Raw genomic sequence first — 106151 nt, 5'->3', positions numbered from 1 at the left:
CGGTGATCTTTAGGCCGATCTTCAGGTACTCGCCGTCGCGCAGCACGTCGTCGCCGGTCGTGCCCACCGCCACGTCTTTCCAGTTGTCGGCAGTGACCGGCTGGCCTGGGTGATCGTTGGTGACCGGGATCTTCGAGAAGGTCTGAAGCGAACGCTTGGAGAACACCTCGGCCTGATCGCGATAGACCGTAACTACAGCAAGGTCAGGGCGGCCAACTTCGGAGCCGAGATATTGCTGAGTTCCGGTACGCGCGGTTCGGGCAAAAGCTTCCAGGTAGCCGGAATCGCTCAGTGATGCATCGCTGAGGACAACTGAATCGGTAATTTTCATGGGTGCCTCAGGTGATAGCGGGGTCTTTCGGGTCGTCTTCCGGCTCTTCGTCCTGCGCCTCAGTGCCGAACTTTTCCAGCGCAGCCTCAAGGCCAGGCAGGATGCTCATTTCTACCAGCAGGTTCGCCCCGGACTCGCTGAGCGCGTCGGAGTGGAAAAGCTTGGTATCGCCCAGCGTCTTGATCGTATCGGCGGTCGTCTTGCCGATGTCGGCCCGCTCTTTCGCCGTCGGCTGCCACAGTGGCGCCCATGCGTAATGGATCTCGGCGGGCCGACTACCCAGCGCAGAGCGGATCAGGCATTCATCCAGCACGCTCATGGCTGGCTTGATCTCCAGCTTCTGACGTGACGCGACGTTGTCGTAGTAGTTGCGCGTGTTCTCCTCGCCGTTCGAGTTCAGGCCACCAGAGGACGTACCGAACATGCGCGAGCCTGGAACATCGAATGCACCCGCCACTGCCTGTTCAGCCTTGCCAATGATGTCTGGCAGTGTGCTGAAGTTGGCCGACTTGGAGCTGTGCGTCTCGTTTCCATCAAGGATCAGCGTGCCGTTGATGCCCTTGGCAGTAGCAGCCAAGCGCAAACGCTCCAGCAGGTTCCGCTCGTAATTCTTGTCCTGAAGACTGGCCATCAGGTGTGGGATGTTGATTACGTCAATCTTGGCCTCGTAGACCAGGCTCACGACGTTGGCCATCGTCTCGTCGTAGTGCTTCACGGCGGGCATGGCCGCCAGCAGTACTGAGTCACCCCACCCGAACTGGGTGCCGTCAGCCAGCTCAGGGTCTGGATGCTGCGCACCGACGAAGATCACCAGCCGCGACGGGTGAATCTCCACAGTCGAGCCAGGCAGACGGTAGGCTTTCGGCTTGCCAAAGCGCGGGCTCTGCGGGTCTTGTTCGATCTCGGTCGCTGGGAGCTGCCGGCGAGTCATCACCGTCAGGTATTTGATGCCACCCTGCCCGATCCGCTCCGGATTGAGCTCAGAAGCCGTGTCGCGCTCACCGGTGCCAATGAAGATCGCGGCCCCGCCGAACAGTCGCGCCTTGATCAGCGCCTCAAGAATCTTGCCGTTCACATCAAGGCGGATCTCTTCGGCCTCAATCAGCTCAATCTGATCCTTCTTGGCCTGCCAGTTTCGCCAGTTGCGACAGGCGTCCAGCGCGGGGATGGTCACGCCCTTGCGCGCAGCCCACGAACCCCGGAAGGCGTTGATGAGCTGCTGGTCGTCCATGATCGGGACGCCGTAACTCGAATGTGAAGCCTTGTCGCGAGCAGTACCCAGTCCTGCGACAAGGTTCTGCAGGCTGTCTTTTAGGTAGCTGATTGCGCTCATGAGTTGCTCACGTTTGCGAGTGTGTAGCCGCCCGCAATCGGGAAGCGCTGAACAATGAAGTAGCCCAATGCGTCGATTGGGTCTTCAGTGCCGTCTTTGTTGGGTTCGCCGTTCTCGGCGTATGCCTGCTGCTCAAGCACCTGAGTGGTGATCGGGCAGTTGTCGGTGTTGACCAGGTATCTACGCTGGCCCTCGCCATTCAGGAACATGGCGTTCACGGCCAGCACCCGGTCGCGAACCATGGGGTTAGACGGATTGACCATCACCATGAACCCAGCGGCGCGAAGCAGGCTGTGATCGGACTCGCTGCCACTGACGCTCTTGCGGTTCTTGCCGGTGGCGTCGGGGTAGACCGTGATGCTGTGCCCAGGGAAGCGGCGCTTCAACTCAACGATCATCGCCGGGGTGTCGAATAGGCTTGTGGCCTCCTCCAGTAGCAGCGGTAGACCGTTGCGAATGACGTGGATCGTCGCCGCCATCCGGTTGATGTTGAAGTCCATGCCGACGTGCAGCTGCTCACCTGGACGAATTGTCTCGTTTGTGTGGCAGGTGAACCGGTTGAAGTTCGGGTACACGCTGCCCGATGTCAGATTGACGAACAGGCCGTCGATGTACGCATCCACCAGGTTGGCCGGATACGTCTTTCGCAGGGACGGTATGTAGTCCTTTGGCAGGTTCTTGGCGTTCTGACGCGTTGAAGCATGCACGATGCCGTAGAACTCACGCTGCGACGGATCGGCGGCCAGCTCCTTGACGAACTTTCGGTAGACCCAGTTGAACCCCTCGGGCGTTGTCGTCACGTCGATGGTGTTCTGATCGCGCCCGGGCCACACCGTGGACATCCGCGCAATGATCTTCTTCCAGGCGCTGTCGGCCTTCTTGATCGGCATACAGTCGATCTCATCGACCAGTGCGTGCGCGATGTTGAAGCCGACGATGCGGTGCGGGTGCTCCATGCTCTTGCACACAATGGTGCTCAGGCAGCGCCCTTTGTTGTCACGCAGGTACACACGCTTGTTGCTGGCCACAATGTCAGCGAATAGGCCGAACGCTTCAGCAACGCCAGGCATGGTGTCGTAGAAGATGTCAGTGATCTGCGGGTAGGTCGGTGCAAAGTAGCCTTGCGGGATGCCCGGGAACTCCAGCGCGTTGATACACATCCGCACGCAGCCGACGAATGTCTTGCCGCTACGATAGCCCCCGACGAACGCCATGAACTTGTTGTGCGACTTGATGAACTCAAACTGCGGTTTGTTCAGCATCAGGACAGGACGCATCTTCCACCCCGATGATTACTTGTTTCGGTTCAGGCAGCCCCTGGTTAGGGTCTTCAAGTTCGCGGCGCAGCTTCTCGTTCAGAAGGCGCTTACTGATCAATTCCTCTTTGGTCTTGGTCAGGGACTCGATGCGGCCAAGGTATCTGTCGGCCAGCAGGTCATGCCCCTCACCAGCAGCGAGCAGCACGCGACCCAGCAGAACCTTTGTCAGCCTCAGCTCATCGTCAATCTGATCGAGCTGGGCGGCATTGAAGTCGGCCCGCTCTTCTTCTGTCAGGAATTGGCTGTAAATCGATCCGGGCCTGGCAGCGTTCTTGTTTCCCCGCTGATCCTTTGGCCCGGTACTCTTGCCGCCGTGGAGCTTGCAGCGAGAGGAACCCGGTATCGCGTGACGCTTGCATGGTTCCCCGTTGCCGCGCTTGGATGCGCCGCATAGGGCCATTGGAAGCCTCATTCATGGGGTTGGTTTTCGCAGAACGATTCATTCAATGCATTCGAACGTCATTCAATGGCTCGTTCGTTGGCTGGTGAATACTGGAAGGCTGCCATTCGGCAAGGGGATCCGCGAAGGAGTCCGCGCAGGCATGGGAACCACTACGACCTCACCCCAAACGGGATGGAAGTCGACAGTCTCGCCGTCGATGGACTTGAGCAGGCAGTCGGCAACTACTGCAATGCCGGCCTTCGTATCGCACCAGACGACACAGCGTTCTTTGACGCCATCAATGAATACTTCTCGCCGTCCTCGGCCATCATCCCAGCAATGGATGTGTTCGCCTGATTGATCGCTCATGCCCTTCTCCCATGTCGCGACACAATTTACTGATTCGCGAAACGTGTCGCGAGCTATAGCGAGTCGACTTTCCGACCCAGGAACCGAGTAACCATTTCCCGGATCGCCGTAACCCCAAGGAAGCCAATGGCGCCCCCGGCAGCTACGGACAGATTCGAAGGCCAGGCCATCCACTCGATGACGCTACTGGCAGACAGGCTCAATCCACCGCAGATCAGCGCTTCGAAGAAGATCCGGCGCTTGCTGGTCTCTTTAGCGTCATACAGGACACGCAGAAAGGAGATGAGGATCGCCATGATTGCGCCCTGCCAAAGTGGATTGCTCAGGGCCACCCAGATGGCGGCCCACGTGTCCGGGTTCTTTTCGGGCATGAGCTTCATCCGATGACCTCCCTTGCGGGGAGCGAGAATAAAAAGGGCTGACAGGTGGCAGCCAAGGGAAATAAAGAAGCCCGTTACGAGCGGGCAATGGGTGTCGATCCGAAAAATAAAAGCCTTGGCTGGCTAAATGCCATATCACTGCTACCGTTCAAGCCCCTACAGCTGTAAACGGATGATGCAAATGGCTATTAAAACCAGAACTATCGAAACACTTAGATTTCACGCCGCTACTAACGATGGCGAGACATTCACCATCATCGAGCTAACAGAGCAAAGCGGCATAGATCCTCTTGGGTCTAGGGAGACTCAATGGCGAGACGAGAGAAAGAACTATGAAACCATGAGCGGTGGAGCGGTGCAGAAGGTCAGCGACACCGAGTACCGCTTACTGAGCGGAGGCAAAATAGCCAAAAAGCTCTGACGGTTCTGGCGGCAGGCTTACTGCTTGCCGCCCTCTACAGGCTCAGGCCAATAGCGGATGCCATATTCCTCAACACTGCCATCACCCGCATTCCGATATTCAGTTGTTGGTACTTCCTGGATGCCAAGGACCAGCAGGTGCCCGCCGCTCTTCTCGCGGATGAATTGAAGCTGCTCGATTGTCTCGTCGATAGTTCTTGTCATGGTATTCGCCAGGTCAGTCGCTAATGAGGCCCTCGCTGAACTTGGCGATCAGAGGTTCCGAGGGATTTTGGAAATCGCAGACACAAAAAACCCCGCTCGATGGCGGGGTTTGTGGATCAAGTTGCCGCAGGCAAAATACTCAATGTGGCAAAATGATGCCGCCAGCCGTGCGGGAAGTCAAGCGGCTTCTTTCATCTGATAAATCACCGCGCCAATCGGGCTCAGCGCCATACGATCCAAGTCCTGGCAGCAGTCGAATGCGAGCTGAATCGCAGGCTCCCAATCACGCGCCCAGGCACACGATTCGATCCTCACGCCGTACTCCACCATGAGCCACGAACGGAACCCTTCCGGCTTGATCAGCGGATCTTCGTTGGACGACTGTCCGCCCTGGTGCATGTAGCGATACCGGCGCATTACGCCCTTAACCACATACTCCAGCTTCTCCCGCTTGGCCGCGGTCATGCGCTTGGACTTCGAGGCGACCATGCCGAAGACGACCTCCTCCGCAGCCTCACGGATATCGTCGTCCCGGTTCGCGGCGTACATGTACTCTCCGAATACGCGCACTTGCGGGTGAAGCCGGGCGATTGCCGACTGGATGTGTCCGGCCAGCGCGCTGTGCATTGCGTGATTCGCCGATGGCCCGCGCTCTGTGCTCTGGACTACCACACCCAACTGGACGACGTCAGAGGTTTGGCCCGGCGCTGGGTTGTAGGTGCAGTCATGCCAAGCCTGGCGCGCTGAGTTGATCTTCATGCTACCTGCCCCTTCTTCAGTTCTCTGGTCTTTGCCCGGTACTCGGCCTTGATGGTTTTGATTTCTTCGACGGCGTGCTTGCAGGCCGGGTGCGGCCCTTCCAGCCAATCGACCTTTTCCGGGCCGATCAGCTGCAGGAGCGAAAGCCGGTAATTCACCAGGTTGCCGGACAGGTGCGTGTTGCATGGCGCGCACTGCTTCCACACGTTGAGCGGTTCGAATCGCAGCTCGGGGTTCGCTCCCACAGAGCGATAGTGCCCAGCGTGGTATTGACCCTCGTGGTGCCGACCGCAACTGATACAAGGGCGATCGGCGTCACGCAGGCGGACCCACTCGTTGAATGCCGCCTGGGCTTCGCGCAGATGATCCGCCCTGCTCTTCAGCTTTTCCTTGCGCACCTGGATCTCGCGGCGGTCGCGCTGAGCGATTGCCTTACGGGCTTTCTCGGTGTTCGCCGGCGCCATGGCAAGCGCGCACTTCGGACTGCATACCGCCTGCCCCAAGCGCTGCGGCGGGAAGCTGATGCCGCACGCTGGGTTCTTGCACTTCTTCGGTTTTGGTTGTTTGGCGGCGAGCATCAAAAGCCCTCCATCTGCTTGAGGTGTTCCTCGCGCTTTTTTTCTTCTTTTTTGGCTTGCTCGTATCGGACGAGGCTATCCAGGCGACGCATAGTCCGCACCGAGGGACGGAACTCAGCTACCCCCATGAATTGAGTTCCGTATGAGTAAAATGCGTTGCTGATCCAGACGTGAGCCTCGCCTAGTTTCGCCGTATGCTCACCGACCTCCACTGATTCCCAATGCTTGTCGATCAGTCGATTGAGCGCTGCGTCCCACTTCGGGCAATACTTTCTGAGGTAATGCGTTCCGAGCAGTGTTGATGTCGCCCATCTCCAGTAGAAGCTGCTCATCAATACCGCCCTCCCCACTTGTCCTGCTCCGTCCAGCGCACGTCATGCTCGGCGCCGAACGCATGCATCAGCTCGAACAGATCGCTGAACCACTTCTGCGACTGCTTGCTGGTCGACACAGCCATGACGACAAATCCACCGTCGAGGCCAGGCTCAGCACGCTGCTTCTCCAGCGAGGCACTGAAAAGGCACTTCCAGTCTTCGCTGCTCAGTTTCTTGCCGTGCCAGATGACCTGCTCGGAAACGTCCTTGAGCATTGCCCACATCTTGCGGTTGCAGACGTCCGGGCGTTTCTCATCCTTGATGACCACGATCTTGGTTTTGGTGAAGTCGGTTGCGTGGAGGACGCCCATCAGGCGGCTGATGTCGCGCTGGCTGCGAATTGCGAACTCGGTCATGACTGCACCGCCTTGCTCATGGCGGCGTCGATGACGTCGTCTAACTTTTCGCCGGAGGGAAGCATTCCCGAGCCGATGGTCGCTATGGATCTGTATTCCACGATTCCGCAACCGTCACGCAACCACCGGTACCGCTCGGCATCCTTGCGGACGGCCCGACGCTCAGCCCAAACCGTCTTGGTGCCCATATGCCGCCCCACGTCATAGCCGGACTGCCAGCTATTAGCATCGGACTGCAGCACCCCGACCTGATCGAGTAGCCGCTCGTTCTCAGCCTTCAGCTCGGCGTTCAACTGCTCGTATGCTTCGTAGCCGGTCTTGAGGCCGGAGATTTCGGCGCGGAGCTTGGCTATTTCGATATCGCGAAGCTCAATGGCGCCGACGACATCCCTGTAATCCTGCTCGGCCTGGTCACGCTCGGCTTTGAACGAATCACTGAGCGCCTTGTTCTGGACGTTCAGCCTGTCCCAGCAGTCAGCAGTCTTGGCCAACTGTTCGTTGTCGGCGATCAGGGTCAGGACTGCGGCAGGGTTGGCCGCGGCGATGAATTCCCCGGCAGTGACTTGCTCGCTCTGGAATGGCTCGCCCATTCCCGCTTCAGGGTGACCGTAATTAATTTCAGCAAAGGCGACCTTGTTGTCGTCGATTCGACGCTGAGACGTAACAAACCTGTTATCGGCATCGAACCCATCGCCATCGACCAATTGCCATTCAGCCCCGTGGAGGGCCTCGGCCAGCCGCTTCAGTTCGCTGTAATCGCTCATCGCCCTACTCCCCGCTCAATATGGTTCGCACGCATAACGCTGCCGTCAGCCCGCACCAGTCGCTTGTCTGCGCCCTTGGTCATACGAACGATGTCCTTGGCCTGGAGGACGATCTGGAAGCCAATGGCTCGTAGGGTGTCTACGGTGAATTTCTGTTCAGGGGTCATGGCTGAGCCGTTGTGCGTTGGTTTCGGGCGTACTGGGCTGGATTTGGCCTGTTGTTGGGTGGTCATTGCTTGCGCTCCTGGATCATCTTGTCTACACAGGCAACCCAGGCGGATGAGCCTTTCTCGTTGGTGCGGGCGCAAATCTGCGCAAGCGTTGGCGGAGGTGCGAGCAGGTATGTGACCGCCGAGATCGCAGCCATGAACAACAAGACAGCCCCCGCGCCCTGCATGGCAGGCCAGATGTAACGATGGAGTTTCATTGCGCAGCCCTCCTGCCAAATTTCGCCATCAGCAGTTCTCGCGCCGATGCGCCGTCTGCTGGGATTCCTTGCAGCTCGATAAGCCGCGCCTGGAACTGCTGGGCCTGCTCTTCAGCCAACTCCAGTTCCGATTTCTGGCCGTCGTGACCGATGCCGGTCAGGATCTTGCCGTCGAGTGGTTGGCCGGCTTGGGCGCGGCGCAGGATCACCTCGTAGTTGCGGTCGAATCTGGCACGCAGGCCCTTGTCTTCCTGCTTTGCTGCGCGCAGGTCGAACAGGCCAGTTGCTTCCGATGCGAGCTTCACCGCGTCATGGCTGTAGGTGCCCATCAGCGCTTCGAGCCACGCATCAGCCGGCGCAGGCATGCCGAAGTCTTCAGGGCCCGGCACGCACATGGCGATGAACTCACCAACGCTCGGCGCGAAAGGCTTCTTGAGCTTGCGGCACTTCTGGATACCGAACTCGATCTGTTCCAACGTGCGAATGCCTTCGTCGGCAAACTCTTTGATCCACTCGGCCTTGGCGGCGTCCAGCGCTTCAGTGGACGGCCAAGCTTGGCGCCACGCCGGGAAGATCCCGCGCAGGCGACGGAACAGGTCGTTCACCACTTCCGCCGTCTGCGGCGTCACCTGGAGAGGCTGGTGAGGTTGCACGGCAGGAAGGTTGCCCATGGTCGCCATCAATTGGCTGGCTGGCTTCATGGGCTCACCACAAGGCCTTCGGCCCAGGCATTGCTGTCGAAGTCAGGCTCATTACTCTGGCGCGGCGTGAACTGCCTGACGTTCGACGATGCTGCTCGATTCCGATCGCTAAGCACCCACTTCACCAGCATCTGCACCCACTCCGCCTGGGTGTTCACCTGGCAGCGCGGCTCGTAGTGGGCAGTGAATGCCCTGCGCGCATCTTCGGTGAACAGGTCCAGCGCAACGCCAGAGTGAACCGAGTAGGTTTTCAGCAGCTTGTCGTCCGGGTGCCAGTCGAGGGTCATTTCGCTGGGCATGCGAGGGTCGATAGCTTCTCGCGCAGAGAGAGGGTTTTGATCTTCTCTTCTCTTCTCTTCTCTGGTCCGCATTTCGTCCGCATCACTTGAGGACATTTTGCGGACACTCACCGACTTTCGAGCGGTTCGCTTCCTCTCATTGTCGTTCGCACGGCGCTTGGCGCTTGCCCCGTTGTGCTCGTCAAAGCGAGGCATTACAAGGCTTCCAGCCTCATCGATAGAAGCCCACTGCACGTCGATCATAGCCTGCGTGAACCCTGGCCAGCCGATCACAGCGTCCATCGCATTGCAGTCATAGCCCAGCAGCACGCCATCAGCAGAATGAGTGTCGAAGATGCTCCAAGCGACATGCAGTCCGCCAATAACCCGCAACCTGTCCGCTTTCAATGCGGACACAATGCGGAAAACTTTCGGGTGGGTTTGGAGGTCGATTCGCATTTTTATCCAGTCTCCGGCCATTACGCGGCCTCCAATTTGGCGATGATGCGTGCGGCTTCGCGCTCAATTGCGAGGCGTTCGGCTTCTGGCATCTGGTTGTAATAGAACAGCGCGCGCTGGAGCTTCTTGGTTGTCTCGAGAAGCTCTGATTGGTCGCCGAGGCATGCGCTTGTGAGGCGACCGCCAGCTAGCGTCATGCCCAAGTGGATTGGCTCTGTGGGGCTGTCGAGAACGATCGTTATCCGGCTCATGCAGCACCCCGCATAGCCTTGTCGTGAGTGAACAGCCCGTCCCAGGTCTTCTTCATTGGCAGCTCGCCGGCCAGGTACAGGTCGTACAGGCGCACGGCGCCCTTCTTGAGCAGAACTGGCGTGAAGGAAACGAACGGCTCTTTGCCGTGGGGAGTGACTTCGTGCTGGTGCTCGGTCATGTACTTGTCGCGGGCGTAGGACGCCACACGGAAGCGCAGGCCGGATTTGCTCTCGTTGTAGAGCCAGCTCCGACCTTCGAGGAACTTGCCCACCTGCATGACGTTGACCCCATTGAGGCCCTTGCAGAACTGGGTGTGGGTCATGCCTTCCTTGAATAGGTTTTCCAAGGAGTGAATCTTCTCTGCCTGGGCCTCGACCTGCGCGGTCAGCATCAATCGGGCCTTTTCAGACTCCATGGCGATCTGCAGAATTTGGATCGTAGTGAGTGGTTGAGCATTGGAAGACTGGCCTTCGAGCTCCTGCCAGCGATCAACGAGTGCCGCTGTGAACTCAGGGCTGAGCTGGGCGACAACCACAAAGCTGTCGCGCTTGTTCACGAGATAAACTTCAACCGGGCGCGACCCGGCACCTTCGTGCGAGGTTTCCACCGATGGTGTAAAGCTCACTACCCCCTTTTCTTGGAGGCGCTCGATGGTGCGCTTCACGCTGTCGTGGCGAGATTCGACCAGTTCGGCGATCTCGCGCGATGACATGGTGGTGCGCGACACGTTTTCAGAATCAACAAAACGTGTCGCGACATTCGCGGGGGTATTGATCGTTTGGCTTGAGTGGTGCATTATTCGCTCCAGAACGTTGTATTAAGTGCTGCACAAGAAGCCACCATTGCCCGGTGGCTTTTTTGTGCCTGTGATTTGAGATCTTTAAGTGTCACTTTTGAGGCCCTCTTTGGGCGTCAATTGGTACAGCTTGGCTTTGGGTCGCCTCATAAGTGAGGGTCCTCCCATTGCCAGAAACTCGATGGCAATCGCCTCGAGCGCTTCGTCGATGTCTAAGCCCTTCTTCAGTGCAAAGGCCGCGACTCTCCGCTTAGCACCATCAGTCAGGTGCTCGTAGTCAATTTCAGGCACTGGTCACCTCCAAAGGGCCTCTATGCAGCGCTAGACTTCTTCTCGTCCTTGCTCAGCGCTTCAATGGCACCGTTTTCAACAGCCCACTCGATCATTTCGTACAGATAGGTGGCGTGCTGCATCTCTGCTCTTTCCGCAGCTCTGTGCAGGATTCGGTCAAGGGTTTTGTTGAAACGCACCTTCCGAGGCGTGTCGCGCTTGTGTGATTGGTCGGCGTACATGTGATGCTCCTTGCGGCTGATGAGTGGGTTTAGGCTGCGGATTTGCGAGGCTGTGATGCGCATAGCTGGCGAGCAGTGATTGCTCCGCCAGTGATCTCCTCAGCCAGGAATGCTTTGTTAGCGCCCATAACGTGGGTGCCGTTGAACCAGTAAGAGACGGCGGCCTGGGATACACCGAGTGCTGCGGCCGTTTTTGCCTGCCCGCCAAAGAACTCGACGAGCTTTTCAATGGGGGTCATAGCTAGAACTCCTGATAAGCGTGCTTATATCCTAAGCATAAGGACGCTTATTTGCAAGCCGATAAGGGAACTTATAAATTGCTGGTCATGACGACACTTGCCGAAAGAATGAAACTTGCCCGTGCGCACGCGAAAATCACCCAGAAAAAGCTGGCTGAAATAGCGGGCGTTGAGCAGCCAGCCATCTCTCAAATGGAGAGTGGGAAGACGCTGAAGTCAGCGCATTTGGTCCCCATAGCCAAGGCTTGCGGGGTTAGTGTGGAATGGCTCGCCAGTGGTACTGGCGGCATGACCGAGGAAACATCCGGCTTTGACGCCAACGTCGAGATGGCTCTTCAGCCTACCCGGTCGTTCATGTATCCCGAAATAAGCTGGGTTCAAGCAGGAAGCGCCAGGGAGGCGGTTGAAATGGTCAACGTATCTCTATGCCCTCAGCATTCCTCAGACGTTTGGGCTGGCGAGGATGCGTTCTGGCTCCGAGTGTCGGGCAATTCGATGACCTCGAATTCCGGCAATTCCTTCCCGGAAGGCTTCTTGATCCTGGTGGCTCCCGACATAGAGGCGCGCCAAGGTCAATTCGTTGTGGCTCGCATGATCGATTCAAATGAAGCGACGTTTAAGCAGCTCGTCCGTGACGCTGGAGAGCTATATCTGAAGCCGCTGAACCCCTCCTACCCAACAAAGCCAGTGGACGACACATGGGAGATCGTTGGCACCGTTGTCGATGGCAAGATGCCGAAGTCAGTTTTCATGATGTAGGTCTGGATTTCCGGCGCGACCGATATCTGCAGGAGTCAACCATGCCCCTCACCAAACCCAACCAACAGCTGCGCCGCGAACTCAAGGATCTAGGGCTTGACCTTGAGCAGGCCGCAAGCGAAGTACTCAACATCACCAAAGACTGTCGGGACGTAGATGCGATAGCGGTTCTGAAGCTGATTGCGAAGATGTATGAGCATGCAGATCGGATTGCAGCGCTGGCGGATGAGGTGAAGGTAGGGCAAATAAAGCGAGCCAAGCCCGAGTAGGTATGACAGAAACTTGTAAAAACGGAGCTCCATGGTTCCAAGGATAGGTATGACGAACACGATGATATTTTTTGCGTTGGCCGTGCTTGCTGGCTGCAGCGCTCACAAGCCAGAACCCCCTCTGCTCCCGCAGGGCAACATGCCGATGACGGAGCAGGAGTACCAAGAAGCTCAGCTTTTGCTCCTTAAGAAGCAGGAACTGCCGCCTGATGAGTATCTGAGGCGGAGAAATGAGATTTTGGTGCGCTAGGAACTGCGTGGCGACAATTTACAGGAGGTTGCAATGGGTCACTCGGTGAAATTCCAGGCCGAGGTCTTGGCGAAGGATCTGGAGGCTCAGGCCGAAAAGATGCTTGAGCAGGCATCGAGCATTAGAGAGGCGGGACAGCTCGCTCTGGCTGACCAGGTCTTGGTGCAGCACGAACGATTACTTGAAGCCATTGCAGCGCTTCGAGATCTGAATAAGTGATAGGAAGCCATGCCGCTCAATAATCCAAACCAAGACCTAAAGCGCGACCTCCAGGGTATCGCCTCTGATCTGAAGTGGTCAGTGGTGGAGCTAAAGCGTATTGCTGAGCGGCTGAGCCTGGCCGGCAATGAGGCGGACGCTCAAGCCGTGCTGAGGATGTGCAAGATCTTCCAGGCAGATGAGGATCGGCTGACTGCATACGTGGCAGAGGTCGCGGGTGAAAGGATTGTGCGAGGGGAAGGTTGAGTGGGTGGGGTGGCGGGGATTTGTAAGGACGGCACAGATTTTTCACTGAGCTTCAATGTTTAAGGAGGGTGGATGCGAGATCCAAAATCAGGGATTGTTGATGCGCTGGCCCTAACCTGGGATCAGTTCAATAAATATCTAGCGGACAAAGGCATAGACAGTCGACCTTGCCCATCCTGCGGGGCCGAAGGCAAGCTCTCATGCATGGTGGATGAGAAAGTGAAGCCGCACATTTTTTATCAGCATAGCTATCGAAATCCGGATGTTGTTTCGGCCTACCTCGCAACCAGGTGCCTTAACTGTCACGTGACGAGTTTCTATGATGCCATTGACGTGAGTATCGAGATAAACGGCAAGGATGTCGAAAGTGCAGAATCCTGATACCGTTGTACGGCTGGTTCCTAATCCCGAGCGTAAATCTGGTGGTGGAAATCCACCGGGAGATGACGAGTTGAACGCGCGAGTAGCTGCACTTGAAAAATCATCCTTTGAGATCAGGGAGAAGCTGGTGCGCGTAGAGATGCGCCTGGATTCTATTGAGTCAAACATGGCTACCAAAGCCGACCTCGCTACTCTTGCCTCTAAAGATGACATGAACGGCTTTGTTCGCTCTGCCGGGAAGGACATTCAGGACCTTGCGGTCAGCTTTCAAAAAGCCATAACCGGCGTGGAGAAGTCTATCGCGGACGCAACTTGGCGATTTGTTCAGATCTCTCTTGTCTTGGCGGGATTGGCATTCACCGCTGCAAAGTTCATCCACTGACAGATCATCTGTATTGCCAGGCCCGGCCCAGCGCCGGGCTTTTTATTGCCCGCAATCTCAAAGAGCACATCTGTACTCTTTTCGGCTTGCCCTATTCGGCCTGATAAAATACTGTATATCCATACACCTATGGAGCAGTAAATCTGATGGCGAAAGCAAAGACAGCACCGAAAGCACCAACCACCTACGAGCTACTGGGCATGCGCATCCAGGCAGCCATCAATACACCGAAGGCCCAGCTGGCTAAGTCGGTCCTGCTCGAACCCTCGCCGAGTGACGACCCGGCTGACTGGGATCGCATCCTGGACGAGATCGCTGAAAACGAGAACGTAACCATCGCCCATCGCGACGACGGCCTTATTCAGCTGTTGTGGACCGTCACCAAAGAAGACTGACTCCAAGATCCCCTATGCCCGCCGATGTGCGGGCTTTTTTGCGCCTGCGTTAAAAAATATAAGCACGCTTATTGACTAGCCTGATAAGGAGGCTTATATTTCACCCATCGCAGCGACACAGCCACTGCGAAGGGCCTCGAAAGGGCCTTCTGCTTCAACCGCTCTTTAAAAACCTGATGGACGCCGAGCTGGCCGATGCATAGCCAGCGGACGTACCGCGCAACGGTACGCAGCGATTCGACCTCATGTCGGCGCTGGGCATAGGAGACCTCATTCGGAGGGCGTGGCTGGAGAAGCTGCGTGGTGGTGAGTAAGCGTTTGGCCTTGGGACCTTGATCCCCTGTCGCGCTGAAAGTCATCAACGGGAAAGCGACCGTTGGCCTATGCAAGGAATAGAGATTACCTGCCCGTTACCAGCGGGCAGGATGCTCTCCAGGTGGCCCTACTCAGGGTCACGCGGAAAGCAGGAGATTGAGATGAACGAAGAACAGATCGAACGGTTTCGCCAGATCGTTCAGGAGATAGCGACGGATGAAAGCGTCACTTTTGATGAGGCTTTCGCCATCGCTTCAAACTACCTGGCCTACTGGGTAAGTGAGATGCCTAAAGGCAGAGCGTTCGCTGGTGGTGGCTCACATCAAGCAGGCTTCAGCCAGCCAGACCAGTCGCTTGACTCAGAGACAAACACTGAAGGATCGGCCGGGTAGGAGAAGGGGGCGGCAATAGTCTTAACTTTCTCCCTCAGCTCATAGGTTCCCAGCGAGCTTGCTCCGTAGTAGGTGCCAGGCGGCATCCTGAGAACCCCATTATCCCCTTGAACCGTCCTCTTGAGGCCAAGCGCTTCCAGCGCCTTATGTAGGTCTGCGTATTCCTCGCTGTCAGCCTTGAAAATCTCAACCCGCACCATGTAATTCGCCATTACTACATTCCTTGTTTCGACTGTGGAAGTCGAAGCATATGGATTTCCCTCGACTGTGGAAAGCGAGGAAACAGGGAGCCTGCCCCTGTCAAAAACAGGCACCACCCTGGCATTCGAAAGAGTGCCCATCGGGGATCTGTCTGGTGTAAAGCGCGGAAAGCGTTGGTACCGACGCGACGGCCGTAAATAGTCGGTCTTTGCCGTGGCGCCAGACAGATCCACCAATGTTCGATTGATACCTACCCAAGCGCCCGCATCGGACGCTTTGTTGAATTCAAGTGGAGGAAGTGAGATGGAAAACCTAAGCGAAATCGAACTGCTAACCCTGTATCGACACTTCACCACTTGGCGCGACATTCGCTGCGGCGGTAGAGCCTCGATGGGGGTAGCCGAGTTCCATCAGCAATGCGGGCTCAACCCTCACCCTTCGATGGTTCGCTAACACCACACCCCCTCACCCCTATACCGGGCTCTGAGGTAAATGACTGGGATGGGAGATAGAAGATGCAGGCTGGACATGACTTTCTCGCTTTTGCCGGGAAGTGCAAAGAAATGAGTGAGGCGGCTGTTGCTGGCGATTCTTCTCTCAGGCTGGTTCGCGGGTATTACGACTGCCCAATATGGGGTCGCCGCGAGCATTGGTGGGCTGAGCGCGAGGACGGCACCGTGATCGACCCGACCGTTCGCCAATTCCCGACATGCGGCGTCGGCGCTGAATACGTCGAGTTCGACGGCACCGTTACTTGTGAGCAGTGCGGCACGGAATCGACCGAGGAAGAGGCTGTGACGCATGGCAATTACGCATTCTGTTCGGATCGCTGCCTTCTCAGGTGTGTCGGTCTATAACCCACCCCATCAACGCAACGGAGCAAGACAATGAGTGAGTCGAAATTTACGCCGGGGCCTTGGGGCATTCAAGATGATCACGGTAAACGCTGGATTGAAACCACTACCGGGAATGACGACACCATCGCGGAGATTCACCGCCGCCGCGACAAGGGTAGCGTTTACAGCTGCGGAGAGGCATTGGCCAACGCCAAGCTGATCGCCGCCGCGCCAGACCTGTACAAGGCGCTTGAGCGTATCGCCCGCCCTCATGATTGCGGCTGCGTGCCTTGCACCGGCTCATGCACCAGCGAAATGTCGCTGCAAATCACCGTGGAAGAAATGCGCGAACTGGCCCGTGCAGCCATCTTCAAAGCCACCGCATAACCGCCCTATGGGCAAGAGTACCGATCACCTGTTTAGGCAGGCTGCATCGGTCTGCGTCTTGATTCCGGGTAGGGCTTGCCTCCGGTGCCACCAGATGGTGAAGACGCAGAACCGATGCAGGAGGACAACCCCGCAGATGCGGGACACCTTGCATCACGCAACAACAGCAGATGAATGCGCAGGCTGATGCGCTACAGCGATCTGGGGAGAGCCTCCCAGTTGTGCCGGAGATCAGCACCGGCCAGATCACACCCCAATGCAGGCGAGCAACACTTTGAAAGCCGATGCATTCAATCAACGCGGAGGATTTGCAGCCATGTAACAGACAGCCAAAGCTTGGATTTACTCCCCCTGACGTAGGGAGGTCTACTTCAGGAATAAAGCCCGGTCAGTGATCGGGCTTTTTATTTTGCGGTTGGAGGTGAGTGGAAATGAACAAGTCAGCAGAACTCAGCAAACAACTGGTTGCGGCGCGCAGCTACATCGCGAAGCTAACCACCCCGCAGCGCTTCGCCGACCGCAAGCCGGGATACCTGCACACCCTAAAAGTAGAGACTCAAATCGGCTTCCAGGCATCGCCGGGTGACAAGAATTACTGGCTGGATAAAGAGTTTGACTTGGCACTCGCTCAAGTCATCCGCAATCAGTTCCCGGAGCTCGCGGCAAAGGCTATCAACTTGATGGATAGCACATACACACAGGCCCGTATTGCTGACAAAGAAAACCTCTTGACGGCACTGGCCGAGATCGAGGCGCTGGAACAAGCAATCACTGAGTAATCAGCCATGAAACGCACAACCCCACCCCTCCCCAGGAAGCCCCGCCCCGACGTCCACGACTGCGCCAAAGGTCGGATGCATGACGCACCGAGGAAGATTATTACAACGATGCCTGGCGGGTATATCGCCTAGGAGATTGAGCATGTACAGCTTCATGCAGCCGCCTGATCCACCTGAATTCGGTCACTGCCTTACCTGCAACAGGGTTATACACGCCGACGATAAGCGCGGCGACCACTGCATCGATTGTGATGATCCCGAAACAGCTTTGTGCCTCTGCGGCAAGCGCGGCGAGATCAATTATGACGATGGAACCGAGCGCCGGTACTACTGCTACTGCGGGCCGGACTGCTGCCCATAACTGAAGCCCCCCCGCCACTCTGGAGGCGACCATGAACGCAAGATTCAACGCAATGCTCGAAGGCGCCCAGCGCGACTACGACAATCGCCTCCCGCCTCCAGTGAGTGAGACGCCGGAAGAGTTGGCGCGGGCTGAGTGGCTGTACAACGCCGTAGAGCAACTGGTCCGGTTCCGCTGGGACGTGAAGGTACAGCGCCGGATGTGCAAGCCGCAGGTCGTCACCACTGCGGACTTCGATCTGGCAGTAGACGAGCATGTGAACCGCAGGCTGGCTGATTACGAAGTAGGATCGCCTGCACTGGGACGGTTGCTGAACTCGCTTGCCAGCTCAGAGCCAGACAAGAACGCTCTGGCCGAACTTCTCGGCCACAGCGACCACTCGCTAGGCATGCTCGGCGAAATCGCTGAGAAGCTGCTACAGCCGCTCGTAGACGATGCGCTGATTGCTCAGGCAGAGGATGGTGAGCTGTGATCGCCCCATTCTGGTGTCACGGTCTGATTCTCTGGTTCAGCGTGCCTCAATGCGGGCACATGGAATGCTTCCAGGCATACGAAGACGGGTACTGCTGCCCGGTCAAATTTGAGGTGTTGTGATGACGATCATCGCAGTGGACTACAAAGCAATGAACCAAGCCTTGACCCGTCAAGGCTTTTTTCTGGTCGCCGATCTGCCACGGCGCATCTCCATTCAGACCCGGCGCGGCATGCTGGTGGCGAGGATTAGCTGATGGACAGTAGCCGCGAAGAGTTTGAAGAGACATTTCATCAAGCGCGCTGCCAATTGATTGCATGCGAAGAAGATCGGCCGGTTGCGTGGGCTTTCTGGTCGGCCTCACGCGGATCGATGGTGGTTGATATTGATGATGCTGCCAAAGCACTGGCTGAATCAATGGATTACCCGTGGGAATTCATGCCTGAGCAAGGTCGTGCGCGAATGAAGGCGAACGCGCGCATGGTCATCGAAGCCGCCGGCCTGAAGGTGAAGCCATGAAACGCCTAGCCACCCGCGTCTACACCTTCCGCGAACTGATGAAGCGACTGGACTCCGATGTCTTCTACGTCGTCGAGTCTAAAGACGAACCCGATCAGCACTTCACCTTCGTGCCGATCCAGTACAAAGGGAAATGAGCATGAAACCACTCTTCTGGATTCTCGCCTTCGGACTTTGCGTCCTAATTCTTCAGTACAGCCTGTTCAAGGAAAACGGCGAGCCTCGCGGGCTTCCTGTTATGGCGGTGGCGAAATGAGCGAACCTGAATGGATGAAGCACTACCGTCTAGACTGGATGACGGACGACCATTGGGAGTGCGCAAGGATGTTGGCAGATGTGTATCGAGGCTTTCATCACTTGCCGGGCAAATTCATACAAAACGGGCGTGGCATTCACGTAAATGCTCGCTACAGCAGCCTTGCTACGTTCGATTACAACCACCTAACTGTATTGGTTGTGGTTGCACATGATCGAATGATACGAGTCGAAATACGCCCAAGCGGGCCCGGCGCAGTAAAGATCATTCTGCACAAGCGCCATGTGCGTGAAGGTGATATGTCCGAGCGCCATCCAACGCTTGAATCCCAGATCGCAAGCATCCGTAAAGATCACGGCGGGCCTCTGGAGCAAACCAAATGACAAGCCACCAACGCGCCCGCCGCCTACTCCTATGGCGCGGAAGCTTCCCTGTACTCGCCATCTTCACTTTCCTGATGGCTCTCAGCGCCCTCGCTGATCGCGTCACTCAATAACCCCACACCTTCAAACGCTGCGTGCATCGCGGCAAGGATTCCCCATGTCCGCAGAACAGCAACTGGCGATCCTGCCAGCTAAAGAAGTAGCCCTGGCAGTATTCAGCGCCCCCAACGGCCTCGACCCATACCTACAAAGCGTCCGGGAAGAAATCGACAAGTTCAACGCCTTGGCACCTGACGTTAAAACCAAAAAGGGCCAAGACGCGTATCGCTCGATTGCTTACAGCCTGGCGGGATCAAAAACGAAACTCGACAGCCTGGGCAAAGAGCTTGTTGCAGAGCTGAAGGATGTACCGAAGAAGATCGACGCCGAGCGCAAGCGCGTTCGTGAGCTGCTGAGCGCTTGGCAAGAGGAAGTTCGCAAGCCACTGACTGACTGGGAAGTCGCCGAGCAGGCTCGCAAGGATCGGCACGTCGATGCCGTACAGGCAATTGCGGATTTTGCCTTGGATCTGTCGGACGTCACCGCCGCGGTACTGCTTGAGTCTATCGCCTCGGTTGAGGCGGTGAAGATGGGCGAGCACTGGGAAGAGTTCGAATCCGAAGCCGCCAGAACCAAGGATCACGTCTTAACCAAATTGCGTGCCGCACTCGCCACTCGCCAGCAATACGAAGCTGAGCAGGCCGAGCTTGTCCGCTTGCGCGCCGAAGCCGAAGCACAAGCCCAGCGAGACCGCGATGCAGAGATTGCCCGTGCAGCCGCCGAACAAGCCAGCCTCGAAGCGGAACAGCGTGCGCAGGCAGAGCGTGACGCCGCTGCACGCCGCGAGCAAGAGTTGCTGGATCAGGCGGCCGCCGCACAACGTGCCACCGAGCAAGCCGCACGGGATGCAGCCGCAGCAGCCGAACACCAGCGCATGCAACTGGAGCTTCAAGCTGAACAGGCCCGCACAGCGGCAGCGCAGGCAGAAGCCAACCGAATCGCAGCCGAACAGCGCGCCGAACAGGAACGCATTGCCGCTGAACAGCGTCAGGCCCAGGCAGTGGAGCAGGCGCGCCAGAAAGAGCTGGATCGTCAGGCCGCAGCCGCTGCTTACGAACTGGAACAGGCTCAGGCACGCGAAGCCGACAAAGCCCACAAGGCGAAGATCAACCGATCCGCGCTGGACGCCTTCATCGCAAGCGGCATGCCGGAAGAGTGCGCGAAGCAGGCCGTCACTCTGATCGCCCAGCGCAAGATCCCCGCCGTTTCCATCACTTACTGAGGTCGTCATGAGTACAGCAATCGCAACCATCACTCAGGACATCTACGGTGCGCGAAATCAGTTCGCCAATGTCCTGACCGACCGCTCGCTAAACTTCGAGCGAGAGGCTGAGTTCGCCATACAGGTGATTACGTCCGGCGAGTACGCCACCAAGATTGCCTTGCAGAATCGACAGTCGGTGGTCAACGCAATCACCAACATCGCAGCTATCGGCATCAGCTTGAACCCGGCGAAGAAGCAGGCCTATCTGGTTCCTCGGGACGGCAAGATCTGTCTCGACATCAGCTATATCGGCCTGATGGATCTGGCCATGTCCACCGGCGCTATCTGCTGGGCTCAGGCGGAGTTGGTTTATTCCGCCGACTCGTTCGTCCTCAACGGCTTCGACAAGCCGCCGACCCATCAATACAACCCGTTCGCCAAGGATCGCGGAGAAGTCATCGGGGTTTACGTCGTGGTTAAAACTGCCGGCGGCGACTACCTCACCGAAACCATGAGCATCGACGACGTGAACGCCATCCGCGACCGCTCCAGCGCATGGAAGGCATGGATCAGCAAGCAGAAGTCATGCCCGTGGGTGACAGACCCCGGCGAGATGGCCAAAAAGACGGTAGTGAAGCGCGGTTACAAGTTCTGGCCGAAGACTGACCGGCTTGAGCAGGCTATCCATCACCTCAACACTGATGGCGGCGAAGGTCTGGTTGGAATTCCCGGCTCCGCGCCGACTGATACCGAGGCGGTTAACGGTTGGATTGAGCTTGCGATGAAAGCCGGCAGCCTGGAGGCGCTGACCGAGGTCTACCACCAAGGCACTGCCGCGATGAAACAGGCTAAGGATGCTGCCGGACACGCCAGGTTCAAGGCTGAAGTGACCAAGCGCAGCGAAGCCCTGAAAGCAGAGGCGGCGCCCATCGAAGGCCAAGCTGAGGAGGTGTTAGATGGAACAGCGTAGCGCTGAATGGTTTGCGGCCAGGCTTGGGAATGTCACAGCCAGCCGGGTCAAGGACGTGATGGCCAGCGGACGCGGCGGCGCGCCTTCTGCCACTCGCAAAAACTACATGATGGAGTTGTTGTGCGAGCGACTGACTGGGCAGCAGGGCGGTATGGATCTTTCACGCAACGCGGCCGTTCAGCGCGGCGTCGAGCTTGAGCCATTTGCCTGTATGGCCTACGAGGCTGATAAGGACTTGATGGTGGTCGAGACTGGATTGGTCATGCACCCGACCATTCAAGGTTTCGGCGCATCGCCAGACGGTCTATCGGGTGATGACGGCGTGCTTGAGATCAAGTGCCCTAACACTGCGACCCACATCGCGACCATGCAGTCCGGCAAGCATGACCCTCAGTACGAGTGGCAGATGCTTGCTCAGATGGCTTGCACAGGCCGGCACTGGGCGGACTTCGTGAGCTACGACGACCGTCTGCCGGAAGAACTGCAATACATCTGCTTTCGCTACGAGTTCGACTACAAGCGCGGGCGCGAGATGGAAGCCGAAATCAAGGCCTTTCTGGAAGAGCTGGCCGAACTGGAACAGGAAATGCGGGGCCGAATGAGAGGTGCAGCATGAACGCCTACATCAGCAGCGACATCAACATGGTCAAGGCACTTGATCCTGAGCGCAATCGCATTGAACTGGCTCGCGAAGAGTTCTTGAGCAAAGGAGGGACTATTGAGGTGCTGGCCGGGCCGAGCTTCAAGCCGGCACCGGTTCGGTATGAGCCGCCGCCAAGACCAAAGGTAGTTATTGATGACACGCCGAAGCCGCCGACAGCCGCTGCTGTAAGGCAGAAGACGCGCCGCCAGCAGGAGCGAGCAGAGCGCGCCACCGAGAGAGCCGTGGAGCGCAGCAAGCTGGTACAGGGTGTGCGCAAACTGGCGCTGACCATGACCTATGCGGAGGCCATGGAAAGAACCAGCATGTCGCGTAAGGTTCTGTCAGCGATCGCCCTGGAAGGTGGCTTCAACTTCCAAACAGCCGCGCATATCGGCTACAAAAACCTGCGCGCGCACCAGATCGACGATGCTCAAGACGCCAAAGATTGCGAGCGCATCAAGGCATTCATCGAAATAGGCCTATCTCGCACTCAGGCCATGAACCAGATGGGAATTCGCTTCCATCGATTCAACCGCCTGCTTAACAAGTTCAACATCGACTATCCAAAGCGCAAAGCAGGGCCTCATCCGGCCTTCTTCCCGAAAGCGCCGAAGCAGTAACCCTTCCAACTCAACCTCACCCATCCGGGAGGCCGCATGTCATCCAAAGGAAAGCTCAACGCCGGCTATTTGGAGCTCGGAGCGCGGTGCGTCTACTGCGACAGACCACGCAACAAGGGCAATCACGAACGCTGCTCGAAAGCCCGGCAGCAGGAATTTGCGAGGAGGAATGAAGATGTCATCCAAGAAGCTCACTCCTGAAGCAGTAGAAAAGCTCTTCAAGACTTTTGCTGACGACTACCCGATCCAGTACGTGGCCGACAAGGTTGGGTGTGGATACGCGACGGTCATCCGCTACCTGAATGCCTTCGGGGTATCTAGGCAGATCATGGGGCACCGCAAAGAGATCACTGACGACTGTCTTGTGTTAGCGGCCGAGATGCGCGCCCAGCGAAAGAAATGGGCGGAAGTAGAGGCCCGCATTGGGTTCTGCAGGCCAACCATTCAACGCTGGATGAAAGAGCCGAGGGCTTCGGCATGATCGCCTTCTTCACCTGCTGGATTTCAACCTCAATCATCCTCGGCGGCGGACTGGCTCGCCTTGCACACCTGGCCAAGCTTCGCGATCAGCGGGCAGCGGACGGGGTTAACTGGAGTATTGAGGTATGAGTGACAAATGCGCCCACAGTTATGCAAACAAAATCGGCTGTCCCGAATGCGGTGAACTGATGCGTAAGCCCTGCGCTTGCCCTGGATGCGAAAAGCCGCGCAAAGGTGGATCGCTATTTTGTGCGCCACACCAGCACTCTGACAGCCGGCTCCACTTCACTGCAAAGACGCCAAGCCCGACCAATGAGCAGCTTGCCTACATGATGCAGCGTGACGGAGAGCAGCAATGATGACCTACCTTTTCGCAATCCTCGGCCTAGCCATGACCGGCTGGCCGCAACTTATTCAATGGTGCATGTCATGAGTGGCATTAAGAAATTCCGAGCCGATTATCGGCACGTCGTAGAAACCGAATTCGATGATGCTCAGTACGTTGGTATTGCCGACTTCGACGCCCAACGCCTGCGCGCCGATACGGCTGAGATTGACCGCGATACCTACGCAATGGTCGCGCAAGCTTGCGCTGATGATTGTTCGCGGCTGAAACATAAATTAGACGCCGCCGAGCAGATCATTACGGAACTACGTGAGTTGTTGCGGCTGATGACCAACGATTACGCCTGTTGCCTTGAAGCCGGTCACGACCGAATCACCTTTCTAGGCGGCGACTGCGACAGCGTTTCGAAGATGCTGGACGATAACGTCAACTATGCCAAGTCCATCGCCGCCCTCAACCCCAACCCCGAGGCAGAAAGTCATGAGTAGCAAAAAGCCGAAAAGATTGGTCGCAAAAATTACACGGACTGTAACGGAATGGGCCGTTGTGACTTTAGACAGAAATGGCTGCGTTGATGAGTTTGAAGAAACCGTGGAAGAGCTTGAGCACCACGAAGTCCTAGAAATTCACAGCATTAGAGATATTCGGAGTACCCATGACCAATAACCCAACGATTGACGGCGTGTCGCGGGAGTTGCTTGAGCGCGCTACGGATAATAAATATATCGACAAGGAACGAATTTCTATTTACCGCCATGAGGCGCTGTGCGGTATCCGTGCTTTGCTTGCTGCGCCAGCGGTCGAGCGGCAAGAGCCAACTCCGGCAATGACCGATGCAGGGTGTCAGGCCTATATGGATGCATACGGTATGATCGGCATAATGCACAACTCATCAATGGGCCATGCCTATGTTGCGATGCGTGCGCTTGACCCCGAGTTTGCCGCCCTGAAATCCACCATCGCCCAGCTACGCATCGATCTCAGCAATCAAACAGCGCTGACAAAGCAGGCGGACTATCACGCATCTCAACGTGGTAAGGAGCTTGCCCAGCTACAGGCGCGCGTGCAGGAGCTGGAGAGTGGTAGTGGTGAGCCGCTGATCCATATCGCCCCCGAAGCTCTTGCAATGCTGAAAGGTGAGCGCAGAGCAACTCACGGGGGGCTGACCTACAGTGAATCCAAGCCTCTCGGTAACTGGACTGTTCCGCTGTTCACCGACCCGCCAGCGCCGGTCACTCAACAGCTCGACGAGCCTACCGCCTACTTGCGCAATGAAGGTACGCCAAACAACCTGGTTGTCTGCGAGTTCGATCACCCGGACGCGTTCAAGGTCTTCAGGGTTCCGCCAGCGCCATCTGCTGGCCTACTCCAAAAACTTTCCTACGCATTGAGCCAAGTCGGAAAGCCCGGCCATCTGGTCGATTACGACGCGGTGATATCGGCACGCGAAGATTTGAACGCCTGTCTCTACGTCAACGATGCGCTGAATGGTGAGCGGAAATGATCGCCCTCGCCTGGTTCTACCTCGTCTACGTCCGCTGATTCATCCCTTCTGTTGTAAACCCTGACTACTCAATAGCCTGCGCGTGATTGCGGGCGGGAGAAATTCGCATGGCAATCGTTGAAACCAAAGCAGTAGGCCCAGAAGTAGCCGCCTTGTTACTTGAAGGGAATACGCGAAACCGCCCGGCAAAACAGCAGCACGTCGAAAATCTTGCACGGGAAATGACTGAAGGGCGCTTTCAATATAACGGCGACACGATCCGCGTCGACCGAAACGGTAATTTGCTCGACGGCCAGCATCGCCTGATGGCAGTCGTGAAGTCTGGCACCACCCACCTGATGACCATCATCAGCGGTCTCGACCCTGAGACCTTTCTTACCATTGATCAAGGCACGCGGCGCACAAGCGCTGACATGCTTGGGGTTGCGAATCCAGACCTGAAAAACGTTGGGCACATGGCAAGCGCAAGTCGACTTCTTGCCCTGATGGAGGCACGGAAGATCGACAACGCAAAGCGCGGCAATGCCATTCGCAACGATCAAGTGATTGCCACTTGTGGCGGGAACGAGAAGCTGCTCCACGAAGGCCTTCTGTACGGCTTCAAGCCACATCTTCGGAAGCTTGTCCCGGCAGCGCAAAGCGCAGCCGTCTTCGCCCACTTATCGAAAGAAAACCGCCTCATGACCGCCGAATTCTTCGCTGCGATGTGTGAGCCGATGCCAACTCTTGAATTGGCCTCATTGCTGAGAAACCAGCTCACGGACAACAAGATCGGCGTGAAACGCATGCAAAGCGCAAAGCTGATCTGCCTGTTCATGAAGGCGCTGCGTAAGCATCTCGATGGACAGAAAGTTCGCCGGCTAAAGCTGACCGCTAATGAATCCGCTTCGTACGCCAACTACTGACCGGAGTATCCCTATGTCTCGCATCGAAGAAAGAGAAGGCTGGAACCTCGCCGATCAGTTGATTGCGGCCGGGCGCCAAGTAGATGAACGATTCGGCGGCGTCGAGCGGGTCATCGCCAATATCGAAAAGACCGCCGCGCTCCGGCCTGAAGGTTATCGGGTGGGCATTCAGAAACGCATCGAGGTGGAACGTCATGGCCAGCTTTGACATTCACGCACAGAACACAGATGGCACCCCGGGCAAGCTGCTCGACGTCATCGACCGCGTACCAGAACACCGCAAGGCCGGCCAGTTCGTCGAGTTCGACGGCGAGATGCACAAGGTCATGACGGGGATTCGTAATTTCATCATCGTCACCCAAGAGCGCTGGGCGCGGGTGGCGGCTGCATCGTGGAGGAAAGCATGAAACTGATTGATATTTTGGCGCGGGAGCTGAAGGCTTGGCCGGAAGGCTACTCTAGCCTTCAGCAGTCATTTGCCGGCATGGTGTTTCATGGCGCAAAAGACGGCATCCTTCCAATCGTGCGCCTTAGCGTATCCGAAGATTTTCGAATTGCTAGCGTCACTCGCGCCCAATGGCAAGCCGCAGTCGATGCGCTGAAATCTGCTGAAAAACCTGATCTGGCGCCCTGCCCTTTTTGCGGAAGCAGCGACCTGAATGTTGTGCAATGGATTGAATGCAACAGTTGCGGGGCATTTGGACCGACTCCGGGTGACGACGGAGATCTGTCAATCTGGAACAAGCGCGAAGCCCAATACACCACCGTAGACATGGCCAATGCGGCGCGGGACGGGTTCAGGGATGGGGCGGCGAGTGTTGTGGTGGAGTTGCCAGAGCCTGACTGGTCTTACGAAAACTTTGGCCGCCTGCTATCAAAGGGCTCGGTTATTGACGCCATTATCGCGGCCGGCGGGAGGGTTAAGGATGAATGAGCAAATGCTGCGCACCGGCAAGGCTCTAGAGGTTCTTTGGGCGCAATTCCACTCCGCCAGAGTCGTGGCCAACACCAAGCAGAGCTGGGTAAAGCGTTTTGTTCTCAGCTTGAAAACGAAGGCGCTGATCAAGCACGACAGAATCTTGCGAGGTGAAGAATGACCGACCACAGCGAATTGAAGCGCCTGCTGGATGCGCAGGTTTCGTTGCACAAAGTGGCTAGAGAAACAGAGACCATCGAAGACGAGGATCGTTATCTAAGTGCTGACGATGAACTCAACGAATATCTGACCGGGGAAAACCAGTACATCGAAGATATAGCTCTATCCCTAATCGCCGAGAGCGATGCGCTGAGAAAGGATGCAGAGCGCTACCGATGGCTCCAAGTTCCAAACAGGTCAGCGATAGAATTTGATTCTGCCTTCGACGAGTTCGGCATACCGATTAATTCAGTTATCGACGAAGCCATCAGCAAGAGGAAGGAAATATGAATGAAGAGATCGAATTTATCCGCCTGCCAGAGGTTAAAAGGCTGGTCGGTTTTGGAACAACCAAAATTTACGAGATGGCCGGACAAGGGTTGTTTCCAAAGCAGGTTCAGCTTGGCGCGAGATCCGTCGCGTGGGTCAAGTCTGAGGTTCTGCAATGGAACCGCGACAAGCTGGCTGAGTCTCGAGGTCAGCCCTCAGTCTCCAGCGCATCAAGATAGTCCGCCCAGTCCTGCATCATCCCTCTCCGTTGTTCAACATACTCTGCGTGGTTATACACCTTCCTGATCTTGCTGGAGCCTGCGTGCGAAAGCTGCGCCTCGATCCAGTCCTCGTTATACCCCTTCTCATTCAAGGCCGTCGAGATCGTGGCGCGGATTCCGTGTCCGGTCAGCCTGCCTTCATACCCCATGCGCCTCAGCGCCATGTTGACTGTGCCGTCGCTGATAGGGATGGTCGGCTCATGCCGTCCAGCGATCAGAAGCTTGTAGCGGCCGGTCAACTGGTGCACTTTGCGCGCCTCCTCCACCGCCTGCCGCGACAGTGGCACAAGATACGGCGGAACAACCCCCTCCCCCTTTACCCTGATCATTTTCTTCAACTGCTTCACTGTACCGGCAGGTACTATCCACAGCGCGGCGTCAAAGTCGAATTGATCGATGGTAGCGCTGCGCAGTTCAATTGTGCGTACGCCAGTCAGCAATAGGAGCCTGATAGCGCTGCGGGTGTACTCTTTCAGGTCTGCGTCACGCAGAGCGGTCAGGAACTCTTTCAGTTCATGCTGGCGAAGCATTGGGTTGTGTTTCTCCGGTGGCTCCTTCGCGGCTACGATGTCCAGATCCGCAGCCGGGTTTACATCCAGGTACTCTGATGCAATGCCGAACCGGAATATTTCGTTCAGCCATGTCCTGCACTTTCGGGCTACGTTGAGCGCTCCGCGCTTCTCGATGATGCGCAATGTGGCTAGTACATCCTTACGGGTGACTTCGGCGATAGGGATCTTGCCCAGAGACGGCAGTAGGTCTTTGTCCAAATACAGTTGAGCCTGTTTGGCGGCACCCTTCTTGGCCTTAGCCCAGCGAGGTAGCTTAAAGGCATACCACTCGCCAGCAACGAGTTCGAAGGTTTTGATGGACGAGTCGGCGGCGGCCTGCTTCTCTTTACGGCGATTGGAGCGAGGGTCTATACCTTTTGCAACAAGCGACCGGGCTTGATCCCGCTGGTCGCGAGCGTCTTTCAGGGAGATTTCTGGATAGGTGCCCAGCGACATGCGCGGCTGCTTGCCGTGCCATGAGAACCGGAAATGCCAAGACTTCGTACCGTTAGGAGCTACGAATAGGGAAAGTCCGCCGCCATCAGTGATGGAGAACTCTTTGTCGGCCGGTTTGGCCTGACGCACAGCGGTATCTGTGAGGGGCATTAGTACATCACCAAGTCAGTCGAACTGGAAATGGACTGAATGATGTACTAAAAAATAGAGGATTGCAGCGAAAGAATACGAATGCTGGCGTAATGCTTAATCAGGCCAGAACGGCGGTCAGATTGGTTTTCCGGCCTTCGCCGAATACCGGCGGAAAAGAAGATGGTGCCCGAAGCCGGAATCGAACCGGCACGCCCTTACGAGCGGGGGATTTTAAGTCCCATGCGTCTACCAGTTTCGCCATTCGGGCGGTAGCGCGGTGTAGCTCATCTCTGCTCGTACAGCAGAGGGGGAAATATATACATCACCCCCCGGTGAAGCAAGTTCGCAAACGCGAAATTCAAGACTAAATTTTGCCGCGGAGTGCAAATAAAAAAGCTCCGTAAATCATGGATCTACGGAGCTTGTTTATAGTGGAGGCCGAGGTCGGAATCGAACCGGCGTAGGTGGATTTGCAATCCACTGCATAACCATTTTGCTACTCGGCCTCAAAGTATTTGCTGTGAGTAGCACAACAACAAACACGTACAAATTGGAGCGGGAAACGAGACTCGAACTCGCGACCCCGACCTTGGCAAGGTCGTGCTCTACCAACTGAGCTATTCCCGCTTGGTGATGCGCATTCTATAGAATTAAGAAGCTTCGTCAACCCCTTGATTCAAAAAAGTTTTATTTCTTTTCAACATCCGTCTTCAGGTGTGGCCAGGCGGCACGAAGGTATTGAATCATCGACCACAGCGTCAAGCCTGCGGACACCAACAGCAAGACGTAACCCAGAATGACCCAGAAGCTGAAGTCCTTGGGATTGGCCAGCAGGATTACCAGCGCCAGCATTTGCGCGGCGGTTTTCCATTTGCCCAGGTTCGAAACTGCGACATGAGCGCGAGCACCGAGTTCGGCCATCCACTCACGCAGAGCAGAAACGACAATCTCGCGACCGATGATCACGGCGGCCGGCAGCGTAAGCCACAGATTGCCATGTTCTTGCACCAACAGCACCAGAGCCACTGCCACCATTAGCTTGTCCGCAACCGGATCCAGGAACGCTCCGAACGGAGTGCTTTGTTCCAAGCGGCGGGCCAGGTAACCATCCAGCCAGTCCGTCGCTGCCGCGAAGGCAAACACCGAGGCGGAGGCCATGTAACTCCATTCGTAAGGCAGATAAAACAGCAAAATAAAGATCGGGATAAGCAGGACGCGTAAAACGGTAATCAGATTAGGGATATTCATCGGCACAACTGGCTACGAGGTGAAGGGGCATTCTACTCGCTATGCAGGTTTGCATAAATCGACTCTGCGAGCTTTTTACTGATCCCCGGGGCTTTGGCGATCTCTTCGATGCTTGCACGAGACAGCTCCTGCAATCCACCAAAATGTTTCAATAAGTCGCGACGCCGGGTCGGCCCTACTCCGGCAACACCTTCCAGCGTTGATGTGCGGCGGGTTTTGCCGCGGCGAGCTCGGTGTCCGGTAATTGCGAAACGGTGGGCCTCATCGCGGATTTGCTGAATCAGGTGCAGCGCCGGCGAGTCGCCGCGTAGAGTGAACTCGTGCGCTGCATCATTCAGATACAACGTTTCGAAACCAGCCTTGCGAGTTGCGCCTTTGGCAACACCAAGCAAAATCAGGTCCGGCACGGCCAACTCATTGAGGACGTCACGGGCCATCGATAACTGGCCTTTACCACCGTCGACCAACAAGATGTCCGGCAGCCTGCCCTCGCCGTCCTTGAGTTTGCTGAAGCGTCGCGTCAAGGCCTGGTGCATGGCGGCATAGTCGTCACCCGCCGTGACGCCTTCAATGTTGTAGCGGCGGTAATCCGATTTGATCGCGCCTTCCGGGCCAAAGACCACACAGGAGGCGACCGTTGCCTCACCGCTGGAATGACTGATGTCGTAGCACTCCAGGCGCTGCGGAGGCTCATCGAGGTTCAACACTTGCGCCAGCGCTTCAAAACGCGCTGCCGTATGTTGACGATTGGCCAGACGCGCGCCCAACGCCTGCTCTGCGTTGGTAACGGCCAGTTGCTGCCAGCGCGCTCGGGTACCACGCACCCTATGGCTGATGGCCAATTCGCGGCCACGCAATCCATGAATCGCCTCGATCAGCGTCGGAAAGTCGTCGTGCACCACGTTCACAATCAGTTCGCTCGGCAAATCGCGCTCCGGGCTACTGATGAAGTATTGCCCGAGAAACGCTGCCATCACTTCAGAAACGTCTTCTTCGATCCCCACTTGCGGGAAGAAATTCTTGCTGCCTAACACGCGTCCGCCACGGACACTGATCAAATGCACGCAAGCGCCGCCCGGGTTGACGAAGGCGGCGATGACATCGATATCCCCTGTACCGCCTTCCATGCTCTGCTGATCCTGAACCCGGCGCAGCAAAGCGATCTGATCACGCAACTCGGCAGCACGCTCGAATTCGAGATTGATCGCGGCCTCCTCCATCGCCGCAGACAGCTCATTGGTCAGCGCATGACTACGCCCTTCAAGAAACATCACCGAGTGACGCACGTCTTGGGCATAGACATCAGGCTCAACCAGCCCGACACACGGCGCCTTGCAGCGCTTGATCTGATATTGCAGACACGGCCGGGTGCGGTTCTTGTAGTAACTGTCTTCACATTGACGAACAAAAAACGTCTTTTGCAGCAAGCTCAGACTTTCGCGTATCGCACCAGCACTCGGATAAGGACCGAAATACTTGCCCTTGGCCTTTTTTGCCCCGCGATGGATGCTCAGACGCGGGAACTGTCCGTCAGACAGAAAGACATAAGGATAGGATTTGTCGTCGCGCAACAGGATGTTGTACGGCGGCCGCCACTCCTTGATCAGGGTCTGCTCAAGCAACAGCGCTTCAGTTTCGTTGGCGGTGATGGTCGTTTCGACCTGAGCAATACGCCCGACCAGCGCAGCCGTTTTTGGCGCCAGACCCGTTTTGCGAAAGTAGCTCGCCAGACGTTTCTTGAGGTTCTTGGCCTTGCCTACGTAGAGCAGACGCGCATCGCTGTCGAACATGCGATAGACGCCGGGGCGCCCACTGACGGTCGACAGAAAGGCGCCGGAATCGAATGTTTCAGTCATGGTCAGAGGCTGGCATCGACCATGCCGTGACGAACCGCCAACAGCGTCAACTCGACATCGCTGCTGATCGAAAGCTTCTCGAAAATGCGATAGCGATAGGTGTTCACGGTTTTCGGCGACAGACACAATTTGTCGGAAATGATCTGTACTTTCTGACAGCCGACAATCATCAACGCAATCTGAATCTCGCGTTCGGACAAGGCGTCGAAAGGCGAATCATTGGACGGCTGAAAGGATTTGATCGCCAATTGCTGTGCAATTTGCGGGCTGATATAGCGCTGGCCGGCAAAAACCAGGCGAATGGCCTGCACCATTTCCGGCAGCCCCGCGCCCTTGGTCAGATAACCCGCAGCGCCAGCCTGCAACAATCGTGTAGGAAAAGGATCCTCTTCACACACCGTAACCGCGACCACCTTGATGTCAGGATGACTGCGCAGCAGTTTGCGCGTGGCTTCCAGGCCGCCGATGCCAGGCATCTTGACGTCCATCAGAACCACATCGGGCTTCAACTCTCGGGCCTTGATCAGGGATTCTTCCCCGGACTCGGCTTGGCCAACCACCTGCAGGCCATCAATATCGGCCAGCATTCGTGTAATGCCTGTACGAACGAGATCATGGTCATCGACCACTAGCACCCTAATCAAGCAGACACCTCGCGATATGGTCTTATTGGGATGCCCGACACCTTAGCAAAAAGTGCCCGACAGACCTAGCGGCAAGCATCATTAAAAAAGTTTCAATTCATCATAGAAGGCTTGCCGGCCGTGGGTTTCAGAGCACAGGTGTACTGATATCCAACTGCATGCGCAGAAAACACTCGTCTTCGCCTTGTACTCGCAGCCCTTTTCTCTGATACAAATTTTTCGCTGGATTATTTTCAAACACGGTCAGGCGCAAAGCCGGAAGCTTTTCTTTACGGGCCATGCCAATAACCTGATCAATTGCCCAAGAACCCACGCCCTTCCCCTGAAAGGCTTCAGCAATTTGCAATTCGCGAATATACAGGGCCCGCGCATCCCGGCTGAGGCTGAAAAATCCTGCAGGTGTATCAGCCACCAATATCAGCCAGTTCTCGCGCCCCGACCAGGCCACGTCAAACGCTTCGTCCTGCCACAACAGGTCATGGTGAATGTAATAGCGCAGCATGTTCTGACAAGTGAGATTTCGCGAAAACGCCAGGTTCTCTGAAGTCGCACACCTGAGCTGGAATGTCATTGAGCCTCCGAAATGGCAACGACCTGACCCCGCCACTCACCCGCATCGCGACAGGCTACCACCAGAAGATCACCCGCCCCCGGCGCCGAGACAATCAGCGAACCCTCCTCAGACCAGATCGCGCTGCACCCTGCCGACTGCCATCCGCCGGTGAGGCCACCGTGGTTAGCCATCAACACAGCCATCTTGTGCTGCCGGGCATAACCTTCAAGCAGCGCGGTGTCTGCTACATAACCTTTCTCACTGATCAAGACACCCGCAGCGTAAAGATCCGCGCCTCGATCAGCGGCCACTGCGGCATGACTGGCATGAGAGAAGTCAGCGCAGACCGCCAGCGCAACCGTATCGTTGCCGATGCTCAAGGCCGGCCCTCCCTGGCCGGTAGCAAAGACAATCTCCTCACCAGGGTGCAGATGTTGTTTGCTGTACACCTCAAGCGAGCCATCGGCACCGAGGACCAGCGCACCGATCAAGACCGCCGAACGCCCTTTCAGGCGTATCGGCATACCGACGACAGTCGTGACGCCGAGCTTTCGGGCCAAATACCGTAAAGGCTCGAGCACAGAGTCTTGCGGGTCAATGGCCAACGCAGCAGCCTTTTCCCCTTCATAGCCGGTCAGCGATAATTCAGGACACACCAGCAACTCGACGCCCTGCTCCGCCGCCGCCTCGATAAAACGCATGTGACGGGCAATGTTTGCGCCAAGATCCCCCTTAATCGACGTTATCTGGGCGGCAGCAATGGTGAGTATCGACATGATTCGTCATTCTTCCTTGATCATCAGGCAAAGCGCTGAGTGTGTCACAACCCTTGCAGCACTCAAGCAATAGGCGTTTTGTGGGTGATGCGATAGCATTTTCTGATTGATGTGGCGCATCGGCCTCTAGTAAGCTCGGCGCATTCATCGGAGACAAACCATGTTCAACGCCCTCTCACAGCTTCGTACCGCCAGCGCCCTGCGCTCGGTTGCGGCTGCCCAGGCGAAAGACGTTTGCGCTTCGGTCAGCTTTTATTTTGGGTATTGGTTTAGCCACTGGCGCGCCTGATACCCACCGGCGCCCATGAAAACGGGTCGCCTACCAGAGATTTCTCAACCCCCGGTCGGCCTCCCGACCGGGGGTTTTGTTTTTTCAGGCCCAAATTTTTTCAGCAACACACCAGACACCTTGAGGATTCACGAAATGAACTACGCCACTTATTACCGTTACGACAGCTTTAGCGCCTGGCGATTTACCAGCCTCCGATCGGGACAGCCTGCCGCCTCCGATCGGTCACCTACAGGTGGCAAACACGCACACATAGCCAATACGGCCAATTGTCGAACACCCCAGTAGGGCCGAGCGAGCGGGAAGAACCGCCGCCAGCCCAGGAAGAACACATATGAACTCGTCCGTTTCTGCTCTGCCACTGTCCCTCGATTCTGCCAACGAAGCACTGACCCTGCGTCTGCCCAGTTCGTTGCAACTCAAACAGCAATTGCCCCTGAGCAATGCCTTGAGCCGACAGGTCGCCGCCCACCGCCAAGCGGTTCGCGCGATCCTCAATGGCGAAGACCAGCGTCTGTTGGTAATCGTCGGCCCCTGCTCCATCCACGACCCTGAGTCCGCCCTTGAATATGCAGGCAAACTCGCCCGTCTGGCTGAAAACGTCAGCGACGAAATGCTGCTGGTGATGCGTGCCTACGTCGAAAAACCGCGTACTACGGTCGGCTGGAAAGGCTTGGCTTACGACCCGAACCTGGATGGCAGTGACGACATGGCCGGCGGCCTGACGATGTCCCGCGGACTGATGCTGGAAATGATCCGCCTCGGGTTGCCCGTGGCTACCGAACTGTTGCAGCCCATGGCGGCAGGATACTTCGACGATCTGCTCAGTTGGGTTGCTATTGGCGCGCGGACGACGGAATCACAAATTCATCGCGAGATGGCCAGCGGCTTGAGCATGCCGGTAGGCTTCAAGAATGGCACCGACGGTGGCGCGGCCGTTGCTGTGGATGCCATGCGTTCGGCAGCCCACCCACATCGACACTTCGGGGTCGACAGCCAAGGGCATCCGGCTATTATTCAGACGCCCGGCAACCCAGATACCCATTTGGTGTTACGCGGTGGCCATCAGGGGCCTAACTACGATCGCGATAGCGTGGCAAGCATTCACGCCGACCTGAAACGTTTGAAAATTCCGAGCCGGATCATGGTCGACTGCAGTCACGCCAACAGCGGCAAGGATCCGCTGCGTCAACCAGGCGTCTTCAACGAAGTGCTTGAACAACGCTTGCAGGGCGATAGCTCCCTGATCGGCATGATGCTGGAGTCTCATCTGTTCGAAGGCTGTCAGCCGCTGAATGCATCGTTGCGCTACGGCGTTTCGATCACCGATGGCTGCCTCGGTTTCAGCGCCACGGAACGATTGCTGCTCGATGCGGCTGAGCGTCTTGGCGCCGAAGCCAGAGGCTGATTGCAACCTTGCCCTCCGGCTCAATCAAAACCGGAGGGCTGGCCGCGTCGCAGTTATGTCTCTACGCGCACCTGTGTCGCCGCAGACTCATGACTGACATCGTCCAACCGCTCGACCGAATAGGCAACCCGTACGGTGGAGCCTAGATGCTCGCGCCAGAAACGATGCGGCACTATAAAAATCAACGGTTTGCCAGCGGTTTCCCGAGTGATTTCACGGTCATCCCGATGATTGAAAAAATCACCATCACACTTGAGGTAGACCAACTCACCCTCTTGTGTCCGGGCATTGCCGATCACCACGGTGACACCGTCAATTGAACTTTCCGTCGACAGCACCCCGTCATCAGCCTCAAGCACATCGGGCGCATCCAGTTCGCCATGCACGAACGGGGTGATGAGCACTCTTGCAGGCTCCGATTCGCGCACCGCTCCACTGATTTGCTCGACTCGATAGCGTACTGTCACCTCGCCACCGAGATGTGCTGCGATGTATTCAGGAGCAACCCAGAATGACAGGATGTCTGCGACAGCGAAGGCTTCGACCTTCAGTCGATCCTTGAGCGATAGCGTTGATGCGTCTCCAGACCATAGCAACGTCACCTGATCGCCTGCGGTCATCCGTGCGTAAGGCTGGAGACTGATGAGCGCGCCTTCCATCGCGAGCGCCGGATCCAGCGCTCCGCCAACAGCGCCTGCGATATAGGGAGCCAGCAACTGCGGTCGCGCATCCCCCACAGTCAACTGCAAACGGGCAGACGATGCAGGTTCAGACAGGCCTGCGCTGACAAGTGTCCAGTAGACCTCTAGCGAACCGCCATCCAGTGCTGCGATGTGCATACCTTTGACGACGAAAATGACGTCTTTGCCTACCTGGGCTTCGCTGACAAAGCGGACCATTTCGTGTTGATAAGCAAAGCCCTCGATATCCAGACCGTCCCAGTTCAACAGCAACTGATCCCCACTCGCCATATTTGCATAGGGCGCGATACGTATGACGACTTCGCTTAGCGAAGGATCGAGCACGGCCCCCTCCAGAGAATCGAGCATTGCTGCAGGCAACAGTTCATTAGTCGTACCGGGACTGGCGTGGTGACGCATCCGGTAGCAAAACTCGATTTCATGAGTGTTCATTCGTAGCTCCATTCCTTGGACATAACGCTGCCTTCATTGACGGCGTCGACAGCCAACATTGAACCCGATTGCTCATCCCGTCGCTATCAGCCCAATACGTCGCAGCCATAGAGCAAAAGCCGCAACTGCGGTAGGCAAGTAACGCAAAATCAATTTCTGCCAGGCGGAAGACGGCCAGAACTTCCGATTTGGATTTCATAAACATCCGAAACTTCGTACGCCCTCTAGTCCAGATTCAACGGCCTAGTGAAGCCTCTTCGTACTTCTTCAACGAGTTGTGTGTTTTAGAGTGGCCCACAGATTTCCCGATGAACTTCTGAGAAAAGGTAAGAACATGCAACGGAATGCTACAACTCGTTATCCCATCCTGTTGGTGCACGGCCTGTTCGGGTTCGAACGTATCGGCCATTTCGAGCTGTTTCATGACGTCAAGGACGCTCTGAAAACGGCTAACAACCGAGTGTTCGTTCCGCACCTCTCCGCCACCCACAACAACGAAGTGAGGGGTGAGCAACTGCTTACCCAGATTGATCGTGTCCGGCGAGGCACAGGCGCCAGCAAAGTCAACCTCATAGGGCATAGCCAGGGAGCATTGGCTGCTCGATACGCTGCGGCGCTCGCGCCACACGCGGTAGCCTCGGTGACGTCGGTCAGCGGCCCGAACCACGGATCGGAACTGGCTGATTTCCTGCGCAAGGCACTGGTTCCAGGCCGGCTACCGGAAGCCGTTGCACAGAACGTGGCAACACTGTTTGCCGACTTTATTTCGTTGCTCAGCGGTAATGTCACGCTGCCGCAGAGCGCATTGGCGGCGCTCAGTGCACTCACAACCGAGGGCGTGGGCGATTTCAATGACAAGTTTCCGCAGGGACTGCCCACCACTTGGGGCGGGCACGGCCCGGCCCAAGTCAATGGTGTGCATTATTACTCTTGGAGCGGTGTCCTGCCTGTAGCCGGCTTGCCAACTCTCGACCCGGTTCAAGGCGTTTGCCGAGCGCTGTCGCAATATTTCATGACTGAAGGAGAACACAATGACGGCTTCGTCGGACGTTTCAGCTCTCACCTGGGTCAGGTGATCCGTTCCGACTATCCCCTGGATCACTTGGGCACCCTGCGCCGCCCTGCTGGCAGCATCACCGTGCCGCTAGACCCGATTGAGCTTTACGTTGAACATGCCTCGCGCCTGCGAGCGGCGAATCTGTAATCAAAACGCCGACAACCGAACGGAACTTTGCCGAGAATTCGCTCACTGAATCCGGTAGGCTCCACACTTTACTGAAATTGATTGGAGAGTTTTCTCATGGCTAAAGCCACTGCCCGCCACATCCTGGTTTCCGATGAAGCCAAGTGCAACGAACTCAAGACCCAGATCGAAGGCGGCGCTGATTTCGCCGAAGTCGCCAAAGCCAACTCCACCTGCCCGTCCAGCCGTCAGGGCGGCGATCTGGGCTCGTTCAGTCCTGGCCAGATGGTCAAGGAATTCGACACCGTGGTATTCAGCGCGCCGATCAACACTGTGCAAGGCCCAGTGAAAACCCAGTTCGGTTATCACCTGCTGGAAGTCACCAGCCGTCAGGACTGATCCGTCGCCTGATTGTTGTTCAACGGCCCGCCTCTTGGCGGGCCGTTGTGTTTCAGTTACACATACGGCTGGCGACTGATGCGCCTCTCGCGTACAACTTGCGCTTATCGATTACCCGGTTCCAAGGCTGACAATGCGACTGGTTTTCCCCACTTTGATGCTCACCGCCCTCGCCCTGCTGTCCGGCGCCGTGGGTGTGAACGCTACACCGCAACATGCGCTTACCGTGTATGGCGAGCCCGCCAAATATCCTGCCGATTTCAGTCATTTCGACTACACCAACCCACTGGCCCCCAAAGGTGGAACGATGCGCCGCTCGGCGATCGAGATCGGCCATTTCGACCATATCCTTCCTTATATAGACAAAGGCATCGGCGTCACCCAGATTGACGGCCTTCTGTATTCGCCGCTGGCCCAGCGTTCGATGGATGAGCCGTACACCGTCTACGGTCTGGTCGCGCAAAAGATCGAGCGCTCCGACGACGGCCTGTCGCTGCGCTTCTTCATCAATCCCAAGGCACGTTTCGCCGACGGCAAACCGATCACTGCCCAAGACGTGCGCTACACCTACGATCTATTGATGACTCAGGGCAGCCTGCGCTACCGCACGCAGTTCGCCGACGTCAAAGGCGTCGACGTGGAAGCTCCGCTGACGGTACGTTTCGATTTCAAAAACAACGAAAACCGCACCCTGCCGCTGGACATCGCGACCCTGCCGGTCTTTCCCGAGCATTGGTGGAAGAGTCGTGACTTCGCCGGCGGTGGCGGATATGAACCGCCGTTGGGCAGCGGCCCTTACAGGGTCGGTAAAGTCGACTCAGGGCGCAGCATCACGTTCGAGCGCAATCCCGACTGGTGGGGCAAAGATCTGCCGGTTAGTCGCGGCCTCTACAATTTCGACCACTTCAGCATCGAGTACTTCGGCGACACCGACGTCGCCCGCCAGGTACTGCGCGGTGGCGCCTATGACTACAACCGTGAGTTCTCCGCCACCGGCTACTCGATCGGCTATGACAGCCCTGCCCTGCGCGACGGGCGCCTGCAAAAGGCCCATTTGGCCACCGAGGCACCGCAATCTGCTCAGGGTTTTGTGTTCAACCTGCAAAAACCGATGTTCCAGGATCGTCGCGTGCGTCAGGCGCTGGCCATGCTCTGGGATTTCGAGTGGAGCAACCGGCAGATGATGCGCAACCTCTACATCCGCCAGCAGAGCTATTTTTCCAACACTGTCCTGGCGGCCCGACAGTTGCCAGATGCGGCTGAGTTGAAGATTCTTGAACCGCTACGCGCACAGGTTCCCGACGAGGTTTTTAACAAGGTCTTCGAAGCGCCGAAAACCGATGGCAGCGGAATAATCCGTGATAAACAGTTGCAAGCTCTCGAATTGCTGGAGCAGGCCGGCTGGAGGCCAGATGGCGATCAACTGGTGAATGCCAAGGGCGAGCCGCTCAGCTTCACTTTTCTGGTCAGCCAGAACGGCATGGATCGCCTGCTGCTGCCGTATAAACGCACGCTCAAACAGATCGGCATCGACCTCAACATCCGTCGCATCGACTCTTCGCAATACGTCAACCGCTTGATGAGCCGCGACTACGACATGATCGTCACCGGTTATCCCGTCAGCACGTCTCCTGGTGGCGAGTTGCTCAACTACTTCGGCTCAGCATCGGCCAACGATCCGGGGGCCAACAACTACATGGTGTTGAAGAACCCGGCGGTCGACACGCTGATCAACGGTCTGATTCGCGCCACGACCCAATCCGACATGCTGCACTACGCCCACGCGCTGGACCGGGTGCTGCAATGGAACTACTACTGGATTCCCAACTACTACCCGCCGGGAACGTCGACAGTCTGGTGGAATCGTTTCGGCATTCCATCGGTTCAGGCCAGCAATGACGAAGCCATCGAGAGCTGGTGGGAAATCAGCAGGACACCGTTGACCAATCAACAGATGACCGCTGAAAAAATCACACGCGCCAGACCCGGAGGGCCGCACTGATGTGGGGTTACATACTGCGGCGCCTGCTGCTGATCATTCCGACGCTGGTGATCATCCTGCTGGTCAACTTCGTGATCATTCAAGCCGCGCCCGGCGGCCCGGTCGAACAGGCCATTGCCCATCTGCAAGGCATCGGTGGCGGCAACGTCGGTGGCGGCGCAAGCGAAACCATGAGCACTTCACGCGCCAGCCGAGGCCTCGATCCGCAACTGATCAAGGACATTGAAAAACAGTACGGCTTCGACAAACCGGCCCCTGAGCGTCTGTGGCTGATGCTCAAGAACTACGCGCAACTGGATTTCGGCAAAAGCTTCTTCCGTGGTGCCACGGTCACCGACCTGATTCTGGAAAAAATGCCGGTCACCATTTCCCTCGGGCTATGGGCGACGCTGATCACCTATCTGATTTCGATCCCGCTGGGCATTCGCAAAGCGGTGCACCACGGCAGTCATTTCGATATCTGGAGCAGCACGGCGATCATCATCGGCTATGCAATGCCCGCGTTCCTGTTTGCGATGTTCCTGATCGTGCTGTTTGCCGGTGGCACCTCGCTGAACTGGTTCCCGGTGCGCGGGTTGGTGTCGGACAACTTTGAATCGCTGTCGACACTGGGCAAAATCACCGACTATTTCTGGCATCTGGTGTTGCCGGTGACCTCGCTGGTGATTGGTGGATTCGCAACATTGACGATCCTGACCAAGAACTCGTTCCTCAATGAAATAACGCGTCAATACGTGGTCACCGCCCGGGCCAAAGGCCTGAGCGAGCGCCGGGTGCTCTACGGGCATGTGTTCCGTAACGCGATGCTGCTAGTGGTGTCGGGCATTCCCCAGGCCTTTATCAGCGTGTTCTTCGCCGGTTCCCTGCTGATCGAAGTGATCTTTTCTCTCGACGGCCTCGGCCGCATGAGCTACGAAGCGGCTGTCTCGCGGGATTATCCGGTGGTGTTCGGCTCGCTGTTCATCTTCACCCTGTTCGGCCTCTTGATAAAACTGATCGGTGATCTGTGCTACACGCTGGTGGATCCGCGCATCGATTTTTCGGCGAGGAACGCCTGATGTTCAACCTCTCCCCGCTGGGTCGTCGCCGTTTCGAGCGATTCAAGAAAAACCGTCGTGGCTGGTGGTCGTTATGGCTGTTTATCGGTCTGTTTATCTTGACCCTGGGCGGCGAACTGATCGCCAATGACAAGCCGCTGGTGGTCAGCTATCAGGGCCAATGGTATTTCCCGGTATTCAAGCGCCACACCGAACAGGCGTTCGGCGGGCAACTGCCGTTCCAGGCCGATTATCGCAGCGACTATGTACAGAACCTGATCCACAAGGACGGCGGCTGGTTGCTGTTTCCGCCGATCCCGTTCAGTGACGACACGCCTAACTATGACCTCGACAAACCCGCGCCAAGTCCGCCGACATCGGTCAACTGGCTGGGCACCGACGATCAGGCTCGAGATGTCTTGGCACGGGTGATTTTCGGCGCGAGGGTGTCGATCCTGTTTGCGCTGATGCTGACGTTTGTCAGCGCATTGATCGGTATTGCGGCTGGCGCATTGCAAGGCTACTACGGTGGTTGGGTCGATCTGCTGGGACAACGATTGCTCGAGGTTTGGTCCGGGCTGCCAGTGCTGTACCTGCTGATCATCCTCTCCGGTTTCGTCGAGCCGAATTTCTGGTGGCTACTGGGGATCATGGCGCTGTTTTCATGGCTGGCGCTGGTCGACGTGGTGCGTGCCGAGTTCCTGCGCGGACGCAATCTGGAATACGTCAAAGCTGCGCGCGCGTTGGGCTTGAGTGACCGCAAGGTGATTGTCCGGCACATTCTGCCCAACGCCATGAATGCCACGCTCAGCTATCTGCCATTCATTCTGACCGGGGCGATTTCCACGCTCACTGCACTGGATTTCCTCGGGTTCGGCATGCCCGCTGGCAGTGCTTCACTGGGCGAGCTGATCGGTCAAGGCAAACAGAATCTGCAAGCACCGTGGCTGGGCTTGACGGCGTTTTTCACCCTGGCGCTGATTCTTTCCCTACTGGTGTTCATCGGCGAAGCGTTACGCGACGCATTCGACCCACGATCCTGAAGCGTGACCATGACTGACAACCTGATTGAAATACGAAACCTCAACGTTGCCTTCCAGGGTCAGACCGTGGTGCGCGACCTGTGTCTGGACATCCGCCCCGGCGAGTGCCTGGCGCTGGTTGGCGAATCGGGCTCGGGCAAATCGGTAACCGCCCATTCGATTCTGCAATTGCTCCCCGATTCTGAGGCGCAAACCACCGGCAGCATTCGCTATCGCGCACAGGAACTGATCGGCGCTGATCCCAAGGTTCTGCGTGAACTGCGGGGCAACCGCATCGCCATGATTTTTCAAGAGCCGATGACCTCGCTCAACCCATTGCACACCATCGAAAAGCAGATTGGCGAAACCCTGCTGCTGCATCGCGGCCTCGGTGGTAAAGCGGCGCAAAAACGCATTCTCGAACTGCTCGGACTGGTGGGCATCCAGAAACCCAAAGAGCGGCTCAAGGCGTATCCGCATCAGTTGTCCGGTGGGCAGCGGCAGCGGGTCATGATCGCCATGGCCCTGGCGTGCGAACCGGAACTGTTGATTGCCGACGAGCCGACCACGGCCCTCGACGTCACCGTGCAGCGCAAGATCCTTGTGCTGCTCAAATCCCTGCAACAACGTTTGGGCATGTCGTTGTTGCTGATCAGCCACGACCTCAACCTGGTGCGCAGCATTGCTCAGCGCGTCTGCGTAATGAAGGCCGGTGAGATCGTCGAGCAGGCGCCGTGCGAAACCCTGTTCAACGAGCCCAAACATCCTTATAGCTGCATCCTGCTCAACGCCGAGCCCGAAGGTGAAGCACTGCCTAGGGATGAGCGCGAGAATGTGCTGGAAGTCAAAGATTTGCGGGTTGAGTTTGTCGTCGGTGGCGGGCTGTTTCAGCGCAAACAGTATCTGCGTGCGGTAGACGGTATCAGCCTGAACATCCAGCGCGGCAAGACGCTGGGGATCGTCGGCGAGTCCGGATCGGGCAAGTCGACGCTGGGTCAGGCCATCCTGCGTTTGCTCGACTCCGAAGGCAGCATCCGCTTCCAGGGCGAAGCACTCGACGGCCTCAATCAGAAGCAGCTACGACCCTGGCGCCGGCAGATGCAGGTGGTGTTTCAGGATCCGTTCGGCAGCCTCAGCCCGCGAATGTCGGTGGCACAGATCATCAGCGAAGGCCTGGAGGTGCATCGCGAATCCACCGCTGATGAATGCGACGAGCAAGTGATCCGCGTGCTCAAGGAGGTCGGTCTCGACCCGCAGAGCCGACATCGCTATCCCCACGAGTTTTCCGGCGGGCAACGCCAACGCATCGCCATCGCCCGCGCACTGGTGCTGAAACCGGCGCTGATCCTGCTGGATGAACCGACTTCGGCACTGGACCGTACGGTGCAGAAACAAGTGGTCGCCCTGCTCCGCGATCTTCAGGAAAAGTACGGGCTCACTTATCTGTTCATCAGCCACGACCTGGCGGTGGTCCGCGCCTTGGCCCACGACATGATCGTGATCAAGGACGGCAAAGTGGTCGAGCGCGGCGCCAGTCATGAGGTGTTTGACTCGCCGCAGCATCCGTACACCCAAGAGTTGTTGGCGGCGGCGCATTCGAGGTAGGCATAATCGCCGCACGCCTTGAAACCGTATCTAGAACATCGCTGGCAGGCCAGCGCCCACAGAGTCTTCTGTTGTAGACATAATTTGTGAACGCCCGTGAAACCTGTGGGAGCGGGTTTGCCCGCGAAAGGGCCGGTACTGGCAACACACAATCAGGATCAGTCTGCACATGAACACCACCGAAAGCCTCAAGGACTACCAACGGGTTCGCACCCTGGCGATCCGTTCGCTGTTCGAGATCATCGAGCAATCGAGCGAAGGCACGGTGATTGTTGATCGCGATGCCAACATTGTCTGGATGAACGAACGTTACGCCCGCCGTTTTGGCCTGGAGTCGGCCGAAGGGGCCATCGGCAAGCCCTGTGAAAGCGTGATTCCCGGCAGCCTCCTGCGGGAAGTGGTGCGCACCGGACGGCCGATTTTGCTCGACATGCAAGACACGCCAAAAGAACCGTTGGTGGTAATGCGTCTGCCGATTCACGACGACGCTGGCACAGTCATCGGCGCGATAGGCTTCGCCCTGTTCGATGAGTTGCGCACGCTGTCACCGATGCTCAAGCGCTACCTGAGCATGCAGGAAGAACTCGCCTCGACCCGATCACTGCTGCGCGCACGTCAGACCAAATACAACTTCGCCCATTTCATCGGCACCAGTGCTGCCAGCCTCGAAGTTAAACGCCGTGCGAGGCGCAGCGCCAGTGCTGACTCGCCCGTCTTGCTGCTCGGTGAAACCGGCACCGGCAAGGAGTTGCTGGCTCAGGCGATTCACAGCGCATCACCCCGTGCACACAAGGCCTTTGTCAGCATCAACAGCGCGGCGATTCCGGAGGCGCTGCTGGAAGCGGAGTTTTTCGGCACCGCCCCAGGCGCATTCACCGGAGCTGACCGTAAGGGCCGCACCGGCAAGCTGCAAATCGCTCAGGGTGGCACGTTGTTCCTCGACGAAATTGGCGACATGCCGCTGCCGCTGCAAAGCAAATTGCTGCGGGTGTTGCAGGAAAAGGAGTTCGAGCCGGTAGGCTCCAACGAAGTGATCCAAAGCGATGTGCGGGTGATCGCCGCGACCTCCACCGACCTGCAAGCAGCGATCAAGCGCGGCGAGTTTCGCGCTGACTTGTATTACCGCCTCAACGTGCTGCCGATCCAGGTGCCGCCGCTGCGTGAACGACTCGACGATTTGCCCGCGCTCAGCGAAGCCATTCTCGAAGAGCTGCGCAGTCAGCATGAACTGCACCGCGAAGCATTGGCATTACTGGGGCAGCATGCCTGGCCGGGCAATATTCGCGAGTTGCGCAATGTGCTGGAACGGGCGGCGTTGCTCAGTGATGACTTGATGCTGACGCAGAGTGACATTCGTGCGGCTATCGGCACGTTTACCCCGGTTGAACGTGCGACGACGCCGACGGTTGAAGCGCTGACCGAGGAAACATTCGCTCAGGCGCGAGAACGGTTTGACCGGCAGTTGATTCAATCTGCCCTGGCGCAATGCGCGGGCAACGTGCCGGAGGCGGCAGCGCGGTTGGGGCTTGGAAGATCGACGTTGTACAAGAAAATGCTGGCGCTGGGCATCACTTAGTCTCAATAGAGAGACTTAACTCTCTAACTAAAGACAAAATCAAAAGCATCGCTGACGAGCCAGCTCCCGCGGGGTTATCACAGTTTCTGTGCGAGCTGGTTTGCCAGCGAAGACACCGGCACACCCCATAAAAATCTCTAAACAGAGACAAAATACTGTTTTCATCGTCATGAAAACTCATTAAATCCATATAATTCAATACGTTACGAACCTGGCACAAAACTCGCTATAGCCTCTCCCACACCCGCTTCATCCACAAAAATAACAATTCTGGAGAGACACACCATGAGTGTGATCATTGCCTTGGCAGCCCTCGCGTTGCTGATGCTGGCGGCCTACCGTGGCTACAGCGTTATTCTCTTTGCCCCGATTGCCGCCCTCGGCGCAGTCCTTCTCACCGACCCTTCCGCCGTAGCCCCTGCGTTTACCGGGGTGTTCATGGAAAAAATGGTCGGTTTCATCAAGTTGTACTTCCCCGTTTTTTTGCTCGGCGCCGTGTTCGGCAAGTTGATCGAGTTGTCGGGGTTCTCGCGATCGATCGTCGCGGCGGCCATTCGCCTGTTAGGCACCCAGCAGGCCATGCTGGTGATCGTGCTGGTCTGCGCACTGCTTACCTACGGCGGCGTTTCGTTGTTCGTGGTGGTGTTTGCGGTTTATCCGTTTGCGGCGGAGATGTTCCGTCAGAGCAATATTCCCAAGCGCCTGATCCCGGCGACCATCGCCCTCGGTGCGTTCTCGTTCACCATGGACGCCCTGCCCGGCACGCCGCAAATCCAGAACATCATCCCCAGCACCTTTTTCAACACCACCGCATGGGCGGCGCCGTGGCTGGGTTTGGTCGGCACGATTTTCGTGTTCTGCGCTGGCATGCTGTTTCTGCAGCGCCAACGCAATAAGGCCCAGCGTGCCGGTGAAGGTTACGGCACCGCGTTGCGCAATGAGCCGGAAACGGCTGAAGACCTCAAGCTGCCCAACCCGTGGATTGCGCTGTCACCATTGCTGGCGGTGGGCATCATGAACTTGCTGTTCACTCAGTGGATTCCGCAGTGGTACGGCAAGACCCACAGCCTCGCGCTGCCAGGCATGGCTACACCAGTGACCACCGAAATTGCCAAACTGACGGCGATCTGGGCGGTACAAGCCGCGCTGCTGATCGGTATCTTGATGGTGCTGGTGTTCGGGTTTAAGGCGATTCGCAGCAAGTTGGCCGAAGGCAGCAAAAGCGCGGTCAGCGGCGCGTTACTCGCTGCGATGAACACCGCTTCCGAATATGGTTTTGGTGCAGTGATCGCTTCGCTGCCGGGCTTTCTGGTGCTGGCCGACTGGCTCAAGCAGATCCCCAATCCGCTGGTCAACGAAGCCATCACCGTCACCCTGCTGGCGGGTATCACCGGCTCCGCGTCGGGTGGCATGAGCATTGCGCTGGCGGCGATGTCCGAGCAGTTCATCAACGCCGCGCACGCAGCGAATATTCCACTGGAAGTGCTGCACCGCGTGGCCGCCATGGCCAGCGGCGGCATGGACACCCTGCCGCACAACGGTGCGGTGATCACGCTGTTGGCCGTGACGGGCCTGACGCACCGTGAAGCCTATAAAGACATTTTCTGTATTACGCTGATCAAGACCCTGGCGGTTTTCGTAGTGATCGGCACTTTCTACGCCACTGGCATTGTGTGAGGTATTCATGACGACTCTTTCGGGCAAGACCGCACTGGTGACCGGATCAACCAGCGGCATCGGTCTGGGCATCGCGCTGAGCCTGGCCAAGGCTGGCGCCAACCTGATCCTCAACGGTTTCGGTGATGCCTCCACAGTCATCGCCGAAGTCGGCCAATTCGGCGGTAAGGTCGGCCATCATCCGGCCGATGTCAGCGACCCGGCACAGATTGCCGACATGATCGTCTACGCCGAACGCGAATTCGGTGGCGTCGACATTCTGGTCAACAACGCCGGCATCCAGCATGTCGCTGCCGTGGAAGAATTCCCGGTCGAGCGCTGGGACTCGATCATTGCGATCAACCTGTCTTCGGTGTTTCACAGCACTCGCCTGAGCTTGCCGGGCATGCGTGCCAAAGATTGGGGGCGCATCATCAACATCGCGTCCGTACATGGCCAGGTCGGGTCGACCGGCAAGGCTGCCTATGTGGCGGCCAAGCACGGGGTGATCGGCCTGACCAAAGTGGTCGGCCTGGAAACCGCGACCAGTCATGTCACCTGCAACGCCATCTGCCCGGGCTGGGTGTTGACGCCGCTAGTGCAAAAGCAAATCGATGACCGCGCGGCCAAAGGCGTTGACCCACAGCAGGCGCAGCATGATTTGCTGGCCGAGAAGCAGCCATCGCTGGAGTTCGTCACGCCCCAGCATTTGGGTGAATTGGTGTTGTTCCTGTGCAGCGAGGCTGGCAGCCAGGTGCGCGGCGCGGCGTGGAATATTGATGGTGGGTGGTTGGCGCAATAAGCCGCGCTACCTTCAGAAAACAAGAGGCAAACAATGTCCGACATCCTCTGGCAACCCGACGCCAAACGTATCGCCGATTCGCGCATGGACGCGTTCCGCCGTTTCGCCAATCAGCGCCATTCACTGAAACTGGACGACTACCCCGCCCTGCACCAATGGAGCATCGATCAGCGCGAAGCGTTCTGGCAGGCCATCGTCGATTTTTTCGATATCCGGTTCCATACCCAGCCCGATGCCGTGCTGCGCGAAGGCGCGCAAATGCCCAGCGCCGAGTGGTTTCCGGGCGCCACCCTGAACTTCGCCGAACACCTGTTGCGTCGCCGCGATGATGCCGTGGCAATCGTCGCCGTGGCGGAAAACGGCCAACGTGAACAGTTGACCTGGGCCGAACTGGCCCAACACGTCGCCGGATTTCAAGCCAGCCTGCAAGCGGCGGGCGTCGGCCTCGGCGACCGAGTCGCCGCGTGTATGCCCAACACTTGGCAGACACTGATAGCGATGCTGGCCACCACCAGCCTCGGGGCGATCTGGTCGTGCTCTTCGCCAGACTTCGGCACCCACGGGGTGATCGACCGCTTCGGCCAGATTGAACCGAAAGTGCTGCTCACCTGCGCAGGCTATCGCTACGCCGGTAAAGAGATCGATCAAACAACGAAAATCAACGAAATCCTTGCGCAACTGCCGTCGCTGCAACATCTGGTCATCGTGCCGTACGCGCGTCCACGGGCTCGCGCTGAGGACTATCAGACGCACGCCGAAGTCACGCTCTGGGACGACTTTTACCTGCTCGGCGACGAGCCGCGTTTCGTCCCGGTGCCGTTCGCTCATCCGCTGTACGTGCTGTATTCGAGCGGCACCACCGGCGTGCCAAAGTGCATCGTGCACAGCACCGGCGGCGTGTTGCTGCAACACGTCAAGGAACACGGACTGCATGTCGATCTCGGCCCTGGAGATCGATTGTTCTACTACACCACCTGCGGCTGGATGATGTGGAACTCGCTGGTGTCGGCACTGGCGGTCGGCAGCGCCGTGGTGCTGTACGACGGCTCGCCGTTTCGTCCGGGCCCGGAACGTTTGCCGGACCTGCTCCAAGACGAACGTGTCAGCGTCTTCGGTACAAGCCCCAAGTTCCTCGCAACGTTGGAGAGCAGCGGCGTCAAACCTCGCGAAAGCCACGACCTGAGCAACCTGAAAACCCTGCTTTGCACCGGTTCGGCGCTGTCGCCACAGAGTTATGACTTCGTCTACCGCGACTTCAAAACCGACGTATGCCTGGCCTCGATGTCCGGCGGCACCGACATCGTTTCCTGTTTCGTCAATGGCAACCCACTGTCGCCAGTGCGTCGTGGCGAAATCATGGGCAAGAGCCTGGGCATGGCGGTTGAAGTCTGGAATGACGCCGGCAAAGCGCTGATCGGCGAGAAAGGCGAATTGGTTTGCACCCGGCACTTCCCGGCGATGCCGATCGGCCTTTGGAATGACGGGGACGGAAAAAAACTGCACCAATCGTATTTCAGCCTCTTCCCCGGTGTCTGGGCACAGGGCGATTACGCCGAACAATTGCCTCATGGCGCGATGATGATTCACGGTCGCTCAGATGCCGTACTCAATCCCGGCGGCGTGCGCATCGGTACTGCGGAGATTTATCGACAGGTCGAGAAAGTCGCCGAGGTGCTCGACAGCGTCACCATCGGTCAGCAGTGGCGGGATGACGTGCGGGTCGTGTTGTTTGTCAGCTTACGTGAAGGGATGGCACTGGATGAGGCGCTGCAGCAGCGCATTCGTCAGATGATCCGCGCCAACACCACACCAAGGCATGTACCGGCGAAGATCGTTGCGGTCACGGACATTCCACGCACCATCAGCGGCAAGATTGTGGAGCTGGCCGTGCGCGAGGTGGTACATGGGCGGCCGGTGAAAAACACCGATGCCCTGGCCAATCCCGAAGCGCTGGAGCAGTTTCGGGATCGGCCTGAGCTCAGTGTATAAAAAACCGTAGCTAACGGGCGAAAGCAAATGCCTCAGGCAAGCCTGCGGCATAGCTGCAGATCAATCGAAATTCAGGTTGATCAAGACCTCACCATCAATGGTTCGGCCGGCACTGCCTTTAACGGCCGCCTCCACGATATTCATGTTATTGGCGTATTTGTCGGGGTTCGTTTCCATCTGGCTAAGCAGTGCAGTCACAATCGCAAAAGAGTCCGCATTAACTAGAGCCTCGTCACGATTGTAATAGCCGCCAGTCCCATCCGGCTTCGGCAAACGACCTGCTGCCAGATTCAGTAACGGCGCTACGTCCAGAACGGGTAACTTGTTGCGCAATGTGGCCTTGGCGATCACGCGCTCACCCTTTCCTGCTCCTGCACGGAGCATTTCATGGATCAGATCATCGGCCACTTCTCCGTAGCTGAAACCCGCAGCATTAAACCGATCATTCAGATTCTGATTGCTGATGGTCAAGTACTGAACATTTTCCCGATCATTCAGGCCGGCTTTTTTCCACTCGTTGTACTGGCTCTGTTCGACTTGCATGATCTGATTGTCGACCTTGGCGCTATCCAGGACGAAATTACTGATCGACGTGCCGCCGAGATCCACTCGGATCGCAGCCAAAGCCACTGAAAAGCTATCGCGACCTCTATCCGTTGTGCCAAAAAACAGCCCGATCGTCAGGTCAGTCCGGGGCTTATGCGCCGGCGTTCCCAACACAGAAATGGCGGCTTGAACCTTTTCATGCGCCTTGGACAGGCCGTGCTGAATAATATGACTGGTGTAAGCCTCGGGCCGGACACTGGGTACTGCAAATGCACCTTTGAGTTCGAAGCCGTCCAGCTGTTTACCCCAAGGATTACCGCGGCTGCTGATGCCATACCACTGTTCATTTTTTTTCAAAGCGCAAACATTCGTTGCATCCACCGTGCTGCCACGCGGACGCCACTTGCCTTGCCCAACCTGAGGCAGACTGGCCAGTTGCAGGAAATCCACGGATTGACGTCGACCGGTTAACCGGTACAACTGGGATGTCGCCGAGTCCACCAATTTCAAGCATCCAGTACGTCCACTTTTCAGGAGTGCTTTTGTAGCCTTGAATCCTGCGGTGGGTATGCCATCGATTGGATTTAATGTCGAAATAGTCAACTGGAGGCCAAATTTTATGCCGCTCGCGAGCTTGGCTGCCAGCGAGGCACTCTTTGCTGCAATGCTCAATAGTTTTGCCGGAGCGCTTAAGACCGCAAAGAAAATTCCGATCGCGTCCATCGAACACGCATAAACCCCATCGACCACTTTATTTCGATCACCTGAAGCCAGGTCTTCAATGCATTTTTTGAAAGGCACAATCAAGTCGACAACATATTGCAGCACCTCATCAGTCGTTTTCGCAATTCGCTCTTTATCTGTGAGTTCAGTAAACGCTTCAACCAGTTCACTGACGCTTCCGACGGGGCGATGGGTGACAACGAATTTTGCAATATTCTCTATATGAGGACTCATGAAAAACTGATAAAGACTGTGCTTGTCTTCAGTAGCGGATGCAGGTGCTGCAAGGGTACCCAGTTTTTCTATGACCATCTTATCGCAAGCATTGGGGCGCGGACGTTTGCCCTGAGTGTAACTTTCAAGGTCAGTTGGAACATTATGAGTTTCAGGCAATGGAGACTGTGCATCATTGGGGCTTCTTTTCATCTCCAGCCATGCAGGCATCCCCATTTTCTTGGTTTCCAGGACTAGTTTACCGAGTGCATCGTTTCTTCGGCACTCGCCCAGCAGGCTGAATAATTCATAACAGAGCGTCTGATTGTTACCGTAAGAGGCAATCATGATCACTGCAAACCGGCCTCGCGCCTGATCTTTTTTACCCTGCAACTCTACTTGTTGCGCTCCCTTGTTAGCGACACCTATCAGGTTGAAATTACCTTTCTCCGGATAAATGGTTTCAACCACCGGTTCACGGACGGTAAAGAAAGTAATTTTGCTCTTCCCGAAAACATCTCGATCCTGGCGTGGCATGCCCGCCAATGCCAGCTTTATGTTGGATGCCATCGCTCGATGAATATTGCCATGATAGGCACGGACTTCAGCTTCAAAAACATCCTGATTGCGCACCAACCCGGTAAGTTGAGGATATTCACCAAGGATGTGCGGAGTCTTGTTCCAGTCCCACTCTCCGGAACTTAATAGACCTTCAATATGCAAATCGAGCATTGACACCCTCATCGCAGAGTAAGGGGCAGGTCGCAGTAGCGGCGTCTCAAGAAAGTCACAACCCGGCATTGCACTTTCCAGAGCGGCCAGCGCAAGTTTTTTCCGACTCGGTACCGGTGTAGAAAATGCCTTGGCACCATTAACCATCGTTGCTATATGCGCTTGATAAGCAGCCAGACTGGTTCTAACAGCATCAGCGGTGGATGATTTGAGATTGTCATAAGAAATAACTTCATTGATTAGGCCCCAGTCAATCACACCTTCTATCGCCGCCATGCCTTGAAGTTGATCCAGCGCGGTACTCACCGTAGCGAGTTCGGCGAACTGCATGACGTCTTCGTAATGAAGGAACCGTGAAGCCCCAGCCGCGATCAATTCAATCACGCTAACAGCCTGGAAAAAAGTGACCCAGGCGATCGAGCCCACCATCAGCCAAGAGGGAACGCTTTTCACCAGCAAGCCGGGCGCTGTGGACGACAACAACAAATGCGACGCCAAAGGAGCCAGATTGCGAGAGACCTTTTTGCTATTGACCAGATGTTGTTCAAATCCTTGACGGATATTCTCCAGAGGCTTATCAACAGCAACGTTCGAAGCATAAATGTTATAGCCAGCAATAACGTTTCGTTGTTCGACGGCTCCAACCTGCGGATCTAGCTGAAGAATGATCGCCGTAAACAAGACTTGCGCCAGATCATCGGCATCGAACACTTCTCCATTTCGCGCGCCCCACCAACCCAAAGCGTTCACGTACTTTTTGGCAAGTGCGTAGGAAAAATCATGGTGCACCAGTTCCGTAATAACGCCGTCAGCATTCTCCCAATCAACAGCATCGTATAAAACGGGTTTGACATTTTCATACAACGTTTCCAGAAGATTCTTGCCCCCGGGAACGAACGAAGCAGTCAATGCACGAATTTCCTGGCATTGAGAGGCGGTCAGTGCAACGGAGTTTCCGGTGTGCCCATTGATTTGCTCCCAATATTTGTCGATTCGATGGGAGGGACGGAACTCCCACTGTAAAAAGGTGAGAAGTTGAATAAACTGTTCGACGTTCGTCGGAACGTTCAACCCATGAAAGCGCAGCCATTGAGCATAACTGGCTTCATCAGCCTCCGTGCGGATGGCACCCCCCGTTTGTTCACTGGCCTCCCTGAGCTGCTCACGGTTGGCTCGTGCATGCATAAAATACTCGATTTGTCTCACTACATTGTCAGCGTCACCGTCACTCCCGGCATCCATCCAGACCTCAAAATCAGCACTTGTAATTTTCGCATTGGCGTCTTGATGAAAGATCTTTACCAGCTTACTTAGCTTCTCGCTGAGTGGCTTGTGCACATAATAAAAAGATGAACCCTCGTGCAGTGTCAAAGTAATGGCCTCCATATCAATCACAACGGCACTGTTACGCACCTTGTACAACTGATAAAGAACATTCGTTATTACCTTGCGCTCCACCTCATCACCAGCGATGCACAGTTGATTATCCTGCGCAGTCAGAACAGCACTTTTACTTAAAATATTTCTAACCTTCATCTTTTGTTCAAACTCAATAAGTTCAATGTTTAATTCAGCACTAACACCATCAAACAGAACAAAAGATTCCTCAACTTACGATTTATTAACTCAAGTTTCAAACCCTGGAATACACGCGACACTTACAATTAAAAAACACAACACACTCACTCCATCAATCCCCACTCCCCAGAAGACTTTCCTTGTACCTTCACACTTGAACCCAACTTTATCCGCAGCCTTAGATTATTGATGGAATCAGCAAATCCGAGTGCTTCCTCAACACTGACAACACCCTCTTCAATCAGGTTATAAAGGGCGACGTCAAATGTTTGCATACCCGCCTCCGCTGATTTCTCCATAATATCTTTCAGTTCACCCAGCTCATTCCGCCGGATCAGGTCAGCCACTGTTGGCGTCCCTAACAGCACCTCGACCGCCGCCCTCCTTTGTCCATCAATCGTGCGCACCAACCGCTGTGAGACAAAGGCTTTCAAGTTGTTTCCCAACGCGTTCAGCAACTGCGGACGACGTTCTTCCGGGAACATATTGATAATTCGGTCCAGCGCTTGATTGGCGTTGTTGGCATGCAACGTTGAAATCACCAAGTGGCCGGTTTCAGTGAACGCCAATGCATGCTCCATGGTTTCACGGTCGCGAATTTCGCCGATCAGCACGACGTCCGGCGCCTGACGCAGAGTGTTTTTCAGTGCGGCATGAAAGCTGCGGGTGTCGACGCCTACTTCACGCTGATTGATGATCGAGCATTGATGGCGGTGGATGTATTCGATCGGGTCTTCGATAGTGACAATGTGCCCGCTGCTATGGCGATTGCGGTGATCGATAAGCGCTGCCAGTGAGGTTGATTTTCCCGAAGCCGTGGCGCCGACAAACAGGATCAGGCCCTGCTTGAGCATCACGGTTTCGAGCAATACAGGCGGCAGTTTGAGATCTTCGAAGCGTGGTATGTCGAGCTTGACGTTACGGATGACGATTGAGACATCGTTGCGCTGTTTAAAAATGTTGACCCGGAAGCGGCCGATGCCCGCTCTGGAAATCGCCAGGTTCATTTCCAGATCCCGGTCGAACTCCCGGCGCTGCTCGGCGTCCATCAGGGAGTTGGCGATTGTCGCTACCTCACCGGGTTTGAACGGCTGGTCGCTCAACGGTGTCAGCCCCCCCTCGAATCGTGCACTGGGTGGCGCGCCCGTGGATAGAAACAGGTCGGAGCCGTGACGGCTCGCCAGTAGTTTGAGCAGTGCATCGATTTCCATGGCAAAGAACACCCGCGAAGCCAGCAATGAACAGAGAGTGCCCGCGCCGTGACGCAACGGGCCAAACAGCGTCTACCGAACTAGGATAGTAGACGCCGCCGCACTGAATGACGCTCAGGACTCCTTGATGAACGCTGCACCGACCACCGACGACGCCCAGACACTGATCACCCGCACCGACTGGAGTCGCACCCCTCTGGGCGCTGCCGGGACCTGGCCGCAAAGCCTGCGTACCGCGGTGGACATCGTGATTCACTCGCCGATGCCGATGTTGCTGTTGTGGGGGCCGGAGCTGACGCAGATCTATAACAACGGCTTTGCCTTGCTTGCCGGGAGCAAGCATCCGAACGCTTTCGGACAGCCTGCCCACCAGATATGGCCGGAACTTCGAGACTTCACTGACCCGATTTACAGCGCCGTCCTACAAGGCCAGGTGCGCACCTACAGCGAACGACGCTTCACTCTGCAACACGATGGCAAGGATTCCGATTTCTGGCTCGACCTGACTTACAGTCCGATCCGCGATGAAAACGCATACGTGGCGGGAATTCTGGTCACAGCGATTGAAACCAACGAGCGGCGGCGTATTGCACTGGAACTGCAACGGCGCTCCGACGAAAGCCTCAAAGCCCAACGTGAAACTGAAGAGCGCCTGCAACTGGCGCTCGCCGCAACCGATGCGGTGGGCACCTGGGACTGGGACATCGGCGAAGACCGCTTTATTGCCGACGCGCATTTCGCCCAATTGCACGGCGTCGATCCGGCGCTGGCGGGGCAGTTGCCAATCACCGAGTACCTGCAAGGCGTGCATCCCGAGGACCGGCCAATGGTCGCGCGCAGCATCAAGCACTGCATCACTCACGGCACCGAATACGCCGAGGAATATCGCCTGCTGCAACCTGGCGGACAGCTGCGCTGGGTGTTTGCTCGCGGGCGCTGCTACAAGGATCACCATGGTCGGCCAGTACGTTTCCTCGGCGCCGCGCTCGATCTGACCGAGCGTAAACACACCGAACAAGCGTTGCGTCAGAGCCAGACCGAGTTGCAGTTAATCATTAACGCCATGCCGATCCTGATCAGCTATGTCGACCACGAAGAACGTTTTCGCCTGAACAACGCGGCGTATCTCGACTGGTACGGCCAGACACCGCAGGAGCTCTACGGCCGCACGATTCGTGAAGTGATAGGCGAAGAGGCGTATTTCCTGCGCTTACCGTATATCGCCGAAGCGCTGGCGGGCCGGCCTTGCTCATTCAGCCTCTACACGCCGCACCGCGACGGCAGCAACCGCCATGCCCTGATGAACTACTTGCCGCGTCTGAGCGCAGAGGGTGCGGTCAATGGTTTCTACATCTTTGTGATCGACGAGTCCGAGCGCAGAAAAACCGAGGAGGCCCTGCGCAACCTCAACGAAACCCTGGAGGAGCGCGTCAGCGCCCGCACCGAGCAACTGGCTCAGGCCAATCAGCGACTGCAGAACGAGATGTTCGAACGCGAGCGCGCCGAAGACGCGCTGCGCCATGCACAGAAGATGGAAGCGGTCGGGCAGCTCACCGGCGGCATCGCCCATGACTTCAACAATATGCTCACAGGGATCATTGGCAGCCTCGACCTGATGCAGCGCTACATCGCCAACGGCCGGGTCGAGGAGATCGGGCGCTTCACCGAAGCCGCGGTGTCATCCGCCAACCGTGCGGCGGCGCTGACCCACCGTTTGCTGGCGTTTTCGCGGCGACAATCGCTGGATCGCAAGACGCTGAACGTCAACACGCTGATCCATTCACTGGAAGATCTGATCCGCCGTACCAAGGGCGATCCGATCGAACTCACATTGCGCCTGGCCGATCAGGTGTGGTCGGTCAGCACCGACGTCAGCCAACTGGAAAACGCCCTGCTCAATCTGGTGATCAACGCCCGGGACGCAATGCCTCATGGGGGTGAGTTACTGATCGAGACGGCCAACGTCTATCTCGACGGCAGCGACATCACGACGCTTGAGCCAGTCAAGGCTGGCGATTACCTGATGCTGGCCGTCAGCGATAACGGTACCGGCATGACGCCTTCGGTGCGATCGAAAGCGTTCGATCCGTTTTTCACCACCAAACCCATCGGCCAAGGCACCGGTCTGGGCTTGTCGATGATCTATGGTTTTGCCCAGCAATCGGGCGGTCATGTCAGCCTCGACAGCTTGCCGGGCCAGGGCACTTGCGTACGGTTGTACTTGCCGCGCCTGCATGGCATTGAGCCTGAGCACCCGGCTATAGAGCCGGTTGAGCAGACCCCGAGCACCGTCACCGGGGAAACCGTGGTGGTGGTCGAAGACGATCCGGCGGTGCGCATGCTAGTGCTCGATCTGCTCAACGAGTTGGGCTACAACGCCCTCGAAGCAGAAGACGCGAAGACCGCCCTGCCCTTGCTGGAATCCGGCGTGCGCGTGGATTTGCTGGTCACCGACGTTGGCCTGCCGGGCATGAACGGCCGACAATTGGCGGAAATCGCCCGGCAGCAGCATCCACGGCTCAAGGTCCTGTTCATGACCGGTTATGCGCAGAAAGCCGCCGAGCGTCAGGGTTTTCTGGAGGACGGCATGGACATGGTGGCCAAACCGTTTTCCATTGAGCTTCTGGCCAGCAAGATCCGCACGATGATCAACCAAACGCCTTGAGTTGAGGCATAATCCGCGGCCCGCCGTCACCCCGTTATCAGGTATCGCAAGATGAAAGCCCAAGCCCGCCACATTCTGGTGAAAACCGCCGAAGAAGCCGAACAGCTCAAACAACGCATTGCCAAGGGTGAAGCGTTTGATGTGCTGGCCAAAAAGTTTTCCACCTGCCCGTCCGGCAAGCGCGGCGGTGATCTGGGTGAAGTGCGACCGGGGCAGATGGTCGGTGTGATCGATGCGGTGATTTTCAAGAAGCCGCTGCGCACGGTGCATGGGCCGATCAAGAGCAAGTTCGGGTATCACCTGGTGCAGGTGTTTTACCGGGACTGAAGGGTCGACTTTCGGACCTCTTCGCGGGCTTGCTCGCGAACCGATTGCGCAGCAGGCGGCATCCAACGCTTACCTCGGAATCAGCGCTCCAGGCACTTGAATCACCCGACTCGCCAACCGATGCCCCGCCTCGGCTGCCTCATACGTGCTGCCCCCCAGCAAACGACTGGCCAGATACGCCGCACTGAACGAATCCCCCGCCGCCGTGGTGTCCACCACCTTCTCGACCTTTTGCGCAGGCACCTCAAACACCTCACCGTCGCACCGTATCAGACACGCCTGGGCGCCGCGTTTGAGCACCACTTCCGGCGTGCCGAACTGCGCGTAAGCCTCGAACACGGCATCGCAGTCAGCAAAACCAAACAGCGCCTGCTCGTCATCGACCGTCAGCAACGCCAGATCAACATAGGGCAACACGCTGCGATAGGCCGCCCTCGCGTCCTCCGACGACGCCCACAGACGGGGGCGGTAGTTGTTATCGAAGACAATCCGCGCATCACGCTGGCGGGCCTCGGACAACACCTCAATCAGTCTTTCCCGACCCTGCGCACCGAGCACGGCCAGGGTGATGCCGCTGAAATACAGCACGTCGTAGTCCGGTAACGCCGCCAGAATCGGTTCGGCGGCCGGGGTGGTGAAGCAATCGCGAACGGCCGCTTCGTTGCGCCAGTAGAGAAAATGCCGTTCGCCGTTGGCGTCCGTCTGGATGCAATACAGGCCGGGCAAACGACCGGGCAGGCGTTGCACGAGATCGAGGCCAATGCCTTCTTGAGTCCAGATCTGGCACATGGCGTCGCTGAAGCTGTCATCGCCCAAGGCCGTGACATAGTCGACTTGAGCCTTATCGCCCAAGGCGCGGGACAGGTAGACGGCGGTGTTGAGGGTATCGCCGCCGAAGTTTTGCAGCAGGCTGCCGTCGGCGCGCTGCTGAAGTTCGATCATGCACTCGCCAATCAGGGCAATGCGCGGGAGGTGTGGGCCCAAGGGGCTGAGGGTGGTCATTTTGCGGGATCTCTGTTTGATCGGGGGGGGCTGGGCGGACGCCTTTGCGAGCAAGCCCGCTGCCACAGGGAAATGCATTCCAAGTGTGGTAGCGGGCTTGCTCGCGAAGGCAGCGCGTCGGTGTCTGGCCTTAGAAACAGGTCTCCATGCACTCGATCACCGACAACTGTTCATCCACCAACAACCCCACGCGCCATTTATCAAAGGTCAGGCACGGGTGTGAAGTGCCGAAGGAAATGATGTCACCCACGCGCAGCTCAACGCCCGGCGCTACGGTCATGAACGCGTGCTGGTCCATCACCGCCGTCACCTTGCACGCACCGACATCATCGCCCACTGCAGGCACCACACCGGCCTGGTAACGCAACAACGGCACTGGCAACCCGGCATCGAACGCGACATCCCGTTTGCCCAGCGCAATCACCGCGAACCCCGGTTCCGGCATCGACTGCACATGTGCCCAAACCTCCAGCGCCGGACGCAAACCCTCGTGCAAATCACTGCGACGATCGAGCACGCAGCACTGCGCCTCTTTGTAGATGCCATGGTCATGTGCGACATAACTGCCGGGGCGCAACACACTGAGGAAACGTCCGCCCGCGTTCTGCGCTTCGAAGCATTCGGCGATCAGGTCATACCAAGCCGACCCCGAAGCGGTGATGATCGGCTTGGGAATGGCAAACGCGCCGCTGTCCTGCAACTGCACCGCCAGACGCACCAGCGACGCGGCGAACTCACGAATGCCGCTGACCGCGTGATCGCCGTGAATCACGCCTTCGTAACCTTCGATACCGGTCAACGCCAATGAAGGTTGCGCGTTGATTGCTTGGGCCAGTTCGATGACTTCCTGCTCGCTACGGCACCCGCAACGACCACCGACCACGCCATATTCGATCATCACGTTGAGCTTCACACCGCGTGATGCGAAGTAAGCACCGAGATCGGCCACGTTGTCCGGGTGATCCACCATGCAATAGAACTCGAACGACGGATCCGCCAGCAGATCGGCAATCAACGCCATGTTTGGCGTGCCGACCAATTGGTTGGCCATCAGCACCCGGCGTACGCCATGGGCATAGGCCGCACGGGTTTGGGTCGCACTGGCGAGGGTGATGCCCCAGGCTCCGGCGTCGAGCTGGCGCTTGAACAGCGCCGGGGTCATGCTGGTTTTGCCGTGGGGCGCCAACTCGGCGCCGCTGTCGCTGACAAACTTCTGCATCCAGCCAATGTTGTGTTCCAACGCTTCGCGGTGCAGCACCAGCGCCGGCAGGCTGACGTCACGCGCCAGGTGCGCGCCGATGGCGGCATCGCCCTTTTGCACAGCAGTATTGATGGCAGTCGTCATGGTCAAGCTCCTCGCAGTCGCGGCCGCAGGCCGCCGCGTTTATTCGTTGATTCGCCGGGCGAGGCTGTTAGCGCTCTCGATCAGAACCCGGCGATAGTCGTCGTAATTGTTCTTCGCATCGACCCGTGGGGCGACGATGCACAGGGTGCAAATGGCCACGCCGTATGGGTCTTTGACCGGGGCGGCGAAGCAATGGGTGAAGGTGTCGGCGACGCTGTCGAAGGAAAAAAATCCGTCGATGCCGGCCTGACGGATCTGCGCCAGAAACAGCTCCAGCGACAAGCGTTCACCGTCGGGCAGAATGTAGTCGTCTTCATCGATCAGGTCGACGATTTGCTGGTCACTCAGGTGCGCCAGTAGCAAACGACCGGACGCCGTCCAAGGGATCGGCGCGTTCTCGCCGATGTCGGAAGAAATACGGAAATGCCGCTCACCTTCCTTCATCAACGCCACCGTGTACTTGCGCCCATTGAGCAGGCACATCTGCGCGGTTTCACGGGTCTGGCTGACGATCTCCTGCAAAGCGTGATCGGCCTCGCGACTGAGGTCGAAATGACGCAAGTGCGCCTGACCGAGAAAGTACAACTGTCGGCCGAGATAGACGTGACCGTCCTTGCCCACCGGCTCCAGAATCCGCCGTTCCAACAAGGACGCGACCAACTCATAGACCGTGGATTTCGGGCTGCCGATGCCGTTGGCGATGTCGTTCGGGCGCAGCGGCTGGCCGATCTCTTTAAGGAAATCGAGGATATCGAACGCTCGGTCCAGACCACGAGCCCGGCGTTTGATGGTGTCTTCGGTCATTTCAGTGGGTTCCCATTCAAAGTCGCCGGGAGTTTACCGAGAGTATGGCGTCGGTTGTTAGGCCGCTTTCGCGAGCAGGCTCGCTCCCACAGGGGATTGCATTTCAAATGTGGGAGCGAGCCTGCTCGCGAAGAAGCCAGCACAGATTTCAGGCCTTTTTCTTGTAGGCGATGCAGTCGATCTCGACCTTGCAATCCACCATCATGCTCGCCTGTACGCAGGCCCGTGCCGGGGCGTGCTCAGGTTTGAAGTACTCGCCAAACACCTTGTTGAAACTGCTGAAATCCCGCGGATCGTCCAGCCACACGCCAACACGTACCACATCTTCCAGGCCATAACCGGCGTCCTGGAGAATAGCGATCAGGTTCTTCATGGTCTGATGGGTCTGCTCGACGATGCCGCCAACAATGATCTCGCCATCCACCGCGGGCACCTGGCCGGACACGTGCAGCCAGCCATCCGCTTCAACGGCGCGAGCGAAGGGGCGTGGCTGACCGCCAGCGGCCGTGCTGCCGGTGCCGTATCGAGTAATGCTCATGGGTACTTCTCCTGATTACAAAGCAAAAATTAGAACCGCGTGCTCTTGAGAAACTCAGCCAGCCGCGGTGATTGCGGGCGTTCGAACAGCTCCTTGGGAGGCCCCTGCTCTTCGATCCGCCCCTGATTCATGAAAACGATCTTGTCCGAGACCTCGAAAGCGAAACGCATTTCGTGGGTAACCAACAGCATGGTCATGCCTTCGTCGGCCAGGCCCTTGATCACGTTAAGCACTTCGCCGACCAACTCCGGGTCGAGCGCCGAGGTGACTTCGTCGAACAGCATCAGGCTCGGGTTCATGGCAATGGCCCGGGCAATCGCCACGCGCTGTTGCTGACCGCCGGACAACTGACCCGGGAAGTGATCGCGCCGTTCCAGCAGGCCAACCCGCTCCAGCCATTTCTCGGCCAGGACGACAGCTTCGTCCTTGTGCATTTTCTTCACCTTGAGCAGCCCAAGGGTGACGTTCTGCAAGGCCGTCAGGTGCGGGAACAAGTTGAATTGCTGGAACGCCATGCCGGTCATCGCGCGATGACGGGCGATGACTTTTTCTGCGTGGCGCACGCGTTTGCCGTTGACGTCGTCATAGCCGATGGATTCGCCGTCGAGCAGGATCTGCCCGCCCTGGAACTCTTCGAGCATGTTCACGCAACGCAGCAGCGTGGTCTTGCCCGAGCCGCTGGAGCCGATCAGTGTCACCACATTGCCGCGCTGCATACTGAGGTCGACACCTTTGAGCACTTCGACCGCGCCGTACTGCTTGTGCAGGCCACGGATGTCCAGCAGTGGCTGACCGTTTTCAACGTTGGAAACTGGAGCGTCTGTCATGGCAAGGCCACCCGTTTTTCAATGTGCCGGCCGAGTAATTCGATGCCGAAGTTGATGACGAAGAACAGAAAACCGGCGAACAGGTAGAACTCCAGCGTCATGAAGTTCCGAGCGATGATCTGTTGAGTGCTGAGCAGCAATTCGGCCACGCCGATCACCGACAGCAAGGTCGACGCCTTGACGATTTCGGTGGACGAGTTGACCCAGGTCGGCAGAATCTGCCGCAGCGCTTGGGGTAACAGCACGTAGCCGAGGGATTGATAAAACGTCAGGCCAATGGCTTTGCCCGCCTCCATCTGGCCGCGAGGCAAGGCTTGCAACGCACCGCGCACGATCTCGGCAACGTGGGAGCCACAGAACAGCGTCAGGCCCAACGCGCCGGCCTGAAAGGCGCTGATCTGCCAGCCCAGCGCGGGTGCCATATAGAAGCAGGCCAGCACCAATACAAACACCGGCGTACCGCGAATGATGTCGACGTAAAAACGAAACGGTGCGCGCATCCAGAACTTGCCGTAGGTCAGCACCAGACCCGCGACCACGCCGAGCATCGTGCCGAACAAAATCGCCAGCGCCGACACCTGCACACTGGTCAGAAAACCCTGCCAGAGCGGCTCGCGCGCCACCCATAACTCATGCAACCAACTGGGGGATTCGTACATCCCAGCCTCCTATCGGCGGATCGCCAGACGCTGCTCCAGATAACGCAGCAGCATGGCGATGAGGTAACAGGCCGCGACATACAGCGCCGTGGTCACCAGCCAGGTTTCGATCACCCGGTAGCTCTCGACGTTGATTTTGCGCGCGTAATAGGTCAGCTCCGGCACCGCTATCGCGGCGGCCAGCGAGGTGTCCTTGAACAGCGAAATGAAGTTGTTCGACAGCGCTGGCAAGACGTTGCGCAGCATTACCGGCACGGTGACGTAGGCCTTGACCTGCCATTCACCGAGGCCGATGGCCAGCCCGGCTTCGCGCTGACCTTTGGGAATGCTCAGCAAGCCACCCCGGAACACTTCGGTCAGGTACGCCCCGGCATACAACGACAGGGTGATGATGAACGACGGGATCTTGTCCAGCCGGATCCCCAGGCTTGGCAACGCAAAGTAGATCAACAGAATCAACACCAGAATCGGCGTATTACGCACCACCGTGACGTACACCGAGGCCAGCACCCGCAAGGCGCGATGCTTTGACAGCAAGGCAAACGCCATCAGCAGGCCGATCACGCAACCAATGGCGATCGACACCAGCGCCAGTTCAAGGCCCAGACCGAGCCCCGCCAGCAAGGTGTCGAAATCGCGCCACACGGCGGCAAAGTTCAACTGATAGTTCATGGTCAGCAGTACCTTGAGCGGGGCGCGTTATGGGCGCCCCACTCTCACGGGATCATTTGAATTCGACAGGGAAACCGATGGCGGGTGATGGCAGATCAACACCGAACCATTGCTTGAACGACGCCGCGTAAGTCGGGAATTCAACGCCGGTCATGGCTTCATGCAACGCCGTGTTGACGAAGTTCAACCAATCCTGATCGCCACGTTTGACGGCGCACGCGTAGGTCTGCGGGCTCCAGGCATAGCTCGGGCTGCGATAGCGGCCAGGGTTCTGCACCATCAGGTATTTGACCGAGGACTGGTCGGTGGCGGCGGCATCGGCGCGGCCGGAGTTCACGGCCTGATACATCAGATCGACGCTGTCGTACTGATCGACCTTGGCTTTGGGCAATGCCTGATGCACCAGTTCTTCGGCGTATACGTTTTGCAGCACCGCGACCGTCACGCTGTCGCCGGCAGCTTGCAGGTCTTCGATTTCCTTGTACTTGCTGTTGTTCGGCAGCAGCAAGCCAACACCTTCGCGGTAATACGGCAGGGTGAAAGCGACTTGCTGGGCGCGGCTGGCTGTCACGGTGATGAACTGGCAACTCATATCGACTTTGTCGGTAAGTAGATTGGGGATCCGCGCATCGGACGACTGCACCACGAACTCGACTTTGCTCGGATCGTTGAACAGCCCTTTGGCCACGATCCTGGCGATGTCGATGTCAAAGCCCTGCAACTTGCCGTCCGCCCCCTGAAAGTGCCACGGCGCATTGGTGCTGCCGGTGCCCACAATCAGTTTCCCGCGGGCCAGCACACTGCCGAGTTTATTGTCGGCTGCCTGAGCCAGGCCCATGACAGTTGAAGAAGCGGCAAGAACAAAAACACACGCTTTGAACAAGGAAGGTCGGCGATGCATGGCAAGCACTCCTGAGTCTGTTTATTCCGCTACAACGGAACTTGGTTTGTTACTACGGAATAGACAGCAGAAAGTGTGCCACAGGAATCGCGAGGAATCTGCAATGGATTGAAATGCTCGAAGAATCAAAGGGATGCATGATGTGCGGCATTAGGCGCTACGTGAGGTGCCACTGCCCAACGCTACCGAGGGCCACACATGGGCGGGTACTCGGGCAACATTCGGGTGCACTGTGATCAAGCGAGCGCACTGCTTTAGTGATGCCTACCTGTCAACTCTGACAGTAGATGAGAGGGCACAGAGGGGGTTACCGTTGCAGTCGCGCTCACTCGTTGAACAAGGAGGTTTCCATGCACGCGGCAACTCATCGTCCGGATTTACCTGCCATTTACCGCAAAGCCCTGAAAACCTGGCGGCCGGTCATCCTGTACTTCGCCAACGAACACTGCTCCGCCTGCGAATGGGCCGGACCAATTTTTCGTCAGACTGCCGAGCCGTATCGCCATCGCGCCAATATCTACATGCTCAACACCCGTGAGTCGCCGCGCCATCCGCTGGTCACGGGAACGCCGACGGTGCTGTTCTACAAGAACGGCAGGCTTGTGAAGCAACTCAAAGGGATTGGCACAGAAGAAACACTCGCGGCGGACTTTGCCCAGCACATTGGCAACACCAAGGCACCAGCGGTGCAGCAAAAATCACGGCACGACCTGATCTGGCTTCGTCGTACGTTGCGTCATCTCTGCACCATCACCGGTGCGCGCCGGCAGATGCGCGGCGCCTGATACATCGCCTTCGCGAGCAAGCCCCACACTGGATTTGTGGCTGGATCACAAATCATTCGCCCCTCCCTGCCCATGGCGCTGGCGGGGTCTATAGTGATCAGGTCTTGTGCCCTGCCGTCGAGTGCTGCCCATGGCCCACACCGAACACCTGATCATCTGTGAGCACTGCGACTGTGTGTACGAAAAAGTCGTGCTCACCCAGCATCAGAAAACCCTGTGCACGCGCTGCGGTGGCGTGTTGCAGCGTTACAACGGCCTGACCGTCGAACAACGGCTGGCCCTGAGTTTTACCGCAGCCATGCTGTGGTTGTTCGCCAATTTCTACCCGGTGATGAGCATCAGCATGAAGGGCCTGAAAAACAGTGCGACGCTGTGGGATTCGGTGCTGGCGCTCAGTCAGGGGCCCATCACGTTCATGGCGATGGTCGCGGCGATTTCGATCATCATCGCTCCGGCCTTTCAATTGGTGCTGTTGATCTGGGTGCTCAGCTTCGCCCTCTCTTCACGCCGTGCGCCGGGCTTCAAGGTCTGTATGCGCTGGCTGGAAACGTTGCGCCCCTGGAGCATGCTCGAAGTCTGCCTGCTGGGGGCGATGGTGGCGGTGTTCAAACTCGCGGGGCTGCTTGATGTGTTGCCGGGCATCGGTCTGTTTGCCCTTGCCGTATTGAGCCTGATGATGATCCGCATCGCCGGCCGCGACATTCGTGATCTGTGGGACATTCCATGAAACGACCAGCGACGGCCAGCGAACTCAATCTCTGTCTGTGTCACAGCTGTGGGCTGGCCTGTGACATGAGCGACGAGCCCCATGAGTGCCCGCGCTGTGACGCACCGTTGCACCGGCGCAAGACCCATTCACTGGCCCGCACCTGGGCCTATCTGTTTGCAGCGCTGGCGTTTTATGTGCCGGCCAATCTGCTGCCAGTGATGAACACCGTCATGCTCGGCAACGGCACCGACAGCACGATCATGAGTGGCGTACTGGAGTTCTGGGAAGGTGGTGCGTGGGATATTGCCCTGATCATTTTCATCGCCAGCATCGCGGTGCCGGGCATCAAGTTCGGCGCCCTGTCGCTGCTGCTGATCACCGTGCAGCGCGACAGTGGTTGGGCGCGTCGCGAACGCTCGAAACTGTTCCGCTTCGTCGAGCTGATCGGCTACTGGTCGATGCTCGACGTGCTGGTGGTGGCGTTGGTCGCGGCGCTGGTGAAATTCCAGGCGCTGGGCGATATCGAGCCGCGACCGGGCATCCTGTTTTTCGGCATGGTGGTGGTGTTCACCATGCTCTCGGCGATGAGTTTCGACCCTCGAATGATCTGGGACAACGCCCCGGACAACGAACTGCTCAGCGACGCAGAACCGCCAGCAGCACCTGCAACGGATGGCGCAGCGCCTGATCCGACTGGCGCTTGACCTGGCTGCGGCACGAATAACCGGTGGCCAGCGCCTCGCTCTGCTCCACCGGCGCATCAACCTGCCGCGCCCACGATTGCTCGTAGATCACCGCCGACGTTTCACGGTTACGCGCCTCGTGGCCATAGGTGCCGGACATCCCGCAGCAACCGGTGGCCTGAGTCGCCAGTTTCAATCCCACGCGCTCGAACACTTGTTCCCACTGCCGAGTGGCGGCCGGGGCGTTGGTTTTTTCCGTGCAATGGGCCAGCAAACGGAACGTCTCGGCATTGCCCTGACGAACCTGTTCCGGCATCACCTTGAGCAACCACTCCTGCACCAGCGCCACTTCCGGGCATTGCTCCATGCCGGGCACTTTCAAGTATTCCTGGCGATACACCAAGGTCATCGCCGGGTCCAGCCCCAGCAGCGGTACACCGACATCCGCCAGTTCACGCAGTTGCCGGGCATTGCGCAGCGCCGCTCGGTTAAACGCCGACAGGAAACCCTGAACATGCAGGGGTTTGCCGTTGGCGCTGAACGGCGCCAGATAAACCTGATAACCCAGACGCGAAATCAGTTCGATCAGGTCTGCCAGCAGCGGTGCTTCGAAGTAACGGGTGAAGGCGTCCTGCACCAGCACCACGCTGCGCTCACGTTGCGCCGCAGTCAGTGCAGACAAGGTCGCCACCGTCGCCGGTTGCACCTGCCAGCGGCGCATGGCTGCGTGAAAATCAAAGCGGCTGAGCAACGGCACATCGACCATGCCCCCCAAGCGTTCGAGCAGGCTGCGAATAAACGAGGCGCCCATCAAACCGTTGTACAGCGCCGGGATCCGCGCCATGTACGGGATGCTGTATTCCAGCGAGGCAATCAGATAATCCCGTGCCGGACGCAGATAACGGCTGTGATAGAGCTCAAGAAACCGCGAACGGAACTCCGGCACGTTGACCTTGACCGGGCATTGTCCCGCGCAGGACTTGCACGCCAGGCAACCGGCCATCGCGTCGTAGACTTCGTGAGAGAAGTCTTCGGACTGCGCACGGCTGTTGCGCCAGCGCTGCCACAGCGATGAGAAAAACGCCGGGCGGCGAATGGCATCCGACAACACATCCACCCCCGCCTCGCCCTGCAACCGCAGCCATTCGCGAATCAGCGAAGCCCGGCCCTTGGGCGACTGCGAACGTTCGCGGGTGGCTTTCCACGACGGGCACATCGCATCGTCCGGGTCGAAGTTATAGCAGGCACCGTTGCCGTTGCAGTGCATGGCCGCGCCGTAGCTCTGCCAGACTTTTTCGTCGATCTGCCGATCCAGTTCGCCGCGCAAGGTCACTTCATCGATTTTCAGCAACGTCGCATCGGTATGGGCGGCGGTGGCGATCTTGCCCGGGTTGAATTGGTTGAACGGGTCAAACGCCGCCTTCAGCGCTTGCAGCGCCGGATACAGCTCACCGAAAAACGCCGGTGCGTATTCCGAACGCAGGCCTTTGCCGTGCTCGCCCCACAGCAGACCGCCGTAGCGTTGAGTCAACGCGGCAACGCCGTCGGACACCGGACGCACCAGCGCCGCTTGCTGCGGATCTTTCATGTCGAGAATCGGCCGTACGTGCAGCACACCCGCATCGACGTGGCCAAACATGCCGTACTGCAAGCCATGGCTGTCGAGCAAGTCGCGCAGCTCGGCGATGTACTCGGCCAAGTGCTGCGGCGGCACAGCGGTGTCTTCGACAAACGGCTGCGGCCGCGCTTCACCGGCGACGTTGCCGAGCAGACCGACCGCCCGTTTGCGCATGCCGTAAACCTTGCTCACTGCGGCCTGCCCGACGGCCAGCGTGTGGCCCAGCCGCTCCACGGTTTGATCGCTGATCAAGTGTTCGATGAAGGTCTCGACCCTGCGCTGCAAGTCCTCGGGATCATCACCACAGAACTCCACAAGGTTGATCCCCAAGGTCGGCCGCTCGGCACTTTCCGGGAAATACTCGGCGACGCCGTGCCAGACGATGTCCTGCATCGCCAGCAGCAGGACTTTGGAGTCCACGGTTTCGATCGACAGCGGCTTGAGCGCCATCAAGGCCTGGGCATCGCGAAGCGCGTCCATGAAGCCTGCGTAACGAATGTTCACCAACATCGTGTGCTTGGGGATCGGCAGCACATTCAACTTCGCCTCGACCACAAACCCCAACGAACCTTCAGCGCCGCACAGCACGCTGTTGAGGTTGAAACGGTGATCGGCTTCACGCAGATGCGCAAGGTCGTAACCGGTCAGGCAGCGGTTGAGATCGGGGAAGCGCTCTTTGATCAGTGCGCCCTGCTCATCAATGATCTGCCGGGCGCAGCGATAGACTTCGCCGACCCGGTCTTGCCGAGCACACAGCGCTGTCAACTCGCTTTCCTCAAGCGGCAGACCGTGCAGGCGCTCGCCGCCGCGCAGGATCATGTCGAGTTCGAGCACGTGGTCGCGGGTCTTGCCATAGGTGCAACTGCCCTGGCCGCTGGCGTCGGTGTTGATCATGCCGCCGACGGTGGCGCGGTTGGAGGTCGACAACTCCGGAGCGAAAAACAGCCCGGCGGATTTCAGCGCGGCGTTGAGCTGATCCTTGACCACCCCGGCCTGCACCCGCACCCAGCGCTGCTCAATGTTGATCTCCAGAATGCGGTTCATGTGCCGCGACAAGTCGACGACAATGCCATCGGTCAGCGACTGCCCATTGGTGCCCGTGCCACCGCCGCGTGGTGTGATCACCACTTGTTTATAAGCAGGCTCGGCGATCAACCGTGCAACCCGCGCCACATCCTCGGCGTCCATGGGAAACACCGCCGCTTGCGGCAGGCGCTGATAGATCGAGTTGTCGGTGGCCAACACCACGCGGCTGGCGTAGTCGGCGCTGATTTCACCGCGAAAACCACTGATTTTCAGGGCTTTGAGGAACTGCTGGTAATCGGCGGTCAGAGCGGTAGCGGGCGACAGCTGGGCAATCATCGGTCAGGGCATCTCAGGTCAAAATCGGGTCGTGTGGCGGTGAACAGTTGTACGCAACGAATGATTGCGTCACGCTCCGCCATCTAATGGTGCCCATGTTCATTGTTGAAGGACGCTGGGACAACCGTAAATTCGACCCGCTATCAATGACTTTTACGAATGAATCCGCGAACACTCACGCCTTCCATGTCGTTATTACTGGCCTTCGAGGCCGCCGCACGCCATGAAAGCTACACCCGCGCCGCCCATGAGCTGTCGTTGACGCAAAGCGCGGTCAGCCGTCAGGTGCAAATTCTGGAGAAGATGCTCGGCATGCGCTTGTTCAATCGTGAAGGTCGCAAAGTCGTCCTGACCGATGTCGGGCGCATGTATCAACGCGAACTCGCCGAAGCCCTCGGGCAGATCCGCAGCGCGACCCTGCAAGCCATGGCGTTTGGTTCCGGGATCCACAGTTTGCGATTGGCAACGCTGCCAACGTTTGGCTCGAAATGGTTGTTGCCGCGCCTCAAGGACTTCTACACCGCGCACCCGGGCATGACCGTACACCTGCACTCACGCATCGAGGCAATTGACTTTGATACCAGTGAAATCGATGCCGCCATCTGCGTCGGCGGCGGTGAATGGCCGGGACTGACTGCCCTGCCCCTGCACACAGAAGAACTGGTGGTGATTGCCAGTGCGCAGTGGTCTGCTGCCGAGCGCAATGGCGCAGAGCAACACATCGCCGGGCAATTGCTGCTCAACGTCAGCAGTAATGCCCAGGCATGGGCGGAATGGTTCAGCCATCACGCCTTGCCGCATCGCAGCATGCGCATCGGGCCGAGCTTTGAAATGACGTCGCACTTGATTCAGGCCGTACGCGCGAATATCGGCGTAGGCCTGGTGCCGCGAATTCTGGTCGAGGAAGAGTTGTTGAATGGCGAGTTGCTGCAACTGGGAGAGCCCATCACCAGTCGGCGCAGCTATTACCTGGTCTATCCACCGCGCAACGAAACACTGCCTTCGCTGAAGGCGTTTCGGGACTGGTTGGTGGATACGCTCTGACGGTGCTTCTTAAGCATATCGTTACAGGCAGTCACGCACCGATTTGCGCAACGAACCGGACTTGGCCCACGGCGGCCCCTGATACAGCGATACGCGGCTGCCGTCCTTGTATTTCACGATATCGAGAATCTCGTCAGCGGTGATGATGCTGGGCGCCGTAATGCGGTAGCCGTTGGAAATCGACGTTTGCGAAGCCTTTGCAACATCCTGCTGCCACAACGGCAATACACACGCAGCATAGTCTTTGGGCGCTTTGTCACTGGTCTTGCTGAGATTAGGCTCACCCGGCACCAATGAAGCCGGCAACGAGCAACCGGCCAACATGACCAACGCCAAACTCCCGATCCATATCCGCATTATGTTTTCCTGCTTAAAAAAAGCGAATGTATCGCGTAACGGAGTACACATCCATCATGGCCCCGCGCCCTCAATGGTGATTGGGCAATTTTCATATCCTTTGAGCCGATGACAGACGAACTGCGCACACACCGTGAAAAATGCGACTAGTCTTTTCTACCGAGAATGTTCTGGAGATGATCATGCGGCTCAATGAATACGAACACGAACTTCAGCGTGACTTGCAAAGTGTCGCCTCGGATCTGCGATGGTCGGCCGTCGACCTCAAACGTATCGCCGAACAGTTGCGCCAGTCCGGCAATGAGGCGGATGCTCAGACCGTACTGAGATCCTGTGAGGTACTACAGAGCGATGAAGAGCGGCTGCAACTGTATGCCAAGGAAGTGAAGGCTCGCGCCATCAGCCGTACCAAGGTTCACTGACGCCGACACTCCCCAAACACAAGCCCCGGCATAAACCGGGGCTCTTTCGTTACAGGTTACAGATAGTCAGCTCACGCGCTCACGCTGAGCACCCGTCGAGCGCTTTTTGTAACCGGGGAGCGCCGCCGCATACGCCAGCGCTTCTTCCCTGCTGCGAAACGACGCAAGCCGGTCACCTTGGGTGCAGACCCGCCACGGGCCGTTGTTCACGCTGAGCACGTCATAGCCGTTCATGTGCATCTTGTTCAACATGGGAATGCTCATGGACACCTCCTGTCCGCTAACGGTTGGTTCAGCTACACGCTTTTACCTTACACCCTGATTGCGCCGAAATGCCGACCGAGTGTCGCTATGCTGTCTGTCAGGGGTTTGGCCGTTTTCGTACAACCAAAAGCGCCAAAACCCAAGGAACCTTTGAGCAAGGACCCGGCTCGAATATTGCAGTTTTATTTCATGCTTGTGACAGCCCGTCAAAAAGGTAACAAATGAAAGTACGCGCAACCGTTATTTGCGAACAGGATCGACACGTACTCCTGGTGCGCAAACCCCGCTGCCGCTGGACATTGCCCGGCGGCAAGGTTGAGCCTGGGGAAACCCGAGCGGATGCGGCCATGCGTGAATTGCAGGAAGAAACCGGACTGGATGCCGACGATGTGCTTTACCTGATGGAACTGCAAACCGGGAGCACGCGGCATCACGTCTACGAGGCATCGGTATTGAACATTGACCAGGTACGCCCGCAGAACGAGATCACCGATTGCATCTGGCATCCACTGGACGCGGTACAGAACCTGGAAACCAGCGACGCGACATTGCGCATCGTTCAGGCGTTTCAGCGGCGTTTATGAGGTTTAACCGGCGAAGGCCCTTCGCCCGGCACTGATCTCCGTGCGTAACTCACCGATGAAGTTGGAAATGTCGCGGATCGTGACGAGATGTTCCGGGGAAACACCATTGAGCAGTAACTCGACGTGACCGCTGTCGGGTTCGTAGACTTTGATTTGCAACAGCCCCTGCGGCGTAGGGATGCAGTCGCATTTAAACGCGGGGAAGCCGGATTCGACAATGCGGCAAATATCGGCAATGGCAAGCATGGGTGGACGCCTCGCAGGCGATGAGAGAGTCGGTCGACCCACAAAGCATAGATGAGCCATTGGTGTCCTGCTCGATGCAACCATGCCAACCGGATCACAACGTTGACCCGACGACTCAGTGGGCGTCATGATCCCAGACCCAGTTCCAGATGCCCGGTAACTCCACTTGATCCGAACTTTGCTGAACCGTGCGCGCCAGCGCGGCCTTCTCCAGCGCAGCGTGGTCATCGTAGAACGGCTTGTCCGCCAGCCTCACGCCAGTGGCTGCTGCGCTGTCCAGGAGGATTTGCAGATATTCGCGAGTATGCCGCGCGGTGTAGCGATTAAGGTCATGGAAGGTCACCACTACCGGAATGACCCCGTCCACGGTTGGAAACTCGCCAAGAGCGATGCGCTCCCGGACTTGCGACAACTGCCGCAACAGGTTAGCCCGGCGACGCGGGCTGGCGTTAAACCCCCAAATCTTGCCGTCATTAGCGCTCAAATCCGTCAACAAGACGTGTAATCCATGTTGTTGATAGGCGGCAAAAGTGCGCTTGTCGTAGTTCCAGAATGGCGGACGCAATAACCTGGGTGGCGCCCCGGTAATGGCGGCGATGTCAGCCGTACCGTTGCTCAGCGACGTTTCCAGTTCCTGCGGGTCGAGCAAGCGATGATTGGTGTGCCAGTGGGTCGCGGTGTGAAAACCGAGGATATGCCCCTCCTCATGCTCGCGACGCATGATGGCGCGGCCGATCTCGCTGTCGCCTGCCCTGGGCGCACGGGTCTGGACGAAGAACACCGCTTTGATGCCCGGTTGCAGGGGGTTGTCTTTGAGGCTGTCGAGGACCGTGGCCGACGGATTCCAGAAACTCGAGGCGCTGGGGCCATCATCGTACGTCAGCAAAAAGCGCACCGGCGCTTGAGCTTTCAGGCGTGTTTCGGTTTGCGCGGTCAATTCGATGGGCGCGGCAATGCAACCGGCCAACCCCAAAACAATGGCCGCTGCACAAAGAAGTCTGAATCCGGTTGTCATGTTTTGCCTTGAGTCTGATCGCTGCGGTCACGTTGTCGATTGGCAAAACTCCCTCGCCTTTATCCGTCCCTGCGCCCGGCTCTGCGAGCCGAGGTTGGATAAGGTACACAGGGTTTGGTTCCGGCGCTCGTTCAGTAAGCCAGTGTCTGCTCAAGACAAGGATTGAGAGCGCATCAGCGACTAAGCTGAAACCGTCCAACCGGAGATTCAGCCCATGTGCGGAAGACTCTCGCAGTACCGTGGCATTCACGATTTCGTTGCTGTGCTGAGCATCCCGGATGCGTTGCTCAATCATGTGGGCGACGCGCCGCTGAATCGCTACAACGCGGCCCCGACCACTTCGCTGGCCGTGCTCCATCAGCACGATCAACGACTATGCGCTGACAACCTGCGCTGGGGCTGGCGCCCACACTGGGCCAAGGATCGCGCAGCGCCAATCAACGCGCGAGTGGAGAAAGTCGCCCATGGCCCATTCTTCCGGGCCATCTGGCGGCATCGCTTGATCGTCCCGGTCGACAACTGGTTTGAGTGGGTGGATGCCGAGGATAAAACCCGACAACCGTGGCTGATCCGTCGGGCCGATCACGGACCAGTTTTCTGCGCCGCCATCGGACAACTTCCTACATCCGGCACGCAGGCGCGGGACGACGATGGATTTGTGATCATCACTGCGGACAGCGTCGGCGGCATGCTTGATATCCATGATCGTCGACCTGTGGTGTTCTGCGCAGATTTGGTGCGCGAATGGCTCGATCCAGCAACGCCCGTCGAACGGGCCGAACATATGCTCCTGTTCGAAGGCGAAGCTTCGGAGACGTTCGAATGGTACAAAGTCGCTAAAACCGTTGGAAATTCACGCCATCAGGGCGCCAAACTAATAGAACAACTGACATGAATGTTCTTTGCATCAATTTATTTAAAAAGATTCGAATCAATAGTGATTCCGTTTCATTACAACAAGCGTTTCAACAATGAAACAGTCATCTGCAAAACAGTCGTTTGAACGAACTAACCGCCTGTCAGACATTTCAACCGTCATGCATACATTTAGACGCGCTAGAGATAGCATGCGCGCCGCATTTCCATTTGGCATACCAATTGACCGAAGAGTCAAAAAAACCAGGAATCCCCAACAACGTTATCAAACCTGCAGAGAACCAAGTTGCGCGACGATTTTGCAATCAATCAGGCCAACGACCTGGAGTGTATTCATCTGTCCATGACAGAACGCTTTCAACTCGACTGTTTTATCGGCCACTACATAAAAACCCGAAACCTGCGTGCCGTTCCCGACATCGAACGTATCCTGCGCACCACCCTCGAAGGGTATCCTGGTCAAGCACCGGTGATGGTCAACGAACTTAATGCCTGGATCGACAAAACTTTGGGATATCGGGCCTCACACCCCGATTTAACGCAGATGGACGATCTCTGAAATAACGAAAAGCCCCGCTCAGGCTCTGATGCGGGGCTTTTTCGCAAGAATCAATTACAACTTGCGGTCAGGTTCCGATAGCTCTCTGCCGTCATCGTGTTTCCAGGTTTGCTCCTTGTGCTTCTCCCGCTCTATTTCTTCTTGCGTCGGCTCATCCGTCTCATCGTCATCCAGTTCAGGATGCTCTTGCTCAGTCGTCATGCGCACCTCCTGTCACAAATAAATTGCCCTCCTTACAGCGTAGAGCAGTTTCACGCGGGCAACTTACAACCACCAGCGTCTTGAAGAAACCTACTGCGCGGCAACCGTGAATCGGAGATAACACTCTACAACCAGAAAAGCCGTTGATAACGGTGCCAGTAACAACCCATCTCTGGCTTGAACAATCTTGCCCCATTGCCCAGGGCCTGCGCGTAACATAGCGCCATTCACAATTGCGTCAGGGAGACGACATGCTGTACCGAATCACAGCCGACGGGCTGGTGCTGTTTCATTTGCTGTTCATTGTGTTCGTGCTGTTCGGCGGGTTGCTGGTGCTCAAGTGGCCACGGCTGATGTGGTTGCACTTGCCCGCCGCCGCGTGGGGCTTCGCGGTCGAGGTGTTGCACCTGACCTGTCCGTTGACCTACTGGGAAAACCTGATGCGCCACGCCGCCGGACAGACGGAATACGCCGGCGGATTCATCGAGCATTACATCTGGCCGATCATCTACCCGGCCGGGCTGACACCGCAGATTCAACTGGCACTCGGCAGCGTGGTGCTGGCGATCAACCTGTTTGTCTATGGGCGGCTGATCCGCTCGTGGAAACTGCGCCGAGCCAGGCGCATTCCGTTTTAACGCGACGCGGATTTCAAGGCTTCCAGCCACGCCGGATCAAGGCGCGGCTGATCGATATCAAGCCCCAACGCCTGCATGCGCTCCTTATGTTGCTCGACTTCCCGCCACAGCTGCCCATGATCGCTGGAATTACCGTCCAGTTCATGCATCTGGGTCAGCCCCAAATGATAGAAGCGCAACACCTTCATCGCCGTCGGATCGTTTTTTTCTACCGCCGCCGTCACCTGATGCATCACATTGGTAACACGCATCAGGCTACGCTTGAGCCGCCAGCTATAAACAGCCGGGGCCATCCAGCTCTGATTCCAGAATCGCCCGCGCAACAGCCCCGCCGTCAACAGGAACGCCACAAACACACCACCGACATTGAACCGCAGATTATCGCCGCCAGGCTCACCGAACAGCGCCACTGCCACCGTCGAAAACAACATCGCCAGCACCAGAAACAGCACGGCGATGATGATCGTGCTGCGGCGGGTCTGCTGGCGAAAAGTAGCGGCATCCATCGGCTGAATTTCAAACATCACGAATGACTTCCTTGAGCGGCAAAAAAGGGCAACGGAAAAAACCGGCCGGGGCATTATCGCCTCTGCGGTGGATTTAGCTATGCTGGGGCTCCTTTTCATCTTTTTATCAATCAACGGGGACATGGCGGTACAGCGCAGATCGTGCCATCTTCATTCATGGATACACACTATTCGGATGCCATTCGCCTGGTTTTGGGATGACATCGTTTTAAGGATCATTGCATGACCCAACGACACGTAATCAACGCCTCGGTCAGCCCGAAGGGCAGCCTGGAAACCCTTTCTCAACGTGAAGTTCAGCAACTGAGCGAAGCCGGATCCGGCAGCACCTACACCCTCTTCCGCCAGTGCGCCCTGGCCATCCTCAATACCGGCGCGCATGTCGATAACGCCAAGACCATTCTTGAAGCCTACAAAGATTTCGAAATCCGCATTCACCAGCAAGATCGCGGTGTGCGCCTGGAGCTGCTGAACGCTCCCGCCGACGCCTTCGTCGACGGCGAAATGATCGCCAGCACCCGCGAAATGCTGTTCAGCGCCCTGCGCGACATCGTCTACACCGAGAATGAACTCGACAGCCAACGCATCGACCTGAGCACTTCGCAAGGCATCAGCGACTACGTCTTCCACCTGCTGCGCAACGCTCGCACCCTGCGCCCGGGTGTCGAGCCGAAAATCGTGGTGTGCTGGGGCGGCCACTCGATCAACACCGAAGAGTACAAATACACCAAGAAAGTCGGCCACGAACTGGGCCTGCGCAGCCTCGACATCTGCACCGGTTGCGGCCCCGGCGTGATGAAAGGCCCGATGAAAGGCGCGACCATTGCCCACGCCAAACAACGCATTCATGGCGGTCGCTACCTCGGCTTGACCGAGCCGGGCATCATCGCCGCCGAAGCGCCTAACCCGATCGTCAACGAACTGGTGATCCTGCCGGACATCGAAAAACGCCTCGAAGCGTTCGTGCGCGTTGGCCACGGCATCATCATCTTCCCGGGCGGCGCCGGTACTGCCGAAGAGTTTCTGTACCTGCTGGGTATCCTGATGCACCCGGACAACGAGGGCCTGCCGTTCCCGGTAGTGCTGACCGGGCCGAAACATGCCGCACCGTATCTGGAGCAACTCGACGCGTTTGTCACCGCCACCCTAGGCGAAGCCGCAAAACAGCACTACGAAATCATCATTGACGACCCGGCGGAAGTGGCGCGCCAGATGACTCAGGGCCTGAGAGCCGTGAAGCAGTTCCGCCGCGAACGCAACGACGCCTTCCACTTCAACTGGCTGTTGAAAATCGACGAGGGGTTCCAGCGTCCGTTCGATCCGACCCACGAAAACATGGCCAACCTCAAACTGCACCGCGACCAGCCACCGCACGAACTGGCGGCCAACCTGCGCCGGGCGTTCTCCGGGATCGTTGCCGGCAATGTCAAGGACAAGGGCATCCGCCTGATCGAAGATCACGGGCCGTACCAGATCCGCGGTGACGCCGCGATCATGCAACCGCTGGACGCGCTGCTCAAAGCCTTCGTCGCCCAGCACCGGATGAAATTGCCGGGCGGCGCGGCGTATGTGCCGTGTTATCAAGTGGTGGCGTAAGCTTTCAGCCGCTACACAACCCTGTGGGAACTAGCTTGCTAGCGAATAGGCCAGACCAGTAGACAGAGATGTTGAACCTGCTGGCCTCTTCGCAGGCAAGCCCGCTCCTACAGTGTCCGAGTCGTACATGTGATGTGTGAACAACACTGAAACCTGTGGGAGCGGGCTTGCCCGCGAAGAGGCCCTGATCAGCAGCCTCAATGCTCAGCCTTGCTCAGCACCCAATCGCACCGCCAACGCCTTCGCCTGTAACGCCACATCGGTCACTGCCGTACTCTCCCACCACATTCCGCGCAATGGCGGGCCCATGGCGAACAACCGATTCGCTGCCTGCCCGTGTTCGTTCAGCACTGCACCATCAATCGCAGCCGCGATCCCCAACGCCAACGGCCCCGGTCGCACCAATCCCCGAGCCAGCAACTGCTGCGGCAACGGTCGAGCCACCCGACGCCAGTCATACTCGATGCCACTGGAATTGATCAGCGCAGCGCCATGAACTACACAGGTTTCAGCCTCACCACGGCGACGAATGCGAATACTCACACCGTCCGCCACGCACGTTTCAAGCCCTTTGAAGGAAGCCGCCTGAATCCGCAACCGCCCCTCGCCCTGCAGCCGTTCGACCAACTGCGCACTCAGCGGCGGCGAACGATGGTGATGGCTTTCCCACCAAGGCCGCACATGGCGTACGAATTGTCGACGCTGCACGTCAGTCGCCTGGCTCCACAAGCGTCCAATATGAGCGCGCACCGTGTCCAGCGGCGCCTGCCAATCAACGCCTTGGGCGATGGCCTCACGGCAATGCCGACGCAATTCGCGCAGCAACTGCCGTGGCGAGCGGATGCCAGGATTTTCAGCGAGGAAGTCCACCCAAACCGGTGGTTGGCGCCGTACGTGAGGCAGCAAGCCGTGACGGGAGAACACTTCAATCGGCCCGCGATGCCCGGCTTGCTCCAGCGACACCACGGCGTCGACCATGGTCAGGCCAGAACCGATGATCAGCACGGTCGATTGCGGATCGAGTTGGCGCATGGCCGCGACGTCCCACGGGTCAAGTGCGGTGGCGTTGAGGCCACTGGATTCCTTCTGCGGCGTGCGTGCGGCGGGAAACATACCCGTGGCGAGCACAGCGAATGCGCCGTGTAAAAGTTGACCGTCACTCAAGGTCAACTGCACTGAATGCGCATCGGCTTGCAGATCGACGACCTCCGCGCGTACATGCTCGACTGTCGAGCCTTGTTGCGCACCAACACGGCGGGCTTCGGCTAACCGTTGTTGCACATAAACGCCGAACAACCCACGAGGCGGGAACAACTCACTGACAGGCACATTTTGCTCAGCCGACTCCGGCCAGCCACCAGCGGCAATATGCTCGGTCAGCCACTGCGTAAGGTCATTCGGGTTATCCGGGTCGACGCTCATTCGCGCCGCGTTGCCATTAAGCGTATGGCCAGGTTCGACTGCGCTGTAAGCCTCGCCGCGCCCCACTTCGGCGCGCGGTTCAATGATCAGAATCTTGCGTTGACCGGGCAGACGCAGCAATTGCACCGCCAGCATCGTGCCGCTGAGGCCGCCGCCAATAATCAGGATATCTGCGCTCTGACTCATTCAAATCACCACATTACGGACAAAACGCGCCGCCACATCCCCATCATTGCGATAGGCGTGCGGCTGGTTGCTGGCGAACATGAAAAACTCACCCGCCCTGATTTGCTGCGGTTGATCGCCGAGCATCAGCGTCAGGCAACCCGCAAACACATAAATCTGCTCACTCCAACCGTCGGCATCCGGTTGCGAGGGATACACCTCGCCGGGTTGCAGGCACCACTCCCACTGTTCGACTTCGCGAGTCGCCGTGGCTTTGGACAGCAGCACCGCTTTACTGCCAGGGATCGTGCCCGCCCACGCCACTTCGTTGATGCGGCTCGGATCGCGCGCGTCGGATGCCTGGATCAGATCACTGAAGGCGACGTCGAGCGCTTCGGCAACGCGGTCGAGGGTGGTCAGGCTGACGTTTTTCTCGCCCGCCTCGATCGCCACCAGCATGCGCCGACTGACCCCGGATTTTTCCGCGAGCGCGGTCTGGCTCAGGTCAGCGGCATGCCGCAGGCGCCGGACGTTCTGGCTGACGTGTTGCAGGACGGACGCTCGTTGGCTGGAATCTTTGGGCACTATATTGCTCACTCGGTGGGGTTGGGCAGTATACTGCGCAACGTTGGGCGCATTGTGCGTCCTGCCTTTTATAGTGCGCAAGGTTATGACGTCAGTGAATCGCCCCGACACTTCCCTCCGTTTCTCCCGTTTCAGCAAAGCCGAGTGCGTGCTGGTGCTGATCACCATGGTCTGGGGCGGCACTTTTCTGCTGGTTCAGCACGCGATGACGGTCAGCGGCCCGATGTTTTTCGTCGGCCTGCGCTTTGCCGCCGCAGCGTGCATCGTGGCGCTGTTCTCTTGGCGCCATCTGCGCCAACTGACCCTGTTCGAACTCAAGGCCGGCGCCTTCATTGGTGTGGCGATCATGCTCGGCTACGGTTTGCAGACGGTCGGCTTGCAAACGATCCCGAGCAGTCAGTCAGCATTCATCACCGCGTTGTACGTGCCGTTCGTCCCGTTGCTGCAATGGCTGGTGCTCGGACGGCGGCCGGGGTTGATGCCGAGCATCGGCATCATGCTGGCGTTCACCGGTTTGATGCTGCTATCGGGGCCGTCGGGGGCCTCGCTGAACTTCAGCCCCGGGGAAATCGCCACGCTGATAAGCGCCATTGCCATTGCCGCCGAAATCATTCTGATCAGCACCTATGCCGGGCAAGTCAATGTGCGCCGGGTGACCGTCGTGCAGTTGGCGGTGACGGCAGTCTTGTCGTTTCTGCTGGTGGTGCCGACGAGTGAAGCGATTCCGGACTTTTCCTGGACGCTACTGGTGACCGCACTGGGACTGGGCGCCGCGAGTGCGGCGATTCAGGTGGCGATGAACTGGGCACAGAAGAGTGTATCGCCGACGCGGGCCACGTTGATCTATGCCGGCGAGCCGGTGTGGGCCGGGATTGTCGGACGGATTGCCGGTGAGCGCTTGCCAGCGATTGCACTGCTGGGCGCAGGGTTGATTGTGGCGGCGGTAATTGTCAGTGAGTTGAAGACCAAGGGTAAGGCTGCCGAAGCAGAGACTGAACTGGAGCGGGAAACTCAGGGTTAAACCAGGCTGGGTGATGTCCGAAGCATTGCCTTCGCGAGCGAGCCCGCTCCCGCAGGTATTGTTTGTACCCCGTGAGCGTAAGCCCGCTCGCGATGAGGCCATCACTGGCAACATCCTTCCCCGCGAAACAATGCCAAACAGAAATTTCCAGACTACTTTGTAGGATTCTGAGACATCCTGGCGTTTGGTGATCGGAGGGCTGGCACGTATGATGCTTCACAAACTTCCGCAGATTAGAAGCCTATGTCCCTGATAGTTCTACTGCTTCTGCCTTTCATAGGCAGCTGTCTGGCAGCGGTGCTGCCACACAATGCGCGTAATACCGAATCCCTGTTGGCAGGTCTTGTCGCTCTGATCGGCACCGTCCAGGTCGCGATGTTGTATCCGCAAATCGCCGATGGCGGCGTCATCCGCGAAGAGTTCATGTGGCTCCCCAGCCTGGGGTTGAACTTCGTCCTGCGCATGGACGGCTTCGCTTGGCTATTCTCGATGCTGGTGCTCGGCATCGGCACACTCGTCTCTTTATATGCCCGTTATTACATGTCACCGGACGACCCGGTGCCGCGTTTCTTCGCATTTTTTCTGGCGTTCATGGGCGCCATGCTCGGGCTGGTGATCTCCGGCAACCTGATCCAGATCGTGTTTTTCTGGGAGCTGACCAGCCTCTTCTCGTTCCTGTTGATCGGCTATTGGCACCACCGCGCGGACGCCCGCCGCGGTGCCTATATGGCATTGATGGTTACAGGGGCCGGTGGACTATGTCTGCTGGCGGGGGTCATGATCCTCGGCCATGTCGTCGGCAGCTATGACCTGGACAAGGTCCTGGCCGCCGGCGATCAGATTCGCGCACATGCCCTCTACCCTATCTTGCTTCCCCTCATTCTTATTGGCGCACTCAGCAAAAGTGCCCAGTTCCCCTTCCACTTCTGGCTGCCCCACGCGATGGCGGCGCCAACGCCAGTCTCCGCGTACCTGCACTCGGCAACCATGGTCAAGGCCGGGGTTTTCTTGCTGGCGCGTCTGTGGCCATCGCTGTCCGGCAGTGAAGAATGGTTCTACATCGTCAGCGGTGCCGGCGCCTGTACGCTGTTGCTCGGCGCCTATTGCGCGATGTTCCAGAACGATCTCAAAGGTTTGCTGGCCTACTCGACCATCAGCCACTTGGGCCTGATCACCCTACTGCTGGGGCTGAACAGTCCGCTGGCCGCCGTCGCGGCGGTGTTCCACATCCTTAACCACGCCACGTTCAAGGCCTCGCTGTTCATGGCGGCAGGCATCATCGACCACGAAAGCGGTACTCGCGATATCCGCAAACTCAGCGGGTTGATCAGACTGATTCCGTTCACGGCGACGCTGGCCATGGTTGCCAGCGCCTCGATGGCCGGCGTGCCGTTGCTCAACGGCTTCCTGTCGAAGGAGATGTTCTTCGCCGAAACCGTGTTCATCAACGCCACAGCGTGGGTCGAAGCGGCGTTACCAATTGTCGCGACCATCGCTGGTACGTTCAGCGTCGCTTACTCGCTACGTTTCACCGTCGATGTGTTCTTTGGCCCGCCAGCCACCGACCTGCCGCACACCCCGCACGAACCGCCCCGCTGGATGCGTGCGCCGGTCGAACTGCTGGTGTTCACCTGCCTGGTCGTGGGGATTTTCCCCGCACAAGTGGTCGGCCCGCTACTCGCGGCCGCCGCGCTGCCTGTGGTGGGGGGCTCCTTGCCGGAGTACAGCCTGGCGATCTGGCACGGTCTGAACGCACCGATGATCATGAGCCTGATTGCCATGTCCGGCGGCATCGTCCTCTATTTGTTGCTACGCAAGCAGCTCAAGCGTGGGCGCTTCAAATATCCGCCACTGATTGGCCGCTTCAACGGCAAGCACCTGTTCGAGCGCAGTCTGGTCGTCATGATGCGTGTGGCCCGTCGGGTCGAGCGCCGACTCGGCACCCGCCGCCTCCAAATGCAATTGTTTCTGGTGGTATTGGCGGCGGTGCTCGCTGGCCTGATTCCGATGTTGCACAGCAGCCTGAGTTGGGGCGACCGGCCGAAAATCCCCGGCTCCATCGTCTTCGTGACTCTGTGGCTACTGGCAATTGCCTGCGCCCTTGGTGCCGCTTGGCAGGCCAAGTATCACCGTCTCGCGGCTTTGACCATGGTCAGCGTTTGCGGCCTGATGACCTGCGTCACCTTCGTCTGGTTCTCCGCACCGGATCTGGCCCTCACGCAATTGGCGGTCGAAGTGGTCACAACGGTACTGATCCTGCTAGGCCTGCGCTGGCTGCCACGACGGATCGAGGAAGTCTCGCCACTGCCGAGCACCCTGCGCAAGGCGCGCATTCGTCGTCTGCGCGACTTGCTGCTGTCGATTGCCGTCGGCGGCGGCATGGCACTGCTGTCGTACGCCATGCTCACGCGCCAGACACCGAACGACATTTCTTCGTTCTACCTCAGTCGCGCCTTGCCCGAAGGTGGTGGCAGCAACGTGGTCAACGTGATGCTGGTGGACTTCCGTGGCTTCGATACCCTCGGCGAAATCACCGTGCTGGTCGCGGTGGCGCTGACCGTGTTTGCCCTGCTACGCCGCTTCCGCCCACCGAAAGAAAGCCTGCAACTGCCCGCACAGCAACGCCTGCTGGCGCCGGACGTGGTCACCGATCTGGTCAACCCGCGTACGGCCAGCGACACCGCGCTCGGTTTCATGATGGTGCCAGCGGTGCTGGTACGACTGCTGCTGCCGATTGCACTGGTGGTGTCGTTCTACCTGTTCATGCGCGGCCACAATCAGCCGGGCGGCGGTTTTGTCGCCGGTTTGGTGATGTCGGTGGCGTTCATCCTGCAATACATGGTGGCCGGTACGCAGTGGGTCGAGGCGCAGATGAGCCTGCGCCCCTTGCGCTGGATGGGGACCGGGTTGCTGTTCGCCACGGCGACCGGGCTCGGAGCGATGGCGGTCGGCTACCCGTTCCTGACCACGCACACCTGGCATTTTGCACTGCCGCTGCTGGGCGAGATCCATATCGCCAGTGCGCTGTTCTTTGATATCGGCGTGTACGGCGTAGTGGTCGGTTCGACGCTGTTGATCCTCACGGCCCTCGCCCACCAATCGGTGCGCGGGCACAAGACCGCATCGTTACCCAAGTCCGTCGCCAGCAAAGGAGCCGTCTGATGGAAGAAGTCATCGCAATCGCCATCGGCATCCTCGCCGCGTCCGGCGTCTGGCTGATCCTGCGACCACGGACCTTTCAGGTGGTCATGGGCCTGTGCCTGCTGTCATACGCGGTCAACCTGTTCATCTTCAGCATGGGCAGCCTGTTTATCGGCAAGGAGCCGGTGATCAAAGACGGCGTGACGCAAGATTTGCTGCACTACACCGACCCGCTACCACAGGCGCTGGTATTGACGGCAATCGTCATCAGCTTCGCCATGACCGCGTTGTTCCTCGTCGTTCTGCTCGCCTCGCGCGGCCTGACCGGCACCGACCACGTTGACGGCCGGGAGCCTAAAGAATGATGGCGATGACTCACCTGATCGCCGCACCGATTCTGCTGCCGCTGCTGACCGCCGCCATCATGTTGATGCTCGGCGAGAAACACCGACCGCTGAAGGCGAAAATCAACCTGTTCTCCAGCCTGCTCGGCCTGTTCATTTCCGTGATGTTGCTGCAATGGACGCAGACCACTGGCGTGCCCGGCTCAATCGGCGTTTACCTGCCGGGCAATTGGCAGGCGCCGTTCGGCATCGTGCTGGTGGTTGATCGCCTATCGGCGTTGATGCTGGTGCTGACCGGGATCATCGGCGTCAGCGCCCTCCTCTTTGCGATGGCACGTTGGGATGGCGCGGGCTCAAGCTTCCACGCATTGTTCCAGATTCAGTTGATGGGCCTGTATGGCGCGTTCCTCACTGCTGATCTGTTCAACCTGTTCGTGTTCTTCGAAGTGCTGCTGGCCGCGTCCTACGGTCTGTTGCTGCATGGCTCGGGCCGGGCGCGGGTGTCGTCGGGTTTGCATTACATCTCGATCAATCTGCTCGCCTCGTCGCTGTTTCTGATCGGTGCGGCGCTGATCTATGGCGTCACCGGCACGCTGAACATGGCCGATCTGGCCCTGAAAATTCCACTGGTGCCGGAAGCCGACCGTGGTTTGCTGCACGCCGGTGCGGGGATTCTCGCGGTAGCGTTCCTGGCCAAGGCCGGCATGTGGCCGCTGAACTTCTGGCTGGTGCCGGCGTACTCTTCGGCCAGCGCGCCGGTGGCGGCGATGTTCGCGATCATGACCAAGGTCGGCGTTTATACCCTGCTGCGCCTGTGGACCCTGCTGTTCTCCGGCCAGGCTGGGGCTTCGTCCTTCTTCGGTGGCGACTGGCTGATCTACGGCGGCATGGCGACGATAGCGTGCGCAGCGCTGGCGATTATTGCTGCGCAACGGCTTGAGCGCATGGCCAGCCTGAGCATTCTGGTGTCGGCGGGGATACTGCTGTCGGCCGTGGGTTTCGCCCAGCCGAACCTGATCGGCGCGGCACTGTTCTATCTGGTCAGCTCGACCTTGGCGTTGAGCGCACTGTTCCTGCTGGCTGAGTTGATCGAGCGTTCACGCTCGGCCAACGAGATTGCGCTGGAAGACGAAAGCGAACTGCTGCCGCGCCCGCAGGAATCCCTGCAACCGCCCAAAGGCATCAACCTCGACGACGAGCAGAAAGCCGTGGTCGGTCAAGTCATCCCATGGACCATGGCGTTTCTCGGTCTGAGTTTCATTGCCTGCGCCCTGCTGATCATCGGCATGCCACCGCTGTCCGGATTCATCGGCAAACTCAGCCTGATCGGTGCGCTGCTCAATCCGCTGGGGCTGGGCACCGACGCGCCCATTTCCAATGCAGCATGGGCGTTGCTCGCGCTGCTGATCCTCTCCGGGCTAGCGTCGTTGATGGCCTTCTCTCGCCTCGGCGTCCAGCGTTTCTGGACGCCGCAAGAGCGCCCTTCGCCGCTTTTGCGCAAACTCGAATGCGCGCCGATTTTCCTGTTGCTGGGGTTGAGCATCCTTCTCACGTTCAAGGCTGAGCCGCTGCTGCGCTACACCCAAGCGACCGCTGACGCCTTGCACAACCCGCAGCAGTACGTGATGGCCGTGCTCGGCACTCGCGCCGTACCGAGTCCGGAAGCCAAAGCCGCCATGCTGGAGGTGCAGCCATGAAGCGCGTGTTTCCTGCACCGTTGTTATCCCTGGCGCTGTGCGTTTTGTGGCTGACGCTGAATCTTTCGGTCAGCCCCGGTAATCTGCTGCTCGGCATAATGCTGGGTTTTGCTGCGCCGCTGATGATGCGTAAATTGCGTCCCAAACCCGTGCGCATTCGCCGTCCCGGGACGATCCTGCGTCTGCTCCTGCTTGTCGGCCGTGACGTGGTGATGTCCAACCTGATCGTGGCGTGGGGCGTGCTCAACGCCGGTCGCCGCCCGCCACGCTCGCGTTTTGTCAAAGTGCCGCTGGAACTGCGCGACGCCCACGGACTGGCCGCGCTGTCGATGATCTGCACGGTAGTGCCCGGCACGGTGTGGTCGGAACTGTCGCTGGATCGCAGCATTTTGCTGCTGCACATTTGGGATCTGGATGATGAAGCGCAGTTCATTGAGCACTTCAAGACTGCTTACGAGCGGCCGTTGATGGAGATTTACGAATGAGCCCATTCCTGTCGAACGCGATCCTGCTGACGCTGTTTTTGTTCTCGCTGGCGATGGTGCTGACCCTGATCCGCCTGTTCAAAGGGCCGTCGGCGCAGGATCGAGTGTTGGCGCTGGATTATCTGTACATCGTTGCGATGCTGATGATGCTGACCCTGGGCATTCGTTACGCCAGTGACACTTACTTCGAAGCGGCGCTGCTGATTGCGCTGTTCGGCTTCGTCGGCTCGTTTGCCCTCGCGAAATTCCTGCTGCGTGGCGAGGTGATCGAATGAACGCTGAATTGTCTCTGTGGGTCGAGATTCCGGTGGCGATCCTGCTGGTGCTCGGCGGTGTGTTTACGCTGATCGGCGCGACCGGGTTGCTGCGGATGAAAGACTACTTCCAGCGCATGCACCCGCCAGCACTGGCTTCGACGCTGGGTGCATGGTGCGTGGCACTGGCGTCAATCATCTGCTTTTCAGCGCTGAAATCCGGGCTGGTACTGCATGCCTGGTTGATCCCGATTCTGCTGGCGATCACCATGCCGGTGACCACGTTGCTGCTGGCGCGGGCGGCGTTATTCCGCAAGCGCATGGCTGGGGATGACGTGCCGGCTGAAGTCAGTAGCAGGCGGACTGAGAACGGTAGCTAGTTTGCAATCATCAGTGTCAGGGCCGGACCTCTTCGCGGGCAAGCCCGCTCCCACAGGGTTTTGAGTGAAACCGGCATTGGTGGACATCATCAATCACTGTGGGAGTGGGCTTGCCCGTAAAGAGGCCCGCCCTGTCAACACGCAAACCCGCTCAGCCTCAAACCCACGCCACCGCTAACAACCCCGCCCCCAATACCAAACACAACGGCGAATACATCCAGGTATCCAGCCGCGCAAATCGCGAGCCCTTCACTTCCTTGAAAAACCCCACCAGATTCGAATCGCCAATCGCCCGGGCGAACATCAACAGCGCAATCGCGCTGATCACCCATTGCAATGCCTTGTGATTAACCGCCGGGAAACCCCAGCCAACCCGCAGACACACCAGTGCAGCGATCAGCAATAACCCAGCCGCCACCACCAATGTGATCCAGCCCGACGGTTTGAACGCCGGTCGCACCGTCGCGACAAAACCTTCCACCGGTATTTGCGGTACCGCCGCCACCGCCGCCCATTGCCCACCCAACGCCCAATACACATGCACCAAGGCGATCACCGCAAAAGTGGCCGCCATCCATTGAGCCAACATAAAAGTCATGATTGAAATCCTTGAAAGGGATTTGAACAAATGATCCTAGTCGCATTTTTTTCAAGTGCACGACCGATCGGCGGTACGGTAAAGTGCCGCCCCATGAAATTCTCCACTACCGATCGCTCACTGCTGGCCTGGGTACTTTATTGCTGCGTCCTGTTCAACGTGTTCGCGTGCAGCATCGGTCACGGACAAATGGTCGGAATGCAGCTCAACGGCATTGGCGGCCAGTTCTGTACGGTGGACCCGAGGACGCAAGCGCCGCTGGCATCCAATCCCACCGAAGAAAAACTACCGACCCTGTCCAAAGCTTTCGGTTGCCCGTTGTGCTCCACCGGCGGCATGGGCCCGGCGTTCAACTCCAGCCTGACTCTGGCAGTCCTCCCTGAACAACACAGTCCGCCGCTGGCCCCGATTGTCAGCGCCGACCTCCCTGCCCGCTTCACCTGGCCCTCGGCCAACCCACGCGCCCCGCCACTCGCCTGAGTGCCCTTGCCTTTTTGATTGTTCAGCCCACTGCGCCAACGCGCGGCGTTTGCCTGTGCGCTGATTCCTAGACAAGTATTCAGGATTCTTTGATGAAACAACTCACTCTGCTGGCGAGCCTGTGCGGCTGCCTGTCTGTTAACGCCTGGGCGCAATCCACCGTGGATCTGGCGCCGATCACCATCGACGGCGAGGCCGGCACCGAACCGGGCCTGAGCCTCGACCAGTCCAGCGGCATGGCTTCGCGCCTTGGCTTGAGCGTGCGCGACACGCCCGCCTCGGTGGCCATCGCCAATCGCAACGACATCGAACGCCATGGCGCTCAGAACTTCCAGGACGCCGCCAACACCCTGCCCGGTGTCAACGCCAGCGCACCGCCGGGTTTCGGCGGTTTCATCTCCTATCGCGGCTTCACCAGCAGCCAGATCACCCAGATGTTCAACGGCATCAACGTGTCCGGCGGCCTCGCCCGGCCGGTGGATGCGTGGATTTATGATCGAGTGGAGTTACTCGGCGGCCCGTCTTCATTGGTCAATGGCGCAGGTTCGGTGGGCGGCTCGCTGAACTACGTGACCAAACTGGCGACCCGCGATGAACAAGCGGTTGAAGGCAGAGTCAGTTACGGCAGCTATGACACCACCGAAACCGCTTTCGGCCTCAACCACGCGCTGACCGACCCGAGCGCCGACGTGCAGCACTATGCGCGGCTGGACGTCAGCCACAACACCAGCAACGGCTACATCGATCGTCAGGAGCGCGACGCGTGGAGCCTAGCGTTCTCGTTGCTTAGCGACCTCACGCCGAATCTGTCCCATACCCTGGCCCTGGAATATCAGGACGAACACGAAGACAGTCCGTACTGGGGCACGCCCGTGCTCAACCCCAAGGCCGGCGAGTTGAAGATCGACAAACACAACCGTTTCAACAATTACAACGTCGCGGACGGTCGTTACGAGCAGCGCACAATCTGGCTGCGATCGATCATCGACTACCGAATCAACGACAGCACTACTTTGCGCAACACGCTGTATCACCTCGACAGCCAGCGCGATTACCGCAATCTTGAAACCTACCAGTACAACGCCGATAACACGGCAGTGAATCGCTCCACGGCGTATCAGGTACGCCACCAGGGTGAGCAGAACGGCAACCAGTTCGAACTGCGCCACGACAGCACACTGTTTGGTCTTGATACAACGTGGTCGAGCGGCTTTGAATACAAGGTCAACCAGACCACCAACTCGCCGCTCAACATCAAAGGCGCGAGCACCGTGGACCCGAACCACTATCGACCTGGGCACTTCTACGACATTCCCGGCACCCACCCTCAATTGATCAGCGACAAGACCAACCAGGTGACCACCAAAGCGCTGTTCGTGGAAAACCGTCTGGCGCTGACCGACAAGTTGTCGTTGCTCACGGGCCTGCGTTATGACGACATCAATCTCGACGTGACCAACCACCGAACCGTGACCGCCGCCAATCCAATGCATCTCAAACGCCGTTGGGAGCCGGTCACCGGTCGCGCAGGCCTGACGTATCAATTCATCCCTTCGGCCAACGTTTATGTGCAATACAGCACCGCCGCCGAGCAACCGAACGGCACCCAGGATTTCGACGTCTCGACGGGCAAGCAATGGGAGATTGGCAGCAAGTTCGACTACCTGAACGGCCGCGGCTCGGCAACGGTCGCGGCCTACACAATCGAACGCAAGGACTTCGCCGTCACCGATCCCCTGGACCCGACCAGCAGCATTGCAGTGGGCCAGCAAACGTCGAAAGGGATTGAGATTGCCAGTTCGCTGCAAATCACCGACAAGCTGTTGGCTGAAGGCAACTTTGCCTGGGTCAACGCGCAGTACGATGACTTCACCGAGAAAAACGCCGCTGGCGTGGTGGTATCGCGCAAAGGCAATACCCCCACCAATGTCCCTGACCGGGTCGGTAATCTGTGGCTGACCTACGATTTTTCACCGCAATGGCAAGGTGGGGTCGATGCGCGATATGTAGCCTCGGTGTTTGCCGATACCGCCAACACCATGACCGTGCCGTCATACACGCTGTTCGGCAGTTTCCTCAGTTACAAGGTTGATACGCACACAACGGTGACCGCGCGGGTGCGCAATTTGACGAATGAGGTGTATGCCGAGTTTGCGCATGTTTCGCCGGCGTATTACTTGGGTACGCCGCGTACCTTTGAATTGGCGGTGCAGACTCGATTCTAAAAGCTTCGCGAGCAAGCACGCTCCCACCGTTGAATGCATTCCACTGTGAGAGCGTGCTTGCTCGCGATGAGGCCACCAGACTCAACCCTTATTTCAGATCAGCCGAAACCTTATCCGCCACATCCTTCGGCAACCAGGCCTGCCACACATCCGGATGCGCCTTCATAAACGCTTCCGCTGCCTGACGCGGCGCGGTGTGGTTCTCGCTCATTTGCGCTAATGCCTTGTTCAACGGCCCAATCGGAAAATCCACTTTGCTGAAGAACTCGGCGATCTGCGGATACTGTTTCTGAAACGGCGTAGACACGCCAATCGACAGCTTCGACGCCAGCGAGCGGGTCGGTTTCGGGTTGGGATTATCGGCATCGGTCAACGTCTTCCACGCCTCGGCATCGAACGGCGGCTCTTGCAGTTGCACCAGTTTGAATTTTCCCAGCAACGGCGTCGGCGACCAGTAATAAAACAACACCGGTTTACCGCGACGAATCGAGGAGCTGATCTCAGCATCCAGCGCCGCCCCCGAGCCACTGCGGAAATTGGTGTAGTCATCCTGCAAGCCGTAAGCCGTCAGCTTCTGTTTGTTGACCACCTCAGACGTCCAGCCGATCGGGCTGTTAAGGAAACGCCCCTTGCTCGGGCTTTCCGGGTCCTTGAACACGTCTTTGTATTTGGCCAGATCATTGACACTGCGCAAGTCCGGCGCCAGCGGCTTGATGCCCTTGGCCGGATCACCCTTGATCACGTACTCCGGCACCCACCAGCCTTCGGTCGCACCCTTGACCGTATCGCCCAGGCTCACGACTTTGCCTTCGGCCTCAGCCTTGACCCACACTGGACTGCGCCCCGCCCACTCTTCGCCAATCACTTGAATGTCATTGTTCGCCAGCGCGGTTTCCAGTGTGATGGTGGTACCCGGCAATGTGTCAGTCGGCAGTCCGTATCCCTTCTCGACGATGATGCGCAGAACATCCGTGATCAGGCTGCCGCTTTCCCAGTTCAGGTCGGCAAAATGGATCGGCGCGGGTGCCGCCATCACCGACTGCGCTGAAGTCAGCAAACCGAATGTGGCCACACTGGCAGCCAATAACCGTCGAAATCCGTTCATGCATTGCACCTCGTGCTGTTCACAGCAATAGCAGAATGGCCTGACAGAAGACCGCAAGCCTCTGAATACTCAGTCAACTGACTGTAGCCGAGGTTCCTGCTTTTTCAGGGCCAAGCCCCGAACGATGTCAGGTTTCAGACATTTCCCTGCAAACTTTGCAGCTCGCGTCTGACCATGCTCGCGTATTCCGCCGGGCGCAACGTGTAAATCTGCGACGCCACCCAACCCAGCCAAGCACCTTGCAACTGGGCCTTTGCAGCAAACAAACGCTGGGCCTCTTCGCGTGCGCTTTCGAGGTTCTGCGAGTGAAAATCGGCGCGGCTCAACCCACCGATCACTCGCTGGCCTTAAAGGTCACCAGTTCGCCCTTGCGCCACTTCGCGGCTTTGGCAGTAACGGCTTTCAGAGTCTTGGTCAGGCCTTCCTGCAATTGCTCATTGGCGGCGAACACGGTCACCACGCTATGACCTTCCTTGAACAGGATCGCGTGGCCATCGGCAGTGTCGACGAAGGCGTAATCGCCAAGCCCATAGACCGTCAGTTTGATTTCGCGAAAGCGTATATCCATCTTGCCGCCTTCGCGGCTAGGCAGGACCGATGCGCTGAAATGATCGCCGACCTTGAGCTTGAGCCCCGGTTTGTCATCGACCACCAACGCACTTTCGGTGTCGATTTCGGCAACGTAAATGCCTTCGGCATTTTGCTCGGTGATGTAAACAAAACGCGACTGAAACAGCTTGACCAGCTTCGCACGCAAATCACCCAGCACGAACAAAGCATGCATATCGAGATTACTGACTGCCAAAGAAACATCCCCAGATCTGAAAAAACCGCACACGGAAAACGCGCACGGCAAAAAAACGGCCAGGCCGATGGAACCGCCAAATGACTCTAATAAAAGCTCGAACAGAGCAGACCGCTCATCCAACGAGAGGTTTCGTAAGACTACTGGATTGTCACTCGCGAAACTCACCCCGATGTCGCCAAAGCTTGAAGGAATAATCCTTACCGTCGGCCAGAGAACACTGACTACGAACTTTAGGGAAAATTCTCACGAAAAAAAGCAGTTTTCCGACATATCGCTCGCGAAAAATTGCTTTAGATAAGCCCCGTCGTCAACAGGTACTGGCGATTCTAGAGCAGCGATGCTCATTACGACTACCCGAAACGGCCTGTAAATATCGGCCAACTGATGAAAAGGACTTCACATGTGCACTCTGACTCACTTCGCCATGCCCGCTGACGCCCGACTCAAATCAACCCTGATCATGCATGTCGCCGCGATGAACGATCTGCCGGAACACGCACAAAACGATCATGCTCCGCGCTTTCAAGTGGTGCCAGCGGGCAACGCCTTTTTCCACATCAAGGAAAAATCCACCGGACGCGTAAGAGGTTTCCGCGAAGATCACAATGAAGCCTGCGCCCTCGCCCGCTCACTCGAAATGCAAATCGAACTCCTGGCCAACGACTGCCTCAGATAAAGGGAGTGATCGACTGCGCCATCCCGGCGCCAATCAGAAGGAGTACATGATGGACTTGCCGACCTATGATCTGAAAACCCTGTTCGATCAACTGGGACTGCCCTCAGAAGGCACAGCAATCGACGATTTCATCGAAGCCCATCCACTGGACGCCGAAACCAAGCTGATCGACGCCGATTTCTGGACGCCATCACAAGCACAACTGCTCAAGGAATGGTTACGCAACGACGGCGAAGAGGCCGTTGTGGTCGACGAGCTCAACGTACGTTTGCACGACGGCAAATAACCCTGATCAATGCAGGCTGTCGCCAGGCTCGGCCTCCAACTGCGCGAGCCACGCAGCCCTGCACTCCTCGGCCTCATCGCGGCTGGCAAACGCGGTGCCGCGTCGCTCACCGTCAAGCAACACCACCCAGCAAACGCTTTGGCCCATCGCACGCAACGCGGCGGGCACGCCACTGCCGATCATCACGGCGACATCAATTCTGCATTGCATGCAGGCCTCCCGACTTCATTAGCAACCTAACTAAGTCGGCATGTTAATGATTTCACTGCGCAGGAAACAGCAACGCCTGTGCACAGATTCATTGCATCAATCGCAACAATCAGTCAGCGCGGACTTTCCGGTTTATAGCCCAAACGCAAACCGCCCCAATGCCGCCCCTTGATCATGATCGGCACCGACAAGTCGTGCATCAGTTCACCAGTGTCCCGCGTATAGGTTTGCAGCAACACCGGTTGCTGATGGCTGCCGCAGCGTATCCCGGTGCGGTCGGCAAACTTGCGTTTGGTGCGATTATTCACCGCATCAACCTGTGCATCCCCGGTCAACGGCTGACTGAACGCCTGATTGTGTGTCGGCACATAACCCTGCTGCGTGCAGGCGATGGCAAACACCAGCCCTTCATGACGCGGCAGTAATGGCTCCTGAATCGCTGGCAGCACCTGATCGGTATAACGGTCGAATCGGGTCTGATACTTGGCCGGTTGAGTATTCGCAATCGCCTGATACTGACGGTCGAAAAGATCCTCAAGACTGATCCGGCCCTGCTCGACGTCCGCCTCGAACCGCACCGCAATCTGGCTCGCCCCTTCACGCGCCAGGTCATAAATACGCTGGTGATAATCATCCAGGCCGACTTCGGCCAGACGCTCGCTGATGGTTTCCGCCTGCCCTTCCATCTGCACTGCCGCTTCGGCGAGGCGACGGGTCTGTTGATCGCTGATCGCCAGATCGCTGCGCATCTGCTCGATGGCCTTGAACAGACTGTCGAGCTGCTCTCGATTGGTCTCTGCGCCGCGTGCAATCTCACAGACCTGACTTTCCACTCCCGCCGCCAAGCGTGCGATATTTTCCAGATGCTGGCCGGTATGCTCGACCTGCTCGACGCCGGTGTGCAGATCACTCGACAGTTCGCGGATCTGCTCCACCACCTGAGCGGTACGTTGCTGAATGTCCGCGACCATCTCGCCGACTTCGCCCGTCGCCGACGCCGTGCGCGCCGCCAGCCCACGCACCTCATCCGCCACGACCGCGAAACCGCGACCATGCTCGCCCGCCCGCGCCGCCTCAATCGCCGCGTTCAACGCCAACAGATTGGTCTGGCTGGCAATCGACTGAATCACCAACGTCACCCGCTGAATATCATCGCTGCGCAGGCTCAAGGCCTCGATCAATTCACGACTGGCGTTGGCGCGCTGACTGAGCTGATGCATGCGCGAAATCGAGTCGACCAATTCGGTTCGCCCCGCCGCACTGCTGTGATGCGCCTCGCTGGCCGCCGCCAGCGCTTCGCGGCTGAGCTGCGAAGTGGCGTGTTCTGTGGCGATCATCACCTCAGCATTGCTGACAATCCGCGCCGCCGCATCGAGTTGCGATTCCAGTTTGCTCGCCAACTCCTTGACCGAAAACGCCACGCCGGCTGCCGACAAGGCGTTATGGCTGGTGGTGTAGGAAAGATCGCGGGTCAGTTCGGAAATGGCGCTGCCGGTGTCGGCAGGCAGTGCAGCGGGGACGGCTCGGACGCGCAGGCGCGGCAGCCAGACAATCAGTACCGCCAGCGGCATGCCGACGTAAAGCGACCCTCCACCCAAGGTCATACCGGCGAGCAACAACATCAGGGCGATGCTTTGCAAGGTCGGTGCGATCCAGCGGTTCTTCGGCAAAAGCACTGGTGCAGGCAAAGCCCCAACCAGAGATCCATCTCTCGTCATATCAACACCCCACGCTTGTTCTCATTATTGTGACTGCATTAAACGCCACTACAACGCCATTATCTATGGTCCGTTAGTCGTGGGGTCTGCAGCAGGTCAATGGAACGGCAGGGAAATAGGGCGGACGATAAAAAGCTTCGCGGGCAAGCCCGCTCCCACAGGTTCAATGCATAACCTTGTGGGGGCGGGCTTGCCCGCGATGGCAGCGCCTAAGAAATCAGGCCTGACGCTGGTGCTTGTCGATCTGCTCGTGACGTTCTTGAGCTTCGATGCAGTATTTGGTAGTCGGACTGATCAGCAGGCGTTTCAGACCGATGGCCTCGCCGCTGTCGTCGCACCAGCCAAAGCTGTCTTCCTTGATACGCTCAAGGGCTTGTTCCAGTTGAGGCAGCATGCGCTGGTCGCGATCAATCGCGTTTACCAGCCAAGTGCGCTCTTCTTCAACCGAAGCCGCGTCCGCCGGGTCGGCCGGGGTGTCCAGGCTTTCGATAGCGATACGGTTTTGCTCAATGCGCTCATGGGTTTCGACTTTCATGTTCTGCAACAGCTCACTGAAGAAAGCGTGTTGCTCTTCATTCATGTAGTCATCTGCCGGCATGGCCAGCAACTTGTCCTTTGTCATTGATATCTCTATAAAAAAACGTGCATTAAGGCGAATTAGGGAGCGTTCCGGCGAACCGTGTCCGGTCGACGAAAAGGCATCGTTTATTGCAAACGCCACCCGGCACTCAATTTACGAGGGGCGGCAGTCTAAGGCCCGATTGAGGCCTCAGCAACTGTAAATACAGGGAATTTGTCCGACAACGCCCGGAATCTGCACTCACACAGGCTTCACAACGGTCATCGGAGTGCGTTTATAGCAAGAAATTCAGTCGAGCGGCTGTATATAGAAGACAAACGGCTATCGACGACCTGCGACCAAAGGCTATCGGCAGGCCAGAGCTTTTATTCAGAGCGACCTTGAGACCGCGCACAGCCCGCATTCGCCCGGGTTTGCAGATCGCCACCATTCCGCCGGAATTGAATGTCGAATGAATTCACGAACAAGCCATTTTCGACGCCTGACATTTCCCTCAGGCTCGGCTAGGTTATGCCTACCCCACCGGCTCGACTTGAAGGAACGCGTCATGAAATTGATCGGTATGCTCGACTCCCCTTACGTGCGCCGCGTGGCGATCTCCGCCAAACGCTTAGGGATTGACCTCGAACACGAGTCAGTCTCGGTGTTCCGCCACTTCGAGCAATTCCAGCAGATCAACCCGGTGGTCAAGGCACCCTCTCTGATCCTCGATGACGGTGTCGTCCTCATGGACTCGACCCTCATCCTCGATTACCTCGAAACCGCCGCCGACAAAAGCCTGCTGCCCTCCGACCTCAAGCAACGCGCCCACGCCCTGCGCCTGATCGGTCTCAGCCTCGCCGCCTGCGAAAAAGCCGTGCAACTCTATTACGAACGCAACCTGCGCCCGGCCGACATTCAATACCAACCGTGGGTCGAACGCGTCGAAAGCCAACTCGCCGCCGCTTTCACCGCCCTGGAACACGAACTCGAAAAACACGGCCTGCCCACCGACGGCACTCTGACCCAGGCCGGCATCAGCCTCGCCGTCGCCTGGAGCTTCACCGACCTCGTCGTCCCCGACCAAATAGATGTGGCGCGCTATCCGCACATTGCCCGATACACCGCCTACGCTGAAACGCTTGAAGCGTTCGTCAGCACGCCGATGACCTGACCATGAGCGCGACCGAAACCGCTGCACCAGCCCTCAAGGAAATCTTCAACGCCGAACGCCTGAAACACATCGCCACCGAAATGAGCGCTGTGTACCCGGCATTCAAAACCAAAACATTCCTTAAACATGCCAACGACGGCCTCGCCGACCTCTCAGTCATGCAACGCATGGCCCGCGTCAGCGAAAGCCTGCACGCCGTGCTGCCACTGGACTACGAAGATTCCCTCGAAGTCCTGCGCGAACTCGCCCCACGGCTGAACAGCGGATTCGTCAGCATGTGCCTGCCGCACTACGTCGCCACCTACGGCGCTCACGCATTCGATACCTCCATGCAAGCCCTGAAATACTTCACCACCTTCGGCTCCTCCGAATTCGCCATCCGCCACTTTCTGCGCAGCGACCTGGAGCGCACGCTGGAACTCATGCACGACTGGACCCAGAGCGAAAACCACCACGTCCGCCGGTTGGCCAGCGAAGGCAGCCGCCCTCGCCTGCCCTGGTCGTTCAGGCTGGAAGCGGTGCAGGCTGATCCGCAATTGGCCGCCGGGATACTGGATCGGTTGAAAGCGGATGAGAGCTTGTACGTGCGCAAATCCGTGGCGAATCACTTGAATGACGTGACCAAGGAACATCCAGAGTGGGTGCTGGATGTGATTGAAGGGTGGTCACTGGCAAACAAACACACGGCGTGGATTGCCAAGCATGCGTTGCGTAGCTTGATCAAGCAGGGGAATTTGCGGGCGCTGACAGTGATTGGTGCGGGTGCGAAGCCTGAGGTTGAGTTGCTGGATGTGAAGATCGAGCCGGCAGTAGTGCGGCTGGGGGAAGCGATTACGTTGTCGTTTACGGTGAAGTCCACGGTGCTGGAAGAGCAGCGGTTGGTGATTGATTATGCGATTGACTATGTGAAGGCGAATGGCGGGGTTTCGGCTAAGGTTTTTAAGTTGAAGACGTTGGTATTGGCGGGGTTTGAGAGTGTGGTTGTGGGGCGCAGACAGGTGATGAAGGATTTTACGACGCGCAAGCATTTCGCTGGGGTGCATGCGGTTCGGGTGATGGTTAATGGGGAGGTGTTGGCAACTACCGCGTTCAACATCATCGCGGGATGACGCCTCAAAAGGATTCAGTGGATCTGACAAAGGTTGAACAGGTTTGAAATGACGGGCAGATATCGACCAAGCGCTCATGATGTGTTCCGGTAAACATCAAAAATCCAGTGTGCTCGCGATGAGGCCAGCGCTTCCATTGATGTTGGCTGACACTACGCCATCGCGAGCAGGCTCGCTCCCACAGGGGGCATGGGTGTTTGGGCAATGGCGCTCCGTCAGGGACTGCACCGACATGGGCGCGGCGTTTGCCTGCGTTTGACCCGTTGCCGGCATCGATAGTCACACTCGCGCCAATGAAGTTCTCATACAAAACCCTCGGCGTAGCATCTTGTCGATGCTCGTCTGCGGTAGCCGAGGGTGGGTTTGAGCGTGTCAGCGTCTGATCAACGGCAGAGTGAGCGGACAGGGCTGAACGACGCGTAACCTCATATCAGTGCTGAGCCACGCTTACATTCGAGGCTTTCACCCAAGCCACGGATCATCTCCATCAATGCCTTCACCCGCAGCGGCAAATTTCCGGCCGGGTACACCGCGTGCATCTGTGGGCTCTCACCGCTGCTGGAGGTGAGTTTGTACTCAGGACAAACCCGCAGCAGGCGCCCCGCTTCCACTTCGGGCTCCGCCATCCAATCTGCCAGGCGGGCGATCCCGACGCCCGCCAGGGCTGCCTGGAATACCGCCAGACCGGAGCTGAAACGAAATTTGGGATGAACCCGAAAGCTGATGGCCTGCTCCTCACTGCGAAAATTCCACTCCTTGAGAATCCGTGGCGCCGTGTGCAGGATCAGCGAATGCGACTCCAGTGCCTCGATGGAGTCGGGCATGCCGTTGCGCTCCAGGTAGTCGGGGCTGGCATACAGATAACGTGAGTAACTCCAGAGCGCAAAGCCGATCAATTCGCTGGATTGTGGAAACGCGCCGCGAATCGAGAAGTCCAGCTTGCTCTTGGCCGGGTCGATGATCTCATCGGTGAAAATCACATCAATGTTTACGTCTGGATAACGCTCGCAGTATTGCGCGATCAACCGGGGCAATACCCCGTTCCCGAGAAACTCGGGGGCGGAAAAACGGATCCAGCCGGAGGCCAGGCCACTGAGACCGGCCAGGTCTTCATCCACCTCACGTTGCAGATCGAGCATTTTGTACGCGTGGGGCAATAAGCATTCACCCGCTTCGGTCAAGCTCACGGCATTGGACGAGCGATTGAACAACTTGAGCCCCACACTTTCCTCCAGGGCTTGAACGGCGCGGGTCAGTGCGCTGGGGGAGCGCCCCAGAGTCCGTGCCGCGGCGACGAAGCTGCGCTTGCGAGCCACGGTCGCGAAGGCTTCAAGTTCCCCCAACATATTCAATGCCACTGTCCACCTCATTGCATTTTTCACAACGCGGCATTGCAACACAAAAAAGGCCCTTCCGTTAACCTTCCCGTTCAACCCAAAAGGATGGGGCAAACAGGAGCGCAAGGACGTGTCGAAGCTGGATGAAGTAATCGGGAACGCCACAGCTTGTGTTGGTGAAGTCATTCATGAATGGCGGGAAAACAAATCAGTGACTTCGACCCGACGGGAGATACCGCAAATTCATCTGTCGCTCGAAGAACAACGCACACTTCAGGCCGGTCTGGCATCGCTGGACGTGACCGATAGTGCCTCGGGTATCCGCCACATGCCGGTCCTGGGGCAGTTGCTGGAAAGTGTCCTGTGCACCAAGAAAATCCAGCAGCTACGCAATTTTCCACAGGCCCCTGAAGAGGCGATGATCGTCAGAGGGCTGCCGCTGGACCCGCAACTGCCCGCCACGCCGTACGACCTGGAGCCGGGTTTCGAGAACGTGTCGACGCTGGCCGGGGCTATTTTGTCCGTGCTGCAAACTCTGCAAACCCGTCCGCTGGCGTACGAGGGTGAAAGCAGCGACACCGTGTTCCGTCACGTATCGCCCAAGCACAAGCGAGAGACTGAAAAGAGCTCCTATGGCTCGCGTGCGGATCTGGACATGCATGTCGACAACCCTCACCTGCCTTTGACCTGCGAACCCGTCTCGCAGTTGTCGGCCTGTCCGGAGTACCTGTCCCTGACCGGCCTGCGCTGCGAGCTCGACGTGCCGACGCGCATCGTCGCCATTGACGAGGTGCTGGCCATTCTGCCGGCCTGGGTCGAAGAAGAATTGTCACGGCCGAAATTCACCGTTCGCCGGCCGGCCTCCTTCGGCAAACAGGGGAATGTGCTGGAAAACGTCCCCTTGCTGTACAGAAGCGCAACCGATGGCCTGTATTGCCGCTACAACAAAGCGAGTGTCGAAACGACCTGCGCCAATGCGCAGTTTGCCCTCCAACTGTTCGCCGCCGCCGCCAATCATCCCGATGTCGTGCACCACATACTGCTGCAACCAGGCGACATGCTGATCTTCAAGAACCAGCAAACCCTGCATGCCCGGGATGGTTTTACACCCCGCTACGACGGCCGTGATCGCTGGATGTTGCGCGTCTTCGGGGTCAATGATCCGGCACGCGTGGTGCCGCTGAACCCTCATCAACCCTATATAGTCAGAGCCTGATTCATGGTCGATATTGTCATCCTTTGCGTGTTCGCCTTCGCCGCCGGCCTGATCGATGCGGCGGTGGGCGGCGGCGGACTGATCCAGATTCCCGCGCTATTCAACGTGCTACCCACCGCTCAACCGGCGGCGCTGCTGGGTACCAATAAGGTCGCGGCCGCCTGCGGCACCGCATTCGCGGCCCGGTCCTTCGTGCGCAAGGTGGTGATCAACTGGAGTCTTGTGATCCCCGCCGCCTGCGCGGCTTTTGTCATGGCCTTCTTCGGAGCCGCCACGGTGTCGTTCGTACCCCAGTCGATGATCCGGCCGGCGGTGCTGGTGTTGATCGTACTGATGGCGATCTACACCTTCTGGAAAAAAGATTTCGGCGCCCTGCACAAACCCATGCACATCGGTACCAAGGAAAAACTGCTGGCGATCATCATCGGCGGTGCCATCGGTTTCTACGATGGTCTGTTCGGTCCCGGCACTGGCAGCTTCCTGATCTTCCTGTTTATCCGCTGCTTCGCCTTCGACTTTCTCCATGCCTCGGCATCAGCCAAGTTAGTGAACATCGCGACCAACGTAGCGGCACTGATGTTCTTCATTCCGACGGGTAACGTGCTCTACCTGATCGCAATCCCCATGGCGGCATTCAACATCCTGGGCGCGCTCACCGGCACCTGGCTGGCGGTTCATAAGGGCGTGCCCTTTGTCCGGGCTCTCTTCCTGGTGTTGCTGGTGATTCTGATCAGCAAACTGTCCTACGACCTGTTCCTGTAAACCAGAGGAAAACTACATGCACCCCATGTTCGATCGCCTCGTGGCACTGCTCGATGCCCGCTCAGCCTCCTACCGGGTGTTGATGCACGATGCCGAAGGCCAGTCGGCGCGCGTCGCCGAAATCCGTGGCACCGAGCCCGGCCAAGGCGCGAAGGCCATGCTTTGCTCCCTCAAGGGTCAGGCCGGACCCTATGCACTGGTGATACTGCCGGGCGACCAGAAGCTGGACATGAAGAAAGTCGGAGCGGCCCTGGGCGGGAAAAAAGCCGAGCTGGTGAAGGCCGAAACCGCCATGGAACTGACTGGATGCCGGATCGGCGCCATCCCTCCTTTTGTTTTCGATGAGCGAATTCAATTGATCGTCGATCCAGCCTTGACTAAAGGCTACGCTGAAATAGCCTTCAACGCGGGGCGGCTGGATGCGTCGATGGTGCTCGATACGCAGGATTATCTGGCGATTGCCATGCCTCGATTGCTGGATATCAGCCAGGCCTGAGCAGACGTTTTCACATACGCTGCAAAAAAGGGGGACGGATTTATTTTCATATTTCTTAAAAAATAGATCTTAAAAATAAATCACTTACGCGCGCTCAGTGGGAGGCGTTGCGGGGGTGAAAGGGGCGCTCACTCATCTATGGATGTTCCAACCCAAAACCCGCGTTGAGCAAACCCGGCTAGGCACGCTCCAGTCGCTATAGTCGACTCTATTGCCGACCGTACTTCCAGGAGCTTGTCCCAGTGCCCGACACGCCGATCAACGTCGCTTACACAAAGCGCTTCAACGCCGTACGCGCCTACATTAATGAGAATCTCGAAGGTGATCTGTCGGTGAAGACGTTGAGCCATGTGGCGAATTTTTCGACGTTTCACTTCCATCGCCAATTCACCGCGTTCGTCGGCGTGCCGGTTTCACGTTATGTGCAACTGATGCGGCTACGACGCGCCGCCCATCGCTTGGCCGCCATAGCGGATCACTCGGTACTGGAGGCGGCACTCGGTGCCGGTTTCGACAGTCCCGAGGCATTTTGCAGGGCGTTCAAGCGAGCGGTCGGTATGACGCCGAGTGCGTTCAGGAAGGCGCCGAACTGGCAGGTCTGGCATGCGGTGTTCGCCATCCCTCACTTTTCCAGGACTATCATCATGCAAGTAAGAATCGTGGAATTCCCCAACGTCCGGGTCGCAGCGCTTGAACATTGCGGCTCCCCCGGGCTCGTCAATGAGAGCGTGAGCAGGTTCATCGAGTGGCGCATGCAGAGCGGGCAGTCGCCGGTGGCATCGAGTCGCAGCTTTGGCATTCCCTACGGCAACCCCGACACCACGCCAGCTGAAGCATTCCGCTTCGCCATTTGCGGCGAGATTCACGAGGCGGTGGAACCGAATACGTTCGGCGTGCGCGAACGGGTCATCGCAGGCGGTCGCTGCGTTGTAGTGCGGCACGTGGGGTCGCCAGACCACATCGGCGAATCGATCTATCCGATCTACCGCGATTGGCTGCCTGCCAGTGGCGAAGAACTGCGTGATCAACCACTGTTCTTCCATTACCTGAGCGTGTATCCGCAAACACCGCAAGATCAATGGCAAACGGACGTATATGTTCCGTTGCAGTAAAGGGGCGAGCTGCTTTTTGATCTTGGCTGACGGTGTCCACTCAGGAGCATAGCTTTTTGTGACGGGCGGCAATCGGCCAAAAGCGGCCAGTTGACATGACTATAAAGCTCGGGACAACTCACAGTTAGAACTGTCGCGCGTACATCGCTTGCTGCGCCTTCCCACGGATGGCCAAATGCCAGAATATTGCATGACCTTTGAGCGCTTGTGTCGTAGATTACGGGCAAGCAAGGGCGGAACCAAGCGCACTCCGCTAAGGAAGGTGTTGCATAGCGTAGGCAGACCCAAAGGAGCGTAAATGGAAAGGTTATTTTATTGTAATTCTGAGCATGGAGTGATCGACCTGGCGATCGAAGGTGATGTGCCAGAATCTCAAAATATCTTCACAGTAATTGTAGGTAAAAACGGCGTAGGAAAAAGTCGTTTGCTATCTGAAATTGCAAAGACCTGTACTCATGGCTATACCGCTTTTTCAGATTCATTGCGGCATCGAACTTCAGACAGTACACCAAAGTTAATTGCTGTATCCACCAGCCCGTTTGATAAATTCCCATCAAACAGAAGGTCAACTAGCCCGTACGATGCCAACACAAATTATAGATATGTAGGTATGCGCGGCGAAGGACCATTTGGTGTATCGAGCGCGGTATCATTATTATCATCCGCAGCCAAGGGATGGCTTGAAAAATTAGCCAGCCTGGACAACACGGCAAATCTACTTGACGTATTTAATTCGCTAAATTTTGAGCCATACGCTGAGTTTGTCTTCAAGCCAGGTTACATCGGAAAGCCATCAGTCGGCCAAGAGCAAAGAGACTTCTTCGGGAACGATATTTTGCGCGAGGTTGATGGTCTATTTCTTATGCATGACATCAGCTTAGACGAAAGATACTTTAATCAGCTATCTAACTACAACGAACTTCAACGCAACGACATCTACGATGCCATGATTGAAGTCCATCGCTTCGAAGCTTCTCGTAAAGCTGTCACTTTAGCTGTCGACTTCACCAGCGGAGAATTTTATGCAGGATCTCATTATGCTAGCGGAGGTCTTGCTAAAGCCATCCTAGTACTACTAGGTGCAGGGCTTATGCGGTTGATGGACGTCCGCTTAACGAAGAAAAATTACGGAGCAATGTCTCTCAAGCGTGCAAGCTCCGGTGAGCAGTGTTTGCTTGTAATTATGTTGGGAATCGCCGGTCATATAACTGATAACTCGATCATACTAATCGATGAGCCTGAAATTAGCCTGCATCCAAGATGGCAGGAAGAATTCATTATTATGCTAACAAGCACATTCTCATCATATAGGGGTTGCCAGTTCTTGATTGCCACACATTCACCTCAAATAATTTCGAGGCTGAATGCGGAAGGTTGTTACATAACATCACTTTCGGATCATAGAATTTACAAAGCGTCATACTTTAGTAATCGCTCAGCGGACTACCAACTGGCAGAGCTATTTGATGCCCCGGGCATTATGAATGAGTATATTGCAAGACTTGCTTTTAGTCTGCTTTCAAAAGTAAAAGCTGCCAAGCGCGTAACAAGTGATAATTCACGCGAGCTAAAACAGCTACAACACCTTGCAGAAAATGTTGACCAAAATGATCCAACAAAAGAGTTGGTGGCATCTGTAGTCAAGGTGTGTGAAATCTATGCCGATAATTAATGAGTCGATCGTATACGACGAAGAATGCTTGGCCATTATAGCCGAAAAAAAATCTGACCCTCATTTTACGCATGTCAACTGGGGGGATGATGACTTACAAGACTTGCGATCTAAAGTAAGAAATCACTACAGAAACGCCCAAAGACTAACATGCGCTTATTGTCAAGAGCGGATTGGTGTTAGAGCAGCCCACGCCGCGCCCATTGAACACATTGTGCCAAAATCACAATATTTAGCATTTATATTTGAACCAAAAAATCTTTGTGTAATATGCCCCGACTGCAACGAGTACAAAGGCAAGAATGAAGTGATGTATGAGCCAGTTATAAAGGGCCCGCGGAGAGTTAGATATCCGACGGTGTCTTCTGCATTTCAAATAGTGCATCCGCATTATGATGACTACGCAGCTCATATAATGAAGGCTAATCGTGTTTATATCGACAGAACTCCAAAAGGTCATTATACAATAGGGGTCTGCAAGCTAAATCGTTTTTTTCACTATTTCGGTGCCTGCGACGAATTCATCAATGATGCTGAGCTTGCAGAGGCTAATGACTTGTTTTTCTCAACAGGGACGGTGGACACGCATGCACTTGTTCGCGACGCTGCGGAAACCCAATGAGTTTAATGGCTCTCTACAATATTATAAATTGCTATTTGAAATTTCGGAAACGCCCAATATGAGTCTTACACAATGGCTGATGTAGCCAACTACAACCTCAACTGTGGCGGCTTCAGCCCGCAGCTCCTTGTTTTATTTACCAAACAATAATTAAAGTATCCATATGAAAATTGACAAGCTCAGAGCTTTTTACAACGAATTGATGCTGGAGTTTCTTGGCGATTGCGAGTGCGAGCTACACTACAGCTCGAACAATATCTGGACAAACATACTCACATTTAGAAGCGCAGAAACACATGAAATTCTTTCCTTAGGGAAACTCTGAAAAAGGTTTCAAAATCTGGTGAAATATCTCCCATCACATGAGCTGAACGGTTGATCCCCCCATGAAGCAGATTTCTTTCGCCGATGCCGAGTACGCAGGTAAACGTAAGCGAACCCGCCGTGAGATTTT

General features: G+C 57.5%; 132 protein-coding genes and 3 tRNA genes (1 of these 135 running past the window's edge). 78 read left to right on the top strand and 57 right to left on the bottom strand.

The window, feature by feature from the left end:
• The 4 genes in view from K5E40_RS03880 to K5E40_RS03865 are tightly spaced (at most 7 nt apart) and all read right to left on the bottom strand, a layout consistent with a single transcriptional unit that may run on beyond the window.
• Positions 1-331, bottom strand: partial view of a DUF2213 domain-containing protein gene (locus tag K5E40_RS03880; protein ID WP_221729710.1) — the start only. Its footprint begins 776 nt before the window's first position; 331 of the gene's 1107 nt are visible here — the first part of the coding sequence; its start codon is at positions 329-331; the stop codon falls past the left edge of the window.
• Between the two features lie 7 nt (positions 332-338).
• Positions 339-1664: a DUF1073 domain-containing protein gene (locus tag K5E40_RS03875; protein ID WP_221729709.1), complete on the bottom strand. Its 1326-nt coding sequence runs from the start codon at positions 1662-1664 to the stop codon at positions 339-341.
• Positions 1661-2941 (bottom strand): terminase large subunit domain-containing protein, encoded by a 1281-nt coding sequence (locus tag K5E40_RS03870; protein WP_221729708.1) that lies wholly within the window; start codon positions 2939-2941, stop codon positions 1661-1663. Before K5E40_RS03870 ends, K5E40_RS03875 begins: the two co-directional genes overlap by 4 nt.
• The gene (locus tag K5E40_RS03865) at positions 2904-3383 is read right to left on the bottom strand and encodes an HGGxSTG domain-containing protein (protein WP_260455506.1); all 480 of its coding nucleotides are present in this window, start codon (positions 3381-3383) and stop codon (positions 2904-2906) included. Before K5E40_RS03865 ends, K5E40_RS03870 begins: the two co-directional genes overlap by 38 nt.
• Positions 3384-3449: 66 nt before the next feature.
• Here K5E40_RS03865 and K5E40_RS03860 point away from each other — a divergent pair, with 66 nt between their 5' ends.
• Positions 3450-3722 (top strand): hypothetical protein, encoded by a 273-nt coding sequence (locus K5E40_RS03860; protein ID WP_221729706.1) that lies wholly within the window; start codon positions 3450-3452, stop codon positions 3720-3722.
• A gap of 65 nt (positions 3723-3787) precedes the next feature.
• Here the strand turns inward: K5E40_RS03860 and K5E40_RS03855 are convergent, their stop codons facing one another.
• Positions 3788-4114: a phage holin, lambda family gene (locus tag K5E40_RS03855; RefSeq protein ID WP_221729705.1), complete on the bottom strand. Its 327-nt coding sequence runs from the start codon at positions 4112-4114 to the stop codon at positions 3788-3790.
• A 181-nt stretch (positions 4115-4295) separates the two neighbouring features.
• Between K5E40_RS03855 and K5E40_RS03850 the strand changes: the two genes are divergently transcribed.
• Entirely contained in the window at positions 4296-4535 is a 240-nt protein-coding gene (locus K5E40_RS03850; RefSeq protein ID WP_221729704.1) for a hypothetical protein, read from the top strand.
• A 17-nt stretch (positions 4536-4552) separates the two neighbouring features.
• Here K5E40_RS03850 and K5E40_RS03845 read toward each other — a convergent pair whose 3' ends face one another.
• The 15 genes from K5E40_RS03845 to K5E40_RS03775 all read right to left on the bottom strand — a co-directional run bounded on the left by K5E40_RS03845 (position 4553) and on the right by K5E40_RS03775 (position 11233).
• Positions 4553-4738: a hypothetical protein gene (locus tag K5E40_RS03845; RefSeq protein WP_221729703.1), complete on the bottom strand. Its 186-nt coding sequence runs from the start codon at positions 4736-4738 to the stop codon at positions 4553-4555.
• Positions 4739-4915: 177 nt separating this feature from the next.
• Positions 4916-5497, bottom strand: coding sequence for a hypothetical protein (locus K5E40_RS03840; protein WP_221729702.1), 582 nt, complete (start codon positions 5495-5497; stop codon positions 4916-4918).
• Entirely contained in the window at positions 5494-6075 is a 582-nt protein-coding gene (locus tag K5E40_RS03835) for a recombination protein NinG (RefSeq protein WP_221729701.1), read from the bottom strand. Before K5E40_RS03835 ends, K5E40_RS03840 begins: the two co-directional genes overlap by 4 nt.
• On the bottom strand, positions 6075-6407 hold the full coding sequence (locus tag K5E40_RS03830; RefSeq protein ID WP_221729700.1) for a hypothetical protein: 333 nt from the start codon (positions 6405-6407) through the stop codon (positions 6075-6077). The genes K5E40_RS03835 and K5E40_RS03830 overlap by 1 nt, the downstream gene beginning before the upstream one ends.
• Positions 6407-6805: a recombination protein NinB gene (locus K5E40_RS03825; RefSeq protein ID WP_221729699.1), complete on the bottom strand. Its 399-nt coding sequence runs from the start codon at positions 6803-6805 to the stop codon at positions 6407-6409. The genes K5E40_RS03830 and K5E40_RS03825 overlap by 1 nt, the downstream gene beginning before the upstream one ends.
• Entirely contained in the window at positions 6802-7569 is a 768-nt protein-coding gene (locus tag K5E40_RS03820; protein WP_221729698.1) for a hypothetical protein, read from the bottom strand. Before K5E40_RS03820 ends, K5E40_RS03825 begins: the two co-directional genes overlap by 4 nt.
• Complete coding sequence (locus K5E40_RS03815; protein ID WP_221729697.1) at positions 7566-7802, bottom strand: hypothetical protein; 237 nt, start codon at positions 7800-7802, stop codon at positions 7566-7568. Before K5E40_RS03815 ends, K5E40_RS03820 begins: the two co-directional genes overlap by 4 nt.
• Complete coding sequence (locus K5E40_RS03810; protein WP_221729696.1) at positions 7799-7996, bottom strand: hypothetical protein; 198 nt, start codon at positions 7994-7996, stop codon at positions 7799-7801. Before K5E40_RS03810 ends, K5E40_RS03815 begins: the two co-directional genes overlap by 4 nt.
• Positions 7993-8697 carry a replication protein P gene (locus K5E40_RS03805; RefSeq protein ID WP_221729695.1) on the bottom strand — a complete coding sequence of 235 codons (705 nt, stop codon included), beginning with the start codon at positions 8695-8697 and terminating at the stop codon, positions 7993-7995. The genes K5E40_RS03810 and K5E40_RS03805 overlap by 4 nt, the downstream gene beginning before the upstream one ends.
• Positions 8694-9455 (bottom strand): DnaT-like ssDNA-binding domain-containing protein, encoded by a 762-nt coding sequence (locus K5E40_RS03800; protein ID WP_221729694.1) that lies wholly within the window; start codon positions 9453-9455, stop codon positions 8694-8696. The genes K5E40_RS03805 and K5E40_RS03800 overlap by 4 nt, the downstream gene beginning before the upstream one ends.
• Positions 9455-9685: a hypothetical protein gene (locus K5E40_RS03795; protein WP_048375916.1), complete on the bottom strand. Its 231-nt coding sequence runs from the start codon at positions 9683-9685 to the stop codon at positions 9455-9457. The genes K5E40_RS03800 and K5E40_RS03795 overlap by 1 nt, the downstream gene beginning before the upstream one ends.
• Complete coding sequence (locus K5E40_RS03790) at positions 9682-10482, bottom strand: Rha family transcriptional regulator (protein WP_260455505.1); 801 nt, start codon at positions 10480-10482, stop codon at positions 9682-9684. The genes K5E40_RS03795 and K5E40_RS03790 overlap by 4 nt, the downstream gene beginning before the upstream one ends.
• An 84-nt stretch (positions 10483-10566) precedes the next feature.
• Positions 10567-10773: a hypothetical protein gene (locus K5E40_RS03785; RefSeq protein ID WP_221729693.1), complete on the bottom strand. Its 207-nt coding sequence runs from the start codon at positions 10771-10773 to the stop codon at positions 10567-10569.
• Between the two features lie 20 nt (positions 10774-10793).
• Positions 10794-10994 (bottom strand): hypothetical protein, encoded by a 201-nt coding sequence (locus tag K5E40_RS03780; protein ID WP_210704505.1) that lies wholly within the window; start codon positions 10992-10994, stop codon positions 10794-10796.
• Positions 10995-11023: 29 nt separating this feature from the next.
• Complete coding sequence (locus K5E40_RS03775) at positions 11024-11233, bottom strand: Cro/CI family transcriptional regulator (RefSeq protein WP_221729692.1); 210 nt, start codon at positions 11231-11233, stop codon at positions 11024-11026.
• An 87-nt stretch (positions 11234-11320) separates the two neighbouring features.
• On the opposite strand from K5E40_RS03775, the gene K5E40_RS03770 reads away from it, so the two are divergent.
• The 33 genes from K5E40_RS03770 (at position 11321) to K5E40_RS03615 (ending at position 27450) form a co-directional block, all read left to right on the top strand.
• Positions 11321-11992, top strand: a complete 672-nt coding sequence (locus K5E40_RS03770) for a LexA family transcriptional regulator (protein WP_221729854.1) — start codon at positions 11321-11323, stop codon at positions 11990-11992.
• 41 nt (positions 11993-12033) lie between these two features.
• On the top strand, positions 12034-12261 hold the full coding sequence (locus K5E40_RS03765) for a hypothetical protein (RefSeq protein ID WP_221729691.1): 228 nt from the start codon (positions 12034-12036) through the stop codon (positions 12259-12261).
• Between the two features lie 49 nt (positions 12262-12310).
• A complete protein-coding gene (locus K5E40_RS03760) occupies positions 12311-12511 on the top strand; it encodes a hypothetical protein (protein ID WP_221729690.1) in 201 nt (66 codons plus the stop codon).
• A gap of 33 nt (positions 12512-12544) precedes the next feature.
• Positions 12545-12730: a hypothetical protein gene (locus K5E40_RS03755; protein WP_221729689.1), complete on the top strand. Its 186-nt coding sequence runs from the start codon at positions 12545-12547 to the stop codon at positions 12728-12730.
• A 9-nt stretch (positions 12731-12739) separates the two neighbouring features.
• On the top strand, positions 12740-12976 hold the full coding sequence (locus tag K5E40_RS03750; protein ID WP_221729688.1) for a hypothetical protein: 237 nt from the start codon (positions 12740-12742) through the stop codon (positions 12974-12976).
• 72 nt (positions 12977-13048) lie between these two features.
• Positions 13049-13357: a hypothetical protein gene (locus K5E40_RS03745; RefSeq protein WP_221729687.1), complete on the top strand. Its 309-nt coding sequence runs from the start codon at positions 13049-13051 to the stop codon at positions 13355-13357.
• Positions 13344-13739, top strand: a complete 396-nt coding sequence (locus K5E40_RS03740) for a hypothetical protein (RefSeq protein WP_221729686.1) — start codon at positions 13344-13346, stop codon at positions 13737-13739. The genes K5E40_RS03745 and K5E40_RS03740 overlap by 14 nt, the downstream gene beginning before the upstream one ends.
• Positions 13740-13885: 146 nt before the next feature.
• A complete protein-coding gene (locus K5E40_RS03735; protein ID WP_221729685.1) occupies positions 13886-14134 on the top strand; it encodes a DUF1654 domain-containing protein in 249 nt (82 codons plus the stop codon).
• A 476-nt stretch (positions 14135-14610) separates the two neighbouring features.
• Complete coding sequence (locus K5E40_RS03730) at positions 14611-14841, top strand: hypothetical protein (RefSeq protein WP_221729684.1); 231 nt, start codon at positions 14611-14613, stop codon at positions 14839-14841.
• Between the two features lie 504 nt (positions 14842-15345).
• On the top strand, positions 15346-15495 hold the full coding sequence (locus tag K5E40_RS03725) for a hypothetical protein (protein WP_221729683.1): 150 nt from the start codon (positions 15346-15348) through the stop codon (positions 15493-15495).
• 62 nt (positions 15496-15557) lie between these two features.
• Complete coding sequence (locus K5E40_RS03720; protein ID WP_221729682.1) at positions 15558-15899, top strand: hypothetical protein; 342 nt, start codon at positions 15558-15560, stop codon at positions 15897-15899.
• Positions 15900-15929: 30 nt separating this feature from the next.
• Positions 15930-16265, top strand: coding sequence for a hypothetical protein (locus K5E40_RS03715; protein ID WP_221729681.1), 336 nt, complete (start codon positions 15930-15932; stop codon positions 16263-16265).
• Positions 16266-16696: 431 nt separating this feature from the next.
• Positions 16697-17044 (top strand): hypothetical protein, encoded by a 348-nt coding sequence (locus K5E40_RS03710; protein ID WP_221729680.1) that lies wholly within the window; start codon positions 16697-16699, stop codon positions 17042-17044.
• A 142-nt stretch (positions 17045-17186) separates the two neighbouring features.
• Positions 17187-17405, top strand: a complete 219-nt coding sequence (locus K5E40_RS03705) for a hypothetical protein (protein ID WP_221729679.1) — start codon at positions 17187-17189, stop codon at positions 17403-17405.
• Positions 17406-17436: 31 nt separating this feature from the next.
• Positions 17437-17877, top strand: a complete 441-nt coding sequence (locus tag K5E40_RS03700; protein WP_221729678.1) for a hypothetical protein — start codon at positions 17437-17439, stop codon at positions 17875-17877.
• Positions 17878-17998: 121 nt separating this feature from the next.
• A complete protein-coding gene (locus K5E40_RS34885; RefSeq protein WP_260455504.1) occupies positions 17999-18133 on the top strand; it encodes a hypothetical protein in 135 nt (44 codons plus the stop codon).
• On the top strand, positions 18133-18396 hold the full coding sequence (locus tag K5E40_RS03695; protein ID WP_221729677.1) for a hypothetical protein: 264 nt from the start codon (positions 18133-18135) through the stop codon (positions 18394-18396). The genes K5E40_RS34885 and K5E40_RS03695 overlap by 1 nt, the downstream gene beginning before the upstream one ends.
• On the top strand, positions 18393-18533 hold the full coding sequence (locus tag K5E40_RS03690) for a hypothetical protein (protein ID WP_221729676.1): 141 nt from the start codon (positions 18393-18395) through the stop codon (positions 18531-18533). Before K5E40_RS03695 ends, K5E40_RS03690 begins: the two co-directional genes overlap by 4 nt.
• A 115-nt stretch (positions 18534-18648) precedes the next feature.
• Positions 18649-19035: a hypothetical protein gene (locus K5E40_RS03685; protein WP_221729675.1), complete on the top strand. Its 387-nt coding sequence runs from the start codon at positions 18649-18651 to the stop codon at positions 19033-19035.
• Positions 19036-19192: 157 nt separating this feature from the next.
• Positions 19193-20356, top strand: coding sequence for a hypothetical protein (locus K5E40_RS03680; RefSeq protein ID WP_221729674.1), 1164 nt, complete (start codon positions 19193-19195; stop codon positions 20354-20356).
• A gap of 7 nt (positions 20357-20363) precedes the next feature.
• Complete coding sequence (locus K5E40_RS03675; RefSeq protein WP_221729673.1) at positions 20364-21308, top strand: recombinase RecT; 945 nt, start codon at positions 20364-20366, stop codon at positions 21306-21308.
• Positions 21295-21924 carry a lambda exonuclease family protein gene (locus K5E40_RS03670; RefSeq protein ID WP_221729672.1) on the top strand — a complete coding sequence of 210 codons (630 nt, stop codon included), beginning with the start codon at positions 21295-21297 and terminating at the stop codon, positions 21922-21924. Before K5E40_RS03675 ends, K5E40_RS03670 begins: the two co-directional genes overlap by 14 nt.
• 26 nt (positions 21925-21950) lie before the next feature.
• Positions 21951-22571 carry a hypothetical protein gene (locus tag K5E40_RS03665; RefSeq protein ID WP_260455503.1) on the top strand — a complete coding sequence of 207 codons (621 nt, stop codon included), beginning with the start codon at positions 21951-21953 and terminating at the stop codon, positions 22569-22571.
• A 175-nt stretch (positions 22572-22746) separates the two neighbouring features.
• Complete coding sequence (locus K5E40_RS03660) at positions 22747-23052, top strand: hypothetical protein (protein ID WP_221729670.1); 306 nt, start codon at positions 22747-22749, stop codon at positions 23050-23052.
• 428 nt (positions 23053-23480) lie between these two features.
• Positions 23481-23885, top strand: a complete 405-nt coding sequence (locus K5E40_RS03655) for a hypothetical protein (protein ID WP_221729669.1) — start codon at positions 23481-23483, stop codon at positions 23883-23885.
• Positions 23886-24052: 167 nt separating this feature from the next.
• Positions 24053-24901, top strand: a complete 849-nt coding sequence (locus K5E40_RS03650; RefSeq protein WP_221729668.1) for a hypothetical protein — start codon at positions 24053-24055, stop codon at positions 24899-24901.
• Positions 24902-25008: 107 nt separating this feature from the next.
• Complete coding sequence (locus K5E40_RS03645) at positions 25009-25806, top strand: hypothetical protein (RefSeq protein ID WP_221729667.1); 798 nt, start codon at positions 25009-25011, stop codon at positions 25804-25806.
• Positions 25807-25819: 13 nt separating this feature from the next.
• Complete coding sequence (locus K5E40_RS03640; protein ID WP_221729666.1) at positions 25820-26014, top strand: hypothetical protein; 195 nt, start codon at positions 25820-25822, stop codon at positions 26012-26014.
• Positions 26001-26213 carry a hypothetical protein gene (locus K5E40_RS03635; RefSeq protein WP_221729665.1) on the top strand — a complete coding sequence of 71 codons (213 nt, stop codon included), beginning with the start codon at positions 26001-26003 and terminating at the stop codon, positions 26211-26213. Before K5E40_RS03640 ends, K5E40_RS03635 begins: the two co-directional genes overlap by 14 nt.
• Positions 26210-26740 carry a hypothetical protein gene (locus tag K5E40_RS03630; RefSeq protein ID WP_221729664.1) on the top strand — a complete coding sequence of 177 codons (531 nt, stop codon included), beginning with the start codon at positions 26210-26212 and terminating at the stop codon, positions 26738-26740. The genes K5E40_RS03635 and K5E40_RS03630 overlap by 4 nt, the downstream gene beginning before the upstream one ends.
• Positions 26733-26903, top strand: a complete 171-nt coding sequence (locus tag K5E40_RS03625; protein ID WP_221729663.1) for a hypothetical protein — start codon at positions 26733-26735, stop codon at positions 26901-26903. Before K5E40_RS03630 ends, K5E40_RS03625 begins: the two co-directional genes overlap by 8 nt.
• A complete protein-coding gene (locus tag K5E40_RS03620) occupies positions 26900-27232 on the top strand; it encodes a hypothetical protein (protein WP_221729662.1) in 333 nt (110 codons plus the stop codon). Before K5E40_RS03625 ends, K5E40_RS03620 begins: the two co-directional genes overlap by 4 nt.
• On the top strand, positions 27229-27450 hold the full coding sequence (locus K5E40_RS03615) for an AlpA family transcriptional regulator (RefSeq protein ID WP_221729661.1): 222 nt from the start codon (positions 27229-27231) through the stop codon (positions 27448-27450). Before K5E40_RS03620 ends, K5E40_RS03615 begins: the two co-directional genes overlap by 4 nt.
• Here the strand turns inward: K5E40_RS03615 and K5E40_RS03610 are convergent.
• From K5E40_RS03610 to K5E40_RS03570, 9 genes are all read right to left on the bottom strand, one after another.
• Positions 27420-28649: an integrase arm-type DNA-binding domain-containing protein gene (locus tag K5E40_RS03610; RefSeq protein WP_221729660.1), complete on the bottom strand. Its 1230-nt coding sequence runs from the start codon at positions 28647-28649 to the stop codon at positions 27420-27422. The genes K5E40_RS03615 and K5E40_RS03610 overlap by 31 nt on opposite strands.
• Positions 28650-28812: 163 nt before the next feature.
• A tRNA-Leu gene (locus K5E40_RS03605) sits at positions 28813-28899 on the bottom strand.
• A 164-nt stretch (positions 28900-29063) separates the two neighbouring features.
• Positions 29064-29137 (bottom strand) — tRNA-Cys (locus K5E40_RS03600).
• Between the two features lie 45 nt (positions 29138-29182).
• Positions 29183-29258: transfer RNA gene (locus tag K5E40_RS03595), tRNA-Gly, on the bottom strand.
• A 60-nt stretch (positions 29259-29318) separates the two neighbouring features.
• The gene (pgsA, locus tag K5E40_RS03590) at positions 29319-29879 is read right to left on the bottom strand and encodes a CDP-diacylglycerol--glycerol-3-phosphate 3-phosphatidyltransferase (RefSeq protein WP_221729659.1); all 561 of its coding nucleotides are present in this window, start codon (positions 29877-29879) and stop codon (positions 29319-29321) included.
• Positions 29880-29911: 32 nt separating this feature from the next.
• Positions 29912-31735, bottom strand: coding sequence for an excinuclease ABC subunit UvrC (gene uvrC, locus K5E40_RS03585; protein ID WP_221729658.1), 1824 nt, complete (start codon positions 31733-31735; stop codon positions 29912-29914).
• A gap of 2 nt (positions 31736-31737) precedes the next feature.
• Positions 31738-32379 (bottom strand): UvrY/SirA/GacA family response regulator transcription factor, encoded by a 642-nt coding sequence (uvrY, locus tag K5E40_RS03580; protein ID WP_016984198.1) that lies wholly within the window; start codon positions 32377-32379, stop codon positions 31738-31740.
• A 127-nt stretch (positions 32380-32506) separates the two neighbouring features.
• A complete protein-coding gene (locus tag K5E40_RS03575) occupies positions 32507-32950 on the bottom strand; it encodes an N-acetyltransferase (RefSeq protein WP_221729657.1) in 444 nt (147 codons plus the stop codon).
• Positions 32947-33708: a carbon-nitrogen hydrolase family protein gene (locus K5E40_RS03570; protein ID WP_221729656.1), complete on the bottom strand. Its 762-nt coding sequence runs from the start codon at positions 33706-33708 to the stop codon at positions 32947-32949. The genes K5E40_RS03575 and K5E40_RS03570 overlap by 4 nt, the downstream gene beginning before the upstream one ends.
• A gap of 160 nt (positions 33709-33868) precedes the next feature.
• Between K5E40_RS03570 and K5E40_RS34880 the strand changes: the two genes are divergently transcribed.
• The gene (locus tag K5E40_RS34880; RefSeq protein ID WP_260455502.1) at positions 33869-33997 is read left to right on the top strand and encodes a hypothetical protein; all 129 of its coding nucleotides are present in this window, start codon (positions 33869-33871) and stop codon (positions 33995-33997) included.
• A gap of 334 nt (positions 33998-34331) precedes the next feature.
• Positions 34332-35405, top strand: coding sequence for a 3-deoxy-7-phosphoheptulonate synthase (locus K5E40_RS03565; RefSeq protein ID WP_221729655.1), 1074 nt, complete (start codon positions 34332-34334; stop codon positions 35403-35405).
• A 53-nt stretch (positions 35406-35458) separates the two neighbouring features.
• Here the strand turns inward: K5E40_RS03565 and K5E40_RS03560 are convergent, their stop codons facing one another.
• Positions 35459-36538: a hypothetical protein gene (locus tag K5E40_RS03560; RefSeq protein ID WP_221729654.1), complete on the bottom strand. Its 1080-nt coding sequence runs from the start codon at positions 36536-36538 to the stop codon at positions 35459-35461.
• A 334-nt stretch (positions 36539-36872) separates the two neighbouring features.
• Between K5E40_RS03560 and K5E40_RS03555 the strand changes: the two genes are divergently transcribed.
• The 10 genes from K5E40_RS03555 to K5E40_RS03510 all read left to right on the top strand — a co-directional run bounded on the left by K5E40_RS03555 (position 36873) and on the right by K5E40_RS03510 (position 49809).
• Complete coding sequence (locus tag K5E40_RS03555; protein WP_221729653.1) at positions 36873-37742, top strand: triacylglycerol lipase; 870 nt, start codon at positions 36873-36875, stop codon at positions 37740-37742.
• Positions 37743-37838: 96 nt separating this feature from the next.
• Positions 37839-38120, top strand: a complete 282-nt coding sequence (locus tag K5E40_RS03550) for a peptidylprolyl isomerase (RefSeq protein WP_221729652.1) — start codon at positions 37839-37841, stop codon at positions 38118-38120.
• A 133-nt stretch (positions 38121-38253) separates the two neighbouring features.
• Complete coding sequence (locus tag K5E40_RS03545; RefSeq protein WP_221729651.1) at positions 38254-40122, top strand: extracellular solute-binding protein; 1869 nt, start codon at positions 38254-38256, stop codon at positions 40120-40122.
• Positions 40122-41180 (top strand): microcin C ABC transporter permease YejB, encoded by a 1059-nt coding sequence (locus K5E40_RS03540; protein WP_221729650.1) that lies wholly within the window; start codon positions 40122-40124, stop codon positions 41178-41180. Before K5E40_RS03545 ends, K5E40_RS03540 begins: the two co-directional genes overlap by 1 nt.
• Positions 41180-42202 (top strand): ABC transporter permease, encoded by a 1023-nt coding sequence (locus K5E40_RS03535; protein ID WP_221729649.1) that lies wholly within the window; start codon positions 41180-41182, stop codon positions 42200-42202. The genes K5E40_RS03540 and K5E40_RS03535 overlap by 1 nt, the downstream gene beginning before the upstream one ends.
• A 9-nt stretch (positions 42203-42211) precedes the next feature.
• The gene (locus tag K5E40_RS03530) at positions 42212-43786 is read left to right on the top strand and encodes an ABC transporter ATP-binding protein (RefSeq protein ID WP_221729648.1); all 1575 of its coding nucleotides are present in this window, start codon (positions 42212-42214) and stop codon (positions 43784-43786) included.
• A gap of 169 nt (positions 43787-43955) precedes the next feature.
• Positions 43956-45362, top strand: a complete 1407-nt coding sequence (locus K5E40_RS03525) for a sigma-54-dependent Fis family transcriptional regulator (RefSeq protein WP_221729647.1) — start codon at positions 43956-43958, stop codon at positions 45360-45362.
• A gap of 285 nt (positions 45363-45647) precedes the next feature.
• Positions 45648-47039: a GntP family permease gene (locus K5E40_RS03520; protein WP_221729646.1), complete on the top strand. Its 1392-nt coding sequence runs from the start codon at positions 45648-45650 to the stop codon at positions 47037-47039.
• A 7-nt stretch (positions 47040-47046) separates the two neighbouring features.
• Positions 47047-47820 carry a 3-hydroxybutyrate dehydrogenase gene (gene hbdH, locus K5E40_RS03515; protein ID WP_221729645.1) on the top strand — a complete coding sequence of 258 codons (774 nt, stop codon included), beginning with the start codon at positions 47047-47049 and terminating at the stop codon, positions 47818-47820.
• 33 nt (positions 47821-47853) lie between these two features.
• Positions 47854-49809 (top strand): acetoacetate--CoA ligase, encoded by a 1956-nt coding sequence (locus tag K5E40_RS03510; protein WP_221729644.1) that lies wholly within the window; start codon positions 47854-47856, stop codon positions 49807-49809.
• A gap of 60 nt (positions 49810-49869) precedes the next feature.
• Here K5E40_RS03510 and K5E40_RS03505 read toward each other — a convergent pair whose 3' ends face one another.
• Positions 49870-53559 (bottom strand): hypothetical protein, encoded by a 3690-nt coding sequence (locus K5E40_RS03505; protein ID WP_221729643.1) that lies wholly within the window; start codon positions 53557-53559, stop codon positions 49870-49872.
• A gap of 146 nt (positions 53560-53705) precedes the next feature.
• Entirely contained in the window at positions 53706-54812 is a 1107-nt protein-coding gene (locus K5E40_RS03500; protein WP_221729642.1) for a PilT/PilU family type 4a pilus ATPase, read from the bottom strand.
• A 127-nt stretch (positions 54813-54939) separates the two neighbouring features.
• Between K5E40_RS03500 and K5E40_RS03495 the strand changes: the two genes are divergently transcribed.
• Both K5E40_RS03495 and K5E40_RS03490 read left to right on the top strand, forming a co-directional pair.
• Positions 54940-57477, top strand: a complete 2538-nt coding sequence (locus K5E40_RS03495; RefSeq protein WP_221729641.1) for a PAS domain-containing protein — start codon at positions 54940-54942, stop codon at positions 57475-57477.
• A gap of 51 nt (positions 57478-57528) precedes the next feature.
• Complete coding sequence (locus tag K5E40_RS03490; RefSeq protein WP_221729640.1) at positions 57529-57804, top strand: peptidylprolyl isomerase; 276 nt, start codon at positions 57529-57531, stop codon at positions 57802-57804.
• A 69-nt stretch (positions 57805-57873) separates the two neighbouring features.
• Here K5E40_RS03490 and K5E40_RS03485 read toward each other — a convergent pair whose 3' ends face one another.
• The 8 genes from K5E40_RS03485 to K5E40_RS03450 all read right to left on the bottom strand — a co-directional run bounded on the left by K5E40_RS03485 (position 57874) and on the right by K5E40_RS03450 (position 64552).
• On the bottom strand, positions 57874-58806 hold the full coding sequence (locus K5E40_RS03485) for a sugar kinase (protein WP_221729639.1): 933 nt from the start codon (positions 58804-58806) through the stop codon (positions 57874-57876).
• A 130-nt stretch (positions 58807-58936) separates the two neighbouring features.
• Positions 58937-60151: an amino acid deaminase gene (locus tag K5E40_RS03480; protein WP_221729638.1), complete on the bottom strand. Its 1215-nt coding sequence runs from the start codon at positions 60149-60151 to the stop codon at positions 58937-58939.
• Between the two features lie 39 nt (positions 60152-60190).
• On the bottom strand, positions 60191-60955 hold the full coding sequence (locus K5E40_RS03475; protein WP_221729637.1) for an IclR family transcriptional regulator: 765 nt from the start codon (positions 60953-60955) through the stop codon (positions 60191-60193).
• 148 nt (positions 60956-61103) lie between these two features.
• Positions 61104-61493, bottom strand: a complete 390-nt coding sequence (locus K5E40_RS03470) for a RidA family protein (protein ID WP_221729636.1) — start codon at positions 61491-61493, stop codon at positions 61104-61106.
• A 29-nt stretch (positions 61494-61522) separates the two neighbouring features.
• The gene (locus tag K5E40_RS03465; RefSeq protein WP_221729635.1) at positions 61523-62320 is read right to left on the bottom strand and encodes an amino acid ABC transporter ATP-binding protein; all 798 of its coding nucleotides are present in this window, start codon (positions 62318-62320) and stop codon (positions 61523-61525) included.
• The gene (locus K5E40_RS03460; RefSeq protein ID WP_221729634.1) at positions 62317-62979 is read right to left on the bottom strand and encodes an amino acid ABC transporter permease; all 663 of its coding nucleotides are present in this window, start codon (positions 62977-62979) and stop codon (positions 62317-62319) included. The genes K5E40_RS03465 and K5E40_RS03460 overlap by 4 nt, the downstream gene beginning before the upstream one ends.
• Positions 62980-62988: 9 nt before the next feature.
• Positions 62989-63651, bottom strand: a complete 663-nt coding sequence (locus K5E40_RS03455) for an amino acid ABC transporter permease (RefSeq protein ID WP_003225455.1) — start codon at positions 63649-63651, stop codon at positions 62989-62991.
• Positions 63652-63703: 52 nt separating this feature from the next.
• A complete protein-coding gene (locus K5E40_RS03450) occupies positions 63704-64552 on the bottom strand; it encodes a transporter substrate-binding domain-containing protein (RefSeq protein ID WP_221729633.1) in 849 nt (282 codons plus the stop codon).
• Between the two features lie 350 nt (positions 64553-64902).
• On the opposite strand from K5E40_RS03450, the gene K5E40_RS03445 reads away from it, so the two are divergent.
• The 3 genes from K5E40_RS03445 to K5E40_RS03435 all read left to right on the top strand — a co-directional run bounded on the left by K5E40_RS03445 (position 64903) and on the right by K5E40_RS03435 (position 66750).
• Positions 64903-65337, top strand: a complete 435-nt coding sequence (locus K5E40_RS03445; RefSeq protein WP_221729632.1) for a co-chaperone YbbN — start codon at positions 64903-64905, stop codon at positions 65335-65337.
• A 130-nt stretch (positions 65338-65467) separates the two neighbouring features.
• A complete protein-coding gene (locus tag K5E40_RS03440) occupies positions 65468-66064 on the top strand; it encodes a paraquat-inducible protein A (RefSeq protein ID WP_221729631.1) in 597 nt (198 codons plus the stop codon).
• Positions 66061-66750 (top strand): paraquat-inducible protein A, encoded by a 690-nt coding sequence (locus K5E40_RS03435; protein ID WP_221729630.1) that lies wholly within the window; start codon positions 66061-66063, stop codon positions 66748-66750. Before K5E40_RS03440 ends, K5E40_RS03435 begins: the two co-directional genes overlap by 4 nt.
• Here the strand turns inward: K5E40_RS03435 and K5E40_RS03430 are convergent.
• A complete protein-coding gene (locus tag K5E40_RS03430) occupies positions 66683-69709 on the bottom strand; it encodes an FAD-binding and (Fe-S)-binding domain-containing protein (protein ID WP_221729629.1) in 3027 nt (1008 codons plus the stop codon). The genes K5E40_RS03435 and K5E40_RS03430 overlap by 68 nt on opposite strands.
• A 159-nt stretch (positions 69710-69868) precedes the next feature.
• On the opposite strand from K5E40_RS03430, the gene K5E40_RS03425 reads away from it, so the two are divergent.
• Positions 69869-70753, top strand: a complete 885-nt coding sequence (locus K5E40_RS03425; protein ID WP_221729628.1) for a LysR substrate-binding domain-containing protein — start codon at positions 69869-69871, stop codon at positions 70751-70753.
• A 21-nt stretch (positions 70754-70774) separates the two neighbouring features.
• Here K5E40_RS03425 and K5E40_RS03420 read toward each other — a convergent pair whose 3' ends face one another.
• Entirely contained in the window at positions 70775-71110 is a 336-nt protein-coding gene (locus tag K5E40_RS03420; protein ID WP_221729627.1) for a hypothetical protein, read from the bottom strand.
• Between the two features lie 182 nt (positions 71111-71292).
• Between K5E40_RS03420 and K5E40_RS03415 the strand changes: the two genes are divergently transcribed.
• The gene (locus K5E40_RS03415) at positions 71293-71532 is read left to right on the top strand and encodes a hypothetical protein (RefSeq protein WP_221729626.1); all 240 of its coding nucleotides are present in this window, start codon (positions 71293-71295) and stop codon (positions 71530-71532) included.
• A gap of 66 nt (positions 71533-71598) precedes the next feature.
• Here K5E40_RS03415 and K5E40_RS03410 read toward each other — a convergent pair whose 3' ends face one another.
• A complete protein-coding gene (locus tag K5E40_RS03410) occupies positions 71599-71796 on the bottom strand; it encodes a DUF2188 domain-containing protein (RefSeq protein ID WP_221729625.1) in 198 nt (65 codons plus the stop codon).
• A gap of 221 nt (positions 71797-72017) precedes the next feature.
• On the opposite strand from K5E40_RS03410, the gene K5E40_RS03405 reads away from it, so the two are divergent.
• Positions 72018-72380, top strand: a complete 363-nt coding sequence (locus K5E40_RS03405; RefSeq protein WP_221729624.1) for an NUDIX hydrolase — start codon at positions 72018-72020, stop codon at positions 72378-72380.
• 3 nt (positions 72381-72383) lie between these two features.
• On the opposite strand, the gene K5E40_RS03400 is transcribed toward K5E40_RS03405, so the two are convergent.
• Together K5E40_RS03400 and K5E40_RS03395 are read right to left on the bottom strand one after the other, a co-directional pair.
• Complete coding sequence (locus K5E40_RS03400) at positions 72384-72626, bottom strand: DUF1652 domain-containing protein (protein ID WP_221729623.1); 243 nt, start codon at positions 72624-72626, stop codon at positions 72384-72386.
• A gap of 115 nt (positions 72627-72741) precedes the next feature.
• Positions 72742-73641, bottom strand: coding sequence for a polysaccharide deacetylase family protein (locus K5E40_RS03395; RefSeq protein ID WP_221729622.1), 900 nt, complete (start codon positions 73639-73641; stop codon positions 72742-72744).
• A 214-nt stretch (positions 73642-73855) separates the two neighbouring features.
• Between K5E40_RS03395 and K5E40_RS03390 the strand changes: the two genes are divergently transcribed.
• On the top strand, positions 73856-74536 hold the full coding sequence (locus tag K5E40_RS03390) for an SOS response-associated peptidase (protein ID WP_221729621.1): 681 nt from the start codon (positions 73856-73858) through the stop codon (positions 74534-74536).
• A 267-nt stretch (positions 74537-74803) separates the two neighbouring features.
• A complete protein-coding gene (locus K5E40_RS03385; RefSeq protein WP_221729620.1) occupies positions 74804-75076 on the top strand; it encodes a hypothetical protein in 273 nt (90 codons plus the stop codon).
• 54 nt (positions 75077-75130) lie between these two features.
• Here K5E40_RS03385 and K5E40_RS03380 read toward each other — a convergent pair whose 3' ends face one another.
• Positions 75131-75277, bottom strand: a complete 147-nt coding sequence (locus K5E40_RS03380; RefSeq protein ID WP_221729619.1) for a hypothetical protein — start codon at positions 75275-75277, stop codon at positions 75131-75133.
• A gap of 251 nt (positions 75278-75528) precedes the next feature.
• On the opposite strand from K5E40_RS03380, the gene K5E40_RS03375 reads away from it, so the two are divergent.
• Complete coding sequence (locus K5E40_RS03375; RefSeq protein ID WP_221729618.1) at positions 75529-75915, top strand: DUF2784 domain-containing protein; 387 nt, start codon at positions 75529-75531, stop codon at positions 75913-75915.
• Here K5E40_RS03375 and K5E40_RS03370 read toward each other — a convergent pair.
• Positions 75912-76439, bottom strand: a complete 528-nt coding sequence (locus tag K5E40_RS03370; protein WP_221729853.1) for a DUF3087 domain-containing protein — start codon at positions 76437-76439, stop codon at positions 75912-75914. The two genes, K5E40_RS03375 and K5E40_RS03370, sit on opposite strands and share 4 nt — an antisense overlap.
• Positions 76440-76664: 225 nt before the next feature.
• Here K5E40_RS03370 and ppnN point away from each other — a divergent pair, with 225 nt between their 5' ends.
• Positions 76665-78038 (top strand): nucleotide 5'-monophosphate nucleosidase PpnN, encoded by a 1374-nt coding sequence (gene ppnN / locus K5E40_RS03365; RefSeq protein WP_221729617.1) that lies wholly within the window; start codon positions 76665-76667, stop codon positions 78036-78038.
• Positions 78039-78242: 204 nt separating this feature from the next.
• Here the strand turns inward: ppnN and K5E40_RS03360 are convergent, their stop codons facing one another.
• Both K5E40_RS03360 and K5E40_RS03355 read right to left on the bottom strand, forming a co-directional pair.
• The gene (locus K5E40_RS03360; RefSeq protein ID WP_221729616.1) at positions 78243-79646 is read right to left on the bottom strand and encodes an FAD/NAD(P)-binding protein; all 1404 of its coding nucleotides are present in this window, start codon (positions 79644-79646) and stop codon (positions 78243-78245) included.
• Complete coding sequence (locus tag K5E40_RS03355; RefSeq protein ID WP_221729615.1) at positions 79647-80210, bottom strand: helix-turn-helix domain-containing protein; 564 nt, start codon at positions 80208-80210, stop codon at positions 79647-79649.
• Between the two features lie 85 nt (positions 80211-80295).
• Between K5E40_RS03355 and K5E40_RS03350 the strand changes: the two genes are divergently transcribed.
• The 7 genes from K5E40_RS03350 (at position 80296) to K5E40_RS03320 (ending at position 87532) form a co-directional block, all read left to right on the top strand.
• Complete coding sequence (locus K5E40_RS03350; protein ID WP_221729614.1) at positions 80296-81231, top strand: DMT family transporter; 936 nt, start codon at positions 80296-80298, stop codon at positions 81229-81231.
• A 243-nt stretch (positions 81232-81474) separates the two neighbouring features.
• Positions 81475-84393: a monovalent cation/H+ antiporter subunit A gene (locus K5E40_RS03345; protein WP_221729613.1), complete on the top strand. Its 2919-nt coding sequence runs from the start codon at positions 81475-81477 to the stop codon at positions 84391-84393.
• Complete coding sequence (locus tag K5E40_RS03340) at positions 84393-84737, top strand: Na+/H+ antiporter subunit C (RefSeq protein ID WP_016775082.1); 345 nt, start codon at positions 84393-84395, stop codon at positions 84735-84737. The genes K5E40_RS03345 and K5E40_RS03340 overlap by 1 nt, the downstream gene beginning before the upstream one ends.
• Positions 84734-86413, top strand: a complete 1680-nt coding sequence (locus K5E40_RS03335) for a monovalent cation/H+ antiporter subunit D (protein ID WP_221729612.1) — start codon at positions 84734-84736, stop codon at positions 86411-86413. Before K5E40_RS03340 ends, K5E40_RS03335 begins: the two co-directional genes overlap by 4 nt.
• Complete coding sequence (locus tag K5E40_RS03330; RefSeq protein ID WP_221729611.1) at positions 86410-86898, top strand: Na+/H+ antiporter subunit E; 489 nt, start codon at positions 86410-86412, stop codon at positions 86896-86898. Before K5E40_RS03335 ends, K5E40_RS03330 begins: the two co-directional genes overlap by 4 nt.
• Positions 86895-87173 (top strand): K+/H+ antiporter subunit F, encoded by a 279-nt coding sequence (locus tag K5E40_RS03325; protein ID WP_221729610.1) that lies wholly within the window; start codon positions 86895-86897, stop codon positions 87171-87173. The genes K5E40_RS03330 and K5E40_RS03325 overlap by 4 nt, the downstream gene beginning before the upstream one ends.
• The gene (locus K5E40_RS03320) at positions 87170-87532 is read left to right on the top strand and encodes a Na+/H+ antiporter subunit G (RefSeq protein WP_221729609.1); all 363 of its coding nucleotides are present in this window, start codon (positions 87170-87172) and stop codon (positions 87530-87532) included. Before K5E40_RS03325 ends, K5E40_RS03320 begins: the two co-directional genes overlap by 4 nt.
• Positions 87533-87689: 157 nt before the next feature.
• Here K5E40_RS03320 and K5E40_RS03315 read toward each other — a convergent pair whose 3' ends face one another.
• Positions 87690-88130: a DUF3995 domain-containing protein gene (locus tag K5E40_RS03315; protein ID WP_221729608.1), complete on the bottom strand. Its 441-nt coding sequence runs from the start codon at positions 88128-88130 to the stop codon at positions 87690-87692.
• A gap of 93 nt (positions 88131-88223) precedes the next feature.
• Between K5E40_RS03315 and K5E40_RS03310 the strand changes: the two genes are divergently transcribed.
• Together K5E40_RS03310 and K5E40_RS03305 are read left to right on the top strand one after the other, a co-directional pair.
• Entirely contained in the window at positions 88224-88610 is a 387-nt protein-coding gene (locus K5E40_RS03310; RefSeq protein WP_221729607.1) for a DUF2946 domain-containing protein, read from the top strand.
• A gap of 92 nt (positions 88611-88702) precedes the next feature.
• On the top strand, positions 88703-90835 hold the full coding sequence (locus K5E40_RS03305) for a TonB-dependent siderophore receptor (RefSeq protein ID WP_221729606.1): 2133 nt from the start codon (positions 88703-88705) through the stop codon (positions 90833-90835).
• A gap of 88 nt (positions 90836-90923) precedes the next feature.
• Here the strand turns inward: K5E40_RS03305 and K5E40_RS03300 are convergent, their stop codons facing one another.
• From K5E40_RS03300 to K5E40_RS03290, 3 genes are all read right to left on the bottom strand, one after another.
• Entirely contained in the window at positions 90924-91940 is a 1017-nt protein-coding gene (locus tag K5E40_RS03300; RefSeq protein WP_221729605.1) for an ABC transporter substrate-binding protein, read from the bottom strand.
• A 134-nt stretch (positions 91941-92074) separates the two neighbouring features.
• Positions 92075-92266, bottom strand: coding sequence for a hypothetical protein (locus tag K5E40_RS03295; protein WP_221729604.1), 192 nt, complete (start codon positions 92264-92266; stop codon positions 92075-92077).
• Positions 92267-92274: 8 nt separating this feature from the next.
• Entirely contained in the window at positions 92275-92724 is a 450-nt protein-coding gene (locus K5E40_RS03290; protein WP_163005233.1) for a hypothetical protein, read from the bottom strand.
• Positions 92725-93208: 484 nt separating this feature from the next.
• Between K5E40_RS03290 and K5E40_RS03285 the strand changes: the two genes are divergently transcribed.
• Both K5E40_RS03285 and K5E40_RS03280 read left to right on the top strand, forming a co-directional pair.
• Positions 93209-93424, top strand: a complete 216-nt coding sequence (locus K5E40_RS03285; RefSeq protein WP_260455516.1) for a hypothetical protein — start codon at positions 93209-93211, stop codon at positions 93422-93424.
• 49 nt (positions 93425-93473) lie between these two features.
• Positions 93474-93710, top strand: coding sequence for a DUF2789 domain-containing protein (locus tag K5E40_RS03280; RefSeq protein ID WP_221729602.1), 237 nt, complete (start codon positions 93474-93476; stop codon positions 93708-93710).
• Between the two features lie 6 nt (positions 93711-93716).
• Here K5E40_RS03280 and K5E40_RS03275 read toward each other — a convergent pair whose 3' ends face one another.
• The 3 genes from K5E40_RS03275 to K5E40_RS03265 all read right to left on the bottom strand — a co-directional run bounded on the left by K5E40_RS03275 (position 93717) and on the right by K5E40_RS03265 (position 96260).
• Positions 93717-93920: a hypothetical protein gene (locus K5E40_RS03275; protein ID WP_221729601.1), complete on the bottom strand. Its 204-nt coding sequence runs from the start codon at positions 93918-93920 to the stop codon at positions 93717-93719.
• Positions 93921-94033: 113 nt separating this feature from the next.
• Complete coding sequence (locus tag K5E40_RS03270; protein ID WP_409339126.1) at positions 94034-95257, bottom strand: methyl-accepting chemotaxis protein; 1224 nt, start codon at positions 95255-95257, stop codon at positions 94034-94036.
• Between the two features lie 598 nt (positions 95258-95855).
• Positions 95856-96260: a TraR/DksA C4-type zinc finger protein gene (locus tag K5E40_RS03265; protein WP_221729599.1), complete on the bottom strand. Its 405-nt coding sequence runs from the start codon at positions 96258-96260 to the stop codon at positions 95856-95858.
• A 505-nt stretch (positions 96261-96765) separates the two neighbouring features.
• On the opposite strand from K5E40_RS03265, the gene K5E40_RS03260 reads away from it, so the two are divergent.
• Positions 96766-97371: a glutathione S-transferase gene (locus tag K5E40_RS03260; protein WP_221729598.1), complete on the top strand. Its 606-nt coding sequence runs from the start codon at positions 96766-96768 to the stop codon at positions 97369-97371.
• Between the two features lie 2 nt (positions 97372-97373).
• A complete protein-coding gene (locus tag K5E40_RS03255; RefSeq protein WP_221729597.1) occupies positions 97374-98480 on the top strand; it encodes a DNA alkylation repair protein in 1107 nt (368 codons plus the stop codon).
• 425 nt (positions 98481-98905) lie between these two features.
• On the opposite strand, the gene K5E40_RS03250 is transcribed toward K5E40_RS03255, so the two are convergent.
• The gene (locus K5E40_RS03250; protein WP_221729596.1) at positions 98906-99838 is read right to left on the bottom strand and encodes a LysR family transcriptional regulator; all 933 of its coding nucleotides are present in this window, start codon (positions 99836-99838) and stop codon (positions 98906-98908) included.
• Positions 99839-100028: 190 nt separating this feature from the next.
• Here K5E40_RS03250 and K5E40_RS03245 point away from each other — a divergent pair, with 190 nt between their 5' ends.
• The 6 genes from K5E40_RS03245 (at position 100029) to K5E40_RS03220 (ending at position 105697) form a co-directional block, all read left to right on the top strand.
• Positions 100029-101033 (top strand): TauD/TfdA family dioxygenase, encoded by a 1005-nt coding sequence (locus tag K5E40_RS03245; protein ID WP_311775937.1) that lies wholly within the window; start codon positions 100029-100031, stop codon positions 101031-101033.
• A 3-nt stretch (positions 101034-101036) separates the two neighbouring features.
• Complete coding sequence (locus K5E40_RS03240) at positions 101037-101795, top strand: TSUP family transporter (RefSeq protein WP_221729594.1); 759 nt, start codon at positions 101037-101039, stop codon at positions 101793-101795.
• A 16-nt stretch (positions 101796-101811) separates the two neighbouring features.
• Complete coding sequence (locus tag K5E40_RS03235; RefSeq protein ID WP_221729593.1) at positions 101812-102291, top strand: YbaK/prolyl-tRNA synthetase associated domain-containing protein; 480 nt, start codon at positions 101812-101814, stop codon at positions 102289-102291.
• 242 nt (positions 102292-102533) lie between these two features.
• Entirely contained in the window at positions 102534-103403 is an 870-nt protein-coding gene (locus K5E40_RS03230; protein WP_221729592.1) for a GyrI-like domain-containing protein, read from the top strand.
• Positions 103404-103701: 298 nt separating this feature from the next.
• The gene (locus K5E40_RS34875) at positions 103702-105075 is read left to right on the top strand and encodes an ATP-binding protein (protein WP_260455500.1); all 1374 of its coding nucleotides are present in this window, start codon (positions 103702-103704) and stop codon (positions 105073-105075) included.
• Entirely contained in the window at positions 105062-105697 is a 636-nt protein-coding gene (locus K5E40_RS03220; RefSeq protein WP_221729591.1) for an HNH endonuclease, read from the top strand. The genes K5E40_RS34875 and K5E40_RS03220 overlap by 14 nt, the downstream gene beginning before the upstream one ends.
• Positions 105698-106151 lie beyond the last annotated feature (454 nt).

Source organism: Pseudomonas baetica (assembly GCF_019733355.1).
Classification (GTDB): Bacteria; Pseudomonadota; Gammaproteobacteria; order Pseudomonadales; family Pseudomonadaceae; genus Aquipseudomonas; species Aquipseudomonas baetica_A.
The sequence above is the reverse complement of the archived record's forward strand: the minus strand, read 5'-3'. Positions and strand labels throughout refer to the sequence as shown.

Bases quoted from the DNA above. Each gene is read 5' to 3' on its own strand.
- K5E40_RS03875 (WP_221729709.1), bottom strand. From the start codon at position 1,664: ATGAGCGCAATCAGCTACCTAAAAGACAGCCTGCAGAACCTTGTCGCA.
- K5E40_RS03870 (WP_221729708.1), bottom strand. From the start codon at position 2,941: ATGCGTCCTGTCCTGATGCTGAACAAACCGCAGTTTGAGTTCATCAAG.
- K5E40_RS03865 (WP_260455506.1), bottom strand. From the start codon at position 3,383: ATGGCCCTATGCGGCGCATCCAAGCGCGGCAACGGGGAACCATGCAAG.
- K5E40_RS03860 (WP_221729706.1), top strand. From the start codon at position 3,450: ATGGCTCGTTCGTTGGCTGGTGAATACTGGAAGGCTGCCATTCGGCAA.
- K5E40_RS03855 (WP_221729705.1), bottom strand. From the start codon at position 4,114: ATGAAGCTCATGCCCGAAAAGAACCCGGACACGTGGGCCGCCATCTGG.
- K5E40_RS03850 (WP_221729704.1), top strand. From the start codon at position 4,296: ATGGCTATTAAAACCAGAACTATCGAAACACTTAGATTTCACGCCGCT.
- K5E40_RS03845 (WP_221729703.1), bottom strand. From the start codon at position 4,738: ATGACAAGAACTATCGACGAGACAATCGAGCAGCTTCAATTCATCCGC.
- K5E40_RS03840 (WP_221729702.1), bottom strand. From the start codon at position 5,497: ATGAAGATCAACTCAGCGCGCCAGGCTTGGCATGACTGCACCTACAAC.
- K5E40_RS03835 (WP_221729701.1), bottom strand. From the start codon at position 6,075: ATGCTCGCCGCCAAACAACCAAAACCGAAGAAGTGCAAGAACCCAGCG.
- K5E40_RS03830 (WP_221729700.1), bottom strand. From the start codon at position 6,407: ATGAGCAGCTTCTACTGGAGATGGGCGACATCAACACTGCTCGGAACG.
- K5E40_RS03825 (WP_221729699.1), bottom strand. From the start codon at position 6,805: ATGACCGAGTTCGCAATTCGCAGCCAGCGCGACATCAGCCGCCTGATG.
- K5E40_RS03820 (WP_221729698.1), bottom strand. From the start codon at position 7,569: ATGAGCGATTACAGCGAACTGAAGCGGCTGGCCGAGGCCCTCCACGGG.
- K5E40_RS03815 (WP_221729697.1), bottom strand. From the start codon at position 7,802: ATGACCACCCAACAACAGGCCAAATCCAGCCCAGTACGCCCGAAACCA.
- K5E40_RS03810 (WP_221729696.1), bottom strand. From the start codon at position 7,996: ATGAAACTCCATCGTTACATCTGGCCTGCCATGCAGGGCGCGGGGGCT.
- K5E40_RS03805 (WP_221729695.1), bottom strand. From the start codon at position 8,697: ATGAAGCCAGCCAGCCAATTGATGGCGACCATGGGCAACCTTCCTGCC.
- K5E40_RS03800 (WP_221729694.1), bottom strand. From the start codon at position 9,455: ATGGCCGGAGACTGGATAAAAATGCGAATCGACCTCCAAACCCACCCG.
- K5E40_RS03795 (WP_048375916.1), bottom strand. From the start codon at position 9,685: ATGAGCCGGATAACGATCGTTCTCGACAGCCCCACAGAGCCAATCCAC.
- K5E40_RS03790 (WP_260455505.1), bottom strand. From the start codon at position 10,482: ATGCACCACTCAAGCCAAACGATCAATACCCCCGCGAATGTCGCGACA.
- K5E40_RS03780 (WP_210704505.1), bottom strand. From the start codon at position 10,994: ATGTACGCCGACCAATCACACAAGCGCGACACGCCTCGGAAGGTGCGT.
- K5E40_RS03775 (WP_221729692.1), bottom strand. From the start codon at position 11,233: ATGACCCCCATTGAAAAGCTCGTCGAGTTCTTTGGCGGGCAGGCAAAA.
- K5E40_RS03770 (WP_221729854.1), top strand. From the start codon at position 11,321: ATGACGACACTTGCCGAAAGAATGAAACTTGCCCGTGCGCACGCGAAA.
- K5E40_RS03765 (WP_221729691.1), top strand. From the start codon at position 12,034: ATGCCCCTCACCAAACCCAACCAACAGCTGCGCCGCGAACTCAAGGAT.
- K5E40_RS03760 (WP_221729690.1), top strand. From the start codon at position 12,311: ATGACGAACACGATGATATTTTTTGCGTTGGCCGTGCTTGCTGGCTGC.
- K5E40_RS03755 (WP_221729689.1), top strand. From the start codon at position 12,545: ATGGGTCACTCGGTGAAATTCCAGGCCGAGGTCTTGGCGAAGGATCTG.
- K5E40_RS03750 (WP_221729688.1), top strand. From the start codon at position 12,740: ATGCCGCTCAATAATCCAAACCAAGACCTAAAGCGCGACCTCCAGGGT.
- K5E40_RS03745 (WP_221729687.1), top strand. From the start codon at position 13,049: ATGCGAGATCCAAAATCAGGGATTGTTGATGCGCTGGCCCTAACCTGG.
- K5E40_RS03735 (WP_221729685.1), top strand. From the start codon at position 13,886: ATGGCGAAAGCAAAGACAGCACCGAAAGCACCAACCACCTACGAGCTA.
- K5E40_RS03730 (WP_221729684.1), top strand. From the start codon at position 14,611: ATGAACGAAGAACAGATCGAACGGTTTCGCCAGATCGTTCAGGAGATA.
- K5E40_RS03725 (WP_221729683.1), top strand. From the start codon at position 15,346: ATGGAAAACCTAAGCGAAATCGAACTGCTAACCCTGTATCGACACTTC.
- K5E40_RS03720 (WP_221729682.1), top strand. From the start codon at position 15,558: ATGCAGGCTGGACATGACTTTCTCGCTTTTGCCGGGAAGTGCAAAGAA.
- K5E40_RS03715 (WP_221729681.1), top strand. From the start codon at position 15,930: ATGAGTGAGTCGAAATTTACGCCGGGGCCTTGGGGCATTCAAGATGAT.
- K5E40_RS03710 (WP_221729680.1), top strand. From the start codon at position 16,697: ATGAACAAGTCAGCAGAACTCAGCAAACAACTGGTTGCGGCGCGCAGC.
- K5E40_RS03705 (WP_221729679.1), top strand. From the start codon at position 17,187: ATGTACAGCTTCATGCAGCCGCCTGATCCACCTGAATTCGGTCACTGC.
- K5E40_RS03700 (WP_221729678.1), top strand. From the start codon at position 17,437: ATGAACGCAAGATTCAACGCAATGCTCGAAGGCGCCCAGCGCGACTAC.
- K5E40_RS34885 (WP_260455504.1), top strand. From the start codon at position 17,999: ATGACGATCATCGCAGTGGACTACAAAGCAATGAACCAAGCCTTGACC.
- K5E40_RS03695 (WP_221729677.1), top strand. From the start codon at position 18,133: ATGGACAGTAGCCGCGAAGAGTTTGAAGAGACATTTCATCAAGCGCGC.
- K5E40_RS03690 (WP_221729676.1), top strand. From the start codon at position 18,393: ATGAAACGCCTAGCCACCCGCGTCTACACCTTCCGCGAACTGATGAAG.
- K5E40_RS03685 (WP_221729675.1), top strand. From the start codon at position 18,649: ATGAGCGAACCTGAATGGATGAAGCACTACCGTCTAGACTGGATGACG.
- K5E40_RS03680 (WP_221729674.1), top strand. From the start codon at position 19,193: ATGTCCGCAGAACAGCAACTGGCGATCCTGCCAGCTAAAGAAGTAGCC.
- K5E40_RS03675 (WP_221729673.1), top strand. From the start codon at position 20,364: ATGAGTACAGCAATCGCAACCATCACTCAGGACATCTACGGTGCGCGA.
- K5E40_RS03670 (WP_221729672.1), top strand. From the start codon at position 21,295: ATGGAACAGCGTAGCGCTGAATGGTTTGCGGCCAGGCTTGGGAATGTC.
- K5E40_RS03665 (WP_260455503.1), top strand. From the start codon at position 21,951: ATGGTCAAGGCACTTGATCCTGAGCGCAATCGCATTGAACTGGCTCGC.
- K5E40_RS03660 (WP_221729670.1), top strand. From the start codon at position 22,747: ATGTCATCCAAGAAGCTCACTCCTGAAGCAGTAGAAAAGCTCTTCAAG.
- K5E40_RS03655 (WP_221729669.1), top strand. From the start codon at position 23,481: ATGAGTGGCATTAAGAAATTCCGAGCCGATTATCGGCACGTCGTAGAA.
- K5E40_RS03650 (WP_221729668.1), top strand. From the start codon at position 24,053: ATGACCAATAACCCAACGATTGACGGCGTGTCGCGGGAGTTGCTTGAG.
- K5E40_RS03645 (WP_221729667.1), top strand. From the start codon at position 25,009: ATGGCAATCGTTGAAACCAAAGCAGTAGGCCCAGAAGTAGCCGCCTTG.
- K5E40_RS03640 (WP_221729666.1), top strand. From the start codon at position 25,820: ATGTCTCGCATCGAAGAAAGAGAAGGCTGGAACCTCGCCGATCAGTTG.
- K5E40_RS03635 (WP_221729665.1), top strand. From the start codon at position 26,001: ATGGCCAGCTTTGACATTCACGCACAGAACACAGATGGCACCCCGGGC.
- K5E40_RS03630 (WP_221729664.1), top strand. From the start codon at position 26,210: ATGAAACTGATTGATATTTTGGCGCGGGAGCTGAAGGCTTGGCCGGAA.
- K5E40_RS03625 (WP_221729663.1), top strand. From the start codon at position 26,733: ATGAATGAGCAAATGCTGCGCACCGGCAAGGCTCTAGAGGTTCTTTGG.
- K5E40_RS03620 (WP_221729662.1), top strand. From the start codon at position 26,900: ATGACCGACCACAGCGAATTGAAGCGCCTGCTGGATGCGCAGGTTTCG.
- K5E40_RS03615 (WP_221729661.1), top strand. From the start codon at position 27,229: ATGAATGAAGAGATCGAATTTATCCGCCTGCCAGAGGTTAAAAGGCTG.
- K5E40_RS03610 (WP_221729660.1), bottom strand. From the start codon at position 28,649: ATGCCCCTCACAGATACCGCTGTGCGTCAGGCCAAACCGGCCGACAAA.
- pgsA (WP_221729659.1), bottom strand. From the start codon at position 29,879: ATGAATATCCCTAATCTGATTACCGTTTTACGCGTCCTGCTTATCCCG.
- uvrC (WP_221729658.1), bottom strand. From the start codon at position 31,735: ATGACTGAAACATTCGATTCCGGCGCCTTTCTGTCGACCGTCAGTGGG.
- K5E40_RS03575 (WP_221729657.1), bottom strand. From the start codon at position 32,950: ATGACATTCCAGCTCAGGTGTGCGACTTCAGAGAACCTGGCGTTTTCG.
- K5E40_RS03570 (WP_221729656.1), bottom strand. From the start codon at position 33,708: ATGTCGATACTCACCATTGCTGCCGCCCAGATAACGTCGATTAAGGGG.
- K5E40_RS34880 (WP_260455502.1), top strand. From the start codon at position 33,869: ATGTTCAACGCCCTCTCACAGCTTCGTACCGCCAGCGCCCTGCGCTCG.
- K5E40_RS03565 (WP_221729655.1), top strand. From the start codon at position 34,332: ATGAACTCGTCCGTTTCTGCTCTGCCACTGTCCCTCGATTCTGCCAAC.
- K5E40_RS03560 (WP_221729654.1), bottom strand. From the start codon at position 36,538: ATGAACACTCATGAAATCGAGTTTTGCTACCGGATGCGTCACCACGCC.
- K5E40_RS03555 (WP_221729653.1), top strand. From the start codon at position 36,873: ATGCAACGGAATGCTACAACTCGTTATCCCATCCTGTTGGTGCACGGC.
- K5E40_RS03550 (WP_221729652.1), top strand. From the start codon at position 37,839: ATGGCTAAAGCCACTGCCCGCCACATCCTGGTTTCCGATGAAGCCAAG.
- K5E40_RS03545 (WP_221729651.1), top strand. From the start codon at position 38,254: ATGCGACTGGTTTTCCCCACTTTGATGCTCACCGCCCTCGCCCTGCTG.
- K5E40_RS03540 (WP_221729650.1), top strand. From the start codon at position 40,122: ATGTGGGGTTACATACTGCGGCGCCTGCTGCTGATCATTCCGACGCTG.
- K5E40_RS03535 (WP_221729649.1), top strand. From the start codon at position 41,180: ATGTTCAACCTCTCCCCGCTGGGTCGTCGCCGTTTCGAGCGATTCAAG.
- K5E40_RS03530 (WP_221729648.1), top strand. From the start codon at position 42,212: ATGACTGACAACCTGATTGAAATACGAAACCTCAACGTTGCCTTCCAG.
- K5E40_RS03525 (WP_221729647.1), top strand. From the start codon at position 43,956: ATGAACACCACCGAAAGCCTCAAGGACTACCAACGGGTTCGCACCCTG.
- K5E40_RS03520 (WP_221729646.1), top strand. From the start codon at position 45,648: ATGAGTGTGATCATTGCCTTGGCAGCCCTCGCGTTGCTGATGCTGGCG.
- hbdH (WP_221729645.1), top strand. From the start codon at position 47,047: ATGACGACTCTTTCGGGCAAGACCGCACTGGTGACCGGATCAACCAGC.
- K5E40_RS03510 (WP_221729644.1), top strand. From the start codon at position 47,854: ATGTCCGACATCCTCTGGCAACCCGACGCCAAACGTATCGCCGATTCG.
- K5E40_RS03505 (WP_221729643.1), bottom strand. From the start codon at position 53,559: ATGAAGGTTAGAAATATTTTAAGTAAAAGTGCTGTTCTGACTGCGCAG.
- K5E40_RS03500 (WP_221729642.1), bottom strand. From the start codon at position 54,812: ATGGAAATCGATGCACTGCTCAAACTACTGGCGAGCCGTCACGGCTCC.
- K5E40_RS03495 (WP_221729641.1), top strand. From the start codon at position 54,940: ATGAACGCTGCACCGACCACCGACGACGCCCAGACACTGATCACCCGC.
- K5E40_RS03490 (WP_221729640.1), top strand. From the start codon at position 57,529: ATGAAAGCCCAAGCCCGCCACATTCTGGTGAAAACCGCCGAAGAAGCC.
- K5E40_RS03485 (WP_221729639.1), bottom strand. From the start codon at position 58,806: ATGACCACCCTCAGCCCCTTGGGCCCACACCTCCCGCGCATTGCCCTG.
- K5E40_RS03480 (WP_221729638.1), bottom strand. From the start codon at position 60,151: ATGACGACTGCCATCAATACTGCTGTGCAAAAGGGCGATGCCGCCATC.
- K5E40_RS03475 (WP_221729637.1), bottom strand. From the start codon at position 60,955: ATGACCGAAGACACCATCAAACGCCGGGCTCGTGGTCTGGACCGAGCG.
- K5E40_RS03470 (WP_221729636.1), bottom strand. From the start codon at position 61,493: ATGAGCATTACTCGATACGGCACCGGCAGCACGGCCGCTGGCGGTCAG.
- K5E40_RS03465 (WP_221729635.1), bottom strand. From the start codon at position 62,320: ATGACAGACGCTCCAGTTTCCAACGTTGAAAACGGTCAGCCACTGCTG.
- K5E40_RS03460 (WP_221729634.1), bottom strand. From the start codon at position 62,979: ATGTACGAATCCCCCAGTTGGTTGCATGAGTTATGGGTGGCGCGCGAG.
- K5E40_RS03455 (WP_003225455.1), bottom strand. From the start codon at position 63,651: ATGAACTATCAGTTGAACTTTGCCGCCGTGTGGCGCGATTTCGACACC.
- K5E40_RS03450 (WP_221729633.1), bottom strand. From the start codon at position 64,552: ATGCATCGCCGACCTTCCTTGTTCAAAGCGTGTGTTTTTGTTCTTGCC.
- K5E40_RS03445 (WP_221729632.1), top strand. From the start codon at position 64,903: ATGCACGCGGCAACTCATCGTCCGGATTTACCTGCCATTTACCGCAAA.
- K5E40_RS03440 (WP_221729631.1), top strand. From the start codon at position 65,468: ATGGCCCACACCGAACACCTGATCATCTGTGAGCACTGCGACTGTGTG.
- K5E40_RS03435 (WP_221729630.1), top strand. From the start codon at position 66,061: ATGAAACGACCAGCGACGGCCAGCGAACTCAATCTCTGTCTGTGTCAC.
- K5E40_RS03430 (WP_221729629.1), bottom strand. From the start codon at position 69,709: ATGATTGCCCAGCTGTCGCCCGCTACCGCTCTGACCGCCGATTACCAG.
- K5E40_RS03425 (WP_221729628.1), top strand. From the start codon at position 69,869: ATGAATCCGCGAACACTCACGCCTTCCATGTCGTTATTACTGGCCTTC.
- K5E40_RS03420 (WP_221729627.1), bottom strand. From the start codon at position 71,110: ATGCGGATATGGATCGGGAGTTTGGCGTTGGTCATGTTGGCCGGTTGC.
- K5E40_RS03415 (WP_221729626.1), top strand. From the start codon at position 71,293: ATGCGGCTCAATGAATACGAACACGAACTTCAGCGTGACTTGCAAAGT.
- K5E40_RS03410 (WP_221729625.1), bottom strand. From the start codon at position 71,796: ATGAGCATTCCCATGTTGAACAAGATGCACATGAACGGCTATGACGTG.
- K5E40_RS03405 (WP_221729624.1), top strand. From the start codon at position 72,018: ATGAAAGTACGCGCAACCGTTATTTGCGAACAGGATCGACACGTACTC.
- K5E40_RS03400 (WP_221729623.1), bottom strand. From the start codon at position 72,626: ATGCTTGCCATTGCCGATATTTGCCGCATTGTCGAATCCGGCTTCCCC.
- K5E40_RS03395 (WP_221729622.1), bottom strand. From the start codon at position 73,641: ATGACAACCGGATTCAGACTTCTTTGTGCAGCGGCCATTGTTTTGGGG.
- K5E40_RS03390 (WP_221729621.1), top strand. From the start codon at position 73,856: ATGTGCGGAAGACTCTCGCAGTACCGTGGCATTCACGATTTCGTTGCT.
- K5E40_RS03380 (WP_221729619.1), bottom strand. From the start codon at position 75,277: ATGACGACTGAGCAAGAGCATCCTGAACTGGATGACGATGAGACGGAT.
- K5E40_RS03375 (WP_221729618.1), top strand. From the start codon at position 75,529: ATGCTGTACCGAATCACAGCCGACGGGCTGGTGCTGTTTCATTTGCTG.
- K5E40_RS03370 (WP_221729853.1), bottom strand. From the start codon at position 76,439: ATGTTTGAAATTCAGCCGATGGATGCCGCTACTTTTCGCCAGCAGACC.
- ppnN (WP_221729617.1), top strand. From the start codon at position 76,665: ATGACCCAACGACACGTAATCAACGCCTCGGTCAGCCCGAAGGGCAGC.
- K5E40_RS03360 (WP_221729616.1), bottom strand. From the start codon at position 79,646: ATGAGTCAGAGCGCAGATATCCTGATTATTGGCGGCGGCCTCAGCGGC.
- K5E40_RS03350 (WP_221729614.1), top strand. From the start codon at position 80,296: ATGACGTCAGTGAATCGCCCCGACACTTCCCTCCGTTTCTCCCGTTTC.
- K5E40_RS03345 (WP_221729613.1), top strand. From the start codon at position 81,475: ATGTCCCTGATAGTTCTACTGCTTCTGCCTTTCATAGGCAGCTGTCTG.
- K5E40_RS03340 (WP_016775082.1), top strand. From the start codon at position 84,393: ATGGAAGAAGTCATCGCAATCGCCATCGGCATCCTCGCCGCGTCCGGC.
- K5E40_RS03335 (WP_221729612.1), top strand. From the start codon at position 84,734: ATGATGGCGATGACTCACCTGATCGCCGCACCGATTCTGCTGCCGCTG.
- K5E40_RS03330 (WP_221729611.1), top strand. From the start codon at position 86,410: ATGAAGCGCGTGTTTCCTGCACCGTTGTTATCCCTGGCGCTGTGCGTT.
- K5E40_RS03325 (WP_221729610.1), top strand. From the start codon at position 86,895: ATGAGCCCATTCCTGTCGAACGCGATCCTGCTGACGCTGTTTTTGTTC.
- K5E40_RS03320 (WP_221729609.1), top strand. From the start codon at position 87,170: ATGAACGCTGAATTGTCTCTGTGGGTCGAGATTCCGGTGGCGATCCTG.
- K5E40_RS03315 (WP_221729608.1), bottom strand. From the start codon at position 88,130: ATGACTTTTATGTTGGCTCAATGGATGGCGGCCACTTTTGCGGTGATC.
- K5E40_RS03310 (WP_221729607.1), top strand. From the start codon at position 88,224: ATGAAATTCTCCACTACCGATCGCTCACTGCTGGCCTGGGTACTTTAT.
- K5E40_RS03305 (WP_221729606.1), top strand. From the start codon at position 88,703: ATGAAACAACTCACTCTGCTGGCGAGCCTGTGCGGCTGCCTGTCTGTT.
- K5E40_RS03300 (WP_221729605.1), bottom strand. From the start codon at position 91,940: ATGAACGGATTTCGACGGTTATTGGCTGCCAGTGTGGCCACATTCGGT.
- K5E40_RS03290 (WP_163005233.1), bottom strand. From the start codon at position 92,724: ATGCATGCTTTGTTCGTGCTGGGTGATTTGCGTGCGAAGCTGGTCAAG.
- K5E40_RS03285 (WP_260455516.1), top strand. From the start codon at position 93,209: ATGCATGTCGCCGCGATGAACGATCTGCCGGAACACGCACAAAACGAT.
- K5E40_RS03280 (WP_221729602.1), top strand. From the start codon at position 93,474: ATGGACTTGCCGACCTATGATCTGAAAACCCTGTTCGATCAACTGGGA.
- K5E40_RS03275 (WP_221729601.1), bottom strand. From the start codon at position 93,920: ATGCAATGCAGAATTGATGTCGCCGTGATGATCGGCAGTGGCGTGCCC.
- K5E40_RS03270 (WP_409339126.1), bottom strand. From the start codon at position 95,257: ATGATCGCCACAGAACACGCCACTTCGCAGCTCAGCCGCGAAGCGCTG.
- K5E40_RS03265 (WP_221729599.1), bottom strand. From the start codon at position 96,260: ATGACAAAGGACAAGTTGCTGGCCATGCCGGCAGATGACTACATGAAT.
- K5E40_RS03260 (WP_221729598.1), top strand. From the start codon at position 96,766: ATGAAATTGATCGGTATGCTCGACTCCCCTTACGTGCGCCGCGTGGCG.
- K5E40_RS03255 (WP_221729597.1), top strand. From the start codon at position 97,374: ATGAGCGCGACCGAAACCGCTGCACCAGCCCTCAAGGAAATCTTCAAC.
- K5E40_RS03240 (WP_221729594.1), top strand. From the start codon at position 101,037: ATGGTCGATATTGTCATCCTTTGCGTGTTCGCCTTCGCCGCCGGCCTG.
- K5E40_RS03235 (WP_221729593.1), top strand. From the start codon at position 101,812: ATGCACCCCATGTTCGATCGCCTCGTGGCACTGCTCGATGCCCGCTCA.
- K5E40_RS34875 (WP_260455500.1), top strand. From the start codon at position 103,702: ATGGAAAGGTTATTTTATTGTAATTCTGAGCATGGAGTGATCGACCTG.
- K5E40_RS03220 (WP_221729591.1), top strand. From the start codon at position 105,062: ATGCCGATAATTAATGAGTCGATCGTATACGACGAAGAATGCTTGGCC.